Genomic DNA, 115,343 nt, shown 5'->3' on the forward strand with positions numbered 1-115,343 from the left:
TTTGTTATATTAATACTTTGATAGAGAAAAAATAGCTATGAATGTAAATAAGGAATTAGAATTAGCATGGAAGTTTGTAAATAATACAAATAGGAGATTAATTTTTCTTTTTAAAAATGCTATCTAAAATAGTATGAATTCCTAAAAATAATAAAATAAGAGCTGCAATACATATTATAAATGCAACTACGAGTAACGGTATGTAAAGAGGTTTATCGTTGTTATCTAACGCTAAATGCAATAGTGTAGGGCCACTAAACATACAAAGCAAACATAAGGCTAGACGTTTTAATCCTTTTACTAAAATATCTTTATCAGTTCTGTTATTTTCTTCCATTAGTAATGCTATGTCTTACATTCTTGTATTTATTTAAAAGAACACTGGCTTCTGCTTCTGAAATATGTAGTTCAGACATAATCATATTTATAGCTCTTTTTACTAATTTATTATTACTTAGCTGCATATCTACCATTTTATTGCCTTTCACTTTTCCTAATTGAATCATTGATGCAGTTGTGATCATGTTTAAAATGAGTTTTTGAGCCGTGCCAGCTTTCATTCTTGAACTTCCAGTTAAAAATTCAGGTCCCACGGTGACTTCAATTGGATACTTGGCAGTTAGTGCTAATGGGCTTTGGGAGTTACAAGTAATACAACCTGTAGTAATTCCTTGTTCATTACAATGGCGTAAAGCACTAATGACATAAGGAGTTGTACCTGAAGCAGCAATACCTATAACAACATCATTTGATGAAATATTATATTCTATTAAATCTGACCAACCTTGTGTTGTAGAATCTTCTGCATTTTCTACAGCTTTTCTAATTGCTTGATCTCCTCCTGCAATTATACCAATAACGAGATTATAAGGTACACCAAATGTTGGAGGACATTCTGAAGCATCAAGAATACCAAGTCGTCCACTGGTACCAGCGCCTATATAAAATAATCGTCCTCCTTTTTTTAATTTTATAACAACCTGTTCAATAAGATGTTCTATTTGTGGAAGTGCCGTTTGCACAGCTAAAGGTACGGTAATATCTTCTTTATTTATGGAGCTAATTATCTCGCTGATAGTCATGTCTTCGAGATTTGTATAATTTGATTCTTGTTCAGTAGTTTTTATAAAAGTCATGCTTTAAAGGTAATAAATAAATTTTGCAGATATTAGTATTAATATGAAGAAGAATAATCTTTGGGAATATTAATTTTATAGTTGAACGTTTATAAAAACGATGAGTATAATATTAAAATAATGCTTATTCTACGGTATATATTAATTCATCTACTTCCGAAAGTCTAAAATATCCATATGGATAATTATCAGGATTTGTAGTATTAATACAATTACCTCGTACTGTAGCTGGTTGAGTTTCAAACGGACCACCACCAGAATCACCTCCTTGCTGAAGGAGTATAAACATATAATCGTAAAATTGGCTTGAAACTCCGTAGTTTCTAATTGTTACAATATCTCCAGATTCTAAATCTTCTTCCGTATAAAATCCAAATATTTCATTTCCATCAGTAAACGTATCGTCATAAACAGATAAGGATGGTATCACTGGTATATCACTAATAAATTCAAAAAAATAATAATTATCTATACCAAGTGGATCTGTATAGTATGCTTTAAGTTCTATATCTTCTCCTGAAAACCCACCTTCGTTATTTTGTTCAACATAATCAATGGGTACGACAGACATTAAAGTTTCTGTAGCCGTATATATCTCGTCATTATAATTAATAACTAAGGTATACGTGTCATTTATAACTGGTAAAAAATTGTCGTTATAGTAAATCCCTGTATTTTCAGATTCGATAAAGTTAAACGTATTACCATGTGCATCTAATATCTGAACTGTAGCATCAGTAGCAGGAGGAACAACATCGTTAAAAAATGGTGCAGAGAGTGTTAATTTTATATTCTGCTCGTTTCCTGTGGTATTTTTCAAATAATTTATAGACGCTTCTATTACCAATCTGGGTTCTGCATTATTTAGGTTAACATCAATAACATCCTCACAATTTGTAAAGAATGTTAGAAAGAAACTTATGTATAGTAGTTTTTTCATCATTTAAAATTTGAAATTATATGAGAATGATGGTACAATCCCGAATATAGCTAATCTTGTAGCCTCATTATTCCCAGTATTTCTATTTTCACTAAAAGAAATACTTGCTGCATTTTTTCTGTTGTAAATATTATATATCCCAAAAACCCATTCCCCTTTAAACTTTTTGGTAGTATCTGGTTTAGGGTTATAATTAACAGCGATATCCAAACGATGGTAAGAGGGAAGTCTACTCGAATTTCTAGACTCATAGTTTGGAATGGTTATGTCATTGTATTGATATTGTCCATTTGGAAAAGTTGTGGGTTGACCGGTTTGGAAGATTAGATTAGAACTAAATGACCATTTTTTGTTAAGTTCATAGCTTCCGGTAATAGAAATATCATGCGTTTTATCATACGGTGTGTTATACCATTGTCCGTTATTAATTCCAGATTCATTAGCGGTTCTCCCAGGTGTTCTTTGTTCAGATTTTGAAAGCGTATAGGCCAACCAACCTGTAAATTTTCCTTCATTTTTTTTAAGAAGTACTTCTAAACCATAAGCTTTACCTTCTCCATTTAATATCACCTGTTCTATGGCATTGTTGGCAATTAAGTCAGCTCCATCAATGTAATCAATTCGATTTTGAATGGTTTTATAAAAACTTTCGATTTCTAAGGAATAGGTATTATTCTTAAATGTTTTAAAATACCCAATTGCAATTTGATCTAATAATTGTGGTTCAATATATTTTCCACTTGGAGCCCAAACGTCTAGAGGTGTGGGTGAACTAGTATTAGAAAGCAAGTGTAAATATTGACTCATACGGTTGTAACTTGCCTTTACAGAAGATTTGTCATTTAATTGATATGCTACTGCTAATCTTGGTTCTAAATTTGTAAATGATTCTATAATATCACTTCGGTCATAGATATAAGTGCCATTCGGCTCTGCTTTTTCATAAATTCCTAAGGATTCGTTATAGATAAGTGGACTGTTATCATCATACCTATTTAATTCATCTTGTCCCAAACGATGAAACATACTTAATCGTGCTCCATAACTAATAGACAATTTATCACTCAATTTATGTTCGGCATCGATATATATGGCATTTTCTAGAGCATATTTATCAATGAGTTTAAATGGATTAATACCAGAATTGCCATCAATTGGATTAATATCTCCAGGATTAAAATTATAATACATACTATTTAATCCATACTCTAATTTAAAATTATTACTTATATAATGTTTAAAATCATATTTGAGGTTAAAGTTTTTTATACCAGACACCCAGTCGAAACCGACAAAGCTTAATTTTAAACCATAATAATAATCGGAGTAAATAAGTGATAGATTAGAAAATAATTGATTTGAATACAGGTGATTCCATCTAAAATTTAAAACAGAATTTCCGAATGAATTTTCGAAACTATCGGAGATTTTAAACACATCTCGACCAAAGTATCCTGATAGATAAATATTATTATTCTCATTAATATTATAGCTTAATTTAGTGTTTAAGTCGTAGAAATACGCGACGTTATCTAAGTCAAAAAGAGGTAAAAAGAGGTGTGCATAACTACTTCGTCCTCCAATGAGGAAAGAGCCTTTATTTTTTTTAATAGGCCCTTCGGCTAGTAATCTGCTAGAAATAAGTCCAATACCACCATTCATATGAAACGATTTACTATTGCCTTCTTTTTGATAAATATCTAAAACGGAAGATACACGCCCTCCGTATTTTGCTGGAATTCCTCCTTTATATAATTTTAAATCTTTAATAGCATCAGGATTAAAAACCGAGAAGAAACCAAAAAGATGTGATGAATTAAAAATAGTAGCTTCATCTAATAGTATAAGGTTTTGATCTGCAGCACCACCTCTAACATTAAACCCAGACGAACCTTCTCCTGCATTAGTAACACCTGGTAGAAGTGTAATAGATTTTATTACATCGACTTCTCCTAAAACGACAGGCATTGTCTTTATCGTTTTAATCGATAAAGAATTGACACTCATTTGTGGTTTTTTAATGTTTAGTTTTTCTATATCTTCTGTGACTATAACTTCATCTAAACTTTCTGCAGCCTCATCTAATTTAAAATTTTTAGTAAGATTATCATTTAAAACTATAGTTTCAGAAATGGTTTTATAACCTAAATAACTTATTTGAATAACATAGGTGCCTTTAGGTAGCGTAATAGAGTAGAAGCCGTATTCGTTAGAAACTGTTCCTGTCTGTTGTGTTGGTAAAATCACATTGACACCAATTAGTGTTTCGTTACTTTGGTTATCTACTATTGTGCCACTAAGTGTAAAGTTTTCTTGTGCTTGAAATAGGAAAGGACAGAATAAAATAACAAAAATAATTCTTTTAAAGAGTGGTAGCATAGTTTATAAATGATGCGTTTGAATGAGGTTGCATTTTATTCTCAACGATTGAAATTAACATTTGTTACTCAATATTAAAAATAAATTAAATGAATAAAAAAAGCTTCCGTATGGAAGCTTTTTTAACATAACATTAATCGTTAGATCATTATGAATTTACAATATCATTTAATGCAGTGCTTGGTCGCATAGCATTAGATAGTAAATCTTCATCAGGAAAATAGTAACCATTGATGTTTACTGGCTCACCTTGGCAATCTATTAATTCTTTTATAATAGTATCTTCTTGTGCTGATAACGCGTCAAAAACCTTTTTGAATTCAGCTTTTAACTCAGCATCTTTATCTTGGTTAGCCAAAGCTTCGGCCCAATATAATGCTAAATAAAAATGACTTCCTCTGTTGTCTAATTCGTTAACTTTTCTTGAAGGGCCTTTTCTGTTTTCTAATAATTTATCAGAAGCATCGTCTAAAGCTTCACCTAAAATACTCGCTTTTTTATTATCGTTAACTTCAGAAAAATGTTCTAAAGAAACCGCTAATGCTAAAAATTCACCTAAAGAATCCCAACGTAAATGATTTTCTGAAAGGAATTGTTGCACATGTTTAGGAGCAGATCCTCCAGCACCAGTTTCAAATAAACCACCTCCATTCATTAATGGTACAATAGATAGCATTTTTGCACTAGTACCAACTTCTAAAATAGGGAATAAGTCCGTTAAATAATCTCTTAATACGTTTCCTGTTACAGAAATAGTGTCTTTACCTTCTTTAATTCGTTTTAAAGTAAAGTTAGTGGCTTCCACTAAAGACAGAATTCTTATGTCTAAACCTTCAGTATCGTGATCTTTTAGGTAGGTATTTACTTTTTTAATTAATTCTGCATCGTGGGCTCTTTTCTTATCTAACCAAAAAACAGCTGGTGTTTCAGATGCTCTTGCTCTAGTTACGGCAAGTTTTACCCAATCTTTAATTGGTGCGTCTTTTACTTGGCACATTCTCCAAATATCACCTTCTTCTACTTTATGGCTTAATAATATGTTACCATCAATATCTATAACTTCAACTTTACCCTTAGACGAGATCTCAAAAGTTTTATCATGAGAACCGTATTCTTCAGCTTTTTGTGCCATTAAGCCTACATTTGGTACTGTTCCCATTGTAGTTGGGTCAAAAGCTCCGTGTTTTTTACAGAAGTCAATCGTAGCGCTATATACACCAGCATAACTACTATCTGGAATTACAGCTTTAGTATCTTGTTGTTTTCCTTCTGCGTTCCACATCTGTCCAGACGTTCTAATCATTGCAGGCATAGATGCATCAATTATAACATCACTTGGTACGTGAAGATTTGTAATTCCTCTATCAGAATTTACCATTGCTAAATCAGCACCATGATCGAGTTCAAAACGAATATCAGCTCTTATTTCATCGCGTTTGTCTTCTGGTAATTCACTTAATTTTTCTAATAAGTTACCAAAACCATTATTAACGTCAACTCCAATTTTTTCAAATGTTTTTCCATGTTTCTTAAATAAATCTTTGAAGAATACACGTACTGCATGTCCAAAAATAATTGGGTCAGAAACTTTCATCATCGTGGCTTTCATATGCAATGAAAACAATACACTGTTGTCTAAAGCGTCTTCTACTTGCTCTTCTAAAAACTCAAGTAAAGCGTTTTTGCTCATTAAAGTAGCATCGATAATTTCACCTTTTAATAAGGCTAAATCAGTTTTTAAATTGGTTTTATTTCCCTTAGCATCTGTATGCACAATACTTACAGTCGTTGCTTCCTCTAATGTTACAGATTTCTCGTTATGTGCAAAATCTCCTTTAGACATCGTTGCTACGTGCGATTTAGAATCTGGTGACCAAGCTCCCATGCTGTGCGGGTTTTTCTTTGCATAATTCTTTACCGCTTTTGGAGCACGTCTATCAGAATTACCTTCTCTAAGTACTGGGTTTACAGCACTACCTTTAATTTTGTCGTAACGAGATTTTATTTCCTTTTCAGTATCGTCCTTTGGTTCGTCTGGGTAATTTGGAATCTTATATCCTTTGGCTTGTAATTCTTCAATTGCAGCAGTAAGTTGCGGTACAGAAGCACTAATATTTGGTAATTTAATGATGTTTGCTTCTGGTTTTTTTGCTAACTCACCTAATTCTGCCAACGCATCTGGGACCTTTTGATCGTCTGTTAAATAATCCGGAAAGGCAGCTAAAATTCTAGCAGCTAATGATATATCTTTTGTCTCTATAACAATACCTGAAGACTTTGTAAACGCTTCAACAATTGGTAAAAATGAACGCGTTGCTAAAGCTGGTGCTTCATCCGTTTTTGTATAAACAATCTTTGCTGTTTTTGTCATATGTCTTGATAAATAAAATGAATAAAAATTGGCTCGAAATTGAGCTGTGCAAATATACGAAAACGTTTGATTTTTATAGGTATAAGATTACTAGTAAAGCATGGCAAATTTTAAGAAATTAATAAATAATTGCTGAAAATCTTTATTTAATTTTTGATCTTAATATGAAAACTACTTAGTAATCCAGAAATGTTTTCTTTTGAAAAAGAAGCATGTTTAATTTGATTGAAATTTGGATTGATATTGAAGTTATACGCAGATGTAAAATCGGCATGTTCAATATTGGTGCGATCAAACGTAGAATTCTTTAAATCACATGTATTAAAAGTACCATGCTTTATTTCGGCTTCCGTGAAATCTACTTGTTGCATAGTACATTTAGTGAATTTTGTACGATTAATTTTAAGCTGATAAAAACTACTAAGATTCAACGTGCAATCTATAAACTTAAAAGCTAATAAAAAGGCGTTACAATTTTGAAATTGTACACCTAGGATTTTACAGGTAGTAAACGTACAATCGTTAAAAGATGTATGCACTACTTTAACGTTGCTAAAATTGCAATCTATAAAATCACATTCTAGGAAGATAATATTTGAAAGGTCAGAGTTTTCAAAATTACAATTAATGAATCTACACTCTGTATACTCAGCCTTTGGTAGATAATGATTTGTGTATTCTTTAGAGCTAAAGTCTTTCTGGTCTATAAGTGGTAGATTCATGAGACAAGAATACAAAACATTTTTTTGAATAAAAAATGACACGTAATATGAAAGCTTTTGGTAGGTATAAGTAGAGCTTACACTTTAGATCCCTATGTTTTCATAAAAATAAAAAGCCATATCACTCAGAAAATCTGTGTTGACATGGCTTTCATAGAAACAGTACTAACTAACATCACCTATTTAGTATTTACTAACTCAGATGATTGACCAATGTCTTCTCATCGTTTTCGGCTTCAGTGTTTCCGTTTCAAATCGAAACAATTCATACCTTTCAAAATGTATTGACCTGATATTACTATGTTTCTTAGGTTTGTTTTTCTTGATGTTTTTCCTATAATCTTCAATATTAATGAATGTTAGGTCTAAAACATTGCTCGTCCTTTTCATGTTCACTTTCGATTCCATTACTTCTTCAGAGCTTTCCACATTACTAATACAGTCTACTGAGTATACTAAATTACTAATGCTTCATGACTGCTACACAAACACTCACTTTCGTAAGTTGCTTCACAATCTCAAAAAACAACCTCAATACGTAAAGAACGAATCTTTAGTAACAATAAACATTAATCTAAAATGAATTTAGAACCAAACAAGGTTTGTTGCTTATTGTTTTACTAAATTAAAAAATATTATTGATTTTTTAGTGTTTTTAACACTTTAGATATCAACACTTTATAAACCTTGATTATTAACAATTGTTAATAACCCAAAAAAAGCCTTCTGTTTCAGAAGGCTTTTTTATTGTCATATATAAGTTGGAATTATCTTCTAACTTCTTTGATTCTTGCTTTTTTACCAGTAAGACCTCTAAAGTAGTAAATTCTAGCTCTACGTACTTTACCTCGTTTGTTTACTTCAATTTTTTGCAAAGCAGGTAAGTTGATTGGGAAGATACGCTCTACACCAATTGTTCCTGACATTTTACGGATGGTAAACGTTTCAGAAGTACCACTTCCTTTTCGTTGTAATACAACACCTCTAAAAAACTGGGTACGTACTTTTTCACCTTCTCTAATTTCGTAGTATACTGTGATTGTATCACCAGCACTAAATTCTGGAAAGTCTTTGCGGACTACAAATTCGTCTTGTACAAATTTTACTAAAGAACTCATTTTATTTTATTTATAATAGTTGATTCAAAGCAACATTCACGATTCTCGCCAGAGGTTGGTCTAAATTGGTTTGCAAAATTAGTACTTTTTTGTTTATCTACAATGCTTTGACTCTATTATTTTTTGATTAGCTAAATATAGATCGCTCAAACCTTATCTATACTTTCTACATTAGTGTTTCACAAGATATAATTTACTACGTATTCAACACAAAATCTATAGTATAGATATTTCAAAAGGTGTAAGAATGTTATTGAAGATTTAATCTTTTAGTAAATCTGGTCGTCGTTCTTTTGTTCTTTTATAAGCTTGTTCTTCTCTCCATTTTTCAATCTCACCAAAGTTACCACTGAATAATACTTCTGGGACTTTCATGCCATCATATTCTCTAGGTTTTGTATATATTGGTGGTGCTAGCAGATTATCTTGAAAAGAATCGGTTAGGGCAGAAGTCTCATTTCCTAAAACACCAGGAATTAATCGGATTACCGAATCGCATAACACCGCAGCTCCTAATTCTCCTCCAGATAATACGTAATCTCCAATGGAGATTTCTCGTGTAATAAATTTATCTCTTACACGTTGATCTACTCCTTTATAATGTCCGCAAAGAATAATAATATTTTCTTTTAAAGAGGTTTGGTTAGCAATACTTTGGTTAAGTTGCTCACCATCTGGTGTCATATAAATAATGTCGTCGTAGTGACGTTCTTTTTGCAATTTAGAAATGCATTTATCTATTGGTGCAATGGTCATTACCATACCTGCACCACCTCCAAATTGGGTGTCATCCACAGATTTATAGCCACCTGTGGCATAATCTCTTAAATTATGAAAATGAACTTCTACTAAACCAGCTTCTATAGCTCGTTTTAATATTGAAGCTTCAAACGGACTTTTTAAGAGTTCTGGTAATACGGTTATGATATCTATACGCATGATTAATTTTTGTATGGTTTGCAAAGATATGTTTAATTCATGTATTTTTTAGTTGGACTTATATCGAAGTACTAAGAGGATATATAAATTAATAATATTTATAAGATAGAATGTTTTAAATAAACCTTTTCACAAAAAAATCCGTAATAAGGATTACGGATTTTTTTATTACACATATTAGAGATGTTTTCTTAAGATTTCTGCTTATTTAATTCATCTTGTAACTGACGTCTTACTTTTTGCTCGCGCTCTAATGCCGTACGTCTGTGTTCTTCAAACTCAGACTCTACTTCTTCCAGTTTGTGTTTGGCTTCACGGGTTGCAGAATTACTACCTTTAAATTTATAGATAAAAAATAATAACAAGGCTAGCAAACCACCAATAATACTCCACATTAAAATTTTGTAGCTCGCTTTGTTTGTTTGTATTCCAAATAGTGAAATGTTGTCTTTTTCATCATTTGTAGCATTTAAGGTAGATTCCGTATTGGCCAAATTGCTTTTTAAACTTTCAATTTCTTTGGCCTGTGATTTTACGATGGCTTTAGTGTCTTCTAAATCTTTATGAACTGCTTTTAAAGAATCTAAGGTATGCGCTTTTAAAGCATATAACCATGTTTTTTTGACGGTTTTGTAATCTTGCCAACTATTAGAGCGTCTAATTACAAATTCAAATTGATTATCTATAGTACCACTATTAAGAGATAATTTCTCTTCTTGTTGGTCATTGGTTTGCGCGATTACTGTTTGAAAACTAAATGTAACTAAAAGAATTACAGTAACTTTTGTTAAGAATTTCATCTTAGAGATAATTTTGGTTGAGTTAGATTAATTGGTTGCCAAGATAATAATTTTATGAGTATATCATATACAAATTACCAAACAAATAGCCTCTGTTTGTAAAAGGCATTTAATATACGATAGAAACTATTGTTTAGATGTTGACACCTTTATAGAACCAATTTGTTTATTGTTGCTATGTCATTAATTCACTAGAAATCATAACGCTAAAAATCAAAAAAAATCTTGCCCTGAGACAAGATTTTATTTTTTCTTTTTCAGAATGTTCTAATAGTAAGCATAGCGTCTTACCTTAGAAATGTATTTTGCTAAACGAATAACCTGATGGCTGTAACCATATTCATTGTCATACCATATATATAGTATCGCGTTTTTGCCATCTTTTCTAACTATGGTTGCTTTACTGTCGTAAATGGCTGGTGCCGAACTGCCCACAATATCGCTAGACACAAGTTCGTCGCTCATTTCGTATTTAATTTGCTCAACCAAATCACCTTCTAAAGCATACTTTTTCATAATGGTATTCATACTGGCAACGGTTGTTTTATTATCCAGTTCTAAATTTAAGATGGCTAAAGAGCCATTTGGTACAGGTACTCTAATAGCATTAGATGTTAATTTGCCTTCTAAAACAGGAATAGCTTTACTTACTGCTTGTCCGGCGCCTGTTTCAGTAATTACCATATTTAAAGCAGCTGCACGACCTCGTCTGTATTTACCATGAAAATTATCTACTAAATTTTGATCATTTGTATATGCATGAATCGTTTCTAAATGTCCTGTTTTTATACCATAAGAATCTTCCACAGCTTTTAAAATAGGTGTAATTGCATTGGTGGTACAAGAAGCCGCCGAAAAGATATTAACTTTTTCTGGATTGTACTCTAAATGATTAACTCCGTGAACAATATTTGGAATACCTTTTCCTGGAGCGGTAAGTAAAACTTTATCTACTCCTTTAGCTTTTAGGTGTCTGCTTAATGCCGTTTTATCTCTAAACGCACCAGTATTATCTATAATTAATGCGTTATCTATGCCATAAGAAGTGTAATCGATATCTTCAGGGGCTTTTGCAGAAATAACTTTTACTGTAGTACCGTTAATAATTAATGCTGAATTGGCAACATCGGTACCTACCATTCCTGAGAAATCACCATGAACGGAATCATTTCGCAATAAAGATGCGCGTTTCTCTAACACAGTTTCATTGATCTCTCCACGAGTAACGATGGCTCTTAATCTTAATTGATTGCCTTTACCTGTGCGAGCCATAAGTTCACGAGCTACTAAACGGCCAATTCTTCCGAAGCCATATAGCACAACGTCTTTAGGTTCTATAGCTTTATTGTCTTTAGCTTTACCTAATTTAGAAGCGACAAATGCTGTGGCATTACCATATTTCTGATCTTCTAAATGAAATTCGTAAGTTAATTTTCCGATATCTAGTTTAGCAGGCGGTAAGTTTAGTGTGCTTATAGCTTGTGCAATTTCTACAGAATCGAAAATAGAAATAGGTTTCTGAACAAATTCACCAGCGTACTCATGCAGGTTTAAAATTTCGCTCACATTTCGGTCTATTAATTGATTTCTGAATATCACGAGCTCTATGGATTTGTCGTACCATAAGTCACTGATAATTTTAATAAATTCTACGGTTGCTCTACGACGATCAGCTTGAAACGCTAATTCTTTTTCGTAAGTCTCGTTAAATCCCATGTTTTCTTGGTTTAAGTGATTTAGATTTTGCGCAAAAGTAATATATTTCAAACGTTTTCGTAACTCCTTTTATAGAAAATAAAAAACCCTTTAAAGAAATCAACTTTAAAGGGGCTTATTATAAATAATAGTTAAATGTATTACCTAAAATGATAGACTACTTTTTCACCGTCTTTATTGATGACTTCAATTTGAAGAGGCTCATTAACACTACGTGTTTTTATGGCATTTTGAGCATCGTCTATAGAGTAAAGTTTTTTACCATTAATTTTAGTAACAATGCTACCTTCTTCAACACCATTTCTAATCCAATTAGATTTATAGGTTTCATCTAATTTGTTAATTTTAACACCGTAATCTGTATTAAATCGTTTTAACTCTTTCTTAGATGCATTTTTTACAAGTCCAATTGTAGGTAAGGTATAGATTGATGGTTTTAATAAGGTTACCGGAAGCGTTTCTTCATCATCATCTCTAAGTAGGGTAACATTTACGACATCATTTGGACTCTTGGTTTTTAAATAGCCTGTTAGATCAGAAAATTTATTGATTTCAACATTATCAATTTTTTTAATAATATCACCGGTTTGAATACCTGCTTTTTCTGCTCCGGTGGCTTCTTGTACGTCGTGAACATAAAAGCCTTCGGTGGTAGTGGTGCCAAATTTTTTGGCTGCTTCACTATTTAAGGCGCTACCTGTAACACCAAGAATTCCGTTTTGTACATTACCAAATTCCATAATGTCATTCACAATTTTTCTAGCAATATTACTTGGAACAGCAAATGAATAACCAATATAAGAACCTGTTTGTGATGAAATCGCTGTATTAATACCAATTAAATCTCCATTGACGTTTACTAAAGCACCACCGGAATTTCCTGGATTAACGGCTGCATCTGTTTGTATAAACGATTGCATATTCTGACCAGATAAATCACGCGATTTGGCACTTATAATTCCAGCTGTAACTGTAGAATTTAGGTTAAAAGGATTTCCTACAGCTAATACCCATTCTCCAATTTTAGCATTGTCAGAATCGCCAAAAGCCATAAATGGTAAGTCTTCGTCCGCTTCAATTTTAAGTAAGGCAATATCCGTGGTTTCATCGGTACCTATGAGTTCGGCCATATAGGTTTTGTTATTGTTTAAAGTAATGCTAATTTCAGTCGCATTTTTAATAACATGATTATTAGTTACAATATAACCCGTTGGTGAAATAATAACTCCACTTCCAGTACCAACTTGGGCTCGCTGAGAACTACGACCGTAAAAATAATCGCGCATACTTAAAGGTGCATTAACAATAGCCGTATTCTTAACATGTACCACAGAATGTATGGATTTATCGGCAGCTTCAATAAAGTTGGGCGTTATCCCAGTAGATGAATTTAAGGTGTTAACTGTATTATTTGCAGGAATAAACGTGGGCAGCTCCGAGGACGGTTCAACCGCAAAAGGTTGGGTGTCTTTTTCTAAAAAAAGTTTATATCCTCCTAAAGTTAATAGACCACCTAATGCAGAAACAAACACCAATGTTATTATCTTCTTCATAATTTTCAGATTTAAGTTTAACTATTTATATTTTATCTTCAACTAACGATTAAAATTAGAAATTTATTGATTTCAATTTTCAATTTAACGACTTTTTAACGTCAAATTTAACGCCCTATTAACACCACAAAATACAGTTGAATATTGTTATATTTGTGGCTTATTAATGACTATGACATTTTATAAATATCAAGGAACAGGTAACGATTTTGTAATAGTAGATAATCGTTTACAGAGCATAAACAAAAAGGATACCAAACGTATCGCAGCTATATGCGACCGACGTTTTGGCATAGGAGCTGATGGTTTTATACTTTTAGAAAATGATGATAATGTAGATTTTAAAATGGTCTATTATAATGCTGATGGTAACGAGAGTACTATGTGTGGTAATGGTGGACGTTGCATTGTGGCATTTGCTAAATTTTTAAATATCATTGAAAACGACACTGAGTTTGTGGCCATAGATGGATTGCATAAGGCTAAAATTGAAAACGGTTTGGTACATCTTCAGATGCAAGATGTGTCTTTAATAAAGACATTTGATAATCATCTGTTTTTAGACACAGGCTCTCCGCATCATGTACAAATGGTATCGGGTTTAGATACTCTAAATGTAAAATCTAAAGGATCTAAAATAAGATATGGAGCACCTTACAATGAAGCTGGTAGTAATGTCAATTTTGTAGAAGAAATATCGACAGATAATTTTGCAGTAAGAACTTACGAGCGTGGAGTAGAAGACGAAACCTTGTCTTGCGGTACAGGTGTCACAGCAGTGGCTTTAGCAATGCATAAAAGTGGACGTACACAAGAAAATGATATTGGTCTGCAAACCCAAGGAGGGCCTCTGAATGTTACATTTAATTGTAACGATACAGGTTATTTTAATATTTGGCTTATAGGACCAGCTCAACAAGTATTTAAAGGTGAAATTGAATGGTAAGCCTAAAAGGAGACAATATATATCTAAGAGCGTTAGAGCCTGAAGATTTAGAATTCGTTTTTGCTATAGAAAATGATACTTCGCTTTGGGCATTAAGTGATACTCAAACCCCTTATTCAAGATTTTTAATAAAGCAGTATCTCGAAAATGCGCAGCAAGATATTTTTGAAGCTAAGCAGCTTAGATTGGCTATTTGCGATAATGAAAATCAAACTATAGGTTTAATTGATGTGTTCGATTTTGATATAAAAAATAAGCGCGCAGGAATAGGTATTCTTATTCAAAATTACCAAAACCGAAACAGAGGTTATGGAAAACAAGCCTTAGAGTTACTTGTAAATTACTGTTTTTCAACCTTACACTTGCATCAAGTATATGCTAATATATCTGAAAGCAATGTGGCAAGTTTAAAACTTTTTGAATCCAATGGTTTTCAGAAAATAGGCTTAAAAAAAGATTGGAGTTTCGATGGTACAATGTATACCAACGAATATATTTTACAACGCATTAATAACTAACTATGTATATAAAAAAATTACTTTGGGCTGTTGCTCTTATTGGCCTTATAATCTGTGGTGGATTCGCATACTATATATATAACACTATGTTTTCGTCAAATACCAATTTTGAAAATGAAAATGCCTATATATATGTACCAACAAATGCGAGCTATAATGAAGTAAGATCGCAATTAGAACCATTATTGAAGGATATGGAGGCGTTTGATGCTTTGGCTAAACAGAAAAAATATACCACAAATATAAAAGCTGGTCGTTTTGAGATTACAAAAGGCATGAATAATAATGACATTATAAATTCTATTCGTAGCAAAAACCTTCCTATAAAAATAGCGTTTAATAATCAACATAGCATTAAAGATCTAGCAGCACGTATAAGCAAGCAAATTGAGGCAGATAGTGTGGCTTTAGAAAAAGCAATGTTAGATCCTTCGTTTTTAACTAAAAATGGATTTAATGAAGCTACAGCTTTGGGTATGTATTTACCAAATAGTTATGAGTTTTTTTGGAATACTTCTGCTGAAACATTTAGAGATAGAATGCTAACAGAATACAATAGATTTTGGACAGAAGAGCGCAAGGCCAAAGCTGAAAAATTAAATTTATCTCCAAATGAAGTGATAACATTAGCTTCAATTGTGCATGAAGAATCTAAAAAAGCAGATGAGCAACCGCGAGTAGCTGGTGTTTACCTTAATAGGTTACGTATAGGAATGCCGTTACAAGCCGATCCAACTTTAAAATTTGCAGCCTATCAGTTGCCAGAATATCAAAATACGATTATTAGACGTGTGCTAAATATTCATAAGACCATTAATTCACCTTATAATACCTATCAAAATGTTGGGTTGCCTCCGGGTTTAATTGCTATGCCAGATTTGTCCGCTATTAAAGCAGTCTTAAATCCGGAATCGCATAAATATCTATACTTTGCAGCAGATGCGAAACGTTTGGGATATCATAAGTTTGCAAAAACTTTAGGGCAACATAATAATAACGCTAGAGAGTATCATAGATACTTATCATCTCAGGGTATTAACAAATAAGATGTGAAACAAACTCTTGTAAATATTATAATTGTTTTTTTTACAGGCACATCGCTTTTTTCACAATCCAAATTTAGTCAGTTTTTAAAACCAAGTGATAGTTTAGATACTATCCGTAGAAATACGGTAGTTATTTCTGAAGCTGCTATAGCAACAAGTACCTTAATAGGCCTTAATCAATTATGGTATGCGGATTATCCACGTTCTAATTTTAAAACTTTAAATGATAGTGGCGAATGGTTACAGATGGACAAAATGGGTCATGTATTTTCGTCGTATCAATTAGGTAGACTAGGTGCTAATACATTAAATTGGGCAGGAATTAGTAAAAAGGATCAATTGATTTTTGGAGCTACTTTGGGTTTGGGATTTCTTACTACGGTCGAAATTTTTGATGGATTTTCTGAAGAATGGGGATTTTCTTGGTCAGATATGGCGGCTAACGCGGCAGGAACTGGCTTGTATGTAGGACAAGAATTACTGTGGAACGAACAACGTCTAATATTAAAATATTCTTTCCATAGAACATCGTATGCAAAGCAAAGGCCCAATACCTTGGGCAGCGGATTAGCAGAAGAGTTCTTAAAAGATTATAATGGACAAACTTATTGGTTGAGTGCCAATATCAATTCATTTTTTAAAACCGAATCCATTCCTAATTGGTTAAACTTAGCTTTTGGATATGGAGCTAATGGTATGTTAACAGGTGAGCCAAATGACACTCAATTTTTAGACCAACAAAGAACACGTCAATATTACCTAAGTTTGGATATTGATTTAACCCGAATTAGAACAAATTCTCACTTCCTAAAAACATTATTTGACGTTTTTAACCTCATTAAGGTACCTTTTCCTGCTTTAGAAATGAATAGCAATGGTCGGATAAAATGGCACTATATCTACTTTTAAGTTAAAATTTTAACACTTAATCGGTTGATTTTCAGTATATGAAAAAATGTTGTATATTTGCACGCGAATTTTGTACGATAGTTTTGGGGAACTATTTTACGGTAAAAATTTAGCTGTTATGATTAAAAGTAGCGTTAAGAATATAGTAATACCATTTTCAATTTGTGTACTTATAGCATTAGCTTTGTATCCAAATTCCACTCTCAATCCAGAGTCGTATTCAACCGAAGGATTAGAGCTTAACTATAATATTTCGGAAGATTTAGCTATGGTAGCTCAAGATAAACCTACTCAACAAAATTTATTCACACCACATTTAGGGAAATCTTTTGAGGGTTTTAAAGAAGCCTTAGCTTTTAAAGAATCTAGAGGAGATTATTTTACAGTAAATACATTGGGTTACTTGGGGAAATATCAGTTTGGATCGGAAACCTTAAAACTATTAGGAATCTATACGCCTAACCAGTTTTTATATAATCCAGAATTACAAGAAAAAGCGTTTATTGCTAATGCAGAGCGTAATAAGTGGGTTCTTAGAAAAGACATAAAGCGCTTTGAAGGGAAACAAATTTCTGGTGTAAAAATTACAGAATCAGGTATTCTAGCTGCGGCACACTTGGCAGGACCTGGAAACGTTAAGAAATTTTTACGCAGCTATGGAAGTCATAATCTTTCTGATGCTTATGGTTCTTCTGTACGATATTATATGAAAAAGTTTTCGGGTTATGACACCTCTATGATTACTCCAGATAAAAAAGCTAGAGTAACCTTATAATATTAATTAGTCTTTCTGAATAATAAATATCGCAGGTCTTTTGTGAAAATCCTCCTTGTTGTGTTTCCAGTCTTTGGCAGGCATTGTTTTAATAAATTCAGTAGGTAATGTTAAATCGCAGGCCACGCAAACTCTGGTATTAGGATGCAGACTATGTGTAAGGTCTTCTAACATTTTCATGTTTCTATACGGAGTTTCAATGAAAATTTGAGACTGGTTATGTTCAGAAGATAACCGTTCTAAGGTTTTAAGTTTAGCTTTACGTTCATTCTTATCTATGGGTAAATAGCCATTAAATGTAAAACTTTGTCCATTCATTCCTGAGCCCATTAAAGCCAAGAGAATAGAAGAAGGACCTACAAGTGGAATAACTTTAATATCCATTTGATGTGCTAAACCCACAATATCAGCACCTGGATCTGCAATTGCCGGACAGCCAGCTTCAGAGAGTAAACCAATAGATATACCTTCTAAGCATGGGTTTAAAAATGTATTGCGTTCAGCTTCAGTAGTGTATTTGTTTAATACTTTAAGTTTTAATGCCGGTTGAGATTTACTAGGAGAGACCCGTTTTATAAATCGTCGTGCTGTTTTTTCATTTTCAACAATGTAAAAATCGAGATCTTCAATTATTTTTTTAATCGAGATTGGTAAAACTTCTAGAGGTGGATTGTTTCCCAATCGTGTAGGTATAAGGTATAATTGTCCTTTGGAGTTGCTCATTAATCTATAACTAATTTATGTATGCTTTGTTGTCCTGTTTTCGCTTTTATTCTTAAAGTATATATCCCTTTAGAGAGTGATGATGTATCAATAGTTTGAATGGTATTGATAGTACCATTAATCTTCTTTATAATTTTACCTTGTAAATTGTGAATTGATATCTCAGCTACATGTAATGTATTATTATTTGAACCAAAATTAATATAAAAAATGTTCTCTGAAGGATTTGGATAAACAGTTATTTCTGAAAATACATGGTTATTATCGCTTAAAGTGGTATCAGTGAGTTTGTAGATGATGCCATCTGCAAGGTCTGAAATATATAATTCTCCATTAACATCTTCACCAAAGGCGGACCATTGACCAGAAAATTGCTTAAAGGTTCTGTTCCAAATAGCATTAGTCTCATCATAAACTAGGTATCCAATTTCTTGACTGCAAAGGTCTGCAAAAAAATACCAGCCATACATATTAGGATATGTGATGCCTCTGTAGCGATAACCTCCTGTAATGGAACATTTGGATTCTCCATCGCCAAAATGATCGTAACCGCTAACAGGAAAAGTGTAGGCACTTTGATCCTCGCATCCAGTACTGCTATAAGACTCATTACCTTCATAACATTTCCAGCCAAAATTGAGTCCAATGGCGGCGTCTTCAGCAGAAACACGGTTTATTTCTTCGTAACTACCCTGACCAACATCAGCAATCCAATGATCGCCATTTAAACGATCGAATGAAAATTTCCAAGGATTTCTTAATCCATAGGCCCAAATCTCATGTCTTGTGTCAATCTCCTCAACAAATGGGTTATCAGTGGGAATACTATAATTTTCAGTATCTGTTGTATTATCAATATCTATTCTTAATATTTTACCTAATAAACTTAATTTATTCTGAGCACGATTTTGGGGATCTCCAGATGAACCACCATCTCCAGAGGCTATATAAAGATAGCCATCAGAGCCAAATGCTAAATCTCCTCCGTTATGATTAGAGTAGGGTTGATCGTAGGTTAATATAATAAGTTCAGAATTAGGATCTGCTAAATCAGGGTTTGAAGTATCCTTTGTAAATCTAGAAATAACGGTATTCCCTGAATTATTAATATAATTTACAAAAAAGTAACCGTTTGTAGTATAGTCCGGATGAAAAGCTAAACCGAGTAAACCTCGCTCGTATCCAGAATTCGTAACCAGTGCATCGATATCTAAAAATGGGGTTGCTTCTAAATTTCCCTCAGAATCAATAATTTTAATAGTGCCACCTTGTTCTACTATAAATAATCTGTCATCACCAGCGTGTTTTATACTCACTGGTTTTTCTAGGTTAGAAGCTACGAGCTCTAGTTCTAGTTCTTGAGTATAAGAGAAAGTAAGAAAAAAGACAAAAGTAATAAACAGCGTTAAAGATTTCATGATACATGGAATTGGTAAGGTACTAATTTACAAAAAAAGAAAATCTTTTTTGTATTTAACGCATTAAGTGTTAGTTGTTTAGTTTCTTGGCTAAAATATCGCAGGTATCATTTATGAGCTTAAAAACACACTCAAAACCATCTTGACTACCATAATAGGGATCAGGAACATTTTTATTTTGAACACAAGAATTTACCTTTAGAAACAATGTTACCTTCTTAGTATCTTCAGAATTTCGAGCTAAACGAATAATGTCCTCGTAGTTAGAATGATCCATAGCGTATATGATATCAAAAGCATCAAAATCCGATACTTTAAATTGTCTAGCGCTTTGTGTGCTAATATCTAAATCGTGTTGATTTGCAACAGCAATAGAGCGTTTGTCAGGTACGTTTCCAATATGGTATGCAGCTGTTCCTGCTGAATCTACATAAAACCGGTCTTCAGGAAGTTTAGACTGTAGAATACCATGAGCTAATGGCGAACGGCAAATATTACCTAAGCACACCATTAAGATACGTGTCATATAATATAATAATTAAAGGGCTAATTTTTTAGATAAATCTTCAACGTATTTTCTAAACTGCTTATCGGTAGATGATAAGTTATCTACTGTTTTGCAAGCGTGTAATACCGTAGCATGATCGCGTTGTCCAATTTGAGAGCCAATACTTGCCAGCGATGCCTTTGTGTATTTTTTAGCAAAAAACATTGCTAATTGGCGTGCTTGTACAATGTGTCGTTTACGTGTTTTAGATTGTAACGTATTAACATCCATCTGAAAATAATCTGATACTACTTTCTGTATGTAATCAATAGAAACTTCACGTTTTGTATTCTTAACAAACTTCTCTACAATATCTTTTGCGAGATTGATGGTAATTTCTTTCTTATTAAAAGACGATTGTGCAATCAGTGATATAATCGCTCCTTCGAGTTCTCTTACATTTGTTTTAATATGTTTAGCTACGTACTCTATAATATCTTCTGGCATTTCGACACCATCTCTATAAAGTTTGTTTCTTAAAATTGAAACTCTAGTTTCAAAATCAGGTGTTTGTAATTCTGCCGAAAGTCCCCATTTAAAACGAGATAATAAGCGTTGCTCAATATCTTGCATATCCACAGGAGCTTTGTCGCTTGTTAAAATAACTTGCTTTCCGTTTTGGTGTAAGTGATTAAATATATGGAAGAATACATCTTGAGTTCCTGTCTTGCCAGATAAAAACTGAACATCGTCAATAATTAACACATCTATAATTTGATAGAAGTGAATAAAATCATTTCGGTTATTCTTTTTTACTGAGTCTATATATTGTTGCGTGAATTTTTCAGCTGAAATATATAAAACGGTTTTTTCAGGGTATTTATCTTTAATATCCACACCAATGGCGTGAGCTAAATGTGTTTTTCCTAAACCAACACCACCAAAAATTAAAAGTGGGTTAAAGGATGTTCCTCCGGGTTTGTTAGCAACTGCAATTCCTGCATTTCTAGCTAAACGGTTAGAATCTCCTTCTAAGAAATTTTCGAAACTATAACTTGGGTTAAGTTGCGACTCAATTTTTACATTTCTAATTCCAGGAATGATAAATGGATTCCTTAACTCAGGACTTTTATTATTAAAAGGTACATCTACGTCTTGAGATTTTAAAGCAGAACGGTTTGCACTTGGAATTTTCTCCGTAAAAGGTTGTTTATTACCGTAGGTGTTTTCCATTTTAATCACGTACACCAATTTTGCATCTGCACCTAATTCTTTTGTTAATGAGACTTTTAGGATTTTTACATAATGCTCCTCTAACCACTCGTAGAAAAACTTACTAGGTACCTGAATGCTCAATGCATTTCCAGAAAGCTTCACTGCATCTATAGGTTCAAACCATGTTTTGTAGGCTTGTGGTTGTATATTATCTTTTATAAAAGCGAGACAATTACTCCATACAGATTGCGCTGTGATCTCCATTCGTTTAGTTAGATTTTTTGTTGTTAGTTATTTTAGCAAAAAAAAAGAGAATTGGACTTCTCTAGTAGTTTTTAACAGGACAAATATGTGAACAAAATTCTTAATAAAAAAATCAAATTTCGTTGAATATTTAGAATTTTTTCCTCATGTTTAAAACATTTGAAAATTACAAAATTTTTTCTTAATCAAACCATTTATATATGAATTATAATGAAACAAGTATCAGAGTACGCTATGGAGAGACTGACCAGATGGGAGTTGTGTATCATGGCAACTACGCCACGTATTTTGAAGTAGGGAGAACAGAATGGTTACGTGAGTTTGGACTGAGTTATAGAGGGATGGAGGCTGATGGTATAATGCTGCCGGTTGTTTCATTATCTATAAATTACAAAAATTCAGCGCGTTATGATGATGTGCTTAAAGTGAAAACAACACTGAAAAAGATGCCAACAGCTTCTATTGAATTTGAGTATGAATTGAGGAATGAATCGGGCGTTTTATTGGCTACTGGTAGTACAATTTTGGCATTTATTGATGTGTATAAGAATAGGCCTACACGATGCCCAAAATATCTTTTAGATAAACTACGTAATTATTCGTTATAATTCTTTGATTTCAACACCAAAAAATTGTTCGAATAGCTCATATATCTTGTCGCTGTTGTTTTTTCTGACAGATATTTCTAACAAGCAATCGAGCTCTAAAGTTTGATTACTAATTTCAACATCGTTATCTTTTAATAAACGCATCACTTTACTCATATTTTTGTATTCAAATTTGAGTTGATATGATTTATTAATTGTTTTTTCTATAATATAAGATGCTTCTAATGCTAATTGCGCTCCAGTTCGGTATGCGTTAATAAGGCCACCTACTCCTAATTTAACTCCTCCGTAATATCTAACGACTATAATTAGAACGTTGGTTAGACCGAAGGATTGAATTTGACCATAAATGGGCATGCCAGCGGAATTGCTTGGCTCTCCATCGTCATTGGCTCTGTATTTAATGTTTTCAGTACCTAATTGGTAAGCATAGCACCAATGCCTTGCAGCATAATGGGTTTTACGGACATCCTCAATGTGTTGTTTTATTTGATCCTCATTTGTTACAGGAAATGTAAAACCGTAGAATTTACTATTCTTATCTTTAAATAATTCACCTTCTGCTGGTTTAGTTATGGTTTTATAAGTGTCGTTTTTCATTGAGCAAGTGTTACTAAAGCGATGGCTATAAATGCAAAGAATATCCCTAACCAGTTTTTTTGAGATATGTGCTCCTTAAATAAAACTAGTCCAACGAGGGTAGATAAAGCCAAAATGGCAATATGGTTAATTGTAAAAATGGTAGAGCTCTCCGTATTTTCTACTCGTAATGCTCGTAATAGAAAATACATAGACCCATAATTTACAACTCCTAAAAAAAAGCCAAAGGGAATACTTTTTAGTTGAGTTGGATTTTTATTCACCATGGATTTATAAATAAATAATCCGATGCCAATTATAGCGGCAATTCCAAAAATTGATGATAGAAATAAAGGGATGCTCCCTTTAGGAGCAAAATGATTTACTGAAGTATCAATAATTCCAGAACCTAAAAATAGGATTACGGGTAAATAGATAGATTTTGTAATGACTGCATCGTCCTTTGGTTTAATTGAAGTTAAATACACGGCTACTAAGGCTAATGCAATTCCAATCAGTTTTTGTAATTCGGTACTTTCATTATGAACATAGATGCCAAAAATCACCGGAATTATTAAACTCATCTTACTTGCAACTGAAGCTACAGATAAACCATTTTTTTGCGACGTAAGTGCCATTACATAAAATATGGCGATAAATAAGAATCCTAAACCAACTGCAGCAAGAAACCATGATGTATGTATAATTTCTGTGACTTCAATAGGTGTGTCGTTAAAAATAATGCCAAACGAAAATGCTGTGGCATAATTTACTACAATGGCTTGTAGCGTGTCAATTTTATACTTACTAAAAAGTTTAAACAACACAAAAATTGCCGTAGAAGACAATACGCTAAATACTAAATATATCAAAAGAGGTCTTTTTTAGTTTCAAAAAGGGTAACGACGTCTTCTATGGTTTCATCAATATTCCAAGTATGAAATCCCATAACGTCCGCTGTGTCTGTATTTTCTTTAGTATCATCTATAAATAAACATTCACTAGCATTGAGTTTGTTTTCATTTAACACAAATTCAAAAATATCTGTATTGGGTTTTCTAAAATGAATTTGCTGCGATAAATAAAAGGCGTCAAAATAGGACTGAAATTCTTCAAAAAAGGGAACCGTTTCCTTTACATAATCAATATGCATTTCGTTAGTGTTACTCAATAATATAAGCTTGTATTTTTTTTGAAGCGCTAAGTTTTTAATAAACTCTAAGCGCTGTACTGGGAAATCTTTAATGATACTATTCCAGGCTTTAATAAGTGCTGTTTCACTAACCTTAGGGAATTTTGATTTATAAAACGTTATAAATTCTGAAGTTGTAATTTTTCCAACTTCATATAGCATATTGGTTTCAATCATATCAGCTTCAAATGCCTCTAAATTGAATAAATCTAAAGCATGTTGCATAGATCCTTGCTTATCAAGATTGATAAATACATCGCCAAAATCGAAAATTAATGTCTTAATCTGTTGCATATATTTTTAAAGTATCATTTTTAATGGTTGTTTCAGAAATTAAATTCCCATCGAATTGAGGTGCTTTAATTCCCGATTTAAATTCGGTTTTCCCTATAAAAACTCTGGCTTCATCCCAAAGATTTTCGTCTATAAATGTTTGAAGCGTTTGTGAACCACCTTCAATAATTATGGAATTTATGTTTTCTTTATGCAATAATGTTGCTATTTGACTGGCTATCGGTTTTTCAAAATCAATAGTTTCTGATGTTATTCTAATGGTTTTAGCATCATCATTAAAAATTGAATAATCCATATTTAATTTTGAAGATTTATCTAAAACCACTCTAATTGGGTTTTCGCCAGACCAATCTCTAACCGTTAAACTCGGATTGTCTGCTACAACAGTATTTGTTCCCACTAAAATAGCTTGTTCTTCGGCACGCCATTTATGAACTAATTGACGTGAATAAGGATTAGTAATCCAAACGGGTTTTTGTTCTTCTCTAGCTATAGGCGCGATAAATCCATCCGCAGTTTCCGCCCACTTTAATATAATATATGGACGCTTTTTATTGTGAAATGTAAAAAATCGTTTGTGATGCGCTTTGCATTCATTTTCTAAAACACCAACAGTAACATGGCAACCAGAAGCCCTAAGTTTGGCGATGCCTTTACCGGCAACTTCAGGATTATCATCTATACAACCAATCACTACATTCGGAATATGATGCGAAATAATTAAGTCACTACAAGGTGGTGTTTTTCCAAAATGACTGCAAGGTTCTAGTGTTACGTAAATGGTACTTTTAGCTAAAAGGGATTGGTTTTTTACGGCATTTATGGCATTGACTTCGGCATGTGGTCCACCATAAGGACTTGTAAATCCTTCAGCAATAATTTGGTCATTATAAACAATCACAGCACCAACCATTGGGTTAGGTCTTGTGGTTCCCAATCCGTTTTTGGCAATTTGCAAACAGCGTTTTATATAAGTCTCGTGCGTAGTCAACTAGAGTTTAATTTTTACATCTTGGATTTCATCAACGGTATATGTAGAAGAGTAACCCATAATTTTATATTTAATATCACCTTTATAATGGACTTTTAAATTTTGAGCTATTAGACTTCCAAGCAAACCGCCTAAACTACTTTTGTCAATAAGTTTCTCGGTATCCACAGCAACGGTTAATGGGATTGTAAATTTTTCTCGTTTAGGAACATCAAATTCATCTGAAACAATTTTTGCAACTTCAATGTTATTGATGTAAACTTTAAAATCGTCTGTTTTTAAGGTCCCACCAACATGGTTTTTATTTAAGAATAAGGCATCTACTTTTAATGTAATAGCTTTAGAACTAGAGTCTAATATTTCAACGTTATCGAGCCTAACAAATTCTGGCTTTTTAGTAATAGCACAGTTAAAAAGTAGTGTAAAAGTTAGGGAAAACATTATGAGTCTTTTAAACATAAAATTGTTTTTATACGTATTTTTGAAATTGCTAAAACCTAATTATTAAGTGCGTAAAGATACTATTGTTATTCGAGAAATTGAAGCTAAGGATAATCCTAAAATTGCGAAGGCAATTCGGAATGTTTTAATAGAAATGGGAGTGCCTAAAGTGGGCACAGCCTATGAAGATTCGGCTTTAGATTGTATGACGGAAACCTACGACGCGCCAAAGAAAGCGTATTTTGTAGTTGAAGATGGTGAGGCTATCATTGGAGGCGCCGGAATTTCGCCTTTAGATAATTATGAAGGCAATATCTGCGAATTACAAAAAATGTACTTTATGCCACAAGCTAGAGGAAAAGGTTTAGGAAGCGAAATGATGGAAAAATGTCTTGATTTCGCCAAGCAAGCTGGTTTTTCTCAATGTTATTTAGAAACCTTGCCTTATATGGATGATGCTCGTAAATTGTACAGAAAAGTAGGTTTTAAATCTATTGATAAACCACTCGGGAATACTGGTCATTATTCGTGCACGGTTTGGATGCTTAAAGATTTATAGGTTATGGTTTTAAAAGAACTTCAAAATATATTTCATATCGAATTAGATGCTATTTATGGTCAGCATGAAGTGAATAGTTTTTTCTATTTATGCACAGAGCATTATTTAGACATAGCAAGAATACAATTGACTTTAGAACCAGAATTAGCTATTACAAAGCCTGAAACTGAAACGTTTTTTAAGGCCTTAGAACATTTAAAACAACAAAAACCAATTCAGTATTTACTAGGTGGAACCGAATTTTTTGGATTGCCTTTTAAAGTGAATAAAAATGTATTAATTCCACGACCAGAAACGGAAGAGCTTGTAGATTTAATAATTAGAGGTCATTCTCAGCAGAATAAAGTTTCTAAACTTAAAATTTTAGATATTGGTACAGGTTCTGGTTGTATATCAATTTCTTTAGCTAAAAACTTACCGAACGCCGAAGTTTATGCATTGGATATTTCAAAAGAAGCTTTAAAAGTTGCCAAACAAAATGCAGAACTAAATAATGTTGATATAACATTTATAGAAGCCAATATTTTAGACGAGAATTGTCATTCCGCACTTGATGCGGAATCCACTTTTAATATCATTGTGTCCAACCCTCCATACGTTAGGAACCTAGAAAAACAAGAAATTCAACCCAACGTTTTAGACAACGAGCCACATTTAGCTTTGTTTGTAGAGGATGATAATCCGTTGATATTTTACAAGGCCATAACAGAATTCGCTGTTAAAAACTTAAAACCAAAAGGGCAATTATATTTTGAAATTAATCAATATCTTGGAAAGGAAACAAAGCAGTTATTAGTTGATGCTGAATTTGAAGCTATTGAGTTATTGAAAGACTTAAACGGAAATGATAGGATGTTGAAGGGAACAAAAATTTAAAAAGAATTGTTTACATACTTTATTATATGAACACAAAACAAAAAATAGAATCACTTAGAGAAGAGTTACGTCAACACAACTATAATTATTACATTCTAGATGATGCAACGATTAGTGATTACGAATTCGATATAAAATTAAAAGAACTTCAAGCTTTAGAAGAAAAGCATCCTGAGTTTTTTGATGCTAATTCGCCATCGCAACGTGTAGGAGGAGCAGTGACTAAGAACTTTAAAACTACAGTTCATGATTCTCGTATGTACTCTTTGGATAATTCCTATTCTAAAGAAGATTTGTTGGATTGGGAAACGCGTATTAAAAAAATGGTTGATGGAGATGTTAATTATACTTGCGAATTAAAATATGATGGTGCCTCAATTAGTTTAACCTACGAAAATGGGACCTTATTAAGGGCAGTCACACGTGGTGATGGTGTTCAAGGCGATGAGGTCACTTCAAATATTAAAACCATAAATACAGTGCCATTACAATTAAAAGGTGATTTTCCTGAGCGTTTTGATATACGAGGCGAAATTGTTCTACCTATTGAAGGCTTCTTAAAAATGAACGAAGAACGCATTGAAAACGATGAAGAGCCTTATAAAAACCCAAGAAATACAGCATCAGGAAGTTTAAAGCTTCAGGATAGTTCAGAAGTCGCTAAACGGCCTTTAGAATGTCTATTATATAGTATCGTAGGAAACAATCTAAATATCACGTCGCAATACGAAGGTTTAGAAAAAGCCAGAGCTTGGGGGTTTAAAGTGCCACAAGAGGCTAAATTGGTAAATTCTATTGATGAAGTTTTAGAATACGTGGACTATTGGGATAAAAACAGACACAATTTACCTTATGAAATCGATGGTGTTGTGGTTAAAGTGAATAATCTCTATCAGCAAGACGAATTAGGTTTTACAGCCAAAGCACCACGTTGGGCTATGGCTTATAAGTTTAAAGCTGAACAGGTTTCTACACGTTTAAATGAAATTACATATCAAGTTGGTAGAACAGGCGCAATAACACCAGTGGCTAATTTAGAGCCTGTGCAATTAGCAGGAACCACGGTAAAACGTGCATCACTTCATAATGCAGACCAGATTGAAAAATTAGATATTAGAGTAGGGGATGAAGTGTTTGTTGAAAAAGGAGGAGAAATTATTCCTAAGATAATTGCTGTGGATTTAAACAAGCGTCCTGCAGACTCTGTGCCAACAGTGTATATTACTAATTGTCCGGAATGTGATACGGAATTAATAAGATTAGAAGGCGAAGCAAAACATTACTGTCCTAATTATACCGCTTGTCCACCACAAGTGGTTGGGAGAATTCAACATTATATCTCTAGAAAAGCCATGGATATCGATGGACTAGGAGGAGAAACTGTGGCATTGTTAGTTAAGGAAGGCTTAATTCATAATTATTCCGATTTATATGAATTAACCGTTGAACAAGTCATTCCGTTAGAGCGAATGGCAGAAAAAAGTGCTATTAACCTTATCAATGGAATTGAAGCTTCTAAACAAATTCCGTTTGAGCGTGTACTTTTTGCCTTAGGAATTCGTTATGTAGGTGAAACAGTTGCTAAGAAATTAGCCAAACATTATAAATCTATTGATGCCTTAATGTATGCGTCCTTATTAGATTTAGTTACGGTTGATGAAATAGGTGAGCGTATTGCGCAGAGTGTTGTAGAGTTTTTCTCTAAGGAAGAGAATAAGCAAATTATAGAACGTTTAAGACGTTTTGGAGTGCAATTAGAAATCTCTGCAGAGAAATTAGCCAATCAAACGGATAAATTAAAAGGGTTATCTATAGTCGTTTCAGGTGTATTTGAAACTGTTTCTAGAAATGAACTTAAGAAATTAATTGAAGATAATGGAGGAAAAGTGTCGTCATCTATTTCTTCTAAAACAAGTTACCTAGTTGCAGGTGATAAAATGGGACCAAGCAAGCGAACAAAGGCAGAAAATTTAAATATTGAAATCCTATCGGAAATGTCTTTTTTAGAGTTTTTGAAGTAAATTCTTACGCTAAAACAGTTAAAAAGTCGATAAAATGCATAATTAATTCGTTAAAGTGTAGAAAAAATGTTTATATTTGCTTCAATTAATAAGGGGGAATTATGTTAGTAAATAAAATTTTAAAAGTAGTGCTACTGCTTTTAGGAATTACTTATATCGTACTACAAGGCTTTGCTATGGAGCAAGAAGGCGATGCCGTGAGCGCGTTATCCTTTATTCTACTTACTTGGTTATATATCGGTTGGACTAAACATAAGTCGAGATTGTTTGTGTCATTCTTATTTATTTTTACATCAGCGCATATACTTAGTTATTTATCGTGGTTTCAAGCTCCATTAGAAGATGGTGAACTAGATTACTCGTATTATATAGGAAATATCCTTAGCATCATCTCGTATAGCTTACTAATAGTAAAAATGTTTTTACAATTAAACTTTAAAACAGTATTTGCACAGTTAACTGTTCCTGTAGTTATTTTGGTGATTTTAGATGTATTTTGTGTTACCTTAATATCAAGTACTACAGAAAGTGCATTTACTTATTACGAATATGCTCTAGAGTTTACTTATAATGCCGTGGTTATGACTTTGCTGTCTTTTGCCCTTATTAATTATATGTATAGAAATAATTATAAGTCCATGCTGTTTTTGCTAGGCTCTATTTTTATTGTCTTTTCTGAGATTATACAGTTGGCATATTACTATATTTTAAGCGATGCAAATTTAGGCTATATTTACTCTTTCTTCTTAGTTGTTGCCTTTATCTTCTATTATTTACAGTCACAGCATAGGGTGAGTGAACCGATACCAGTTTATACGGAAGACCCTATGGAAGCTAAATCCTCTTTGCCTTAAAAAAAAACATTCTATTAGCGTTCTTTACACTATAATTGAGGTTCCATCTGAACTGACTTCTTTTCCTGGTTGAAAATAGAAATCAATTTTACCAAGATATAAACCAAAGCACCCTACTTGGTTAACTAGTACGTTTTTACCTACGCTATTTTTTTCAATTGTTGGTTTAGGTAGAAATGTATGTGTGTGTCCTCCTATAATTAAATCAATATCTTTTGTTGCTCTTGCTACGGTAATGTCACTGACTTTATTAGGATTATTTTTATAATTATAGCCCAAATGAGATAAGCAAATAACCAAGTCGCAAGACTGCTCTTCCTTTAATATGCGCGACATGTCTTGTGCAATTTCAATAGGATTGTGATACACGGTTTCTTTATACATCTCTTTATTCACTAGGCCATCCAATTGAATTCCTAAACCAAATATGCCAATTTTAATACCGTCTTTAATAATAATTTTATAAGGCTTAACATGTGTGTCCATTACCGTATTGGTAAAATCGTAATTAGCGGAAACAAATTCAAAATCAGCATGTGGAATTTGAGCATATAGTCCATCGATGCCGTTATCAAAATCGTGATTACCAATAGTGGCAACATCATATTTTAGCATGCTCATTAATTTAAACTCTAATTCGCCACCATAATAGTTGAAATATGGAGTACCTTGAAAGATGTCACCAGCATCTAATAATAGCGTATTTGGATTTTCTTTTCTAATAGATTCCACTAAGGTAGCACGCCTAGCTACACCTCCTTTATTCGCGTTTCTGCCATCTTCGGGTCCAAAAGGATCAATATGACTGTGAACATCATTGGTATGTAAAATGGTTATTTTTTTTGTCTTAGATGGACTAAAAGATTGTAGGCTTAAACCGCCAACACCAGCCAAAACCGTAGCAGCTGTAGATTTTTGAATAAAATGTCTTCTTTTCATAATTTAGTCTTCTAGTTTTATAAAACGTCTATCTCTTATTGGGTTTAAGGTGTCTTTCTTTTTAAAATTATCAATAAGAACATCCCTAATTTTATAATTTAATACATATAAACCTTCATTTGGATGAAAAAAGGTCATTCCATCTCCACCACTATATAAGTAATCGTTGGTAGCAACATAATATATTTTGTTGTCGTCTATAGGTTTTCCATGTACTGTTGCTGTTTTAATATTTGAGTTTTTGTCAAGTATTAATTGCAATTGGTGCGATACAGGATGTGCACGTTTGGCTTTAGATAAATAGGTCATCATATCTTGGATTTGCGTTCCTTTTAGAGCCACAACGACCACTGAGTTTTCAAAAGGCATAACTTCAAAAGCTGTTCTAATAGTAATATTTCCTTTTGATATAATAGAACGAATACCTCCATGGTTAAGAATTGCAAAATCAATATTTTGTTGAGTACGTTGATGAAACACAGGATTACTCTCGCTAAAAACAGCATCAGCCATTAAATTTCCGATAGCGGTATTGTACGAGCCATCAGATTTGGTATAAGTTTGCGGTGCATAAGAAATTATGCTATCCATATTTTTATTAATATGTGCTCTATAAGGAGCTATAAAATTTTCAATCTCTTGTTGAGGTTTAAGGCTGTTATCGATATCAATCCGTTTACCTTCAATTTTAGAAATATGTGATGATGCGCATGAGAAAATGAGCAACAAAACGCAGAGTTTTAAAATATGTTTAATAGTCATTGAATAACTTATAAGAAGTTTGTAATAAAATGTTAGTGCTTTTGTTAAATTTGCACAAAGGCTAAAGGTAAATGATTTTAAAAGCATTTAAAGAAAAATCTAATCGAAAATATGTCAATAATTTGTTAGCAACACGTCAACCTATTGTTAACAATAACAAGGTAAAGACAATTGCAGTATTACTTAATACAAGCGAATTTCATGAATTTGAGGTGTTTAGAGTGTATTTTAAAGAATTGAATTTAACCTCACCAAAGCACAAAATTGTAGCATTTACTGTAGATGATAAATTAGAACACAATAAATGGAATACGCATTTTAGTCCAAAAGATTTTGGATGGAAAGGAGCAATAAAAAATCCAGATTTACAAGCTTTTATTGATGAACCTTATGACATGTTGATTTGTTTCTTTAAAAATGACGAATTGCCTTTAAATGTCATTACAGCAGCTTCTAAAGCAAATTTTAAAGTTGGAATATCTAGATTTGACGAGCGTTTATATGACCTAATTATTGATGTCGAATTAAAGGATATCAATATTTTTAAACAAGAATTAAAAAAATACTTAAATATTTTAAACAAATTATAATGACCAAATTTATAGGCACAGGTGTGGCATTAATTACACCATTTAACGCAGATTTAACCATTGATTTTGATGCGTTAGAGCGTTTGGTAGAATACAACATCACTAACGGAACGGATTATTTAGTAATAAGTGGTACCACTGGAGAAAGTGTAACTGTAACTGCAGAGGAGAAAAAGGAATTAACAGCATTTATTATTAAAGTTAATAAAGGTAGATTACCGTTAGTTTTAGGAATTGGTGGAAATAACACAGCTACGGTTATAGACGAGATCAAAGCAACGGATTTTTCAGAAATTGACGGTATTTTATCTGTATCACCATATTATAGTAAACCAACACAAGAAGGCATTTATCAGCACTTTAAAGCGATTTCCGAAGTTGCACCAAAACCTATTATATTGTATAATGTTCCTGGTAGAACATCATCTAATATGTCGCCTGCTACAACCTTGCGGTTAGCCAAAGATTGTGAGAATATTGTTGCAGTAAAAGAAGCTGGAAATAATGTGCATCAGTATTTAGAGTTACTAAGAACTAAGCCAGAGGACTTTTTAGTTTTATCTGGTGATGACGATTTAGCCTTAGGGGTGGCCTTGGCTGGTGGTTCAGGAGTAATTTCAGTGATAGGGCAAGCTTTGCCAAAAGCGTTTTCTGAAATGATTCGTTTAGGGATAGCGGGTAAAGCCAAAGAAGCGTATGATATTCATTTTAAACTCATGCCAATCACAGGACTCATTTTTTCTGAAAATAACCCTTCAGGTATAAAAGCTGTTTTGAGTGCTTTAAATATTTCAGAATCACATGTGAGATTGCCACTTGTTGAGGCTACGGATCAATTAAAAGTAAGGATTAAATCTGAACTAAAAATTCTAGGAAAAAGTTAAACTTTATATAAATAGGTTTTCTACCTAGAAACAACACTTAATTTAGCAGATAATAATTGTTTTTTAAATCCGTTAATAATGCTTACTTTTGCATTCTGTTTAAAATTTATGAAGAGAGGACTTTACATACTACTAATTAGTATCTTATTTATTTCTTGTAGTGATTTTCAGAAAACCTTAAAATCTGAAGACACTGCGAAGAAATTTGAAATGGCAACCGAATTATATGAAGCTGAAAAGTGGAATAAATCTTATAGATTGTTGGATCAAATCCTTCAGCAGTTTAGAGGAAAGCCACAAGCCGAAAAAATAACATTTATGCATGCTATGTGTTCTTATCAATTAGAGGACTATTATATTGCAAGCTTTCACTTTGATAAATTTACAGACATGTATCCGCAAAGTGAAAAAGTGGAAGAAGCCTCTTTTTTAGCAGCAAAAGGTTACTATCATAATTCTCCGGTGTATTCTAAAGATCAGAAAGAAACGATTGAAGCAATTGAGAAATTACAACTTTTTGTGAATGAATATCCTGAGTCTACTTATTTAAGTGAAGCTAATACACTAGTTAAAGAGTTAGATTTTAAACTACAGAAAAAAGCGTTTGAAATTGCTAAACAGTATAACTTAATTAGAGAGTATAAAGCGTCTATAAAAGCGTTTAACAACTTTATGTTAGAGTTTCCTGGGGCAACTTTAAAAGGTGAAGCATTTTATTACAGATTTGATTCTGCTTACAATTTAGCTGTTTTAAGTATAGATTACTTAAAAGAACAACGTCTTAAAGATGCTATTGGGTATTATAATGCCTTAAAGAAAACGTTTCCTAACTCAGAATATATGGAAGCTGCTTCGATAATGAATGAAGAATTACAAGAACAATTAAATACGTTTACGACTAAAAGTTAAACATTATAACGATGGATTTAAAAAAGACAGATGCGCCAGTAAGTACAATTACTTACAATAGAAATGAAATTGATTCTGCTACAGATAATATCTATGAGGCTATTTCAGTTATTTCAAGACGTGCAGAGCAAATTAACACTGATATCAGACGTGAGTTAATAGACAAATTAGAAGAATTTGCAACTTACAATGATAGTCTTGAAGAAATTTTTGAAAACAAAGAACAAATCGAAGTTTCAAAATTTTACGAAAAATTACCAAAACCACATGCCTTAGCGGTTAAAGAATGGTTAGATAACAAGATTTATCACAGAAATACTGAGGATCCTCAGCCATAAACTAAAAGCCTTAGATGTCTATTCTAAAGGATAAGAATATTTTATTGGGCATTACTGCTGGTATTGCCGCATATAAATCGGCCAATTTGGTCAGATTATTCATTAAAGCAGGCGCTAACGTTAAAGTCGTTATGACGCCTGCTTCTAAAGAGTTTATTACTCCACTCACACTTTCTACTTTATCAAAAAATCCGGTCTTTTCTACTTTTGTGGATGAAGACGAGGATAACGGCATTTGGAATAATCATGTAGAATTAGGGCTTTGGGCAGATCTTTTTGTCATCGCTCCAGCCACGGCAAATACTATGGCTAAAATGGCAAATGGAGTTTGTGATAACATGCTTTTAGCCACCTATCTTTCTGCAAAATGTCCTATATATTTTGCACCAGCTATGGACTTGGATATGTATAGGCACAAGTCAACTAAAACATCATTTGAAAAACTAATAGCGTATGGTAATAAGCTTATTCCGGCAGGAACAGGCGAACTTGCAAGTGGTTTAATTGGTGAAGGTCGCATGGCTGAACCAGAAGAGATTGTTACTTTTGTTGAGAACGATATTTTAGGTCAACTACCATTAAGAGGTAAGCGTGTTCTGATTACTGCTGGGCCAACCTATGAAGCTATAGATCCTGTTCGTTTTATTGGTAATCATTCTAGTGGTAAAATGGGCTTTGAGATTGCAAAAGCAGCTGCAAGCCTAGGTGCTGAGGTGATATTAGTGACGGGTCCAACGCATCAAAAGGTTTCTAGTAACTTTATCTCTATAATACCTGTGATAAGTGCAGAAGATATGTATACTGAAGTTCATAAGCATTTTAATACTGTAGATATAGCTGTTCTTTCAGCTGCTGTAGCCGATTATCGACCAAAAAATGTGGCCACTCAGAAAATAAAAAAGAAAGAATCAGCGTTCACTATTGAGTTAGAAAAAACTAAAGATATTTTAAAGTCCCTCGGAGCTATTAAAAAGAATCAATTTTTAGTCGGATTCGCTTTAGAAACCAACAATGAATTAGAGCATGCTAAAGGAAAGCTGAATTCTAAAAATTTAGATCTCATTGTACTTAACTCACTACAAGATAACGGAGCAGGTTTTGGTGTATCGACAAATAAAGTTACATTTATAACGTCTTCTAACGACATTATTGAAAATGAATTAAAATCGAAAGCAGACGTTGCTAAAGATTTAATGCAATTAATATTAAAACAAACCGATGCGTAACCTATATTTTATATTTGTTTTTCTACTAACAACATCCATAAGTTTTTCGCAAGAGTTAAACTGTACTGTAAATGTCATTGCACAGCAAACAGGAAACGAAAATGATGTTATATATAAAACTTTGGGTAATCAACTTACAGAGTTTGTAAATAATACTAAATGGACACGAAAGAATTTTGCACCGCAAGAACGTATTAATTGCAGCATGGTTATTAATGTTTCACAGCAAAGTAATAACTTGTTTAGTGCATCAATTCAAGTGTCTTCCTCTCGGCCAATTTTTAATTCTACATATAGTTCACCTGTTTATAATTTTAATGATAAGAATTTCAATTTTGAATATTTAGAATTTCAAAATTTGGTTTTTAACGAAGGTCAATTTGAGTCAAATTTAATTTCGGTATTATCATTTCATGTCTATATGATTTTAGGAATGGATGCAGATACTTTTGCGCTCAATGGAGGTGATGAATATTTCAAACAAGCACAGACTATTGCAAGCTACTCTCAACACCTCAATGGACAAGGTTGGAAACTAGAAGACGGATTACAATCCCGATTTGCTTTAATTGACAATATGATGTCTCCATTATATAAAGATTTGCGTGTAGCCATGTATAACTATCATATTGGTGGTATGGATATTATGAATGAGAGTACTAAAGAAGGAAAATCTCAAATTATAAACGCATTAAACGATTTACAAAAAGTGCATAGAATACGACCAAACTCTTTTTTGATGCGTGTGTTTTTTGATGCTAAAGCAGATGAGATTATGGATGTTCTTTCTGGAGGACCAAGCGTAAATATCACAGAAGCAACGGATATTTTAAATAGGATTGCACCTATGCATTCTCAGAAGTGGAGGAATATTAAGTACTAAACTTTGCTACACTGTTTTTCGCTTAGCCATTTCGCTCAAAGCTATTTATACCGCAGATAGATTTTCAATTTTATTTTAGAGTTCTTAGCCTTAAAAACTTAATTTTGTAATACATAATTATAAGCGCTTGTTAACATCACTTTACATAAAAAATTACGCACTCATAGATGAGCTAAATGTTTCATTTAATAATGGTTTAACTATTATTACAGGTGAAACCGGAGCAGGTAAATCTATCTTGTTAGGAGGTTTATCTTTAGTTTTAGGGAAGCGTGCAGATTTAAGCCAGGTAAAAAATGCCAACGAAAAATGTATCATAGAGGCTGTTTTCGATATTGCCAATTACGATTTAAAATCTCTTTTTTCAACCTTAGATTTGGATTATGATCTACAAACCATCATTAGAAGAGAAATTTTACCTTCCGGAAAATCGAGAGCTTTTATAAATGATACTCCAGTAACTTTAGAGAGTTTAGTAGCATTAAGTAGTTACCTCATTGATATTCATTCTCAGCATCAAACACAACAATTAACCCAAGACGATTACCAGTTTAAGGTCATTGATGCTTTGGCTGATAATAAATCGAATTTAGAAGATTTTTCTAACCAATTAGCGACTTATAAATCGCTTCAAAAAAGTTTAAAGGAATTACAGGCTTCTAAAGCAGACTTGATAAAGGAGTACGATTATAATCTCTTTTTATCTAAAGAATTAAACGAAATTAATTTAGAGAATATTAATCTTCAAGATTTAGAAACGCAATACGAAGAACTTAATAATGTTGAGGTTATCGGTGAGCATCTAAGTGCCGCCAAAGCCCTATTGGCCGCGGAAGATTTGGGTGTAATAGATCAGGTGAATGCGGTAAAACAAGCCATGTCTAAAATTTCAAGCTTTGGAACATCTTATGAAACGTTAAAAGAACGTATTATTAGTGTGGGAATAGAATTAGATGATGTTTTAATTGAAATTGATAATCTTGAGGAGAATTTAATTACAGATCCAGAAGAGCTAAATCGTATTAACGGTAAACTTCAAATTATAAATAATTTATTTCAAAAGCATTCGGTTTCTGATATTGAAGAGTTAATTGCAATAAAAAATGATTTAAAATTAAAGATAGACAATACTGAAAGTTTAGACCAGTCGATAAACAATAAGGAACAGGAGGTTTTAAAAGTTAACGACAAACTAAATCAGATAGCTTTAAAAATTCATAAGAAAAGAAAGAAAGTTATACCTGTTTTCGTTTCGAAATTAGAATCGATTTTATCCGATTTAGGTATGCCAAATGCTAAATTTAAAGTTGAATTAGAGTCTACAGATCGGTTATTGAAAAACGGTAAAGATAATTTGCAGTTTTTATTTATGGCTAATAAAGGATCTAGTTTTAATGAGCTAAAAAAATCTGCTTCGGGAGGAGAATTGTCGCGTATTATTTTAGCTATAAAATCGATTTTGGCAGAATATATTCAACTACCATCCATTATGTTTGATGAAATTGACACAGGAGTTTCAGGAGAGATTTCTAATAAAATGGGTGAAATAATGAAGCAAATGAGCCTAAAAATGCAAGTATTTACAATTACGCATTTACCTCAAATAGCAGCTAAAGGGAATGCACATTTTAAGGTATTTAAAACAGATATTGAAGATGCCACACATACACAACTCAAAAAATTAAATGGAGACGAACGTATTGTAGAAATTGCTCAGATGCTAGGTGGATTAACTATTACAGATTCTGCTATGGCTCATGCCAAACAACTTTTAAATTAATAACTGGAAATATATTTTCGTAAGATTACGGCTATGCTAATATTAAGCCGTATTTAAACATCATTTACAATAAACAACTAATACCAAAAACATATGTCATACAATTTACTAAAAGGAAAAAAGGGAATCATATTTGGTGCTTTAGATGAGAATTCTATTGCGTGGAAAACGGCGTTGCGCGTACACGAAGAAGGAGGAACGTTTGTATTAACCAACGCTCCAGTTTCTATCCGTATGGGGCAAATTGATGCATTGGCAGAACAGACAGGATCTCAAATTATTCCTGCAGATGCGACTTCAGAAGAAGATTTACAAAATTTAGTGGAGCAGTCTATGGAGATATTAGGTGGTAAAATAGATTTTGTTTTACATTCTATTGGTATGTCAATTAACGTTAGAAAAGGAAAACACTATACAGATCAAAATTATGCATGGACACAAAAAGGAACTGATGTTTCTGCAATGTCATTTCATAAAGTAATGCAAACCCTCTATAAAGCAGATGCCATGAATGAATGGGGAAGTATTGTCGCTTTAACCTATATGGCAGCACAACGTGTATTTCCGGATTATAACGATATGGCAGATAACAAAGCTTATTTAGAAAGTGTGGCACGTAGCTTTGGTTATTTCTTTGGTAGAGACAAAAAAGTCCGTGTGAATACCATCTCGCAATCGCCAACACCAACGACAGCAGGATCGGGTGTTAAAGGCTTTGATGGTTTTATCGCTTACTCAGATAAAATGTCTCCTCTAGGAAATGCTACAGCAATGGATTGTGCAAATTACACTGTTACATTGTTTAGTGACCTTACTAAACGTGTCACTTTACAGAACTTGTATAACGATGGTGGCTTTAGTAATATGGGAGTGAGTGATGCCGTTATGGACGCTTTTGTTGAAAATCAATAAAACACTCCATAATTAAGATAATCTTAGCCGTTATGTTCAACACATAACGGTTTTTTTGTTTTAGAATTTCATGAATTTTGAAAACTTAGGTTTAATTTTTAGACTAAAGAGTTAAGGTAACGATAGGTTGTGTTTTTTGTCGGTATTTTCGACATTTAAACGATTTGAAAGTTAAAGCTAGTAATGTTTTAAAGATTTAACATATTTTTAAAGAATTACTAACTTAAATATATTTTTATGAAGAAAATTACATTATTATTTTTAATGTGTGTTGCATTGACATGGCAAACAACAGCACAGATCCAAGTAGGAGATGGGGAAAATCAATTTCAAGCCATGCCAATTGATCCATATTTTGGTTATTCTTATACTCAAAGTATTTATTTGGCTAATGAATTGAACTCAGGAGCTGGTACAATAACGAGTCTTCAATATTATTTTAGTGGAACAGGTTCTATAGATAATAGTCAAGATTTAACAATTTATGTTGGGCATACTTCAAAAACTTCCTTTTCAGATACGGATGATTGGATCGACGTTACAACATTAACAGAGTCCTACGCAGGTGGTATTCCGGTAACAGAAGCAGGTTGGGTTACATTAACCTTAGATACTCCATTTGCATACAATGGAACGGACAATATTGTAATAGCCTTTCGTGAAAATGGTGATGGTTATGACAGTTCTGGATCCGATTTTTGGAATACTGCAACTTTAGAAGCTAGAAGTATATATTATAGAAATGATGATAATCCAATAACAATATCAGATCCTGAAACTGCAAATGGAACGGCTAATTATGTGCCTACCGTAATAATTGATGGTATCACTTCGTTATGTTCTCCTGCAGCTGCAACTGTGATATCTGTAGATGATTGTGATAATTCACAATTTTCAATTTTAGTAGACGTTACCGATTTAGGCGATTCTACAAATCTTGAAATCACTAACGATGCAGGAGTTGCTTCTTCAATGGTGACTGAAACAGGAGAAGTGACCGTTGGTCCATTTCCAATAGGAACTCCAGTAGTATTAACACTCGAAAATGAAAACAACGATGTATGTGATGTAATGTTAGACTCAGTTTTAGATTTTTGTCCAACGGCAACAACGACGTTAGATTACTATAATTTACAATGGCCTGCAACTCTAGCGTTTCCTGAAAATGAAACGGAAGATCAAATGGTTTATGCTCAGGCTTATGAAGCAGGTTTAACTGACACCACAGTTGGAGAGGCAGCAGCAGGTATAGAAGTTTGGATTGGTTACAGTGATACAGATACAGACCCTTCTTCGGAAGATTGGACTTGGGAAATTGCCACATTTTTTGGTGAAAATGGAAACAATGATGAGTACCTATTTAACATGCAAAGTCTTGGTTTAGAAGAAGGAACATATTATTATGCAAGTCGCTTTTCATTAAATGAAGGTCCTTATATGTATGGTGGAATTTTAGCAGACGGTTCTAATGGTGGCGTTTGGGATGGTACAACTAATATTTCAGGCGTGTTAACGGTTTCAGAGCGCTTGTCTGTTCCTGGTGATGATTGTGCGAATCCTATTGTTATTGGAACGTTACCATATAATACAACAGACGATACTATAAATTATTCTAATGCTTTTGGTAATGGAGATAGTTCATGTAATTCTTATTATTTAAGTGGAAACGATGTTGTGTATACGTACACACCTTCTGAAGATAAAAATATTAATTTTGAGCTTTCTAATTTAACAGAAAGTTGGACTGCAATTCACGTTTTAGATAGCTGTCCTACAGATGAGGAAGCTACTTGTGTGGCTTTTTCTGGTAATACTGGGAGTACTGACAGGGTTATTGAAAATATAGATGTTTTAAATGGCACAACTTATTATATCGTAGTTTCTATTTGGGCTTCACCAGATTCTTTTGGTTATACTTTAGATATTACTGAAAACTCATGTACTAATGCAACTGCTACATATAGTGTAGTTAGTGATTGTGACGTTAGTGGTGGGTTTAACATAGAAGTAGATATTACAGATATGGGAACAGCTAGTAATATTACAGTAACTGATGACCAAGGTAGTGATGCTCAAGTAGCGACGGAAGCGACAACTTTAACTTTTGGCCCTTATGTGAATGAAACAGATGTGGTAATTACGATAACTGACGACAATGACGCAACTTGTACACTAGAGAGTGATGTCTTAACTCAGATAGCATGTCCACCAGCAAATAATGATTGTGCTAATTCTATATCAATAACTCAAGAAACTGAAATTGCAGATGAAGCAAGCGCGACAGCAACACCTGGTTCAATATTAGGTGCTACGGCTTCTGGTTTGGAAGCTGAATCTTGTGGAACTTGGACGGGAACAGCTAACGACGATGTGTGGTATTCATTTGAAGCATTAACTGAAAATGTTAATATAGCCTATGAATTAAGTACTGGTTTTGATGGTGTCGCGGTGTTGTATTCTGGAACTTGTGGAGCTTTAACGGTTGTTGATTGTTCTGATAGTGGAACAACTGAAATAATTGAGGCCTCGGGTTTAACAGTGGGAGAAACTTATTACACTAGAATATTCCAATATGGTACTGGCTCTACAGTAGACAGAACCTTTGATTTAAAAATTTGGTCTCCAGATGAAGCATTAAGCGTAAACAATTTTGAAACAGAAGCAGCATTCACATATTATCCAAACCCAGTTAAAAACACATTATCGTTAAATGCTCAAAATACAATTGAGCAAGTAACAATGTATAATATGCTAGGTCAAGAAGTATTAAGAGCGACTCCTAATACTGTTGATAGTGATTTAGATATGTCTAACTTGCAAACAGGAACTTACTTTGTAAAAGTTACTATTGCAAATGTGACGAAAACAATACGAGTGATTAAGCAATAGGCTTAGTTATGTTATAGTTTTGAAAAAGCCGCTAAATTAGCGGCTTTTTTGTGTTTAAATGATCATATAATTTTAGATGAAATTTTCCTAATTTACGTTATGGATTTTAAGCTATGGCAACTGTTAAAAATTGTGTTTGGTTTGTATACCTTTGTAGCTTATGAAGACGATTGATTTCTCATTTATTATTCCAGTATTTAATAGACCTAACGAGATTAGAGAGTTACTAGAAAGCTTTTTAAACCTTAAAGGGCAATATGTCTATGAAATTGTAATTGTTGAAGACGGTTCTAATGATACGTCAGAGACCGTTATTAAAGATTATGAAACGCAATTGAATATTTCGTATTATTCAAAACCTAATACTGGTCCGGGTGATTCTCGGAATTTTGGCATGCAGAAAGCTAATGGTAACTATTTTATTATTTTAGATTCCGATGTACTGTTGCCACCAAATTATTTAACAGCCGTAGAGACATTTTTAAACACATCTTATTACGATTGTTTTGGTGGTCCGGATGCAGCTCATAGTTCATTTTCTAATCTTCAAAAAGCCATTAATTTTGCCATGACGTCTTTTATTACCACAGGAGGTATACGAGGAGGAAAACAACAAGTCGAAAATTTTCAACCGCGAAGTTTTAATATGGGTTTGTCTAAAAAAGCGTTTTTAGCTTCTAGTGGTTTCGGAAAAATTCATCCAGGTGAAGATCCAGATTTATCTTTACGATTACATCAATTAGGTTTTAAAACCACATTAATTGAATCGGCTTTTGTTTATCACAAACGGCGTATATCGTGGTCTAAATTTTATAAGCAAGTCTATAGATTTGGAATGGTAAGACCAATTCTTAACCAATGGCACCCAGACTCCAAAAGTATAGTCTATTGGTTTCCTACAGTATTTAGCTTGGGTTGCATTGTTTCAATACTTTTAGCAATTTTTCAAATTAATTTACTTTTATATGTGTACGGATTTTATTTTGCTTTAGCTTTTATCTTAGCTTTAATAACTAATCGAAATCTTGCTGTTGCAGTGCAGGCATTATGGGCAATAGGTATTCAATTTTTTGGATATGGTTATGGTTTTTTGAAATCGACATTTAATTTACTTATCTTAGGAAGAGATCCTAAAGAGGCATTTCCAGAACTATTTTTTTAAATTTAAAATGGATCAAAAGAAGCGTTTAAACATACTAGATCATTTAAAGAAGAAAAACGTTAAGCTGTTTATTTTATTCTTTATAATCGCATTTGTGTTTTTAATTTTTTCTAAACTTTCTAATGATTATAAGCAAACCCTTAAATTAAAAGTAAATTTGGTCAATGTTGATGACGAAATCTTATTAAAAAACGATTCAACAAATTATATTCAAGCGTATGTAGAGGCTAAAGGATTTGCTTTGATGCCATTTTTATTCGATAATTCAAAAGTATTAGACATTAATGCTAAAAGTGAGGTGACAACAAAACCTCTGCATTTTATTTTTGATGTAAGTAAACACAAGTACTTAATAGAAGCTCAGTTGGGTAGCGCGTACGATGTGATTTCTTTGATGCCAGATACTCTTTTAATCGGATATTCTAAAAGAGCATCAAAATTTGTTCCAGTACACTTTAAAAGTGCTATTAATTATGCAGTAGGATATGATTTAAAAGGCAATTACCAATTAAATATCGATAGTGTTAAAGTGGTGGGTTCTCAAGAGGTAGTAGATACCATGTCTTCAGTATCTACAGAAACGTTATCTCTAAATGACCTAAAAAGTGACCTAAATAATATTGTAAGACTAGATATTTCTAAATATAAGAATATTGAGGTTTTACCTAAAGCGATTGAAGTCAAAGGCGAAGTCGTACGTTTCACAGAAGGTACCATAGAAGTTCCAATTATTATAACTCATAAACCAAAAAATGTGATAATTAATTACTTTCCTAAAACGGTTACGCTTTCATATTATGTAGACTTGGAGAATTATAATAATATAGAAACTTTAGATTTTAAAGTAGAATGTGATTTTTCGGAATTAGAAGCTAATCAGACATTTTTGCTACCTAAGGTCACAAAAAAGCCAGATTTTGTAAAGCATGTTAGTATCAAGCAAAAACAAATAGATTTTATAGAATTATAATATGGTAGTAGTAGGATTAACAGGTGGTATTGGTAGTGGTAAATCTACAATTTTAGAGTGCTTTAAGTCTTATGGTGTCCCTGTATATATAGCCGATACGGAAGCTAAAGCCTTAATGAATCGTTCTAAAGTGATACGACGAAAGCTCATACAACTCTTTGGTGAAAAAGCTTATATAGATCAGACTTTAAATAGACCTTATTTAGCTTCAAAGATCTTTAATGATAAGACGTTACTTGCAAAAATGAATGCCATTGTTCATCCTAAAGTCGCTTCACATTTTAAACGATGGCTTAAACAGCAAGATGCAGATTACGTTATAAAAGAAGTTGCTATTATTTTTGAGAATAACCTTCAAAACCAATACGATTATATTATCACTGTAGTTGCCGACAAAGAGCGACGCATACAACGGGTTATGGAACGCGATAATGTATCTAAAGAAAAAGTAGAGGCTGTGATAAAAAATCAATGGTCTGATGCAAAAAAAATAGAAAAATCTGATTTTGTGATAGTTAATAATAATCTACAAGAAGCTAAGGAACAAGCGAAGAATATTCATAATAATCTACTTAAAATATTAAATCACTAATAATTTAACTTCATTTGTTAACGTTAGGTTAAACCTAATTTATACTAAATGTTAAAATGTTAAATTTGACTGATGGGCAAAAAGCTATTTGTGTTATTGGTAATCCTAATGAGTTTATCACTTATAGGTATAATTTTTGTACAATTATTTTTTATAAACAATAGTTTAGAAAATGAGAATAAGAATTTTACCTTTAGTGTAAAACGGTCCTTAAGTTTGGTGTCTAAAGCTATTGAGGATTACGAGTATCGTGATTATTTTATGAAGCTTCAGCCGTACCTAAGTAAGGATAATAAGGCGGATTCTGCTATAATTAAGCAATTATTTATAGCTACTGAGGATGACGATGCTGGTAAAACTATTATTCACCGTAATACCGTTTTAGAAGAACGCTTTAAGGTGCCATCATTGTTCTTTGAAATTGATGCTGATAGTTTTAATATTAGTAAACTTTCTAGTGAGCGTGTTACCGAAACCTACAATAATACTAGTATTGATGGGAATAGACGTATGGATCCAGAAACTCGATTGCGAGAGTATTCTTCTTTAACAGGTTTAGAAAAGCAAGTGTATGATGATACATTTAAGACGTTGTTAAAGGATAAACCTGTTTACAAACGTGTCTCAGTAGCACAAGTCGAAAATTTACTAAGAAGAGAACTTAAATCTGAAGGGATTGATCTTAATTTTGAATTTGCGATTTATGATGATGACTTAGCAACGAAGGTGAAAACCGAAAATTTTGAATTCCTAGATGAAAGTGCTTACGGTGTTAAAGTATTTTTAGATAATAATAAAGAAAGCAGCTATAATCTTTGGATAGATTTTCCTGAGAGAAAAAAATACCTTTTCTCTTCAATATTATGGATGATTGTGCTCTCAATAATATTTACAAGTATTATAATTATTGCTTATACAAGTGCTATTTACCAATTAATAAGACAACGTCAAATATCTCAGATTAAGACCGACTTTATTAACAACATGACGCACGAATTTAAAACACCAATAGCAACGATTAATTTGGCTTTAGATTCTATAAAAAACCCTAAAATTCTTAACGACCAAGAAAAGGTCTTACGTTATTTAGGAATGATAAAAGATGAAAATAAACGTATGCATGCGCAAGTAGAAAATGTATTGCGTATTTCTAAATTAGATAAAAACGAGCTTAACATTAGTAAAGAGCGTTTAGATATGCACGATTTGGTAGAAGATGCCGTAACGCATGTAGAACTAATTGTAGAAGACAGAAGAGGTTACGTAAAAACACATTTGAATGCCGATCAGACATCAATTTTAGCAAACGATACACATTTTACAAATGTAATTGTGAACATTTTGGATAATGCTATAAAGTATTCGGATGAAGCACCAAAAATAGATGTATACACCGAAAATGTAGGGCATAATATAATTTTAAAAATAGCAGATCAAGGTAACGGAATGTCTAAAGCAGTTGCCAAAAGAGTGTTTGAAAAATTTTATAGAGAACACACAGGAAATGTACATAATGTTAAAGGTCATGGGCTAGGTTTAGCTTATGTAAAGAAAATAGTAGAAGACCATCAAGGTCATATATCAGTAGAAAGTGAAAAAGGAAAAGGCAGTACTTTTATTATAAAGATGCCGTTAATATCATAAAATTGAATTATGGAAGAACAAAACAAGAAAATTCTTTTGGTAGAAGACGATCCAAATTTTGGAACTGTTTTAAAAGATTATTTAATGATGAACGACTACGACGTGGTCCATGCTAAAAATGGGATGGAAGGTTTTGAAAAGTTCAAGAAGGACGATTACGATTTATGTATCTTAGATGTCATGATGCCTTATAAAGATGGTTTTACGCTTGCTAAAGAAATAAGAGAAAAAAACGAAGATGTTCCAATTATATTCTTAACGGCTAAAGCTATGAAAGAAGATGTTCTTAAAGGTTATAAAGTGGGTGCCGATGATTATCTAAATAAGCCTTTTGATAGCGAAGTATTATTAATGAAAATTAAAGCTATTATGCAACGTAAAGCTAAAGATACAGTTGCAGATAGTAAACAATTTGAATTTAAGATTGGTCGTTTCGATCTAAACTCTAAACTACGTTTTTTAAAATTTGATGGGGAAGAACCTTCTAAATTATCACCGAAAGAAAACGAATTGTTGCGTTTGCTAGCGTTGCATGAAAATGATTTAATGCCAAGAGAATTAGCATTAACAAAAATTTGGAGAGATGATAACTATTTTACTTCTAGAAGTATGGATGTGTATATCGCTAAATTGCGTAAATATTTAAAACCAGATCCTAATGTTGAAATTTTAAACATTCATGGAGAAGGCTTTAGATTGGTAGTGAATAACAAATAAGTTTTATTTTATATATATTGAAAAATCCAGCCTCATAAGCTGGATTTTTTTGTATGCCTAAACTTCTCCAGATGTCTAGTATTACAAATGTTAAAAGAGATTAATAGTTGATTTTAAATAAGATAATAACCTAAAAAAAGTTTTAGTTGATTTTAGTTTTTATATAACTTATAATGTCTTCAGCATCGGTTTTATAGTCAAACCACTTAATATCTTCATCTTTTCTAAACCAAGTGAGCTGTCGTTTTGCAAAACGTCTAGTATTCTTTTTAATTTCAGAAATAGCGTCTTCCAAACTAAATTCTCCATTAAAGTAACGAAATAACTCTTTGTATCCAACCGTATTTAAGGCATTGAGATTCTTAAATGGTAATAAGGATTTAGCTTCGTCTAATAAGCCGTTGGCAATCATAATATCGACACGTTGGTTAATTCTGTCGTAGATCATAGCTCTATCGGCATTGAGACCAATTTTTATAGTTTTAAATGCTCTTTGTTTATTAGGATCTGTAAGAAATGATGAGTAAGGTTGCCCAGTGCCTATACAAATCTCTAAAGCTCTAATAACACGTTTTGGGTTGTCTATTGCAATAGTATTATAGGCTTTATGGTCTCGTATTTTTAGTTGTTCTAGCAACGGATTTAAGCCTTCATTTTCAAATAGAAGATTAAGTTCAGTTCTAATAGTTGGGTTCACTTCGGGAAAATAGTCTAACCCATTTGTTATAGCTTTTACATACAATCCTGAGCCACCAACCATAACCACTGTATTATTACGCTGGTGTAATACTTCAATTTTAGAAATCGCATCGCGTTCAAAATCACCAACATTGTAATCTTCTTGTACTGAGATATGTTGAATAAAATGATGTGGTGCTGCATTTTGTTCTTCTAAAGATGGTACAGCTGTACCAATAGTCATCTCTTTATAAAATTGACGTGAGTCTGCAGATACTATAGCGGCATTAAAATGTTGTGCCAACTTAATACTAAGAGCTGTTTTCCCTATCGCAGTAGGACCAACGATAGATATAAGAATGTTTTTATTAATCATTGATGTAATTTATGACCACATTTATGACAAAAATCAGCACCATCTTGATGCTTTGTGTTTAAGCAATTAATACAACATTGAGAATTCATATGTAATTCTACATCTTCAGGAAGATCCATGGTCTTTGCTGCTTTTGTTTCTGGGGTAGCGTTATTGTCGTTATATTTTAGACTACTTTTAGCGTACTCAGCGGATACAATTCCTGTTGGGACCGCTATAATACCATACCCTAAAATCATTATTATTGTAGTAATAAATTGACCTAGTGCTGTTTGTGGCGCGATATCACCAAATCCAACTGTCGTTAATGTTACAACACACCAATACACACTTTTAGGGATGTTATCAAATCCATTGGCTTCACCTTCAACTAAATACATGATGGTGCCAAACACAATAGAAGAGACCATCACCGCAAATAAAAACACCATAATCTTAACACGGCTAGCTATAATTGAATCTTTAAGTTGATTTGAAGCTCCTAAATATCGTGCTAATTTTAAAATCCTAAATACTCTGAGAAGCCTGAGGGCTCTTAAGGTAACTAATGCTTGAGCTCCTCCACCAAAGAGGATGGCTAAATACATAGGTATCGTTGACAGAAAATCAATGATACCAAAGAAACTGAAAACGTATTTAAATGGTTTTTTGACTGAAATAATTCTTAAGATATACTCAATAGTAAATAAGACAGTAACAACCCACTCTCCAATATAAAGCAGTCTATGGTATTCTCTATCGATACTAACTACACTCTCAAGCATCACCAAAACAATACTCAGTAGTATAAATATGAGTAAGAGTACATCAAAAAGTTTTCCAGAAGGAGTGTCAGCCTCATAGATTACTTCGTGAAGTTTGGTTTTCCAAGTATGATTTTGATTTGGTTCCATATTCTAAATGTACGAAAAGTTAAATTATTGAGTTTCTAAGGCAATAACAGTATTGTTTTGTATTTCGACTACTTTAGCCATTAAATAAGGATAATATTCTGGTGAAGCGGTTAAAATAAATTTTATTGCCTGTATATTCAGGTTGAATTTTAATGTCTAACGTTTCATTAAAAGTAGAAGTATCTGTATCTAATACGTCATGATTCTCTATGGCGATATTCGCATAAGAATTTAATTTGCTCTCTAAATAATTGCTCTCATTTCCATTATACTGACCTCGATTATTATAATCTTGTGAAAACGCAGAGAAAGGAATGAGTAGTGTTACAATTACAAATCTATAAATCATGTTAAGTTTATCTTAGTTCTTTAATTTTGAGTCTTTTATTTCTTCTCATATAACTTTGAATAATATGTTGTGTATCTCTATTATTTTCCATGGGTGTAATTAATGATTTAAGAATCGCTCTATTATGTATCTGATGATTCAAATCAAAATACCCCATACCTTTAAAAACACCATTTTCTATTAAAAATACACTCTTTTCTTCTATGGTTCTGCCTTTGTCAATTATAAGCATATCTTTCTTAGCGTAACTGTACTTGTCAATTAAAGCCTGTACTTTCTCATTGTATGTATCCACGGGTTCTTCATTAATGCAAGCTCCATCGCATTCCTTTACTTCGTATTTAAAACAACTGGTTTTTGTGTCGTATAAATCTGTAAGTTTCTGACATAGGTTAAAAGATTCAGCAGCTTTAAACATAAATTGCTTTCCGCTACCTCTAGTGTTAAAAGTGGTAATAGGCGTGTCGTCTCTACTCGATTTATCGATAAACAGATTGATGTAACCATTTTCATCTATTGATTGATAAAGTGCATGGGTAAATATGGTACGTCGTAAAGCTCTATTAAAAATCGGTTTATTAGCTTTTATTTCAGCACTTTCTTTTAATAGGGCTGCCAATTCACTTCCCGTTTTTTCGTAAGTCACAGAACTCACTAACCTCTGAATTTTCTTAGACTTAGAGTTTTTGCCTGTGAAATGCTGTACTATCCGTTTTCTAATATTTTTACTTTTACCTATATAAATTATATCTCCATCTGCATTATAAATGTAATATACACCAGTTTCAGAAGGTAATTGTTCTATAATTTTTTTAAGATTTGGTGCAATTTTAGATTTTTGCTCAGCCTTAATGGCATCTTTTACAATAACCTTATCTAAATCTTTACTGAGTAACATTTTAAACAGTTTTACCGTAGCTATGGCATCTCCACTAGCTCTATGTCTATCACTCATAGGAATACCTAAGGCACGTGTAAGTTTTCCTAAACTGTATGAAGGCATATTGGGAATAAGTTGCTGAGAAAGCTCAACCGTACAGAGTGTTTTTCGTTTAAAAGGAAATCCTAATCTTTTAAATTCAGTTTTAAGTATTCTATAATCAAATGAGGAATTGTGTGCTACAATAATGCAATCTTCGGTAATCTCAACAATGCGTTTAGCGACTTCATAAAATTTGGGTGCATTTTTAAGCATTTTAGCATTAATACCTGTGAGGTTGACTACAAAAGGTTGAATTTCGCGTTCTGGATTGACCAAAGAAATAAATTGATCTGTAACCTCATGGCCATCAAAACGATAAATTGCTATTTCGGTTATGCCTTCTTCATTAAATTTTCCACCTGTGGTTTCTATGTCTAGTATTGCGTAGATAGTAGTGTTGTTTTACGTATGTCTAAATAATTAAAACTGATATTTTTTTAACTAAAATTCAGTTTTTTGATGTGTTTCTCAGGGCAACGTGTTAATTATAATTTCTATATCCAAATATACTACTTCCGACGCGAACCATTGTACTTCCACAATCAATTGCTAACTTATAATCACCACTCATACCCATGCTAATAATATTAATTTCAGGCTGAATGGTTTTAAGTTCTGTAAATGTGTGTTTTAGAAATTTGAATTCATTTTCAACCTGTGTCATATTATCAGTAAAAGTAGCCATTCCCATTACACCTTTAATTTTAATATGAGTTAAATCTGAAAATTCATCGGACTGTAAAAGGACAGAAGCATCCGATGCAGACATACCAAATTTACTGTCTTCTTCTGCTATTTTAATTTGAAGTAAACAATTGATGACTCTTTGGTGTTTCTTAGCTTGTTTATTAATTTCTTTTAATAATTTAAAGCTCTCTACACCATGTATAAGGCTTACAAATTCTGCCATATACTTTACCTTATTCCGTTGTACATGTCCAATCATATGCCATTGTATATCTTTTGGCATCTGTTCATGTTTTTCTGCCATTTCTTGGATTTTGTTTTCTCCAAAAATGCGTTGCCCAGCGTTATATGCTTCCATTAGGTCGCTGATTGGTTTGGTTTTAGAAACGGCAACTAGTGTAACCTCCTTAGGTAAGGTTAATTTTATCTGTCTTAAGTTTTCTGTTATGCTCATGGATAGTGTGTTGTTCGCTATTTAAAACTAAATATCTCATTATTTAATCTAAAAACAAGGGGTAATTTCCTTTTTAATATTCATAAATCGTAATTCCACTTCTTAATTTCGGTAAAATGTATGTACTCTTTGGAGGCATGGTTAAACCTTCGTCTGCGATTTGTTTCATTTGCTCAACGTTAGAAGGGCACATCCCAAAGCCAACTGTAAATTCACCACTATCTACACTCGTTTTTATAGTAATCATATCGTGATGACCATTAACGTACGAAATCCGATTATCGTTACGTAAATCGTTAATTCCTAAAACGGGTTGAAGTATGGTTTTATAAAGCAACTGTGCGTCTAATGCATCTAATGATGTTTTAAATGTATAACAAGTTTTACGTAAATAAAGCGAATAGAATTCACCATCTAAATACATACTAAAATGATGTGGTTTTGAAGGCTTGTATGCCATTAAACCTCTGTTTTCAATCCTGTAAGACGCATCTAGTTTGATGAGAAACTCTTCTTTCGTTAATCCATTTAAGTCTTTTATCAATCTATTAAATTCGTAAATCACTAAATCCGATTCAGGAATGAGATACGACATAAAAAAATTATAAGATTCAGTACCGTTATGATCAAGGTTTTTTACTTTTTCATCTTTATAAAGTAAGTATGAGGATGCAGATCTGTGGTGACCATCCGCTATATAAATGGTGTCCATATTTTCAAACTCACTTTGAATAGTCGCAATAGTAAGTGCATCATCTATTTTCCATAAATAATGAGTGTCTCTATAGGTCATTGTAAACTCAAACTCGGCATATTTTGTATTTTGAACATCGTTTATAATTTGAGCAATTAAGGCATTATCCGGATAAGTTAATAAAACGGGTTCTGCGTTAAAACCCACTGTTTGCAGATAGCTTTTAAAGGTTTCTTCTCGTTTAGATATCGTATCTTCATGTTTTTTTATGATATCCTTTTCATAATCTTCAGCACTAGTGGCTGCGACTATGCCGTTGAATTCTTGTCCGTGTCTATTTACTATTTTATATACATAGAAAGATGGTTTTTTATCTTTAACAAATACACCATCTTCCTTAAATTCTAGATACCTGTTTTTTACCAATTTATAGCGTTCTTCACCAGTAACTTCTTGGTCGTATTTATACCCAGGATTTACAATATGTAGAAAACTATATGGATTATAAGCCATACGCGACTCACGTTCGTCAACGGTATAGCTTTGATAAGGACGCGCAGCAACTAAGCCAACAATAGCTCTAGTTGGCTTTACAGCTTTGAATGGAATTATTTTTGGCATTGTGTTTTTAGTATTCAGTAATTGGTTTTTAGTAAATCCAAACTCTTATGAAATCCAAATTTCTCTTTATTTCGAAACAGGAAATATATGCGTTTTATTACATTATTAGATTCATCCTTTATTCTGTGAGAGCATTGAAATGTGCTGCTCCAATTACATCATTTTATGCCCAAGAGAATTTTAACCATTTTTTGGTTTCTGAATTTTTAGCATCACAGTTGGTTAGTAAATAAATCGCGTCTTTTTGGAAAGATTTTAATCCATTTAATATGTTTATAACCAAATCAAAACTTTTCTGAGAAGCCAGTAAATCTTATTATGATAAAATGGCTTTATGACACCAAAAACATATCTTCAATTTAAGGATTATTAGTCGCTAATCGCTGATTACTTTAAAAACTGGCTAGCTACCGTCTCGGCTTTTCTACTCTCAGCGTAGTCGTAAAATCCCTCTCCAGATTTTATGCCTAATTTTCCGGCCATTACCATATTAACTAAAAGCGGACAAGGTGCATACTTAGGGTTTTTAAAACCGTCATACATTACATTTAGAATAGATAAACAGACGTCTAAACCGATAAAATCTGCCAATTGCAATGGTCCCATAGGATGTGCCATACCTAATTTCATTACCGTATCAATTTCTTCTACACCAGCAACACCATTGTAAAGCGTTTCAATAGACTCATTAATCATGGGCATTAAAATTCGGTTTGCAACAAAACCAGGATAATCGTTAACTTCGGTTGGTACTTTACCTAAGGTTTTAGAGAGTTCCATAATAGTTGAAGTAACTTCATCACTAGTATTATAACCTCTAATAATTTCAACTAATTTCATAATTGGTACTGGGTTCATAAAGTGCATACCAATTACCTTATCTGGTCTTGATGTTACTGCAGCAATTTGAGTAATAGAAATAGAAGACGTATTTGTTGCTAAGATGGTTTTTTCATTGCAAACTTCGCTAAGCTGTTTAAAGATTTTTAGTTTTAAGTCAATATTTTCTGTAGCAGCTTCAACAACTAAATCAGCATTTTTAACTCCTTCTATAGTGTCGGTAAAAGTCGTAATATTTCCTAGGGTTGCAGTTTTATCAGCATCGCTGATTTTTTCTTTAGCAACCATACGATCTAGGTTTTTTTCAATTGTGTTCATACCACGTTGTAAAGAGGCTTCACTAATATCTATAAGTTGTACATTAAAACCAGATTGTGCAAATGTGTGTGCAATACCATTTCCCATAGTTCCTGCACCAATTACTGCTATATTTTTCATTAAAAGTTTTTATTTTTTTCCTGTGAAAAACAGGAGTTTGTTATTCTAATATTGTTCTAAGCTTTCGTAAGATTTTCCGCTTTAGGGAAAATTAAAATTGATTGATAATCATATTGGCTACGCGCAATGCTTCAGTACCATCATGTAATGTTACAATAGGTTTTGTATTTGTATTGATTGCATTTGCAAATGTTTCAAGTTCATCTAAAATAGCGTTATTGTTCGCTATATCCGGATTATCAAAATAGATTTGTTTTTTTATGCCTTCTGCATTTTGTAGAATCATATCAAAATCACCAGGATTATCTGGCGCATCTTTCATTTTTACCACTTCACATTTCTTTTCTAAGAAATCTACAGATATGTAGGCATCTTTTTGAAAGAAACGTGTCTTTCTCATATTCTTTAAAGAAATTCTACTCGCAGTTAAATTAGCGACACAGCCATTTTTAAATTCAATCCGTGCATTGGCAATATCAGGGGTTTCACTAACTACAGATACTCCACTGGCAGAAATATGTTTTACAGGAGATTGAACGACACTCAAGATAATATCGATATCATGAATCATTAAATCTAACACGACAGGTACATCGGTACCACGAGGATTAAATTCAGCGAGTCTATGACATTCAATAAACATTGGATTCGCAATTTGTTCTTTTACACCAATAAATGCTGGGTTAAAACGTTCTACATGGCCTACCTGTCCTTTTACTCCGTGTTCGGCGACAAGAGTTCTAATCGTTTCTGCTTCCTCAACCGTATTGGTAATTGGTTTTTCAATAAAAATATGTTTTCCTTTTTTTATGGCTTGTTTAGCACAATCATAATGAGAAAGAGTAGGAGTTACAATATCCACAACATCTACTGCGTCTATTAATTTATCGATAGAATCAAAATAGGTATAACCGAATTCTTCAGCCACGCGTTTGGCATTTTCGGGATCTGCATCGTAAAAACCGATAAGATCATATTTTTGAGATTGGTTAAGAAGTCTTAAATGAATTTTACCAAGGTGACCAGCACCAAGAACACCAACTTTGAGCATGTTTTTCTGTTTTTAACAAAAATAGTCGTTTTCGTTTAGAAATTGAAAAAAGAAAATATAAAATACTGCGAAATTACTAAGCTTTTAAAATTGAGACGAGAATGGTTTGAGTAAGAAAAAACAAGACCTTTCATTTTGAAGTTTGAAAGTTTTTGAACTATTTTTACCTTAAACTAAACTACGCTTTGAAAGATACATTTAAGCATCAAGGGATGCGCCAACAACTCGTTGAAACTCTAATTAATAAAGGCATAAAAGATAAGGCCGTTTTAAAAGCGGTAGGAAAAATTCCGAGACATTTATTTATGGATTCTGGGTTTATAGATCACGCGTATCAAGATAAAGCGTTCCCAATTGCAGCAGACCAAACGATTTCGCAACCTTATACAGTAGCTTTTCAATCTGAATTATTACAAGTAAAACCAGGTGATAAAGTCCTAGAAATAGGCACAGGTAGTGGCTACCAAACGGCGGTGCTCTTAGAATTAGGTGCTAAAGTGTATAGTATTGAGCGTCAGCAGGAGTTATTTAAAAAGACTTCTAAATTTTTACCTAAAATTGGCTATAGAGCCAAAAGTCTCATTTTTGGTGACGGCTATAAAGGCATGCCTATTGAAGCACCATTTCAAAGTATTATTGTAACGGCTGGTGCTCCTTATGTGCCTAATCCGTTATTAAGTCAATTAGCTATTGGTGGTCGTTTAGTGATACCTGTAGGAGATGACGTCCAAGTGATGACCTTATTTATTAGAAAAGGCCCTAAAGAGTTTGAAAAACATGAGTTTGGTGACTTCAGATTTGTACCGATGTTAGAGGATAAAAATTGATTTAAAGAGGATAGTAATTTAGAACGAAGTTTTAATAATAAAAACTCCCAAGACTTATTGCAAAAGCCATTGTTTTGGGAGTTTTTTTTTATTTAAAAATGACTTATTTGATAATTTGATGCGACCAGCTTGCTCCACTAATGTCTGTAATCCTTAACGTGTAAGGACCAGAAGATAAATGGTTAGCTCTAGAGGTGTCAAATTTTAAGTTTGCCTTAGCTCCTAATGGTATAATTAAACTGTGTTTACCTGGTTTTACTTTAGCGATGTAATAATTGGCAATAGTGAGTTCTGGTAAGTTTGCTAAATCATTTTGAGTGTAATTCAAAATAATATTATTTTGAGCGTCAATTAGTTGTATACTAATAATCCAAGCTCCGTAAACATCAACACCTTCAACTCTAAAGACATCGAATGAAAGTCTGTTGTTGTCTAATTTACCTTCCGTGATTTCGAGTTTTGGTTTTACTGATTTGTTATGTAATGTTCCCCATAATCCGCCATGAAACACCTGATTTGTATACAGTGTTAATCCAAAGATAAGGAAAGAACCAATAAGCACTAGTTTTGAAAAATGATGATTTTTTATGGGTATAATCCCAGATCCTAACCAGGCAAACCATGGTTTTTTTGTGAAATTCACCGATTTGTTGAGGAGATATTGATCTAAGGAAAAGCGACCACTACCTGTTAAGAAAAGTAAGAATCCTGTAGCAATACCTAATACTCCAATTTGCCATTCGTCTAAACATGTGGTGCCAATCCAGCCTGAACCTAATAATATACCCATGGCTAAGCCAAGGACACCAATACTCATTAATCTTGTAAAAAGTCCGAATATGATGAATAAGCCTACCACGCCTTCTATAATAGTAAAAGCTAACATATTATACCATAATATATCTGGGTTTTCCACTAAATATTGAATAATGGGTTTAATCCCTAAAGCATTTGGGAGAAAGTGATTGAATTTTATGCCAATATATCCGGCGAGTTCTGGGTCTAGTTTATCAGCTAAAATGGTGCGTCTGAAAAAAGCAGAAAAATAAGTCCATCCGATGACCATTCTAATTGCTAAGGCTAAAAAGCCGGAGTCGTTTTTAATATGTAATTTCATTTTTTAATATCTATAATGTGTGAATAATTTTCTGTGATCTAGGGTGATTAGATTAAGATTGAAGAAAATTAATTATAGATATGCCTTATTGTTTTTAAAGAGAATGTAATAGGGCACTAATGGCGGGATTTCATCTCTAGCGCTATAGTATTGTGTGATTGGTCTGTCGGAAAGCGGAATAGAACCAATATAATATTGTAAGCTTTTGTTTAAGGTAATTTGAAAGGCATCAATACTAACATTGTACGCTGTTAATGTAGAATTAGTTTCTGAGAATGTCTCACAACTAGATTGCTGTAAATGAGAGATGCTTTTATTAGAAACTTCTGTTTTTTGAATTTCAAAAACACCTTGAATTGAATTTCTAACTTTACACGGAGAAGCAACCAAAAGGATAATCAAACCTATTATGGGTAGGATTGATATGTGCTGTTTTATTTGGTTGATAATTTTCACTTTACAAATATGAGTTATTGAAATCTGAAAACATTTAAAGCATTGTTAATTTTAATAATCTACTTCAAAAGGGCTATTAATATTGATTAGGTGCTTTTTTGCACACTACCTACTTATTCTTTAGGTAAATAGATTTCAGGAATTGGGTTTTTTTCGGTTTCTTGTTTCCAATATAAGTTTATAATCCACCAGCGTTTACCGTCATTCAACAGTTGAATACTATTTATACCACGCATCAGAGGTTTTTCATCGTCTTTACTTTTGTAAGATTCGTAAGTACTAAAAACATGGGCGAAATTTCCAAAAGTTTGTGTTTCGCGTTGTATTTCTATTTCATGAAAACCGTTATCTATTAACCATGGTCCTGAGGTATTAATATAATCTTCTGTAGACATGTAACGGACCGTTATCTTATTGTCTTTTTTTCCAATAGGAATAAGTTTAGCCTCCTTGTGAAAGAGATGTTTAAATAAATTCCAATCTCGTGCTTCACCTTTGTCACCAGAAATCACAGCGTATAAGGTTGCAACGGTACTATCTATTGATGAAACTTTAGTAGAATAGTCAATTTTCTCCTGTGCTGCAAGTGTTATAGAAATAAAGAAGAATAGAATTAAAAAGGTATTTTTCATAGAATAAAATTAAAAGAATTTTAAGCCAAAGACAATAGCATCACTCTGAAATCCGCTTTGGTACGAACGAAGATAATCAACTCTTAGGAATCTCCACTTCCCCCAACCAATATTATCGATCCCGACTGAATATTCCTGATAGGGTTTAAAATCTGGTGTAGCTAGTATATGTGCACCAACCACTAAATTAAAATTAAGTGTGTTTAAAAGAGGTAATTTTCCAAGTAAAAAACCGTTAAAATCATGTTCGAGATGGCCTTCAAAATAAGAATCGTTAGTACTAGCAGCATAATAATCTAAGTTGTTAAAAACATTAGTGTAATTACCTTCTGTACTGATATGTGTTTGGTTACCATTAAAGTGTTGATAATCCATAAAAGCGATATCGTCAGCATTAAAAAAGGTTCCAGCTTTTAAATTGTAGTTTAATCTTCCTTTGTCTTTAATACTCAATGATTGTGTGAGGCTGGCTTTGATTTGATTAAAATTGTAATCGCTATTTGTGGCGCCAAAACCTGTTTCGTAACCCAAATATAAAGTTGGATAATCCTCGTTACCGACGTTGTACTTGGCATCAGGGTAACTTAAGTATTCTTGCCCAAAATTAATACGAGCTGTAATATTTCCTTTTACAATATGATGAGTCTCAAAAGGTGTAATCCCAAAGGCTGAGATATCTAATGGGTTGTTACTGGTGTAGACATCATCTTTTTCATTGAAAAAAGTTTGGTCCGTAGTGTTAAAAAGGGCATTACGTCTTTCATAACTTAGACCTGCGTATAATCTAAAGCCATTAAATAGTTCTTCGGAATAATTTAAAGCAACATAACTTTTATCGTATAATTTTATGTAATTATCTTCAAAAAATAAAGTACTTATTGAGTTGACTAAAGGCGATATAGGATTTGAAGGATTAAATTGTTCAGTTGATACTCCGCCGGATAACCTTAGAAAGGAATTACTAAAACTGTTGAATTTATACAGTAATGTACCAGTGGCACGCAAACGTTCTTCAGAAAAGCCGTACTGCAACGTTCCGCTGGCTCTGAGAAAACGGTTATAATCATCGTAATTTTTTGTATAAAACAAATTAGCATCAACCGTGTACCCTTGAACGGTATTAAATTGTAATCCTGTTAAAGGGATATCGTAACCTAAACGGTAATCTTTATGTGAGTTTTGATAGGTGTACCCTAAAATATTACCCAACTTAAATCTGTTTTTAGCACGATCTAGAGAATCTAAATAAGGCTTCGACTCCTGCAGAATTTGTATGCTATCTTTTTTAATATAGTCTGTGCGTTCTTCTAATGTTAATGGCACTGGTCTAACAGTATTCCAAAAGATGGAGTCTTTTTTATTTGCTTCTTTTTCATACGCTACAATTTCTCTACTAAAATCGTTTCTTGTTAAACCTAGATTAAAATCGTAATTGCTATATACAGCAGTAAAACGTCCTTCTCCTTTAATTCCGAAAAGCGCATATTTAAAATCTATACTTTGCGAAATTAATGCCCAAATATCATCGGATTCAGAATATGAAAAACTTTGTTGTAGAGCAATGACATCTACCATAGGAATACGTGCTTGTGTTCCGGTAATATCTAATTCTAAAGCAAAGATATTCCATTGGTCTTCTACGATATAAATAAAACCTGAAAAGACAGGATCATTTTTTCGTTTAGGAATGACGCTGATTTTATTTATTAGGTTGCCTCTGTCATCATAAAATACACCCTCAAGTTTATAGCGATAATAACTAAACGCATTATTAGCAATTGGAGAAATAATTTCGTTACCAAAACTTATGGTGTTTTTATAGAAATTAAAATCAACGTCTAACGCACTATTAAAACTAAAACCGTTGCTGTCTCCACTAATTTTAGAAGCTGTAATTTTTTCTTTCAATTTATCTGGACTTAAAAATTGAATTTTAGAAATAGTTTCAGATAAGTAGATAATGCCACTACGAGTGGAGTCTAGGCCACCACCTAAATCGCCAACCTCTTGTCCCATTATTTTTTTAGGAGCATCTTTAATTTTTATTAAGCCTCTGGAATAAAAATCGGCTTTAAAAGAATTAATTTTAGCTAAATTTTCTTCTCTTTTTGCTACAGCTTGTCGCATTATAGCATTTGCCGGATCGTTATCAGCATCAATTACAACTTCGTTTAAGGATACCGACTCTTCTATTAAGGTAATATCTAATTCGTAAGGAAATGATTGAATGGTAACTGTCTTTTTTATTGTTTTATAGCCTAAATAACTATATGCTATGGTATAGGTATTTGGTGTCGTAATATTGAGTTCGTAATAACCATCATCATTACTTGTGGTTCCTTTATAAGTGTTTTCAATTAAGATATTTACAAAAGGAAGGGCTTCATTATTTTGATCAGTAATATGTCCTTTAATCTGTGCTGAAATAAAGCAAGTAGAAAAAAATAAGACGCAACATAGTAGATTTTTAGCCATAATGGTTTGATTGATGTTTAAATGATGCACACCTTTCACAAATAATGACATCTCTTATCATAACAATTATTATTAATATAGACGCGAATAAAAATGAAATGGTTGCCTAACGTTTATCAAACTTAGACTAATTTTTGTAGAATTAAAATTATAAGAATCTTAAACTTAACGGAAATTTTTCTTGATTCTGTCTAAATTCCGCTTATTATCACGGTCTTTAATAGTCTCGCGTTTATCGTAGAGTTTTTTACCTTTCCCTAATCCAATAATAAGTTTGGCTAGACCTCTATCATTTATAAACAGTTTTAAAGGTATAATAGCATTGCCTTTAACATCGATCTCTTTCTTTAGCTTTTTAAGCTCTTTTTTATTCAATAAGAGTTTGCGTTCGGCTTTAGGTCTGTGGTTATAGTACGTGCCGTATTTGTACTCTTCGATTGTCATATTAATAACAAATAATTCGCCTTTATCATTAAACTCACAGAAACTTTCGGCAATAGAGGCTTTACTAGATCTGATGGATTTAATTTCAGTTCCGGTTAAAACAATCCCAGCCGTATATTTATCAGATATATCGTACTGAAATTTTGCTTTCTTATTTAGTATGTTAATCGTTTTTTGCATGGAGGCCAAAGATAACAAAGTAAGATAGAAATTTGAAGATAGAAAGACACAAAAGTTTAATGCATTATAGCTATAGATTTTTATAATTGAATTTCGATACACCCTCTCGTCGCTTTAGGCTATAGAAATGTAAAGTACAATCTAATGTTCTTTACTCAAATTAGGATACGTATAAGTGATTAGTCTTCTGCAGGTACAAACTTAAGGGCATCGCCATTTATACAGTGACGCTTTCCTGTAGTTGCTTTTGGTCCATCATTAAATACATGTCCTAAGTGACCTCCACAAGTAGCACAGTGCTCTTCATCTCTGGTGTAGCCGATTTTAGTGTCAGTTCCGAAGGCGACATTGCCTTCTATAACACGATCAAAACTTGGCCAACCGGTACCTGAATCAAATTTATGTTCACTTTTAAATAAAGGAGTGTCGCAGGCGGCACAATGATAGACACCTTTTTTGTAATTTTTATTTAAAGGGCTAGAGAATGGACGCTCAGTTCCGGCTTCTCGTAAAACGTAGTATTGTTCTTCTGTGAGTTCAGCTTTCCATTCGGCTTCTGTTTTAGTTTCAGGAAACGACGCTTTTGCTTTAGTTTCATTTTTCTGAGCAGAACTATTACAACTCAAAAACAAACTTACAAGGGTAATTAAGGCTATCTTTTTCAAAATCTTTTTCGTTTTCAATTGTTCTTTCTAAGTTTCGTCGTAGTGTACTATTATTCATTACATTTCAATCTTAAAGTTTATTTAAAATTACATTGACATTAATGCTTGACTTTCTTTTTATTATTGTTAAATTTAACAGCATCAACAATAAGTTTGTATATGTCAATGAAAATAATACATATCAGTGCAGAGTGTTATCCAATAGCTAAAGTTGGTGGTTTGGCAGATGTTGTAGGTGCTTTGCCCAAGTATCAAAATGACATTGGTGCAGAGAGTTCTGTAATAATGCCTTTTTATAACAATAAGTTTACGCAATCCCATAAATTCTCTGCAATTTTTGAAGCTACTTTAAAATTAGGGAATCAAGATTTTAAGTACAGTATTTTAAAAATTGAAAAGGTTTCAGTTTTAGAATTCAATATTTACTTTGTTCATATTAACGGCTTATTATATACTGAAAACGTTTATAGTGATGATGACACGGATCGCTTTTTAGCATTTCAAATTGGAGCGTTAGACTGGATATTATCTCTCGAGACAAAGCCAAATTATATACATTGCCATGACCATCATACTGGGCTAATTCCTTTTATGGCTCAAGAAAGTTTTAAATATGAAACGCTGAATAAGATACCTGTAATTACAACCATTCACAATGCTCAATATCAAGGTTGGATGTCGTATGACCATTTGTTCAAAATCCCAAGATTTAATATAGAAAGGGTCGGTCTGTTAATGTGGAATGACATGATTAATCCATTAGCCACAGCAATTAAATGTGCATGGAGAGTGACTACGGTTTCTCCAAGTTATATGGAGGAATTAAAGCGTAATGCAAATGGCTTAGAATCGTTATTAGCTCATGAAACCTTAAAGTGCATTGGTATACTAAACGGTATTGATTCTGGTGTTTGGAATCCAGAAACAGATGATTTCATCATTAAGAATTATAAGAAAACCTCAGTTGCGTCGGGTAAAAAAGCAAATAAGAAGTGGTTATGCGCTCAGTATAATTTAGATGAAAGTAAACCGTTATTTGCATTTATTGGCCGATTAGTAGGTGAAAAAGGTGCTGAAATATTGCCTTCTGCATTAAATGAAGCATTACGCGCCAACGATATCTCAGTGATAGTGCTTGGTTCAGGAGCTAAAGATACCGAAGGTCAGTTATCTAAGCTAACTTCTAGATATAGCGGCTATTACAATGCTTTTATTGGTTATGATGAAAAATTATCGCACATCATCTATGCTGGAGCGGATTTTCTATTGATGCCATCGCGTGTAGAACCTTGCGGATTAAACCAAATGTATGCTTTAAGATATGGCACAGTGCCTGTTGTAAGGCGTATTGGTGGTTTAAAAGATACGGTTATAGATATTGGAGATGATGGATTTGGAATTTGCCATAATGAAGTATCTGTCCAAGATATTGTCTTTTCTATTTCAAGAGGAAAAGAGTTTTATAAGCAGCAAAAGGAATTTAAAGCCAACCAAAAACGTATAATGAGTATTGACCACTCATGGAAAGTTTCAGCAAAAGCATATATAGACTTATACCAGTCAATAAACTAAAGAACTAAATAAAACGAAGCGAATCTAAATCTAAATTAAAGCTATGATAAACGATAAAGTATTGTCTATTATTCTAGGAGGAGGCCAAGGGTCTCGATTGTATCCATTAACCGAAAAGCGCTCTAAACCAGCCGTACCTATAGCTGGTAAATACAGGTTAGTTGATATTCCTATTTCAAATTGTATCAATTCAGATATTAAACGAATGTATGTTTTAACACAGTTTAATTCGGCATCACTAAATAGGCATATTAAAAACACGTATCACTTTAGTTTTTTTAGTTCAGCGTTTGTAGATGTATTAGCAGCAGAACAAACCCCAGAGAGTAAATCTTGGTTTCAAGGTACAGCAGATGCTGTAAGGCAGAGTATGCAGCATATTAAAGCTCACGATTTTGAGTATGCTTTAATATTATCTGGAGATCAATTATATCAAATGGACTTTAATGAAATGATTAAAGCGCATATCGATGCTAAAGCAGAAATTTCTATTGCAACCATTCCTGTCAATGAAAAAGATGCCATCTCCTTTGGTATTTTAAAGACAGACAAGGACAATGTAGTCACTTCATTTATCGAGAAGCCAGGTGCAGAATTATTACCAGATTGGACCTCAGAAACAAGTGACGATATGAAAGCCCAAGGCAGAAACCATTTGGCGTCCATGGGTATATATATATTTAACAGACAGTTGTTAATCGATTTAATGAATAATCCAGAAACCAATGATTTTGGGAAGGAAATTATTCCACAGTCCATAGAAAATCATAAAACTTTAAGTTACCAGTATGAGGGTTACTGGACAGATATTGGAAATATAGATTCGTTTTTTGAAGCAAATTTAGGATTTACAGATGATTTGCCGCAATTTAATCTCTATGACTCTAAGCAACGTACTTACACTAATGCTCGTATTCTTCCTACTTCAAAAATTACAGGTACCGCTTTAGACAGAGCGGTAATTGCAGAAGGTTGTTTAATAAATGCCGCCAAAATTGAAAAGTCTGTAATCGGTATTAGATCTCGAATAGGTAAAGACTCTACAATTATTAATACTTATATGATGGGTAATGATGATTATGAATCTTTAGATGATATTTATAATAAAAAAACAGAAATACTCTTAGGTATCGGTGAGCGATGTTATTTAAAAAATACAATTATAGACAAAAATGTACGTATTGGTGATGATGTTAGAATAAATGGTGGAGCACATTTAGCGGACACCGAAACTAACGAGTATGTTATTAAAGAAGGCATTGTTGTCATAAAAAAAGATGCTATAATTCCTAAAGGATTTGTACTTTAATATATGGCAGAAGTTATAGCATATAGTCGTTTTACAGATTTTGATGTAGACCTTTTTAAATCTGGAAAGCACTATCGTTTATATGAGAAGTTTGGTTCTCATATTACTACCGTTGATGGAGTAGAAGGTGTTTATTTTGCAGTTTGGGCACCAAGTGCTAAAATGGTATCGGTAATTGGGGATTTTAATTACTGGACAGAAGGAGAACATAAGCTAAATGTTCGGTGGGATTCTAGCGGAATTTGGGAAGGCTTTATTCCGGGTGTAGGAAAAGGTAACAAGTATAAATATAAAATTCTTAGCAGCAATAATGATATAAGAACTGAAAAGGCAGATCCTTATGCAAGGAGAGCAGAACACAATCCGCAAACAGCTTCAATTGTTTGGAGTGATAACTATAAGTGGAAAGATGATAAATGGATGACAAAGCGTAAACACCATAACGCTTTGGATGCGCCTATTTCCGTTTATGAAGTTCATCTAGGATCTTGGAAAAGACATGTTGAAGAAAATCGTTTCTTGTCTTATGTAGAGTTAGCAGACCAACTGGTTAAGTATGTTAAAGAAATGAATTTTACACATGTAGAATTTATGCCTGTGATGGAGTATCCTTACGATCCTTCTTGGGGATATCAAGTTACGGGTTATTTTGCTCCAACTTCACGGTTTGGTTATCCAGAAGAATTTAAATTATTGGTGGATAAATGTCATCAAAATGATATAGGTATTATTCTCGATTGGGTGCCATCACATTTTCCAGAAGATGCGCATGGACTTGGTTTTTTTGATGGATCAGCACTATACGAGCATCCCGATAAGCGTAAAGGATATCACCAAGACTGGAAAAGTTTAATATTTAATTACGGTCGTAATGAAGTAAAATCATTTTTAATTAGTAATGCGTTATTTTGGTTAGATCAATATCATGCAGATGGGTTTAGAGTAGACGCTGTAGCATCCATGTTGTTTTTAGACTACAGTAGAGAAGATGGTGAATGGGAACCCAATATGTTTGGAGGTCGAGAAAACCTAGAGGCGATGTCATTTTTAAGGGAAATGAACGAAGCCGTTTATGCTTCTTATCCAGATGTGCAAACTATTGCAGAAGAATCTACGGCCTTTCCTATGGTTTCTAAACCAGTATTTATGGGAGGTTTAGGTTTTGGTATGAAATGGATGATGGGCTGGATGCATGATACCTTAGATTATTTTAGTAGAGAAACAGTCTATAGGCAATTTCATCAAAATGATTTAACATTTTCCATGACCTATGTGTTTACCGAGAACTTTATGCTGCCTTTAAGTCATGATGAGGTGGTGTATGGCAAAAATTCAATCTTAGGTAAAATGCCTGGAGACGAGTGGCAACGCTTTGCTAATTTAAGACTTCTATATAGCTATATGTTTACGCACCCAGGAACCAATTTACTGTTTCAAGGAGCGGAATTCGGACAAAGTAGTGAATGGGATTTTCAAACCAGTCTCGATTGGCATTTACTACAATACGAACCACATCAAGGTATTAAAGAATTAGTAAAAGATTTGAATTTACTCTATAAAAGTCAACCTGCTCTATATGAAAAACAGTTCGAAGCCGAAGGTTTCGAATGGATAGATTATGGTGATTCTAAGAATTCGGTTTTTACATATATCAGAAAAGGTAATGAAGTAGAAGACGATGTTATTGTGGCTTGTAATATGACGCCAGTTCCTAAAGAGAATTACAAGCTAGGTGTGCCTAGAAAAGGGAAATTAAAAGAAGTCTTTAATAGCGATTTAAAGAAATATTTTGGTACAGGTAGTTATAAAAATAAATTAAAAACTACTAAAGCAGTACCATGGCATTATAGAGATCAGTCTATAGATATCAGTATTCCGCCTTTAGGGATGGTAGTATTTAAGTATAAAAAGCCTGTAAAACCTGAGGTTAAAGTGAAAACAGCAGCAAAAGCATCGTTAAAAGGTAAATCTCAAGAGCTTTAGATTAGTATGAGAAAAGTTTAGGCCTGTTAGAAACGTATCTCTTATAGGTCTATTGGGTTACCTCTCGAAAAAAAATAATAGCTTTTCAATAAAATAATGGATTAATAATTTCTATAATCGTAAAATCGAAACCCTAAAACATAAGAGTTAGCAACAAATGCCAATAAGCCCTATGAACCCTTTCAAAAGTTTAAATTTTTCCGTTTTTTTGCGGGTGATTTTTGCTTAAAAAATTGACTTATGATTATAAATACGGAATTAGAAAATAAAGGGAATTTGTTCCCTTCTAAGATAATAGATTTTAAAAAGGATGTTGATAAACTGTATTTTACAGCAGATAATGATGTTATTCTAGAATTGACAGTTGTAAGAGATAGTTTACTTCGTTTTAGATATACCACAGTAGGAAACTTTAACAATGACTTTTCTTATGCTATAACTAAATACGCTAGTATTGGATATAATAAGCTAGAAATAGAAGAGAAAGAAACGTATTTTGAAGTGGTAACTACAAAATTAGTTTGTAAGATTTCTAAGGATGACATGCGTACTTCTATCTATGATGCTGTGGATGGTACACTTATCAACCAGGATGAAGGTGGATTTCATTGGGAAGAAAGTTACGAGCATGGTGGAAACATTGTTAAGATGAGTAAAGTTTCTAATGATGGCGAAAGCTATTATGGACTTGGTGACAAACCCAATCATCTTAATTTAAAAGGGAAGCGCTACAATAATTGGGTAACCGATTCGTATGCCTACGGAAAGGATACCGACCCTATTTACAAAACGATTCCGTTTTATACAGGTTTACATCATGGTAAAGCTTATGGTATTTTCTTTGATAATACGTTTAGATCCTCTTTCGATTTTGCACAAGAGCGTAGAAATGTAACCAGTTTTTGGGCCCAAGGTGGTGAAATGAATTATTACTTTTTCTATGGTCCTAAAATGAACGATGTTGTAGAGAGCTATACTGATTTAACTGGTAAGCCACATCATTTACCTCCCCTTTGGGCATTAGGTTTTCATCAATGTAAATGGAGTTATTATCCAGAAAGTAAAGTAAAAGAGATAACATCGACATTTAGAAAATTGCAAATTCCGTGTGATGCAATTTATTTAGATATAGACTATATGGAAGGCTTCCGTTGTTTTACTTGGAACAAGGAATATTTTCCAGATCCTAAGCGGATGGTGAAGGAATTAATGGAAGACGGATTTAAAACCGTAGCAATCATTGATCCTGGAATTAAAATAGATAAAAATTATTCCGTATTTAAAGAAGCCTTAGAAAATGATTACTTCTGCAAACGTGCCGATGGAGATTATATGAAAGGTAAAGTGTGGCCAGGTGAATGTTATTTCCCTGATTTTACAAATCCTGAAGTAAGAGATTGGTGGTCAGGTTTATTTCAAGAACTCATTGAAGATATTGGTATTAAAGGAGTTTGGAACGACATGAATGAACCAGCCGTAATGGAGGTGCCTAATAAAACATTTCCAGACGATGTGCGTCACGATTATGACGGCAATCCATGTAGTCATAGAAAAGCCCATAATATATATGGGATGCAAATGGCAAGAGCGACTTATCAAGGTTTAAAAAAATATTCGTATCCAAAACGTCCTTTTGTTATTACAAGAGCAGCTTACTCAGGAACACAACGCTATACCTCGACTTGGACAGGTGATAATGTGGCCACCTGGGAACACCTTTGGATCGCAAATATACAGGCGCAACGTATGGCTATGTCTGGTTTTTCTTTTGCTGGTAGTGATATAGGTGGTTTTGCCGAGCAACCACAAGGAGAATTGTTTACACGCTGGATTCAATTAGGTATTTTTCATCCTTTCTTTAGAGTGCATTCTTCTGGTGATCATGGAGACCAAGAACCTTGGGCTTTTGATGAAGACGTTACGGCAATTGTAAAGAAATTTATAGAAATTAGGTACCAATTATTACCCTATTTATATACAGCATTTTGGAACTATGTGGATCATGGCACACCATTATTAAAATCATTGGTTTTATATGATCAGGCAGATGTGCAAACACATTATAGAACAGACGAGTTTATCTTTGGGGAACAAATATTAGCGTGTCCGGTTCTAGAGCCTAACGCGAAAGGTAGAAGAATGTATATACCTCACGGAAAATGGTATAACTTCTGGACGGATGAAGTCATTAGAGGTGGTAAAGAAATGTGGGTAGATGCAGATATTGATAGCATGCCATTTTTTGTAAAAGAAGGCGCTATAATTCCAAAATATCCAATTCAACAATATGTTGGAGAAAAAGAAATTACAGAAATCACTTTAGATGTGTATTATAAAGACGGTAAGGAAGAAAGTGATTTTTATAGTGATGCTAATGATGGGTTTGATTATACTAAAGGACGATACAGTTTAAGAAACTTTAAACTGACAGGTAAAGTTAATGAGTTAATTATTAATCAGCATAAGGAAGGTAAATACATAACCCCTTACGAGACTTTTAATATTCAGTTTCACGGTTTACCTTTTGATATTGCTGAGGTGCAATTAGACAATGAGAAAATTGTTCATAAAAGCTTAAGAGTTAACGGAATTGAATCTATTGTGGTTGATAAGAATTTTTCTGAGTTACATATAATAGGAGCTAAGTCAACATCAGAGTGACCATTTAATTATTTTTGTGTCTAAAAGATAGTGCAAAATTGATATTTGTATTTCAATTATTATAATTAAAAGAATTAAGTATGAAATTAAATAAAGGCGTATTAAGTTTTGTGATCGTTGTAGTCATGGTATCGTGTGCAACAAATCCATTCACAGGCAAAAAAACGATGGCATTTGTAGGTAACGATCAATTGTTTCCTTCGTCATTTGCACAGTACAACCAAGTACTTACCGAAAGCAAGGTGATTAAAGGAACCTCGGATGCCGAAATGATAAAACGAGTCGGACAACGTATTGCAGTGGCAGCAGAACGCTATCTAAATGCTAATGGCTTTGAAGGTTATTTGGAAGATTACGAATGGGAATATAAATTAATAGAATCCGAGCAAGTCAACGCTTGGTGTATGCCAGGTGGTAAAATAGCATTTTATACAGGTATTTTGCCAATTGCGGCAAATGAAACAGGTATTGCAGCAATTATGGGGCATGAGGTAGCACATGCTTTGGCTAACCATGGACAACAACGTATGAGTGCGGCCTATGTACAACAAGGATTAGCAGTTGTTGGCAATGTCGCTTTATCAAATGATGAACAAGCCTTAGGGATTTTTAATCAATCTTACGGAGTGGTTTCTAATGTGGCAGGAATGTTACCTTTTAGTAGAGCTCATGAAACTGAAGCAGATCAAATAGGAATTTACTTAATGGCGATTGCAGGTTACAATCCAGATGAAGCTTCTGCTTTATGGGAACGTATGAAAGCCAATAGTGGAGGAGAGTCACCTCCAGCATTTTTAAGCTCTCACCCAAGTAACGACTCTAGAATAGAAAATTTAGAGGCCTTATCAGAAAAAGCGAAAGCTGAAGCTAAAAAATTTGGTGTTACATCATTTCGACCAATAAACTAAGATTATAAATATATTTGTTTACTTTAGAAGCTGCTCAATTAGAGCGGCTTTTTTTGTGAAAGTATTTTGAAATTAGGTGATTAAAATCAGGTACTTTGATTATAATTAAGTTAACTAAATAGTATTTATGAGTGAATATAAAAAAGGAAGTCAAAAACTTCTTAACGCGTGGGCGTTTTATGATTGGGCAAATTCAGTGTATACATTAACTATCGCATCGTCCATATTTCCGATATTTTATTCTGCTTTATTTGCTTCCCAACTTGAGAAAACAGTCACGGCTTTTGGAATGGTATTTAAAAGTACAGCTTTAATTACTTATGTTACAGCCTTTACTTTTTTAATGGTGGCAATGTTGTCTCCAATTTTATCTGGTATCGCTGATTACGTTGGTAATAAAAAGAATTTCATGAAATTCTTCTGCTATGTTGGTGGTGCTGGTTGTATCGGTTTGTATTGGTTTAGTATTGAGCCTCACAGAATTCATTTGAGCTTACTTTTTTATTTTATGGGATTAATTGGGTATTGGGGAAGTTTGGTTTTTTATAATTCCTATTTACCTGATATAGCTTATCCAGGACAGCAAGATCGTGTAAGTGCTAAAGGTTTTAGTTTAGGATATGCAGGAAGTGTTATTTTGTTAATATTTAATTTGGCCATGGTGATGTATCCTAATTGGTTTGGTTTTGATATTAGTATTTCTAATACGTTGTTAGAGTATGGTACTGAAGCAGAAATTAGTGAAGCTTTAAAAACTGCCAAAAATAAAGCATCATTTGAAGCGATGAAAATTTCATTTATCACTGTAGGTATTTGGTGGATTTTGTTTAGTCAATATACTTTTTATGTGCTTCCAAATGGTGTTAAAAAAGGCGGTAAAGTAACTAAAGATGTTGTTTTTAATGGCTTAAGAGAATTGAGGGAAGTTTGGAGGCAATTAAAACAAAACTTAAGTTTAAAACGTTACTTGGTAGCCTTTTTTGTATTTAGCATGGCAGTCCAAACCATTATGTTGGTTGCTGTTTATTTTGGTGAAGAGGAAATTGCTTGGGGAGATTCAGACGCTAAGACTTTTGGACTTATAGTAAGTATATTGGTAATTCAGGTGGTGGCAATTTTAGGAGCTATTCTAACCTCTAGAGCGTCATCAAAATTTGGAAATATTAAAACCCTTATAGTTATCAATTTCTTTTGGATGGGATTATGTTTCTATGCTTATTTTATGGAAACACCAATGCAGTTTTATATCGCAGCTGGTTTTGTGGGCTTAGTTATGGGGGGAGTACAAGCCTTGGCAAGATCTACGTATTCTAAATTCTTACCAGAAACAGAGGATACCACGTCATACTTTAGTTTTTATGACGTTGCAGAAAAAATTGGGATAGTGATTGGGATGGGTATTTTTGCAACCATAGACCAAGTTACAGGTAGTATGCGCAATGCAATTTTATTTTTAGTGATCTTTTTTATTGTAGGAATTATTCTGTTGTTTAGAGTGCCAAAATCTCAATTGAAAAATAATGCGTAAATTTACGTGCTATTAATAATATACCACTACAATTTATATAAAGTTTTGTCTTTAGTATCTAATGGTTATAATGAATCTATCAAAGAGCCATGGATATTTCTGACCGTATTTTCTATGTCAAAATATTGTAGTGCTCTTGAGGATAACTAAAATTATGATGAGAAACTTTTGGAAGGAAGAATGGAAAGAGGTGATATTTGACGAAGGAATTGCCGAAAATGAAAAGTTTAAAATCTCTAATTACGGACGAATTTTAAACTGTAAAGGTGAAACTGAATTTGAAGTTAAAAAATCATACATTAATGGATATCAAAACCTTCCTTTAAAACAAAAACAGAACGGAAAATCGACAAGTAGATATATTCACAAACTTGTAGCTGAACATTTTCTTGAGCAGAATGACGGAATTTATGTCATCCATCTCAATTACGATAAAACGGATAATCGGGTCGAGAACTTAAAATGGGCAACAAAAAGAGAGAAGGAAATTCATCAATTTAATAATCCTAATTGGGAAAAAGTTGTAGAAAAAAGAAGTAAGAAAATTGGAAAACTAAATGAAGGAAAAGTAAAAATAATTAAACGCCAATTAAAGAATAAAAGAACGCGAATCAATATGATTGCGAAACGTTTTGGAGTATCCGACACGCAAATTCACAGAATAAAAAATGGTGATAATTGGAGTTCAGTAACTGAGTATTAATATATGTAGGATTAAACAGGATGCAAAGCATATTGTAAATGAATAACTAATCGGATGAAATGGGGTGTTCATAATGGCAATAGTTTCTCGTAGATTTTCACACCATGTAATTGTAGTTGAGACTATTAAAATAAAAAAAAACAGGACACCATAAAATGCCCTGTTTAATGTTATGCTAGGATAGGGTTAATGACTAACACTTCCTGATCCAGAAATACTTGTATTTTTCTTTGTTGGTTGACCTGAATATTTAACGTCACCAGAACCTGCAATTTTTACGGTAAGTTCTCCATTACAATGTACGTTGATATCTCCTGAGCCAGAAATTTTGGCCATCACATTCGTGCTTTTTAAAGCATCTCCATCAAAGTCACCAGAACCTGCTACGACCGTTGACAATTGCGTTGTAATGCCCTTAAGTTCTATATCACCAGAACCTGCAATTTTACTTTCAATTTCTTCTGCGGAAACATTTAAATCAATATCACCAGAACCAGCCAAAGCGACTTTAAAGGTGGTTGTTTTAATTGTACCTGTGTTGGTAATATCACCAGAGCCAGCAAGAGATATTGCACTGATGGATTCATAAGGTATTGTTATCACAATTGTTTGACTAGGTTTAATATTATAGCCTTTCTTAATTTTAATATGTAAAGTGTTTTGTTTCACTTCAGTTACAATATAGCTTATTAAATTAGAGTCGCCTTTAATTGAAATTTCACCTTCTGTACCTTCAATTAGTTTAAAGTCCATAGCACCTGCAGCACTTATGGCGTCATACGTGCCAGTGGAGACTGTTGTTGTAATAATATGACTGTCTCCTTTAATTTTTTTATGTTTTCCCCATTGTGCAGAAGCTACAGTGGTACTAAACAGTAATGTAATAATGGTAATAGATTGTAATAGTTTCATAAGTGTTGGATTTTAATTGATTGATAATTTATAAATATTATTGATTTTTAAATGTAATGCTACCATATTCGGAGCTTATATTAACCGAATTGTTAGAATTGGGTGTACCGTGATAACCTATATATTTCTTGCCAAAATTATCAGTGTTTTTCTCAGTAAAATGAAAGTCTTCAGTAGCCTTTAATGACCCAAAATCTATATCGATATAAAAGTCAAAATTGTAATTGTTATCAATACCCACGGTTATACCAACAAATTCTGTATCGATATCTAGTTTTTTTGTATTCGAAGTGACACGATCTATTTTTATAGATCCATAATCTGCTTTTATTATAGCAGTTTTAAAAATAGTACCCAGTCTTAAAGCCAAATAATCACCACTACCATCAACATTATTGATGTTATCGATTTTAAGCGATCCGTAATCACATTCGTAAACTACATTTTCTGCAATTTCAATAACAGAGGTGGTATAGTCAGCCTCAAGGTTTAAATCTTTGGCTTTGGCGACGGTAAACTCACTGTAATCTGCTTCAATGGTGCCGTTATTTATATATTCAAAATAACTGTTTTTGGTATAATCCATTTTAATATAATTAGAATTTCCTAAAAGTTCTTTCGTGGTTACTTTACCATAGTCACATTTTATAAAGGCATTTCCTTTTAGCTTGTCTAAGTTGATATAGCCATAGTCGTTAAATAATTTTACCGAATTAGTTATTGGCATTTTAACCACATAATTAACTTCCATTTTTACTTTATTGCCTATTTTTTTATTCCACCAAGACGTCTCATAACTATTGCCATCAATTGCCGTAATGGCAGAAACTTTATGAGGTGCAGCTTGGAAAGCTACATCGAGTTCAGCTAGTTTTTCATTAACCTTACTTTCATTACTGCCTTCCACTTTAATTGTAACTTGGATGTCTATCTGATTTTTATCCCATGTTACTATATCGATATTACCATAGCGATTAGTAATATTAAATGTAGCGTCTGCATTGACATTAAAAGATTTTTTTATCGTTTTTTGCCTTTCGTGTTTTGCAATACTAGGTTGTTTATGAGTTGCCCATATAATTGAGGGCATCAGCACTATAAGAAAGCTAATTTTATATAATAGTTTCATTTGAATTGGATTTGAATTGTTTAACGGTTTCAATTTGTTCTAAGACGTTGTTCAGAATGTCAATTCTGGTTTGAAAATTGGAAATCATGGCGTAAATAACACGTTCGTTTTTTCCACTTTCGGTTAAATCAGTTTTTAATTTTTGGTAATCGGTTTCTAAAAGTTGTATCTGAATTAAAGCATCATTAATGATTTGTTCGGTTAATGGCGAACGTTCTTTGTTCAGTTTTTTTAATTCATTTTCAAGAGTTACAGTGAAAAAATTTTGGGTTTCTGACATTTCAGGCGACACGCTTGCTAAATCTAACACTTTAGGTTGTGGGTCTACCATGGTAAACAGCCCAAAACAAATAACTATAGCTGCCGCAATTGCGAGTAACGGCTTCCAGTTAAAATGCAACGTCTTTTTACCTTCAGTAAGGACGTTATCTTTGGCGTTTAATTTGTCTAAAAATCTTAGCTCATGATTTGGCTGAGGTGTTTCAATATTAAATTCACCTTTTAGGTCTTCAAATAAACTTTCTAAATTATCGTTTTTCATATGTTAATTTATGATGCGTTTAATAGTAATTTTTGTCTCAAACTTTCTTTTGCTCGTGATATTAAGGTTCTGCAATTGGCATAAGAAATGTTCATAATCTCACAAATTTCCTCGTAATCGTAACCTTCAATTAAATGCAACGAAAGGCTTAAGCTATAATTTGGCTTTAAGGTTTTCATAGTATCTAAAATCACTTTTACTTTTACATGGTTCTGTTCATTTTCATTGATGCCAGTCTCGTCTTCAACTTTATAAATGACGCGTTCTAAAGGAACTTCATTTTGTTTTAGCGTTTTATTGTAATATCCAATACTATTGTTTACTACAATACGTTTTAACCATGCACCAAATAAACTGCTGTCTTGTAAGGTTTGTAATTTTGTAAACGCTGTTAAAAAGGATTCTTGCATAATGTCTTCAGCTTTAAAAGAATTTTTTACAATTCTTAGAGCTGTGTTATACATGGCCTTGTTATATCTGTTATAAATTTCCAACTGTGCACGTTGGTTTCCAGATTTACATAGCTGTAATAACTGTTCGATATTTTGATTGGTTGATGTCAAAAAAACAATTGCTTTTATCTAAAGAGCACAACTTTTTTATATTGTTACAGTTTAAAATGAAAAAAGTTTTATGTCGTTATAAAGGTAATGGCATAACAATTGAAATTATACAAGTGTGAATAACTTTGAATATCTTATAATGTTTTGATATTCAGTATAAAGATAATTATTAATACCTTTAAATCAATGTTGTTCTGTATGATAATAATGACAGAATGACTTAAAAATATATATGGCGAAATCAAATTTTTTAAACTTAGACAATCTGTCATTTCAGGATTTTGATGAGAATTCAGAATTAATTCCTTTAATGACTCCTGAAGATGAAGAATTAATAAATAACGAATCTTTACCAGAATCGCTGCCTATTTTACCTTTGCGAAATACGGTTTTGTTTCCTGGTGTGGTGATACCAATTACAGCAGGTAGAGATGCTTCTATTAAATTGATTAATGATGCTAATAAAGGCGGAAAAGTTATTGGGGTTGTTTCTCAAAAGGACGAATCGGTAGAAAACCCAACAGCAAAAGATATTTATAAAACAGGTACTGTAGCACGAATCTTAAAAGTGCTAAAAATGCCAGATGGTAATACTACAGTTATTATACAAGGTAAAAAACGTTTTGTAATCAATGAGGTAATTAAAGAAAAACCTTATTTAACAGCTACAATTTCAGATATTCCTGAAGCAAAACCAGCTAAAGAGAATGAAGAGTTTAGGGCAATTATAGATTCTATAAAGGATTTGTCTTTAGACATTATTAAAGAAAGTCCAAATATTCCTTCTGAAGCAAGTTTTGCGATTAAGAATATTGAAAGCGATTCGTTTTTAGTGAATTTTGTATCGTCTAACATGAATCTTAAAGTTGAGGAGAAGCAAGAGCTATTAAAAATCAACGATCTTAAAGAGCGTGCGCTTCAGACTTTAAAATTTATGAATCTCGAGTTTCAAAAGCTTGAGCTTAAAAACGATATACAAAATAAGGTTCAGAGTGATATGAACCAACAGCAGCGTGAATATTTCTTACATCAGCAAATGAAAACCATTCAAGAAGAATTGGGTGGAGGAGTGTCTTCTGGTGAAGAGATTGAAGATATGAAAGCACGTGCTAAGGAGAAAAAATGGGATGAAAAAGTAAAAGCGCATTTTGAAAAAGAATTATCAAAAATGCAACGCATGAATCCTCAGGTGGCAGAGTATTCTATTCAACGTAATTATTTAGATCTCTTTTTAGATTTACCATGGAATGAGTTTAGTAAAGACAAATTCGATTTAAAGCGTGCGCAAAAAATCTTAGATCGCGATCATTTTGGTTTAGAAGATGTAAAGAAAAGGATTATAGAATATTTAGCGGTTTTAAAACTTCGTAACGATATGAAGTCTCCAATTCTTTGTCTTTATGGGCCTCCAGGTGTTGGTAAAACTTCGTTAGGAAAATCAGTTGCAGAAGCTTTGGGAAGAGAGTATGTACGTATTTCTTTAGGTGGTTTACGAGATGAAGCCGAAATCCGTGGACATAGAAAAACCTATATTGGTGCAATGCCAGGCCGTATAATTCAGAGTTTAAAGAAAGCACAAACATCTAATCCGGTTTTTGTATTAGATGAAATAGATAAGTTGTCTACAGGAAGTCAAGGTGATCCGTCATCTGCAATGTTAGAAGTTTTAGATCCTGAACAGAATAATGAGTTTTACGATAATTTCCTAGAAATGGGATACGATTTATCTAAAGTGATGTTTATTGCAACTTCTAATAGTTTAAATACCATTCAGCCAGCATTGAGAGACCGAATGGAAATTATTAACGTTACGGGTTATACCATTGAAGAAAAGGTAGAAATTGCTAAACGTCACTTATTACCTAAACAATTAAAAGAACACGGGTTAGACGATAAAGCTTTAAAAATCGTAAAACCACAACTCGAAAAAATAGTAGAAGGATACACGCGCGAATCTGGTGTTAGAGGTTTAGAAAAGCAAATAGCAAAAATGGTGCGTTATGCAGCTAAGAATATTGCAATGGAAGAGGAGTATAACATTAAAGTTACTAATGACGATGTTATTGAGATTCTCGGTAGTCCAAGATTAGAACGCGATAAGTATGAAAACAATGATGTTGCTGGAGTCGTAACCGGTTTGGCATGGACAAGTGTAGGAGGAGATATCCTTTTTATTGAATCTATTTTGTCTAAAGGGAAAGGTACTTTATCCATTACAGGTAATTTAGGTAAAGTGATGAAGGAATCGGCTACTATTGCTATGGAATACATTAAAGCTAATGCCGATGAATTTGGAATAAATCCTGAAGTTTTTGCTAAGTACAATGTGCATATTCATGTACCAGAAGGAGCAACACCTAAAGATGGGCCAAGTGCAGGTGTAACCATGTTAACTTCTTTAGTATCTTTGTTTACACAGCGTAAAGTGAAAAAGAGCTTAGCGATGACAGGTGAAATTACACTTAGAGGTAAAGTATTACCCGTTGGAGGCATTAAAGAGAAAATCTTAGCAGCTAAACGAGCTCGTATCAAAGAGATTTTACTTTGTGAAGATAATCGTAGAGATATAGATGAAATTAAACCAGAATATCTAAAGGGATTAACATTTCACTATGTGAAAGATATGAGTGATGTTTTAAAACTAGCACTTACGAAACAAAAAGTACAGAATGCTAAAAAGCTTTAAACTAATACTAACATTTTTAATAAGTTTTACTTCGTTAATGGCTGTAAACGCTCAAGACGAAGTAAAATTTAAAGATGTTGTATTAGATGGTAAGCCAGCAAAATTAGATATACGTACTGGAGAAATTACACTAGTAACATTAGAACAAAATAATGTTACTAGTGAAATGGATTCCGTTAATACCGATTCTATATCCATACCTAAATTATCAATTAATAAAGAGGAACCTGATGTTACTAATGTCATTTTAGATAATGTTTCCGATTTTCATGTGGTACAGAAAGGAGATAATTTATTTCAACTTTCAATAAAGTACAAAACGAGTTTAGGAGAATTACAAGAAGCCAATAACTTAGAAACGACACTTATTACAACAGGACAACGCTTAAGAGTTCGAAATTTTACTAAGGTTAATAACGACGCTAAAGACGTCACGTTTTGGGTGGTTAAAAAAGGAGATACATTGTATAGTATTGCAAAAGATAAAGGAACAACGGTTAAAGCGCTTATGCGAATGAATGGTTTAAAGAGTGATGTTATTAAAATTGGTCAAAAACTGCAATTAAAATAGAAAAGAAGAGCATTGAAAAAATAAAAAAATCATATCCTCGTTTTAAGATAGATTTAGTTATTTTGCAGCACCTATGATTAAGAGGATTACGACCTTATTTTTTATGCTTTTGGCACTGCCGTTGTTTGCACAATTGGGTGGTGAAGCGACGTATCAGTTTCTTAATCTTGTGTCTTCACCAAGACAAGCCGCTTTAGGCGGAAAGATTATTACCAACTTTGATCATGATGTTACGGAAGCCCTTTACAATCCGGCATCCATCAATTACAAAATGAGCAATCAATTGGCTGTTAATTATTCCAGCTATTTGGGAGGTATTAGCTACGGAACGGCAGCTTATGCCTATACTTGGGATAGACATGTACAAACTTTTCATATTGGTGTAACGTACATTAACTATGGCTCTTTTGACGGCTATGATGTCGATGGTAACTCAACAGGTACATTTAGTGGTAATGAAACAGCGATATCTGCGGGTTATAATTATAATATTCCATATACCGATTTTTATATTGGCGCTAATCTTAAAGTTATTACTTCAGCGTTAGAACAGTACAATTCAATAGGAGGTGCTGTAGATTTTGGAGCTATGTATATTAATGAAAGACTCGATTTTCATGCGGCTTTAACGGTTAGAAATATAGGAACCCAGTTTACAACCTATGCAGGGCAGAAAGAACCGTTACCATTAGAGGTTAATTTTGGTATGTCTCAAACTTTAGAAAATGTTCCGTTACGTTGGCACTTAACGCTAGAGAATTTACAAAAATGGCCTATAGGTGTTTCTAATCCTGCGAGAGCGACTACAGATTTAGATGGTAATCAAACAGAAGAAAAAGTTGGATTTTTAAATAAAGGCTTACGTCATTTAATTTTAGGGGCCGAATTATTTCCAGAAGGTGGTTTTAATGTGCGTTTAGGCTATAACTTTAGGCGTGCAGAAGAATTACGAATTGTAGATCAACGAAACTTCTCAGGACTCTCTGTAGGTGTAGGGATTAAATTAAATAAAATGCGTTTTAACTATACGCATGCGAGATATTCAGGAGCTTCAAATACAAGTTTTTTTGGACTTCAAATAGATTTAGATGGCCGAAGAAGATAATAGTGAATTGAACATTACTTTCTAGTTTCAAACAGTTATAATCTATGCTAACTTTAAGGTTTCCATAGTAAAAAAACACAATAGATATTAAGCATAATATGAGTAAGATTATTATTGCAATAGACGGATTTTCATCCACGGGAAAAAGTACAATTGCCAAACAATTAGCAAACGCGCTAGACTATATTTATGTCGATACAGGAGCAATGTATAGAGCAGTAGCGTACTTTGCCTTGAAACATAATCTAATTGGTGATGGTTTTTTTAAAGAAGATGAATTAGTTAATAGACTCGAAGATATAAGTATTAAATTTAAGTTTAACAAAGCTGTAGGTTTTGCTGAGGTCTATTTAAACGGAATAAATATTGAAGCTGATATAAGGACACTTAGAGTCTCAAAGTTCGTTAGCCCAGTGGCAACATTGTCTGCAGTGCGTAGCAAATTAGTGGAGCAACAACAACTTATGGGAAAAGATAAAGGTATTGTTATGGATGGTCGTGATATAGGAACTGTTGTTTTTCCTGATGCTGAATTAAAAATTTTTATGACTGCTTCTGCAGAAACAAGAGCCAAACGTCGTTATAAAGAATTGTTAGATCGTGGTCACAAATTGAGTTATGAAGATGTCCTTGAAAACGTAACCACAAGAGATCATATTGATTCTACACGAGAAGATTCTCCATTAGTAAAAGCTGAAGACGCTATAGAGATTGATAATTCCGATTTAACTATTAAAGCACAATTAGAAACTATAATTAACTTGGCTAATCAACGTATTAATGCTTAAAAAAAAAGCGACCTTACAGAAGATAAAGTCGCTCGATTTATATGTTTGTTACCTTTATTATAAATTAGGAATTACTAATTCCTGTCCTGGATGAATCATATCAGGGTTCTTTAAAATATCGGTATTTGCTTCAAATATTTTTTGATATTTTCCAGGTTCACCATAGTATTGCTTTGCAATTTTCCCTAAAGTTTCACCAGAAGAAACGGTATGTCTAGCATAAACAGACTCATCGGCAACCTTAATGTCTGCCATAATATCAGTAGGTTCTTCACCACCGATTTCTTTAATCTTATCCCAGATTAAGTTTTTTTCGTATTGTGTTGCGGCCGTACCCCAAACTTTTAATTGTCCGTTTACTTCTTCAACATTTCCTTCTGCGATGTTTAATTTTTCTCCTAAGTCTAATACATCTTGATATTTAGCTCTAACCATTTTTATAAATTTTAATTGTTAATAGTATTGTAAATATACCAATTTAAGTATTATAATTTTAACTGTAATACATCAAACAGGTATTCTATTACATAAGACACAAGACTAAAAGAAAAGTCACATAATTTAGTGTTTGGTAATCAGAATAATAAATAGTACTTTTGCACTCCTTTTTAGCGATGTTAAGAAAGTAGAAAAGGGAACAAAACAAATATAATAATAACTTCTGTAGATTTTTCGCTAATCTTTCAATAATTACAGAATACAAATTTTAATTCAGCACATGTCTGAAAAAGAAACAAATCAAGCTGAAGTTGAAGCAACTGAAGCAGTACAAGCTCCAGTAATCTCTGAAGCTCAAGCAAACCCAGAAAAATTCTTAAAAGAGTTCGATTGGCACAATTACGAAGAAGGAATTGAGCAAGTTGCGGACACTAAATTAGAAGAGTTCGAAAAATTAGTATCAGAAAATTTCGTTGACACTTTAGATGACGAAGTTGTAGAAGGTACTGTTATCACTATCACAGATCGTGATGCTATTATTGACATTAACGCAAAGTCTGAAGGTGTAATTTCTCTTAATGAGTTCCGTTACAACCCAAACTTAGCTGTTGGTGATAAAGTAGAAGTATTAATTGATGTACGTGAAGACGCGACAGGTCAGTTAGTATTATCTCACAGAAAAGCGAGAGTAATTAAAGCATGGGATCGTGTAAACAATGCACATGATACAGGCGAAATCGTTAACGGTTTTGTAAAGTGCAGAACTAAAGGTGGTATGATCGTAGATGTATTTGGTATAGAAGCATTCTTACCAGGTTCTCAAATCGATGTGAAGCCTATTAGAGATTACGATCAGTACGTAAATAAAACTATGGAATTTAAAGTTGTGAAAATCAACCACGAATTCAAAAACATAGTCGTTTCTCATAAAGCGCTTATTGAAGCGGATATTGAAGAACAAAAGAAAGAAATCATTGGTCAACTAGAAAAAGGACAAGTATTAGAAGGTATTGTGAAGAACATTACTTCTTATGGTGTGTTTATCGATTTAGGTGGTGTAGATGGTTTAGTTCATATTACAGATTTATCTTGGTCTCGTATTAACCATCCAAATGAGATTGTTGAGTTAGATCAGAAATTAAATGTTGTAATCCTTGATTTTGATGAAAACAAATCAAGAATCCAATTAGGTCTTAAGCAATTATCTAAGCACCCTTGGGAAGCTTTAGGTGAAAACGTAAAAGTTGGAGATAAAGTAAAAGGTAAAGTCGTAGTTATCGCTGATTACGGTGCTTTTGTTGAAGTTGAAGAAGGTGTAGAAGGATTAGTTCACGTAAGTGAAATGTCTTGGTCAACACATTTACGCTCAGCTCAAGATTTCGTATCTGTAGGAGATGAAATCGATGCTGTAATCTTAACTTTAGATAGAGAAGATCGTAAAATGTCTCTAGGTATTAAGCAATTAACTCCAGATCCATGGACAGATATTACGACTAAGTATCCTGTAGGTTCTAAGCACACAGGTATTGTACGTAACTTTACAAACTTTGGTGTTTTTGTTGAATTAGAAGAAGGAATCGACGGATTAATTTATATCTCTGATTTATCTTGGACTAAGAAAATTAAGCATCCATCAGAATTCTGTAACGTTGGTGATAAATTAGATGTTGTAGTATTAGAGTTAGATGTAGAAGGACGTAAATTATCTTTAGGTCATAAGCAAACTACTGAAAACCCTTGGGATAAGTACGAAACTGAGTTCGCTCTTGGTACTAGCCATACTGCAGCTATTACAGAAATGGTAGATAAAGGTGCAACTATTGAATTTAACGAAGATATCGTTGCCTTTGTACCAGCACGTCACTTAGAGAAAGAAGATGGTTCTAAACTTGCTAAAGGTGAAGAAGCAGAATTCAAGATCATTGAATTTAATAAAGAATTCAAACGTGTTGTAGCATCTCATACAGCTGTATTTAGAGAAGAAGAAGCTAAAATCGTTAAGCAAGCTGTTAGAAAGCAGGAAGCTCAAGCGGCAGAAGCTAAACCTACTTTAGGTGATGCAAATGATGCTTTACAAGCACTTAAAGATAAAATGGACGGGAAGAAATAATTTCCTAAATTTTGAGTCAGCCTTTTTAGGTTGACAACTTTAAAAATATATAAACCAGAGAATTTTATTCTCTGGTTTTTTTTGTTTTATATCAGAAAAAGAGCGTTTCTACTTCATATTTTAATACGATTGTACTATAGTATTATAATGTGATGCTTAAACTTTAGAGTGTAAAATTACATTAAGATAGTGATGAAAAGAAAAAAGGCCTCCATTGTGGAAGCCTTATATTTTTTTAAGAAAAAACTGGTGTTTTATATTGAATTCAAGACTATTAAAGAGACTTAATATTTCGCTGATTGTCCTTTAGAAAGTGAATTTGCAATAAACTCACGTAAGTCTTCATTGGCTTTAATGAGATCTTCATTTCTTAAGTACATCATATGTCCACTTCTATAAGCTTTAAATGAAAAACGATCTTTCATTTTACCACTAGGATCAATTTGCCATTGTGAATATTTTGCAGAAAAATACGTCGTTGCTCCATCATAATAGCCAGATTGGGTTAATACTTTTAAATATGGATTTTGTGCCATAGCTTGCCGTAAATTATCTCTAGTATTATCATTAGAATCGTCCCAGCGACCCGTATTTCCAAAGACATTATACTTTACATCAGTTTTAAACCCTAATTCATTTTGTATATAATAATTAATGGCTGGTGTAAACGAATGTAACCATGAGGTAAGTTCTGCACTATAATCTGGACTAGATCCTGTTTCTATTTTATCTATTCCAATATACCTAGAGTCTAATCGACCTATAGTTTCTCCGGTTTTCTCCCGTAACAATGCTTTCCAGAAAAAACGTGTTGAAACATCTAAATTCTGTTGTAAAATAACTTTTTCGGTCAAACCAGAATAATAACTCATTTGTTTGGCAATAGCATTTTTTTCTTCCTCTAGAATAAAACCACCTTTAGCAATGGCAGGCATTAAATCGTTAATGGCAAAGTGTTCTACTTCGGGTAAAATATCTAATAAATCCTTATTTTGGAGATGAGGAGCAAGCATGTTATGATACCAAGCCGCAGCAGTAAAATACGGTAGATTTAAGCTAGAAGATAAGGGGCCACCTACACGAAGCACTTTGTAATCTGCAGGTGATACCAAAATAACACCATTAAGATACATCCATTGTCTATTCTGAAGCTCTAAAGATAAACCCATTACACGTGTTCCACCATAGCTCTCACCGATAATATATTTAGGGGATTGCCATTTGTTGTGCCTTGTTGTAAAGGTATTCATCCAACTTGCCAAGTATTTAATATCGGCATTCACACCAAAAAATAATTTATCATCAGGCATTTTTCCATCTTTATCAGCTACTTTTCTTGAATATCCGGTATTTACAGGATTTATAAAGACAATATCCGCGACATCTAAAATAGAATTAGGGTTGTCTTTAACTCCGTAGGGCTGTATAGGATAACCTTCATTATCAATATTTAAAACCTTTGGGCCAGTATAGGCAATATGCATCCAAAGTGATGCAGAACCAGGACCTCCATTAAAAGAATACACAATTGGTCTAATTTTGTTATTAGTATCGTTAGTGCGTTTATAGTATGTGTAATAAAGCGATGCAATCATCTTGCCATCAGTATTCCAAACAGGTTGAAATCCGGTTTCTGCAGTATATGTTATTTGTTTCCCTTTAATTGTTACAGAATGATTTGTGACGTAAGCTGTATCGATAGGGATTTTTAAATCTTGAGCAAAGCTAAATATAAAGCTAAAGCACAGCAAAATGAGAAAACGATATTTCATGTGTTACGGTTTTAGTTGAAAAGCTTAAAGGTACTAAAAGGAAAATTTAGTAAATCTGATATTCGATTGATTATATATAAAGTTGTATGTTGCTACATCTATTAAATTAACTAGCTATTATAGACTCTATTTTCTTGTTCTGCAACACGTATAAACGTAGTACGCTTAGTGAGTTCTTTAAGGCGAGCAGCACCAACGTAAGTGCAAGTGCTACGTAAACCTCCTAATATATCTTGTAGCGTATTTTTCACATCACCTTTGTATGGCACTTCAACCGTTTTGCCTTCACTAGCTCTGTATTCTGCAACACCACCAACATATTTATCCATAGCTGTAGCAGAACTCATGCCGTAAAATTGTTTGTATTGTTCTCCATCTCGTGTTATAAGTTCTCCACCACTTTCAGTATGTCCAGCAAACATACCACCAAGCATTACAAAGTCTGCACCTGCACCAAAGGCTTTAGCAACATCACCTGGAGTTGAGCAGCCGCCATCACTAATAATTTGTCCACCTAAGCCGTGAGCCGCATCAGCACATTCAATAATAGCCGATAATTGCGGATAGCCAACACCAGTTTTTACACGAGTTGTACAAACACTTCCTGGACCTATACCAACTTTTACAATGTCTGCTCCAGAAAGTAGTAACTGTTCAACCATTTCGCCTGTAACAACATTACCCGCAATAATCACCTTATCTGGATAATGTGCTCGTGTTTGTTGTAAAAATTCTACAAAATGCTCAGAATAGCCATTAGCAACATCAATGCATATAAATTTTAATTCAGGATGATTTTGGAATACCGCTTTCAATGTATTAGAATCTTCTTGTCCTGTACCTGTACTTATGGCAATATAATTTGTAATGTCTTTGGGCGCTGAATTTAAAAATGCGTCCCATTGGTCTGCTGTATAATGCTTATGAATAGCTGTAAATAGATTTTGTTCAGCTAAAACTAACGCCATTTCAAAAGTGCCAACAGTATCCATATTTGCAGCCATTATTGGTATACCTGTCCAAGTTGCTGTACTATTTAAAAACGTAAAATTACGCTTTAAAGTCACTTGAGATCTGCTTTTTAGTGTCGACCGTTTTGGACGAATCATAACATCTTTAAAGCCTAATTTAATTTCGTGTTCTATATGCATCTTTGGAGTGAGTTTGGTGTTATCCAAAAATACAAGTTCTTAGAAAAAAGGATGTTTACAATCGCAACGGTCTTAAAATCTTTTATTAACAATTGTTTATAGCCTTTGACGCGTATGGTTGTATTGGGGCTGATATTTTATATTTTAAGAGGTGTTTAAGTTAAAACCAAAGGATAATTTAAAAGTCTTCAAAAACACCTAAGCCAAACAACGCAAAATCGTATTTTACGGGATCTTTAGGGGCTAAGTTTCGTAAAGCAGCATCTAATTCAGAAAGTGCTTTTCCGTCGTTCTGTTTTCGCTTTAACAAACCTAACTGACGAGCGATATTCCCAGAATGAACATCTAGAGGGCAGCTTAATTGGGAAGGTGATAAAGAGGACCAAATGCCAAAATCAACGCCATTGTTGTCATTTCTTACCATCCAACGTAGATACATGTTAATACGTTTGGCAGCTGAATTTTTAAAAGGGTCACTCACGTGCTTTTGTGTACGCTCTAAATGCGGAATTTCGAAAAACACCTTTTTAAACTCGTGAATACTTATTTGAAGGGAATCCTTTTCAGCATATTTAGAAAACACGGATTCTAAGCCATTATGGGTTTTGTAAATATGTTGTAAGCTCTTAACAAACTGCACAAAATCATTACCGTTGAATGTACGATGCACAAACGGGATTAATTTTTCTAAATCAGCATCTTGGTGCTGCATTATAAACTCAAAAGGGGAGTGGTCTAATAGTTCAACCATGCGATTAGCATTTTTAATAATACTTTTTCTATTACCCCAAGCTATGGTGGCTGTTAAAAAACCAGCAATCTCAATATCCTCTTTTTTAGAAAATTGATGTGGAATTTGAATAGGGTCGCTTTCAATAAATTTTGGGTTATTGTAGAGGTTGACCTTTTCGTCTAAGAAATCTTTAAGTTCTGATGTTTTAAGTTTCAATTTTATGGATTGATTTGAATGTAAAAATAAAGATTATATAGACATTATATGTTATGACCTATAAAGTCTAGGGTAAATAAAATTTTATTCTAGTTTAGTTCAATTAGCTAAATACTTAAAATTGAATTTGGAACAGAACGAGTTCTGAAAGTGATAACATATAGGAAATGGATTTTAAAGGTGTGCGATAGGCAGGAAAGAATCCTACATGAAATTCATTATCTTTTACAGCAGTTTTAAGATGGTTTTCTGTTAAAGTTTTATAGACAGGTTTATTCACAATGTATTTCCATATTTTAAAGGTCTTAAAGTTTTTTGAAAATTTTCTCTTAAATCTAAATAAAGTGTCTTCTTTGCTACCTTTTCCACCTCCTAAATTTAAGTATCTAAAACCTTCATTAGTAGCGATTTTGCACATTTCATCTATAATTAACTTTATAGGTTGAAGTTTAAAATAATCTGCATCAAGACCTGATAGGTGATACTGAACAATATGTCCTGTTTTTATAAAGATAGCACCCGCAATAATGTCTTTTGTTTCGTGATGTTGACATAACATTAGCTTGGAATCATATTCACTACTCGACAATAAGTTATAGTAATACTCCGTATTAAAGTGGTAACTCTCATCAGCTCCAATACGCTTCATGTTATTTAAATATAGTTTAATAAACGTTTTAATATGTGCATCCGTGTAGCCTTCAAAAACAGTACAGTGTTTACGAGATTTGTTTAAGTAGGTTCTTAAGCGCCTATTATAAAATGCTCTTTGGTCGGCTAAGGATTTGCTAAGGTCAATGTAAACGACTTTACCAATGGCTTCAACATTACCTAAACCTATAAGTGTAGGCGCTTTTTCTTCAATAAAAGGATGCAATCTGGAGAATACTGCAATAATTTTTTCTCTTTTAAAAAAGATTTTTAGTGCCTTATGAAACTCAGCATTATCAAAATTGTTGGCTTTATTTATATATATAGGACCAGCATAACCATATACAGAAGTCATATCTTTATAGTCAGAGTTTTCAATGTCTCTAATTAAAAAAGGTAGAGCAATAGTTGTACTACCATCAGTATATTTTAAGAGTATAGGTAGTTCTCCTTTTTTCTTTGAAAGCTGATGGTAATCATAAGTATGGTAAAAATCGGTATGCTCTACTTTAGATAGTAAAGTTCTCCATTCATTTTTATCTTTTATAACTTCAATCAATTCATTAAAAATAATATGACTAAAGTTAATATAATAATTACACTTAATATAGTAATGTTAATAAGTTAAGTTGCTTATTTAGTGTGTGCTATAATAATTTTGAATCAATGTATTCAATTAATTATTGCTCAGAATTTGAATTTCGAAATAGAAAGGTAATAGTTTATTAGTTAATATATATGGAGTCAAATCTGATTAATATATTTAAACAGTGTACTATTTTTTATATAACATTTTTTGCTCCGGTTTCACAGCAATCATACTAATTTCTACGTTTACAAATTTGGGTAAGTTAGCGACTTCAACAGTTTCTCTAGCAGGAGCGGTTGCTTCATCAAAATATTGGCCATAAACGTCGTTGATTTGTTTAAAGTTATTCATGTCACTGATAAATATTGATGATTTAATAACGTTATCAAACGTCATGTCTGCTGCAGCTAAAACAGCTTTCATGTTTTCCATAACCTGTTTGGTTTCGGTTTTAATATCGTCAATCACTAATTCCATAGTGTCTGGATGTAAAGCAATTTGCCCAGAAGTGTAAAGGGTATTTCCTGATAAAACAGCCTGATTGTATGGTCCAATAGGAGCAGGTGCATTAGAAGTATTTATTATTTTTTTCATCTTTTTATTTCAGTGAGATAGACATCTCGTTATTAAGTTATACGCAATACAAATTTAGTGATACCTTTTTACATCAACAAGTTCAGTAAATTGATTAAAAGTGAAAATATACTATACGTTTAGAACCCAACTAGATTTATGAGACTCATTTATGAAACGCCTTCAATATTTTGAGAAATAGCAAAGAAAGATGTTAATTTCCAACTTGTTGGTCTGGTTGTTTACGTTTATCGTATTTTAAATCTTTAAGCAAGTTAGATTTTATACCTATAAAGAAATTCCATGAACTGCGATCGCTAAATGGTATCCAAGAAAAATTCATACGCCAACTTAATAAGTCGCGCTCAAAACCCAATTGTGTATATGTAATTCCTTTATTAAGAAAATCGTATCCTGAGGATGCACGAACAGTCCATTTTGGTGAAATATCAACATCACCAGAGAACATTAAGGAATGCGAGGATATGGTGTTGTCGCGTTTTGTGTTGGTGTAATTGGCAGAATAGGCCAGCCTTAAACTCCAAGGCATCTTATAATTATAAAATTCATTATTTTCATCTTCCTCGTCTTCACCTTCTCGGTCCGAGAGGCGTTTGTTGGCATAATCTTCAGACCTTCCAAACAAATCATCTGTTCGTCCACCAGATCTTGCAGACTCTTGTGCTGAAGCCTTTTTTTCTTCAGATTCTTCGCCCGAAAAACTATCATTAGACAAAGTATAACTCATGTTTACATTAGCTGACGTTAATCTAAACAAACTACCGCCGTTATTGATATTAAAAGTATTAATAACATTATTGTTACTATCTAAGGCATACGGATTTAGTGTCATTCCGAAATTAATACTCATCTTTTTATTTAAAATCTGAGTACCTCCACTTACTCGAACAGGACTCCAGTGTAGAGAATCTGCAGAAATATCATAGGCTGTAGAAAAATTAAGATTGTTTAGAATGAATATTTTTTCGGGTTCTGTACTTGTAGAATCTTTAGAACGAATTTTAGCTTCTACATTATTTCCTAATGATAGACCAATACTACTCGAATAGTTTTTACCTGGTGAACCGTAAAGCGAATTTTCAAAGCGTGAATATTCTACTTCATCAGATGTGGTACCATCAGCATCAATAACCTCGTAGGTTTCATAGTATTGGTTAAACGCCGGACTAACAGAATAACTTAAGGAAGGTCGCATAACATGCCTTATCGCTTTTATTTTGGCTGTTTTATCTTCATTTTCTAAATCGTACATTCCATAAATGGTGGTTCCAATACTTGCTCCAAAATTGTAGGTTAAATATCGGTCAAAACCACTCTGGTCAATAGAAACTTCTACTTGTTCACTCTGATCCCAATATTTATTCACGGTTTTTAACGTCCAGTTTTCTTCAAAGTTAGCATTAGCACTAACACTAAAATAATCGAACACCTTAAAGTTAGTTGTGACAGGTATACTATGTTTCATTCCTGTTATGGCATCATCAAACATTTCAGCTTTACCAAATATGGAATCGTTGGTTTGAATACTATATTCACCTCTAGAGGTCACCTGAAAGTTAACATTTTGAATCGCTCCTTTTTTAGTTCCTGTTTTTGGCGCAAACGGATAAACTCTTCCCATAGAAGCCTGCATTGTTGGCAGTGTTAAATTAATATCACCTGTATTTGTATTCTGACTATGTGTTGCTGTTAAGCTTAGGTTAACTTGTGGTTCGCCCAAAAACGTTTTGGAATAGGACACCGAAGATGCTAAAGTGTTATTTAAAAAGTTAGACTGGTTTAATTGATTAATAGACTCTTGGTAATATGAGCTACTACCTAGGTTTACCGATGCAGAGAAACGCGAGTTAGGGCTCGCTTTAGTGTCTTGGCTATGAGACCATCGAATATTATAAACTGTACTTTGAGTAAAATCTGGGAAACCTCGCTCTTGGTTGAGCAAATTTTCATATCTAAAACTAAAATTACCTCTAAATTTATAACGAAGAGCATAATTGTTTTCTACTCGCAAGCCATAACTACCGTTGGTATAATAATCACCCAAAATGGCTAAATCTAAATAATCACTTATCGCAAAATAATAACCTCCATTCTGTAAATTATAACCTCTATTGCTATCCTCACCAAAAGAAGGGAAAATAATTCCTGACGTTTGTTTTTTGGTCATAGGAAAAAACGCAAATGGTAACGCAATAGGAGTAGGAACTCCGTAAATTTCCATATATGTTGGTCCAACAATTACCTTTTTATCAGGGACCAATTTCATTTTAGAAGTTATAAATTGATACTCTGGGTCCTCCTCATCTTCAGCTGTGGTAAAACGACCGTTTTTCATAAAATAAACCGAATCGTTTTCTTTTTTCGTTAAAGGTGAGTATACTTTAAAACCTTGTTGTTCGGTTCTAGAATTAAATACTAAAGCTTTCTTTGTTTCGGTATTAAATACAATAGAATCTGGCTCAATAACATTTTCACCTTGCTTAAAAACTGGGCGTTGTTGGTAACCCGTAGAATCTTTAATACGGCCAGCATACACTAAGTTTTTACTGTAATCAATTACTATAACTCCAGCTTTAATTTCCATATCCTGATAAAGAACTTCGGCTTCGTTGTAGAGATATATTTTTTTCTGTTTTTGGCTAAGAGAAACATATTCCTTAGCTCTGTATTTTACAGTGCCTTCTAGTAAACCTTTCTGTTTTACCGAATCTGTGGTGGTAGAATCAATTTCTTGAGTGGCTGTAGGAGGTTTAATAATAGAATCAACAACAATAGTAGCTGAATCTTTGCGTTGCTCTACCGGAATAGTTCTCGTCTTTTTTGGTAATTCTTGAGCGAAGCTAAAAGTGTTGATAAACACTGTAAAACTCAAGAGAAAAAGTATGTATAAGCTTTTTGTATGCAATGCTTTTAAATGTATTTTTGTAAAAGTATGGCTCGGTTTTTGAAACGCCAAAAGTACAGCTATTTTTTTGTGATTAATTTATTAAAAGTTTTAAAATGAAAAATACTGTATTACTTCATGGTTCTATATAATAAACCGAATTTTTAAACCGTTAAATTAAATATGCAAACGATACCTAAAACGATAATAGTATTTTTCTCTCTTCTATTTATAAGTACTTTAACATCTTTTGAATTGCTACATGCTCAAGACGATAGATTTATAGTTGTTTTAGATGCAGGTCATGGAGGAAAGGATCCGGGACGGCCAACTAAGAATGGCTATACCGAAAAGCATATAGCTTTAAAGGTAGTTTTAGAATTAGGTAAACAATTAGAAAAGCATCCCGATATCAAAGTTATTTATACGCGTAAAACAGATGTTTTTTTAGAGTTACATGAGCGTTCTGCTATTGCAAACAAAGCCGATGCAGACCTTTTCGTGTCTATTCACTGTAACGCACACCATACCCAAGCTTATGGTACAGAAACGTATGTTTTGGGTGAGAAAAATTCTTCTCGAAATATGGCGGTTGCAAAGGCAGAAAATGAAGTAATATTTTTAGAAGATGATCACCATGAACATTATGTGGGGTTTGATCCAAGTTCGCCTGAATCTTCAATTGCAATTGGCATAGAACAAGAAATTTATATCGAACAAAGTATCGTTTTGGCACGGAAGGTTGAAGATAATTTTGTTAATAAATTAAAACGCAAAAGTAGAGGGATAAAGCAATTAAGTTTGTGGGTGTTACACAATACTTACATGCCAAGTGTTCTAATTGAAACAGGATTTATTACGAATAAAAATGAAGGAGCATTTTTAAATTCTAAGAACGGTCAGGTAAAAGTAGCTACAGCTATTAAAGACGCTATAATAGACTATAAAAAAGAATTAGACTTAAATGTGGGCAACAAAATTAGTCTTAGTGTTGATACAGATTCTGTTGTAAAGGAAGATGATCCAATGATTGTAGAAGGTGTAACATTTAAAGTGCAAATAGCTGCAAGTTCTAGAGCATTGGAAGCTAAATCGTATAATTTTAAAGGATTACCTGATATTTCAAGAGAAAAGAATGGCAATATTTACAAATATTTCAGTGGAAAAACTTCCGACTATAATGAAGCTAGGCGTCTTCAAAATGAAGCAAAATTATCGGGATATTCTGGTGCTTTTATTGTAGCCTACAAAGGAAATAATAAAATTGACGTCGCAGATGCGTTAAAAACAGAATCAAATTAGAATCATTATTAGTATATTTATTCCTAATTTTGTTAGCAAACTAAATTAAGGCCCATTGAAAATTTCAAGAGAAGTAAAAACAGCAGTATTAGTCATAGCTGGTATCACCTTTTGTATTTACCTATTTACATTTCTTAAAGGTGAAGATTTGTTTGATAGTTCTAACACGTACTACACAGAATTCGATTATAACGCTTTAAAAACATCCTCTCCAGTAACCATTAAAGGTAATAAGGTAGGGGAAGTAGAAGAGATAAAATACGATTTTGAATCTGGTAAAACCCGTATTTCATTTAGTGTTACTCCAAAACTTAAATTTTCTAAAAATAGTATTGTTCGGTTGTACCAAGAAGGTTTAATGGGAGGCAATGCATTGTCAATTGTTCAGGCTAATGATGGTGAATTGGCACAACCTGGTGATTTTATTAAATCGGAAGTAAAACCAGGAATGATATCTTCATTAGAAAAGAATTTTTCTGGTATTAGTGAAGATCTAGGTACCACACTTCGTTCTTCCGATACTTTAATAACTAATTTAAATAAATTGGTTGTCGATGAGTCCGAGGATGGCTTACAGCAAACGATTGCAGAACTTAATGCAACTTTAAAAACGTTTAAGGGTGTGGGTGTTAAAGCAGGTAACGTGTTAAGCGAAAACGATGAAAAAATAGCTTCCGTTTTAGAGAATTTTGACAAAACGAGTGCTGAATTAGCGATTTTAATAAAAGATTTAAATGACGCTAAGCTGTCTAATACGGTTAAGAATTTGGATGACATGGTTTTAAAACTTAATCAACTAGTTTCAGGTCTTGCCGCTGGTGAAGGATCTATGGGGAAACTACTTAATGATAACTCACTTTACGACAATTTAGACGCTGCGTCTAAAGAACTTCAACTCTTACTTTTAGATATAAAATTACATCCTGCAAGATACAGACGTATTTTGTCTAAGAGAGAGATTCCTTATGAGGAACCAACACAAGAGCAATTAAACAACAACTAGAGTCACCATCATGGAATACTTACCAAATATAATTTTTGCTATTCTGTTAATTGCAGGTATTGGTTATTTTGCAAATAATGTAAAAAAGCTTATCCGTAATATTAAATTAGGTCATAAGGTAGATGCCAGTGATCACAAACCAGAACGTTGGAAAAACGTCGTTAATATCGCTTTAGGCCAAAGTAAATTGGTAAAACGACCTGTCTCAGGTTTTCTACATGCCATTGTGTATGTTGGTTTTATAATTATTAATATTGAAGTTTTAGAGATTATTATCGATGGCCTTTTCGGGACACATAGAATTGGTCAACAAGTTTTACCATCAGCCCTTTACGGATTTTTAATAGGTGCTTTTGAGATTTTAGCAGTGTTAGTTTTAGTGTGTGTAACCGTGTTTTGGTTACGTAGAAATGTCATTAAAATTAAACGATTTTTAAGTTCTGAAATGAAAGGTTGGCCAAAGAGTGATGGTAATATTATTCTTTATTTTGAAGTTGTCTTAATGTGTTTGTTTTTAGTGATGAATGCTACAGATACGGTGTTTCAGACTGCAGGTTCAGGAAATGTAATTTCACAATTTATTGCACCTTGGTTCAGTGGATTCGATGTAGAAACATTACACACCATTGAAAGAGTGGCATGGTGGTTACATATTGTGGGTATCCTTGTATTCTTAAATTATTTATACTTCTCTAAACATTTACATATTCTGTTAGCTTTTCCTAATGTGTATTATGGCAAAGTGGTACCAAAAGGAAAATTCAATAATCTTGACGCTGTAACGGCAGAAGTTAAGTTAATGATGGATCCGGATGCAGATCCTTATGCAGCACCACCTGAAACTGGTGAAGATGACGTACCTGCTAAATTTGGAGCAAGTGATGTTATGGATTTATCTCAAGTGCAACTACTTAATGCCTACACTTGTACGGAATGCGGACGTTGTACCAGTGAGTGTCCTGCAAATCTTACAGGCAAAAAATTATCACCTCGTAAGATTATGATGGATACGAGAGACCGACTAGAAGAAGTAGGAAAAAACATTGATGCTAATAATGGTGAATTTAAAGACGATGGGAAACAACTTTTAGGCGATTATATTACAAACGAAGAATTGTGGGCTTGTACTACATGTAATGCGTGTGTAGAAGCTTGTCCTGTAAGTATAGATCCATTATCAATTATTATCGAAATGCGACGTTATTTGGTGATGGAGCAAAGTGCTGCACCAATGGAATTAAATAACATGATGACCAATATAGAAAACAACGGAGCACCTTGGCCTTATAACCAAATGGACCGTCTAAATTGGAAAGACGAAGCGTAAGAAATTTTAAAAGTTGAGTGGTTGAAATGTTACTCACAATTAGAGTGACAGATAAATAATTAAACAATTACACGATTAAACCTAAAAGTATGAGTGAGCAACTAAAAGTGCCAACCATGGCAGAAATGATGGCAGAAGGGAAACAACCTGAAATCTTATTTTGGGTAGGTTCTGCTGGTAGTTATGATGATAGGGCTAAGAAAATCACTAAGGCATTTGTGAAAATTTTAAACAAAGCCAATGTGAATTTTGCCGTTTTAGGTACAGAAGAAAGTAACACAGGAGATGTGGCAAAACGTGCTGGTAACGAATTCTTGTTTCAGATGCAAGCGGTTATGAATATCGAAGTGCTCAACGCATATGAGGTAAAACGCATTGTTACTTGCGATCCACACTCGTACAATTGTATTAAAAATGAATACCCTAGTTTAGGTGGTAATTATGAAGTTATTCACCACACTCAATACTTACAAGAATTAATAAGTACTGGTCGTTTAACGTTAGAAGGCAATACTTATAAAGGCAAACGCATTACATTCCACGATCCTTGCTATCTCGGACGAGGAAATGGTGTTTATGATGCCCCAAGAAATGTCCTTAAAAAAACAAATGCCTCATTAATAGAAATGAAACGTCATAAAGGCACAGCCTTATGTTGTGGCGCAGGTGGTGCGCAGATGTTTAAAGATGCAGAGCCTGGTAATAAAGAAATCAATGTTTTAAGAACAGAAGACGCCTTAGAAACACAACCCGAAATTATTGCAACAGGTTGTCCTTATTGCAATACTATGATGACCGATGGTGTTAAATTTAAAGAAAAAGAAAACGATATTAAAGTTTTAGATATTGCAGAACTTATTGCTAACGCTTAAAATTGCATTGGTAGATGGAGAACAATATTGAAAAGTTACCATTACAAAAAAGAATTTTAACAGGTGTTATTATTGGTGTTTTTTACGCCCTTATGATGGCTGGATATGATTATTTTACGGAAGCATCATTTTCGTTATTTAAGTTTGTGTTAAATGCATTATTTTTTGGCTTAGTTATGAGTTATGCGTTTAGATATAAAGTAACTAAAAAGAAAAATTAATATAACACGTCGTAAATCATGACCTTCACAAACTCTCAAATACACGTAGAAGACTTACCTCATGTTGAAGATGTTGAATTAAAACCCATTTCTAAAGCGTATCTTAAAATTATTGTACTAAATACACTATTAGTTTACAGTATTATTTTTGCTGGCTTATTCGGATTAAAGTACCTTATTAAGGAAGAAGAGTTTCATGATAATTTTTGGTATGTGTTTTTAGGTGTTTTGGGATGTTGTATTCTTAATTTTATAATAGCCTTATTAGCATTTAAAAAACGAAAATATGCCCTTCGTGGTTTTGATGTCATATATGCAAAAGGTTTAATTGTACACGCTTTAACCACCGTTCCTATTTCTAGAATTCAACATGTTGAAGAATCACGCAGTTGGTTGGCACGACAATTTAATCTGGCTACATTAAAAATATTTACAGCAGGTGAAGCCGGAAGCGATCTCAGTATTAAGGGGCTTCCGCACTTAGAGGCCAAACGAATTAATGATTTTATAAGTTCTGAGGTGAATGGAAATAACTGATTTCTCACAACCTATAAGGCAATCTGTTAAAGGGATTATTGTCATTTTTGCGTTTAACTTAGTCACGTTTATTAAGAAGTTTTTTGTGCTTTTTATTGCATTTGGGGTTTCCATTCTTAGAAGTAAATCTATTGGAAACGTAACACCTATTATGATGCTTTTAGGATTTTTAGCGATACTAATCATTATCCTTGTTTACGCGATATTAAAGTACCTTAATTTTAAATTTCATATCAGTAATGACGATTTCCATTTAGCGACAGGGATTGTAAATAAAGACAATACCATCATTCCTAAATCGAAAATTCAGAATGTGTACATTAAACAAAATTTTCTACAACAAATTATTAATGTCGTTTCTGTAAAAATTGAAACTGCAGGAGATAAAAAATCTGAAATAGAAATTAGTGCTTTAGATAAACCAACAGCATTATTGTTAAAGAAAAAACTTTTCAGAAAAGCGCAAATTGAACTAAGCAATGACGAAGAGATCGCACTAACTGAAGAACCCGAAGTGTTTTTTAAAGTGACGCCAAAACGATTGCTATTAGAAGGCTTGTCTCAAAACCATTTTAAGAGTTTTTTACTAATTATTACGTTTGCTTTCGGACTGTATACTGAATTTAAAGATGTCTTAAAAGAATTAGAGTTAGAACAACATGTTGAAGGTTTTACAGAATTAGATGAAGCCACAATTTTTAATTTAATAATTACCAATGTTATTATTGTTATAGGTGTGGTATTAATTTCATTTTTGTTCTCAGTAGTGAAAACCTTTATAATTAATTTTAATCTCGAGGTTGTAGAACATCAAAAAACAGTAGAAATTAATAAGGGGCTTTTTAACAAAGTATCTTTGAGTTTAACGCCAAGTCGCATTCAAAATTTAGTTATAACGACGAATCGGGTTAAACAATTTTTTGGTTTACATACTTTATCGGTTAAACAAGCCATGGTGAATGTAAAGCAGCAAAAAAACTTCAAAATTGTTGCTTTAGAAAAAGATCAGCTGTCCTATCTAGTGAATAAGCTTTTATCTAATTACGAAGATAACGAAGGTGAAAAAGCTAAACCAAAACCTTACTATATGCGAATTTCAGCTCTTGAAATGTTAGTTTTTGGTGCGATTTTAAACAGTGTGTCCTTAGCCTTTTTTGGTATAAAGATGTTATGGATAAATGTGATGTTTTTGCCATTAGCCATTTTGTATGTATATGTTGCCTATAAAAAAGCGTATTATATTATTTCAGAGAATTTTGTTTCAATTGGAAGCGGTGTAATCGATACCACAACAAATGTTTTAGAAATTCATAAAATCCAAAGCGTTAAATTAAAACAGACCGTTTTTCAAAGACCACGAGATATTGCTTCAATCGTCATTTCAACCGCTTCAAAATCTGTAACTATTCCTTATATATCCAAAACAGAGGCCTTATCTATTTATAATTTCTTGTTATATAAGGTAGAATCTCAAGACCGAGATTGGATGTAAATCCTTATTTTCGCATAAAGAAAAAACAATTAGATATGTTAGTCGATTTTAATACGTTGCCAGAAGAATCTAGAGTTTGGATTTATCAAGCTAATCGTTCATTTTCAGAAGAAGAAATAGAACAACTAAAAGGACAACTCGATACTTTTATTGAAGCCTGGACAGCTCACGGAAAAGATCTTAAAGCCGGATATGAAATTGTTTATAAGCGATTTATTGTCATTGCTATGGACCAAAATCTAAATGCTGCTACAGGTTGCTCTATAGATGCGTCGGTTAATTTTATTCAACAATTAGAGCAACAGTACAATGTGGATTTAATGGATAAGATGAATGTGTCTTACAAACAAGGAGAATATATAGCGTATAAACCGTTGGTAGATTTTAAAAAAATGGCACAGCAAAAAGCTGTATCTAAAAATACGATTGTATTTAATAATTTGGTTACAAACATTGCGGAATTCAATGAGAATTGGGAAGTTCCTGCAAGTGAGAGTTGGCATAGTCGATTTATTAAATAATACGTATTTAAAAATTTTTATATATCAGATAGATTAGTCAAATTTACGTTCTACTAAAACGACAAATTTTTTATTGTGGCTACAGACATTTTCTTATTAAATATTTCAGGACAAGATAGACCAGGTTTAACTTCTAGTTTAACAAGTGTTTTGGCAGCATACGATGCTAAAGTTTTGGACATCGGACAAGCTAATATCCACGATACGCTTTCACTTGGTATTATGTTTGAAATTAAACAAGGTAAAAAGTCTTCAGCTGTACTTAAAGATTTATTGTTTAAAGCTTATGAACTTGGTATTAAAGCCAAATTTAAACCTATTTCACTAGAAGATTATGAAAAGTGGGTAAATCAGCAAGGTAAAGATCGTTATATCGTAACTATTTTGGGGGAAAAATTGGCAGCAGAACAAATTTCTGAAGTTACTAAAATCATTTCAGATAAGAGTTTAAATATAGATTCTATAAAACGATTAACCGGTCGTGTATCTCTAGTAAAGAAAGAAGAATATCCCAGAGCTTCTATCCAAATGTCTATTAGAGGTGAAATCGGAGATAAGACTGATTTTACACAGAAATTTATGGAAATTTCAAGAGAATTGGATGCCGATATTGCTTTTCAAGAGGATAATATTTTTAGACGAAATAGACGATTGGTTTGCTTTGATATGGATTCAACTTTAATTCAAACTGAAGTTATTGATGAACTTGCGGAATTAGCAGGAGTAGGTGAGCAAGTAAAAGCGATCACAGAATCTGCCATGCAAGGCGAAATAGATTTTAACGAAAGCTTTAAACAACGTATGCAGCTTTTAAAAGGACTTAGTGAAACCGTCTTACAAGAGGTTGCAGAGCGTTTGCCGATTACAAAAGGCGCAAAACGTTTAATAGATACTTTACATTATTACGGCTTTAAAACGGCCATACTTTCTGGAGGGTTTACGTATTTTGGACATTATCTTCAGAAAAAATTAGATATCGACTATGTATTTGCAAATCAGCTTGAAATTAAAGATGGTGCATTAACAGGTGGCTATCTTGGTGATATTGTAGATGGTAATAAAAAGGCTGAATATTTACAATTACTAGCAGACGAAATGGGTATTGATATCAGTCAAACCATTGCCGTAGGAGATGGTGCTAACGATTTGCAAATGCTTAACCTCGCAGGTTTGGGTATTGCGTTCCATGCCAAACCTAAGGTAAAAGATAATGCCCAAAGTTCTATTTCTAGTATAGGGTTAGATGGTGTGCTCTATTTGTTAGGTTATCACGATCGTCAAATTGATTTGTTATCTTAAACCAACACCTATATTGTCCATAATACAGGTTATAAAAGTATCTTAAAGTCTTTTTACTTCCTTTTAAATATGCTAATTTGGCACAATATTCGTTATGTTTTTTGTGTTCAACCTATAAACAATAAAAGATTGCTAATGCGTTACCTCGCCCTTATTCTTATATGTACTTGTTTTCAATTTAATTTTGGGCAAGATCATTTTAATAATCCTCTTCAATCTAAAGATCCTATTCAACAACAGAAATGGGTTGATAGTTTGTATACGTCTATGACTATTGAAGAAAAGATAGGGCAACTTTTTATGGTTCAAGTGTTTTCTGATAAAGGAAAAGCACACGAAGCCGAAATCGCAAAATTGATAAAAAATCAGCATATTGGTGGCTTAATTTATTCCAAAGGAGGCCCAATGCGCCAAGCAAAATTAAATAACGAATTACAAGCTGCATCAAAAATTCCATTGTTAGTTGGTATGGATGCTGAATGGGGTTTAAGTATGCGATTAGACTCTACTTATGCTTTTCCTTGGAATATGACATTAGGTGCTATAACAGATAATGGATTAGTAGAACAGGCAGGACGGCAAATAGGTGAACACTGCAAGCGTTTGGGTGTGCATTTTAATTTTGCACCTGCTGTAGATATAAATACAAATCCAGAAAATCCTATTATTGGTAATCGTTCTTTTGGAGAAGACAGAGACAATGTCACTGAAAAAGGATTAGCGTTTATGAGAGGCATGCAAAGTGCAGGTACTTTAGCTAATGCAAAACATTTTCCAGGTCATGGTGATACCGAAGAGGATTCACACTTAAAATTACCAACTATTAATTTTAGTGCCAAACGTATCGATTCTATTGAACTATACCCTTACAGAAAACTCATTAAGCAAGGTCTAGCAAGTGTTATGGTGGCTCATTTAAATGTACCAAGCTTAGAGACTCGACGCGATTTTCCGTCCTCTTTATCCAAGCATATTGTTACCGATATTTTAAAAGATAGCTTAGGCTTTAAAGGTTTAATTTTTACAGATGCTCTTACCATGAAAGGTGCCGCTGATTATGTTGAAAAAGGCGTTGATGGAACCAGAACAAAGAGTTTGATACAAGGAGGTGAAATTGATTTAATGGCATTTTTAGCGGGTAATGATGTGATGCTGATGTCTCAAGACCCAGAAAAAGGGATTGCTAAATTTGTAGAAGCCTATAATAATGGTACAATTACAGAAGAGCGTCTTGCACATTCGGTAAAAAAAATACTAATGGCTAAATACAAGGTGGGTTTACAGAACTATTCACCAGTCGGTATGTACAATCTAGTTGAAGATCTTAATAGAATTAAGGATGATGCCTTGTATGAAGAGCTTATGGAAAATGCCATAACAGTGGTAAAAAACTCCAATCAACTATTACCCCTCAGAGATTTAGAAACTAAGAAGATTGCTTATGTAGCATTAGGTGATGATAATGGTTCTCCATTTTTAGACGAATTAAAAAAGTACGCTAAGATACATGAGATAAAAGCTGATAAACTTGATGGTATCATATCAAAGCTTCAAAATTACAATACGGTTGTTGTGGGATACCATAAATCTAATGCCAACCCATGGAAAGGATTTAAATTTTCCCAAAAAGAGATGGCTTGGTTATATGAAATAGCAAGAACGAACACTATTGTATTAGATGTTTTTGCAAGACCATATGCTTTAAACGATTTACTTACGGTTGAAAATATCGAAAGTATTGTAATGAGTTATCAAAATAGTAAAATTGCTCAAGAAAAATCTGCACAATTGATTTTTGGAGCCATTTCGGCTAAGGGGAAATTACCAGTGAGTGCTGGTCAATTTTTTCCTGTAGGTACAGGTGAAGATTACAATTCTTTGATGCGTTTAAGTTACGGTCTCCCAGAACGTGTTGGTATGGATTCTCAACGGTTAAGCCGTATAGACTCTCTAGCAAACCGCGCAGTTAGTGAGAAAATGACTCCGGGAATTCAATTGATCGTAGCGCGTAGAGGTAAAGTTATTTATAATAAGAATTTTGGTTACCAGACCTATGAGAAAAAGAATAAGATTGGTTTCGATGATATTTATGATGTAGCTTCATTAACAAAAATACTTGCTACACTACCAGTATTGATGGAATTAGAAGAACAAGGCTCAATCTCATTAGATGATAAATTAGGGGATTTAATTCCTGAATATAAGAATACGAACAAGCGAAATGTGACCCTAAAAAAGATGTTGTCGCACTATGCACAACTCAAACCATGGATTCCATTTTATTATCCCACTCTAGATACGGTAACTAACAAACCAGACCCAAAATATTATAGAAAATCACGCACAGAAGGCTTTACGGTAGAGGTTACCAATACCCTTTTTATGCGAGATGATTATCAAGATTCCATTCAAAAAGTCATTCGAGATAGTGATTTATTATCGCGATTAAGATACCGTTACAGCGATTTACCGTATTATATTCTTAAAGGTTACCTTGAAGATTTTTACGCAAAACCCTTAAGTGAAATTGCAGAAGATCGATTTTATAAATCCTTAGGGGCTAATTATACAACGTACAATCCACGCGAAAAATTTAGCTTAAAGAACATTGTGCCAACAGAAATAGACAATTACTATCGCTACAAAAAAGTACATGGTTATGTGCATGATATGGGTGCGGCTATGCAAGGAGGAATAGGAGGACATGCAGGCGTATTTAGCAATGCTAACGATGTTGCCAAAATAATGCAGATGTACTTACAAAAAGGATTTTACGGTGGCAAACGCTACCTTAAAAGTGAAACCGTAGATAAATTTAATTATTGCTACTATTGTGGTGATAATAATAGGAGAGGTATTGGTTTCGATAAACCTCAGTTAGGAGATGAAGGGCCTACTTGTGGCTGTTTATCCATGACGAGTTTTGGACATTCAGGGTTTACAGGTACATACGCTTGGGCAGATCCAGAAGAAGATATTGTATATGTGTTTTTAGCTAATAGAACATATCCAGAAGCCGGAAAAAATCTATTGTTAAGAGAAAATATTAGAACTGATATTCAAGCTTTAATTTACGAAGCGATTATCGATTAATGATTAGACTACAAATGTGAAAACAATTGTAAGTTTTTAAATTTATTAAGACTATTAATTAAAATAGTATGTTTAGTTGTGTACCGTGGTGCTTTATGAGGCAGAATTCCTGTTTCACCTAGGACGATTAAACGTCATTTATATATTATAAACATGAAAATAGGAATAGTTTGTTACCCAACGTTTGGAGGGAGTGGAGTTGTAGCTACAGAATTAGGTTTAGAGCTTTCAAAACGTGGTCACGAGATTCATTTTATAACCTACAGTCAGCCTGTACGATTAGAATTGTTGAGTAATAATGTTCATTTTCATGAAGTTCATGTCCCAGAATATCCATTATTTCTTTACCAACCCTACGAACTCGCCTTATCAAGTAAATTGGTAGATATGGTAAAGTTGCACGGCATAGAATTACTACATGTGCATTACGCCATTCCTCATGCTTATGCAGCGTACATGGCGCAACAAATGCTAAAAGATGAAGGGATTTTTGTACCTATTGTAACGACTTTACATGGTACCGATATTACTTTAGTAGGTAGTCATCCGTTTTACAAACCAGCAGTAACCTTCAGTATTAATAAATCGAATGCTGTAACATCCGTATCTGAAAGTTTAAAGAAAGATACCATGCGTTTATTTAACATTAAGCGAGATATACATGTAGTTCCAAATTTTATCGATTTAGAAAAGCATACGCATAGTTTCACAGACTGTCAACGTGAAATGATGGCAGAGGATAGCGAACGTATTATTACTCATATAAGTAATTTCAGAGAGGTTAAGCGTATTCCAGATGTTATCAAAGTGTTTTATAATATTCAAAAAACCTTACCTGCAAAATTAATGATGGTAGGCGAGGGTCCGGAAAAAGAAGCAGCAGAACGTTTGGTTGAAGAATTAGGGATTACAGAACGTGTTATTTTCTTTGGTAATAGTAATGAAATAGACCGTATTTTATGTTTTAGTGATTTGTTCTTATTACCATCTCAAACTGAAAGTTTTGGTCTTGCCGCACTTGAAGCTATGGCTAGTGGAGTACCTGTAATTTCAACAAATACAGGAGGCTTATCGGAAGTTAATGATGATGGTTTTTCTGGTTACTTAAGCGATGTTAACGCTATCAATGATATGTCTAATAATGCCTTAAAGATATTAAAAGATTTAGAGACATTAAATAAGTTTAAAGCGAATGCAAAAGCGCAATCTCAGAAATTTGACTTGCACAATATCGTTCCAATGTACGAAACCATTTATGAGGAAACTCTAAAAGCGTTTTTGGTTCATTAAAAAAGCTAAAGACGTAAATAGCGTTAAAAGCCAGGTTTTATTTCAATTACCACATTTCACTTACTTCTTGTTTTATAAAAGCAAGTGCAGCATTACTTGGTGCAGGTTTGTCCATGAGTTCTGTTAGCACTACTTCACGAAGTTTATCAGCAGTATCCGTTTGCTCTTGTTGTGTGGCTTTTCTAATCATTTGAATCGTTGCATTTTTTGCGGCTTGCGTTATAGACCAACATTGATCACTTACGTAAATTTGTTGGGTTAAATTATGTTCAAATTCTTGTTCAATAGTTGCAATCAATAGGCTTTCATAATCTTCTTTATTAGCAGACGTCGGGTTAACTCTGGTGAGTAGTTTATTAGGAGCAATACGCTCTAAAAACAATGTCATACGTTCATAGGCTTGCAAACGCAAAGGGTAGGTTTCCTTTTGTAAATCTTTTTGCAATAAAAAATGTCTTCTATTGGTTTCATTTTCTATATGTTGCTTAAAGAAATAGTAAGCAATCGCACCAACAATTAATGCCGGAGCAATATTAAAAAGCAATTCTATAAGAGTATCAATATCCATTAAATAGATTTTATTGGGTTAAAATTATTTTGTTATTCATTAAGAGGCTACTGTGCCTTTGTGTAAATTCAATTTGGAATCTGTAAAGTTAATTTATTTTAAAGATTCTGAAAATTTATCCTTAAGACTATGAACTTAAAACCGAAAAAAATTGGAATTATTGCAGCAATACTCATCGTTATAATTATAATATTAACGCTAGTTGTAAATAAAATCGTTGAAAATAAAATAGCTGCTGCAATTCATAACCTACCAGAAACTTTTACACTGGAATATTCAACAATGAGCGTTCATATATGGTCAGGTAATTTAGAACTGTCCTCTCTTAATATGAAAATCACAGGAGAAACCACTAACAAAATAATTTTAGATGCGCAACTTGCGTCTGTTGTAGTAGAGGATATAAGTTATTGGGATTATTTAGTTAATAATGAAATCACTGTCGATAACCTCGCACTAGAAAGTGTGATTGCAAAATATCTTCATAACCCAGTTGTAAAAAATAAGGATTATGAAAAAGGTTTTTTAAGTGGTATAAAGCAAGTTGTAAATATTGGTAGTTTAGAAATCAATGATGCAGATGTATTAATTTCTGATTATGATACTAATAACGTTATTTTAAATACACCACATCTAGATTTTAAATTGGTAGAACTCAATATAAATCCCAACGCAAATACATCTAAAGAGAAATTTGATTTTAAAGATTTTACTTTAGAAATGACTCATTTAAAATGGGCGACTAACGCTTATGAAAATATGTTTGTAGAGTCTTTAAGTATTCATAAAACAAATGCCACTTTAAAAGGGTTTGAGTATAAGACAAAATATTCAAAATCAAAGTATTCTTCTATTCTAACAAAGGAAAGAGATCATTTTAATGTTACTATTAAAACGATGAAAATTTTTGATATGGATTTTGGATTAAATAAGGAAGAACAATTTTATTTTAAATCGAAATCTATAAAATTAAATACTCCAAATGCTGAGATTTATAGAGATAAATTAGTGGCTGACGATACAAGTTATAAACTACTTTACGGAACGTCATTACGACAATTAGATTTTGATTTGGGAATAGATAAAATTCAGATTGAGAACGGCAGTATATCATATTTAGAAAAAGTTAAGGCTGTTGAAAACGCAGGACGATTGGATTTTACGAACTTAAACGCAACCATTTCTAAATTAGGAAATAATTATGGTAATGCAGATACCACTATAAAGGTAACTTCAACATTTATGGAGAATTCGCCATTAGTAGTTGATTGGAATTTTAAAGTCGCTGATACAACCGATCAGTTTGTATTTAAAGCAGATTTAGGAGTGTTAAATGCGAGACAGATGAACCAATTTACCCAACCCAATCTTTATGTGGATCTTAAAGGTGAATTAAAGCAAACGTATTTTACAATTAGCGGTAACCCTAATCGTGGACGTATAGATTTAAAAGTAAAATATGATGATTTTGAAATAGCAGTGCTAAAGAAGAATGGTAAAGAGAAAAATAAATTTATCTCTACCATTGTTAACCTTTTTGTTTCTAAAGATAGTGATGATGAAAGGCGAAATTATAGATACGGTCAATCTGAAAACGTAGAGCGCGATGTCACTAAATCCGTTTTTAATTTTGTGTGGCTAAATATTAAAGCAGCTTTACTTTCGGCTATGGCTGGTGATGGTGAAAAGGATGATGAATGATGCTTTAATTGTGCTGCAATTTTAATTTATATAATGGTGTATCAATGCAAATTTTTAGTATTCACGAAAATGATATTTACGAGCTGTCCAATTTCAGCTGTTGGCTATAATGCTCCTTTTTTTGGCATTTCAGACTTGAGGAATGAAATAGAATAAGGTGAGTAGCATCAGTTAATATATCTTTAAAAAATTAATTTCTACTAAGATATTGAAATGTAATCAACTACGATTTTTGATAGTTTGTTTATAATTTATGGCGTTTCCATGAGGTAAACTATAAGAGTATCCGTAATTTTACTCCTTCAAAAAATTTTAACTTGGAAAAGTATCTCAGTCAACTTAATGACGCACAATTAGAACCCACAATTCAAGTCGATGGTCCTATGATTATCATTGCTGGTGCAGGTTCCGGAAAAACACGTGTGCTTACGTATCGTATAGCTTATTTAATGAGTAAGGGAATTGATTCTTTCAATATTTTAGCCTTAACCTTTACGAATAAAGCGGCCAAAGAAATGAAAAGTAGAATCGCTGATATCGTTGGCGAAAGTGAAGCAAAAAACTTGTGGATGGGTACATTTCACTCTGTTTTTGCAAAGATTTTACGTTTCGAAGGACACCATCTTGGTTACCCGAGCAATTTTACAATTTACGATACTCAAGATTGCCAAAAGTTAATCGGTTCTATTATTAAGGAAATGGGACTCGACAAAGATATCTACAAAACCAAACAAGTATTTAGTAGAATTTCATCTTACAAAAACAGTTTGGTTACTGTAAAAGCGTACTTTAAAAACCCTGAATTAATGGAAGCTGATGCAATGGCGAGGCGTCCTAAAATGGGTGAGATTTATGCTGCATATGTAGAGCGTTGCTTTAAAGCTGGTGCAATGGATTTTGATGATTTATTATTAAGAACCAATGAGCTCTTAACGCGTTTTCCTAATGTATTAGCACAATACCAAGATAAGTTTAGATATATTTTAGTAGATGAGTACCAAGATACTAACCATTCGCAATATTTAATTGTTAGAGCCTTAGCAGACCGTTTTCAAAATATATGTGTGGTAGGAGATGATGCGCAGAGTATCTACGCCTTCCGTGGTGCTAACATTAATAACATCTTAAATTTTCAAAAGGACTACGATGGTGTAAAAATGTTTCGCTTAGAACAAAATTACCGTTCTACAAAAAATATTGTTGGTGCCGCCAATTCGGTTATAGAGCACAATAAAACCAAATTAGATAAAATTGTTTGGACAGCAAATGACGAAGGTGAGAAAGTAATAGTTCACCGAGCGTTAACTGATGGTGATGAAGGAAGGTATGTCGCTAGTACTATTTGGGAAACCAAAATGAACGAACAATTACACAACAGTGATTTCGCTGTATTGTATCGTACTAATGCGCAATCTAGAGCCATAGAAGATGCATTGAGAAAACGAGATATTCCGTATAGAATATATGGAGGCTTATCGTTTTATCAACGTAAAGAGATTAAAGATGTTACGGCTTATCTGCGTTTAATTTTAAATTCTGCAGATGAAGAAGCGTTAAAACGGGTTATCAATTATCCTGCAAGGGGAATCGGTCAGACCACTGTAGATCGTTTGGTTGTTGCAGCGAATGCTACAGGAAAAACCATGTATGATGTAATGAAGGATATTGATTCGGTTAATATCAACATTAATAATGGTACAAAAAATAAACTGCGAGATTTTGTGACCCTAATTGAGAGTTACAAAGTGATGAATCAAACAGCTAATGCATTCGATTTAGCCGAGCATGTGTCTAAAACCAGTGGTTTAGTTAGGGAACTAGGCAAAGACGCAACTCCAGAAGGTGTCACTAAAATGGATAACGTTCAAGAGTTGCTAAACGGTATTAAAGATTTCGTTGAAGGACAAATGGAATTAGCTGATGCAGGTGATTCTTTAGCCGAATTTTTAGAAGATGTAGCTTTAGCTACAGATTTAGATGGAGATAAAGGAGATCCCGATCATGTGGCTTTAATGACAATTCACTTGGCTAAAGGATTAGAGTTTGGCCATGTCTTTATTGTGGGAATGGAGGAAGATTTGTTTCCAAGTGGCATGAGTATGAATACAAGAAGTGAGCTTGAAGAAGAACGTCGCTTATTCTACGTCGCTTTAACCCGAGCAGAAAAACAAGCGTATTTAACATATACACTTTCCCGTTACCGTTGGGGAAAACTGATAGACGCAGAACCTAGTCGTTTTATTGAAGAAATTGATGATCAGTTTGTAAATATTACAACACCTTTAAGAGAACGACAAAACCCAATGTTAGATCCGTCTATATTTGGAGATATTGAACCTAATAGAGTTAGGTTTGCAAAACCTAAAACAGCAAAACTTCAGAAAAAAGAATCCATGAAGAAACCTGAAAAATTTATAATTAGTACACCTAAAAAGTTAAAACGAGTAGCAAACGCTAAGCCTAGTGAGAATTCAAATTTAACCGACTCAAAATTAGCAGTAGGAAATACGGTTAATCATCAGCGTTTTGGTCGTGGTCAAGTCACTAAATTAGAAGGTTCAGGTGCAGATGCTAAAGCAGAAATTAAATTTCAGAATGGAGATACTAAAAATTTACTTTTACGTTTTGCAAAGCTAGAAATCTTAAGAACAAAGCAAGACTAAAGATGCGTTTCTATAAACGTTTGTAATTTTTGAGTGGTATCAAGTAGATTGAGACCTTCCCATCCATGACCTTCATCTGGATATAAGGTATATTCATGTATAACATGGTGTTCTTCTAGTTGTGTTCTCATTGCTGTGCCTTGTGAAATTGGAATCAAAGGGTCATCTCCACCATAAAATAATATAGTAGGAGGAACAGAAGAGGTGACTCTGTGATATGGACTGATCTCTTCTAAAAAAGCGATAGAATTATCTATTCCCAGAGAGGCTATAAACTGTTGCAGAATGCTATTATCACTTTCTAAGTAAGCCGGATCTGTAAAATTTGTAGGTCCAACTATACTAGCCACCATGTCAACCTGATGTGCTGTGTCAAATGCATAACTCCACAATAAAGATAGGTGAGCACCTGCGCTAACACCTATAAAGCCAAAATTTTCAGAAATAGTATAATGCGTTTGATTTGTGGTTAAATAGTTAACCACACTTGTAATATCATTAATTTGCATAGGATAAGGTGGCATGCTCTCGGTTGCCAATCGGTAATTCATATTCACAATAGCATAATCCGGCATTTGATCTTTGATATAAAGCTGAATATTAGTCATATTCGCTTTGTCCCCAGAAGTCCAGCCTCCACCGTGTACTAAAATAATAGTTTTAGTTTCAGCGGTTCTGTTTGCTGGTAAATACAAATCAAAAACTTGGTTGTCGTTATTACCGTATACTATATTTAATTCTTCATAGGCTTCCGAAGGATTTATAACGTCTGATTCAATAGTACTCGGGTTCTCAGAATTACATGAAACCATTATTAACGTGATTAATAAATGGAGGTATATAAATAATAGACGTTTCATATTGAAAAAAATATAGTTACTTTGTATAACGGTATTTGAAAGATACATATTATGGCAGAATTTATTAAAATATATCCGGAAAACCCTAATCCAAGAGAAATTCAAAAAGTAGTTAAGATTTTGAAAAATGGTGGTTTAGTAATCTACCCTACAGATACTGTCTACGGATTAGGTTGCGATATTACCAACCTAAAAGCATTAGAACGTATAGCTCAAATTAAAGGAGTTAAACTTGAAAAGTCTAATTTTTCGTTTGTTTGTAAAGATTTAAGTAACCTAAGTGATTACGTAAAACAAATTGACACCACTACTTTTAAAATATTGAAACGTGCCTTACCAGGACCTTATACTTTTGTTTTGCCAGGTTCTAAAAATTTGCCAAATCCATTTAAAAAACGAAAAACAGTAGGTATACGCGTGCCAGATAACTCTGTTGCTTTAGCTATAGTAGAAGCTTTAGGTAACCCAATTGTTTCAACCTCTATAAGAGATGACGACGATGTCTTAGAGTATACTACAGATCCAGAATTAATTCTTGAAAAATGGGATAGTTTAGTCGATGTTGTTATCGATGGAGGTTATGGTGATAATGAAGCTTCAACCATTATTGACCTATCCACAGATCCACCTGAAGTTATCAGAGAAGGTAAAGGTGGTTTAGAAATTTTTTAGTTGCTGACATACTCAATCATATAAGTTACTTTTTATATCCTTTAATCAAACTCCATAAATCTTGTTGGCACACATGCTATATTAAAGGGTGAGATAACCACAGAATTTGCTTTATTTTATTTTTGTAGTATTTTCTTACTAAAAATACCGTTTGTCGGATTTATTTGTTTTTTAAGGATGATTTTTGTAGTTTCACCGAATAAAATAATCAACACCTTCAAATTTTGAACACAAAAGCTAAAATTTACACAGTTCTTTTTTTATTAGTATCAACTTACGGATATTCTCAAATTGGACCAGGAGGAGTCACCTCTAACAATGAAATATGGTTAATAGCTGAGAATAACGCTTATACGGATACTGGTGTCACTTTAGGAACTAATAATTCTGAAATAAGACAATGGAATGATGTTTCCGGAAATGGTAAGAATGCCTTACAAAATACATTTGCCTATAGGCCTAAGTTAATAACAAATGCATTAAATGGGTATTCAGCTTTAAATTTTGATGGATCAAATGATAGAATTCTAGCCACTGGTTTAGGACATAATGGTGAAGTAACATTATTTGTAGTACTACAAGCTACATCTTATGATAGTAACACGCGAGGAATTATTCAAGCAGGACCATCTGGAACTGCATTCTCAGACGATATAGAGGATAAAACTATTGGAATTTGGGCAACTAGTGGAAGTATATGGGGAAGAGGAATACAATCTAACGGAACAGTAAAGTCGTTTGATAAATTTGATGGAATTGATTTAGTTGGGAATACTCCTTATGTCATTACGCAAGATTATAATGGTACGGCTATAAGCCAATATGTAAATGCAACAGTTTCTGAAACACTAGTATATGATGGAACTTTACAAAACTTTAGTGATTTTGGGATTGGAAAACAATCAGCGACAAGTTTTAAAGGTGACATCGCTGAGATTATTTTATATACAAATTCTCTTAATTTAGCTAAAACTACGATTGTTGAAAATTATTTATCTGCAAAATATGGTACCACTTTAGATTCTTTAAAGGACCTCTATACCCAAGATGATACTAGTAATGGCAATTATGACCACCATGTAGCTGGTATTGGTCAAGCATCAGATGGTACTAATCACATAGCGTCAAGAGGAACAGGAATTGTAAGTGTAAGTACTGCTTCAGATTTAGATAATAGCGAGTATTTATTTTGGGGAGAAGATACTAAAGACTCAGTATATGATTTTGCATTAAATGAAACCAACAATGCTCATGTGTTAACGTCAAAGTGGCGCGTGAATAAAATCGGCGATTTAGGTTCGGTAACGGTTGAATTTGACCTAACAAATATAAGTGCAGCCACTGAAGGCTGTCAAGGCTTACAATTACTAGTTGACAATAATGATATTTTTGCTTCAGCAACAGCTTATGATTTAACAGTTTCAGGAAATACTGCGAGTGTATCAGGTGTTTCTTTTACTGATGGAGACTATTTTACGCTAAGTTTTATCTCTGATATCATTTGGGATGGTACAAATTATTTCAAAGGTTCAGTTGTTACAAGTGCTCCAAGTGCCTCTGACACTTGTTATGGATTGATCATAAAATCAGGAACAAATGCCGTTCTTAGTGCAAATGCAACTGTGAAATCAGTATTAGTAGAAGCAGGAGGAAGCTTAACTATTGATTCTGGAGTTACTATTACGGTTAATGAAGCGATGAATTTAAAATCAGTTTCTGATAATTACTCTAGCTTAATTTTAAATGGTTCTATTGCTGGTACCATTAACTACGAACGTCATGTAAACATTGTAGGTACAGCTGCTGGTGGAGGTAATGATTTAATTGCTGCACCATTAAGTGGACTTACCTTTGATACATTTTTAACGCTAGGTTCTCCAACGAATGCAACCAAACTTGCTAGTAATGGCTTTGTATATGGTTTTGGGCCTTATAATAATTCTGCAGGGAATACGGCTTATGAAAATTTTGATATATCTGCGACGACAGCTTTAGAAGTAGGAAAAGGTTATAGAGCTGCTACAGTAACTAGCGATCAAGTATTAACTTTTACTGGTGCTGTTGTTACGGATAATGTGAGTGCTTCAATTAGTAGTCCTGTTGGTGGGAATCAATGGAATTTAGTTGGTAATCCTTATCCAAGTTATCTTAGTGCTTCTGAATTTTTAACTGCCAATGCGGCCGTTTTAGATGAAGATGCTGTTGCTATATATGGTTATAATAGTGGTACATATTCTGGAAGTGAAGCTACAACCGGTAATTTTACAATTATAAATGCAGCTACAACGGAGACTTTAAACATTGCACCTGGTCAAGGGTTTTTAGTAGCCGCTAAAAACACTACAGATAATGTTGTTTTTAATAACGGATCGTTTAGTACTACAGATATGAGAACACTTATCGGTTCTGATGATTACATTGTAGGAAGATCGCCATCCATGAGTTATAATCTTAAATTAGACCTTGTTGGTTCTAGCAATTACAGAACAAACTTCTACTTTAATGATAATTCTAGTTTAGGTTTAGATCCTGGATATGATGCTAAAGTGTTTGGAGCAGCACCTGAATTTGCACTTTATTCACATTTGGTTGAAAATAATGAGGACGTCAATTTTGCACTTCAATCGTTAAATACTTCAAGTTTAAGTAATGTTACTATTCCACTTGGTGTGAATGCTAACCAAGGAGAGCAAATTTCGTTTACCATCTCACAATCTACATTACCAAATACTGTAGATGTGTACTTAGAAGATACGGTTACGAATACTACAACATTATTAAATTCTAGTGATTATACCTTAACACCAAATTCAAACTTAAATGGTATTGGCCGTTTTTATCTACGTTTAAATAATAATACATTATCTACAAATGTAAATACTTTAGATGCGTTAACGATTTACACCAAAGAAGCTGATAAAACTATAGTTGTTGCAGGTCAGTTAGTAAAAGTGACTAAGGCTACAATTTACGATTTACAAGGACGTGTTATAATTTCTAAAAATTTGATAACGTCTAGCAGATCTCAAGCCATTGATGTAAGTAGATTAACCGTAGGTGTATATGTTATAGAATTAAATGATAAAACACAATATAAAACTCAAAAAGTAATATTGAAATAGGTGTTATTACCAACCAATATTATAAGGAATTAGAAAGAGTAAAAGCACTAATTTAAGTATTAGGCTTTTGCTCTTACTGGTTTTTTAACACTATAGAATAACGCTAAACCAATAATTCCAGTAATAAAAAAACCTATAAATAGTGGTAATACCGAAGTTTTAATAAAACTACCAATAAAGTTGGCGATGGGTACAGCCATCACGGTTGAAATAAACCCATTTAGTGCAGCACCAATACCAGCAATATGTCCCATAGG

At 33.1% G+C, this 115,343-nt stretch carries 102 protein-coding genes (1 of these 102 running past the window's edge); 52 read left to right on the top strand and 50 right to left on the bottom strand.

Annotated elements, in window-relative coordinates; translation table 11 throughout:
* Positions 1-97 precede the first annotated feature (97 nt).
* From C8N41_RS12715 to C8N41_RS12765, 11 genes are all read right to left on the bottom strand, one after another.
* A complete protein-coding gene (locus tag C8N41_RS12715) occupies positions 98-337 on the bottom strand; it encodes a DUF6095 family protein (protein ID WP_092443496.1) in 240 nt (79 codons plus the stop codon).
* Positions 324-1,136, bottom strand: a complete 813-nt coding sequence (gene murQ / locus C8N41_RS12720; RefSeq protein WP_115839551.1) for an N-acetylmuramic acid 6-phosphate etherase — start codon at positions 1,134-1,136, stop codon at positions 324-326. Before murQ ends, C8N41_RS12715 begins: the two co-directional genes overlap by 14 nt.
* Positions 1,137-1,260: 124 nt before the next feature.
* Complete coding sequence (locus C8N41_RS12725) at positions 1,261-2,076, bottom strand: DUF4249 domain-containing protein (RefSeq protein ID WP_115839818.1); 816 nt, start codon at positions 2,074-2,076, stop codon at positions 1,261-1,263.
* A gap of 3 nt (positions 2,077-2,079) precedes the next feature.
* A complete protein-coding gene (locus tag C8N41_RS12730) occupies positions 2,080-4,455 on the bottom strand; it encodes a TonB-dependent receptor (RefSeq protein WP_115839552.1) in 2,376 nt (791 codons plus the stop codon).
* A gap of 148 nt (positions 4,456-4,603) precedes the next feature.
* The gene (locus tag C8N41_RS12735; protein WP_115839553.1) at positions 4,604-6,826 is read right to left on the bottom strand and encodes an NADP-dependent isocitrate dehydrogenase; all 2,223 of its coding nucleotides are present in this window, start codon (positions 6,824-6,826) and stop codon (positions 4,604-4,606) included.
* Between the two features lie 146 nt (positions 6,827-6,972).
* The gene (locus C8N41_RS12740) at positions 6,973-7,548 is read right to left on the bottom strand and encodes a pentapeptide repeat-containing protein (RefSeq protein ID WP_092443487.1); all 576 of its coding nucleotides are present in this window, start codon (positions 7,546-7,548) and stop codon (positions 6,973-6,975) included.
* Between the two features lie 767 nt (positions 7,549-8,315).
* Positions 8,316-8,666, bottom strand: coding sequence for a 50S ribosomal protein L19 (gene rplS, locus C8N41_RS12745; protein WP_092443485.1), 351 nt, complete (start codon positions 8,664-8,666; stop codon positions 8,316-8,318).
* Positions 8,667-8,927: 261 nt separating this feature from the next.
* Entirely contained in the window at positions 8,928-9,605 is a 678-nt protein-coding gene (gene trmD / locus C8N41_RS12750; RefSeq protein ID WP_092443483.1) for a tRNA (guanosine(37)-N1)-methyltransferase TrmD, read from the bottom strand.
* A gap of 191 nt (positions 9,606-9,796) precedes the next feature.
* Positions 9,797-10,405: a tRNA (guanine-N1)-methyltransferase gene (locus C8N41_RS12755; protein ID WP_115839554.1), complete on the bottom strand. Its 609-nt coding sequence runs from the start codon at positions 10,403-10,405 to the stop codon at positions 9,797-9,799.
* 267 nt (positions 10,406-10,672) lie between these two features.
* The gene (locus C8N41_RS12760; RefSeq protein ID WP_092443479.1) at positions 10,673-12,121 is read right to left on the bottom strand and encodes a glyceraldehyde-3-phosphate dehydrogenase; all 1,449 of its coding nucleotides are present in this window, start codon (positions 12,119-12,121) and stop codon (positions 10,673-10,675) included.
* Between the two features lie 140 nt (positions 12,122-12,261).
* The gene (locus C8N41_RS12765; RefSeq protein ID WP_115839555.1) at positions 12,262-13,674 is read right to left on the bottom strand and encodes a trypsin-like peptidase domain-containing protein; all 1,413 of its coding nucleotides are present in this window, start codon (positions 13,672-13,674) and stop codon (positions 12,262-12,264) included.
* A gap of 166 nt (positions 13,675-13,840) precedes the next feature.
* On the opposite strand from C8N41_RS12765, the gene dapF reads away from it, so the two are divergent.
* The 5 genes from dapF (at position 13,841) to C8N41_RS12790 (ending at position 17,868) form a co-directional block, all read left to right on the top strand.
* Positions 13,841-14,620, top strand: a complete 780-nt coding sequence (dapF, locus tag C8N41_RS12770; protein ID WP_115839556.1) for a diaminopimelate epimerase — start codon at positions 13,841-13,843, stop codon at positions 14,618-14,620.
* The gene (locus tag C8N41_RS12775) at positions 14,614-15,138 is read left to right on the top strand and encodes a GNAT family N-acetyltransferase (RefSeq protein WP_115839557.1); all 525 of its coding nucleotides are present in this window, start codon (positions 14,614-14,616) and stop codon (positions 15,136-15,138) included. Before dapF ends, C8N41_RS12775 begins: the two co-directional genes overlap by 7 nt.
* Before the next feature lie 2 nt (positions 15,139-15,140).
* Entirely contained in the window at positions 15,141-16,184 is a 1,044-nt protein-coding gene (gene mltG, locus C8N41_RS12780; RefSeq protein WP_115839558.1) for an endolytic transglycosylase MltG, read from the top strand.
* Positions 16,185-16,187: 3 nt separating this feature from the next.
* Positions 16,188-17,093, top strand: a complete 906-nt coding sequence (locus C8N41_RS12785) for a DUF2279 domain-containing protein (RefSeq protein WP_115839559.1) — start codon at positions 16,188-16,190, stop codon at positions 17,091-17,093.
* Positions 17,094-17,211: 118 nt separating this feature from the next.
* A complete protein-coding gene (locus tag C8N41_RS12790) occupies positions 17,212-17,868 on the top strand; it encodes a peptidoglycan-binding protein LysM (protein WP_115839819.1) in 657 nt (218 codons plus the stop codon).
* A gap of 6 nt (positions 17,869-17,874) precedes the next feature.
* Here the strand turns inward: C8N41_RS12790 and C8N41_RS12795 are convergent, their stop codons facing one another.
* The 4 genes from C8N41_RS12795 to dnaA form a co-directional block, all read right to left on the bottom strand.
* Entirely contained in the window at positions 17,875-18,591 is a 717-nt protein-coding gene (locus C8N41_RS12795) for an SAM-dependent methyltransferase (protein WP_115839560.1), read from the bottom strand.
* Positions 18,591-20,009, bottom strand: a complete 1,419-nt coding sequence (locus C8N41_RS12800; RefSeq protein WP_115839561.1) for a PQQ-dependent sugar dehydrogenase — start codon at positions 20,007-20,009, stop codon at positions 18,591-18,593. Before C8N41_RS12800 ends, C8N41_RS12795 begins: the two co-directional genes overlap by 1 nt.
* Before the next feature lie 70 nt (positions 20,010-20,079).
* Positions 20,080-20,535, bottom strand: a complete 456-nt coding sequence (locus C8N41_RS12805; protein WP_092443461.1) for a low molecular weight protein-tyrosine-phosphatase — start codon at positions 20,533-20,535, stop codon at positions 20,080-20,082.
* 12 nt (positions 20,536-20,547) lie between these two features.
* Positions 20,548-21,975, bottom strand: coding sequence for a chromosomal replication initiator protein DnaA (dnaA, locus tag C8N41_RS12810; RefSeq protein WP_115839562.1), 1,428 nt, complete (start codon positions 21,973-21,975; stop codon positions 20,548-20,550).
* Between the two features lie 200 nt (positions 21,976-22,175).
* On the opposite strand from dnaA, the gene C8N41_RS12815 reads away from it, so the two are divergent.
* Complete coding sequence (locus C8N41_RS12815) at positions 22,176-22,583, top strand: acyl-CoA thioesterase (protein ID WP_115839563.1); 408 nt, start codon at positions 22,176-22,178, stop codon at positions 22,581-22,583.
* Here C8N41_RS12815 and C8N41_RS12820 read toward each other — a convergent pair.
* From C8N41_RS12820 to C8N41_RS12840, 5 genes are read right to left on the bottom strand one after another with little or no spacing between them, the layout of a single operon-like run.
* The gene (locus C8N41_RS12820; protein WP_115839564.1) at positions 22,578-23,183 is read right to left on the bottom strand and encodes an IMPACT family protein; all 606 of its coding nucleotides are present in this window, start codon (positions 23,181-23,183) and stop codon (positions 22,578-22,580) included. The genes C8N41_RS12815 and C8N41_RS12820 overlap by 6 nt on opposite strands.
* Positions 23,180-24,034 carry an EamA/RhaT family transporter gene (locus C8N41_RS12825; RefSeq protein ID WP_115839565.1) on the bottom strand — a complete coding sequence of 285 codons (855 nt, stop codon included), beginning with the start codon at positions 24,032-24,034 and terminating at the stop codon, positions 23,180-23,182. The genes C8N41_RS12820 and C8N41_RS12825 overlap by 4 nt, the downstream gene beginning before the upstream one ends.
* Positions 24,031-24,648, bottom strand: coding sequence for an HAD family hydrolase (locus tag C8N41_RS12830; protein WP_115839566.1), 618 nt, complete (start codon positions 24,646-24,648; stop codon positions 24,031-24,033). The genes C8N41_RS12825 and C8N41_RS12830 overlap by 4 nt, the downstream gene beginning before the upstream one ends.
* Positions 24,635-25,606 (bottom strand): bifunctional diaminohydroxyphosphoribosylaminopyrimidine deaminase/5-amino-6-(5-phosphoribosylamino)uracil reductase RibD, encoded by a 972-nt coding sequence (ribD, locus tag C8N41_RS12835; RefSeq protein WP_249033279.1) that lies wholly within the window; start codon positions 25,604-25,606, stop codon positions 24,635-24,637. The genes C8N41_RS12830 and ribD overlap by 14 nt, the downstream gene beginning before the upstream one ends.
* Before the next feature lie 33 nt (positions 25,607-25,639).
* On the bottom strand, positions 25,640-26,098 hold the full coding sequence (locus tag C8N41_RS12840; RefSeq protein ID WP_115839568.1) for a hypothetical protein: 459 nt from the start codon (positions 26,096-26,098) through the stop codon (positions 25,640-25,642).
* A 49-nt stretch (positions 26,099-26,147) separates the two neighbouring features.
* On the opposite strand from C8N41_RS12840, the gene C8N41_RS12845 reads away from it, so the two are divergent.
* From C8N41_RS12845 to C8N41_RS12860, 4 genes are all read left to right on the top strand, one after another.
* Complete coding sequence (locus C8N41_RS12845; protein WP_115839569.1) at positions 26,148-26,639, top strand: GNAT family N-acetyltransferase; 492 nt, start codon at positions 26,148-26,150, stop codon at positions 26,637-26,639.
* A gap of 3 nt (positions 26,640-26,642) precedes the next feature.
* Positions 26,643-27,515, top strand: a complete 873-nt coding sequence (gene prmC, locus C8N41_RS12850) for a peptide chain release factor N(5)-glutamine methyltransferase (protein WP_115839570.1) — start codon at positions 26,643-26,645, stop codon at positions 27,513-27,515.
* Between the two features lie 26 nt (positions 27,516-27,541).
* Positions 27,542-29,536: an NAD-dependent DNA ligase LigA gene (gene ligA, locus C8N41_RS12855; RefSeq protein ID WP_115839571.1), complete on the top strand. Its 1,995-nt coding sequence runs from the start codon at positions 27,542-27,544 to the stop codon at positions 29,534-29,536.
* A gap of 101 nt (positions 29,537-29,637) precedes the next feature.
* A complete protein-coding gene (locus C8N41_RS12860) occupies positions 29,638-30,390 on the top strand; it encodes a hypothetical protein (RefSeq protein ID WP_115839572.1) in 753 nt (250 codons plus the stop codon).
* Positions 30,391-30,414: 24 nt separating this feature from the next.
* Here C8N41_RS12860 and C8N41_RS12865 read toward each other — a convergent pair whose 3' ends face one another.
* Positions 30,415-31,329 carry a bifunctional metallophosphatase/5'-nucleotidase gene (locus C8N41_RS12865; protein WP_092443437.1) on the bottom strand — a complete coding sequence of 305 codons (915 nt, stop codon included), beginning with the start codon at positions 31,327-31,329 and terminating at the stop codon, positions 30,415-30,417.
* 3 nt (positions 31,330-31,332) lie between these two features.
* A complete protein-coding gene (locus C8N41_RS12870) occupies positions 31,333-32,091 on the bottom strand; it encodes a 5'-nucleotidase C-terminal domain-containing protein (protein WP_092447687.1) in 759 nt (252 codons plus the stop codon).
* A gap of 71 nt (positions 32,092-32,162) precedes the next feature.
* Here C8N41_RS12870 and C8N41_RS12875 point away from each other — a divergent pair, with 71 nt between their 5' ends.
* From C8N41_RS12875 to C8N41_RS12940, 14 genes are all read left to right on the top strand, one after another.
* Positions 32,163-32,681 carry a DUF6913 domain-containing protein gene (locus C8N41_RS12875; RefSeq protein WP_115839573.1) on the top strand — a complete coding sequence of 173 codons (519 nt, stop codon included), beginning with the start codon at positions 32,163-32,165 and terminating at the stop codon, positions 32,679-32,681.
* Positions 32,681-33,565, top strand: a complete 885-nt coding sequence (gene dapA / locus C8N41_RS12880) for a 4-hydroxy-tetrahydrodipicolinate synthase (RefSeq protein ID WP_115839574.1) — start codon at positions 32,681-32,683, stop codon at positions 33,563-33,565. The genes C8N41_RS12875 and dapA overlap by 1 nt, the downstream gene beginning before the upstream one ends.
* 108 nt (positions 33,566-33,673) lie before the next feature.
* Positions 33,674-34,474, top strand: coding sequence for an outer membrane protein assembly factor BamD (locus tag C8N41_RS12885; protein ID WP_249033280.1), 801 nt, complete (start codon positions 33,674-33,676; stop codon positions 34,472-34,474).
* A gap of 11 nt (positions 34,475-34,485) precedes the next feature.
* Entirely contained in the window at positions 34,486-34,812 is a 327-nt protein-coding gene (locus C8N41_RS12890; protein ID WP_092443428.1) for a DNA-directed RNA polymerase subunit omega, read from the top strand.
* A 14-nt stretch (positions 34,813-34,826) separates the two neighbouring features.
* The gene (gene coaBC / locus C8N41_RS12895) at positions 34,827-36,038 is read left to right on the top strand and encodes a bifunctional phosphopantothenoylcysteine decarboxylase/phosphopantothenate--cysteine ligase CoaBC (protein ID WP_115839576.1); all 1,212 of its coding nucleotides are present in this window, start codon (positions 34,827-34,829) and stop codon (positions 36,036-36,038) included.
* Positions 36,031-36,921 carry a type IX secretion system protein PorD gene (gene porD / locus C8N41_RS12900; protein WP_115839577.1) on the top strand — a complete coding sequence of 297 codons (891 nt, stop codon included), beginning with the start codon at positions 36,031-36,033 and terminating at the stop codon, positions 36,919-36,921. The genes coaBC and porD overlap by 8 nt, the downstream gene beginning before the upstream one ends.
* A gap of 127 nt (positions 36,922-37,048) precedes the next feature.
* Entirely contained in the window at positions 37,049-38,701 is a 1,653-nt protein-coding gene (gene recN, locus C8N41_RS12905) for a DNA repair protein RecN (RefSeq protein ID WP_115839578.1), read from the top strand.
* A 93-nt stretch (positions 38,702-38,794) separates the two neighbouring features.
* Positions 38,795-39,613: an enoyl-ACP reductase FabI gene (locus C8N41_RS12910; RefSeq protein ID WP_092443421.1), complete on the top strand. Its 819-nt coding sequence runs from the start codon at positions 38,795-38,797 to the stop codon at positions 39,611-39,613.
* Positions 39,614-39,850: 237 nt separating this feature from the next.
* Positions 39,851-42,502: a T9SS type A sorting domain-containing protein gene (locus C8N41_RS12915; protein WP_115839579.1), complete on the top strand. Its 2,652-nt coding sequence runs from the start codon at positions 39,851-39,853 to the stop codon at positions 42,500-42,502.
* A gap of 160 nt (positions 42,503-42,662) precedes the next feature.
* Complete coding sequence (locus tag C8N41_RS12920; RefSeq protein ID WP_115839580.1) at positions 42,663-43,664, top strand: glycosyltransferase; 1,002 nt, start codon at positions 42,663-42,665, stop codon at positions 43,662-43,664.
* Positions 43,665-43,671: 7 nt separating this feature from the next.
* Complete coding sequence (locus C8N41_RS12925) at positions 43,672-44,634, top strand: YbbR-like domain-containing protein (RefSeq protein WP_115839581.1); 963 nt, start codon at positions 43,672-43,674, stop codon at positions 44,632-44,634.
* Position 44,635: 1 nt separating this feature from the next.
* Positions 44,636-45,226, top strand: a complete 591-nt coding sequence (gene coaE, locus C8N41_RS12930; protein ID WP_115839582.1) for a dephospho-CoA kinase — start codon at positions 44,636-44,638, stop codon at positions 45,224-45,226.
* Positions 45,227-45,298: 72 nt separating this feature from the next.
* The gene (locus tag C8N41_RS12935) at positions 45,299-46,870 is read left to right on the top strand and encodes a sensor histidine kinase (protein WP_244266693.1); all 1,572 of its coding nucleotides are present in this window, start codon (positions 45,299-45,301) and stop codon (positions 46,868-46,870) included.
* Between the two features lie 9 nt (positions 46,871-46,879).
* On the top strand, positions 46,880-47,587 hold the full coding sequence (locus tag C8N41_RS12940; protein ID WP_092443409.1) for a response regulator transcription factor: 708 nt from the start codon (positions 46,880-46,882) through the stop codon (positions 47,585-47,587).
* Between the two features lie 142 nt (positions 47,588-47,729).
* On the opposite strand, the gene miaA is transcribed toward C8N41_RS12940, so the two are convergent.
* The 8 genes from miaA to C8N41_RS12980 all read right to left on the bottom strand — a co-directional run bounded on the left by miaA (position 47,730) and on the right by C8N41_RS12980 (position 55,650).
* On the bottom strand, positions 47,730-48,641 hold the full coding sequence (gene miaA, locus C8N41_RS12945; RefSeq protein WP_115839583.1) for a tRNA (adenosine(37)-N6)-dimethylallyltransferase MiaA: 912 nt from the start codon (positions 48,639-48,641) through the stop codon (positions 47,730-47,732).
* A complete protein-coding gene (locus C8N41_RS12950; protein ID WP_115839584.1) occupies positions 48,638-49,534 on the bottom strand; it encodes an ion transporter in 897 nt (298 codons plus the stop codon). The genes miaA and C8N41_RS12950 overlap by 4 nt, the downstream gene beginning before the upstream one ends.
* Positions 49,535-49,607: 73 nt before the next feature.
* Positions 49,608-49,883 carry a hypothetical protein gene (locus tag C8N41_RS12955; RefSeq protein ID WP_115839585.1) on the bottom strand — a complete coding sequence of 92 codons (276 nt, stop codon included), beginning with the start codon at positions 49,881-49,883 and terminating at the stop codon, positions 49,608-49,610.
* Between the two features lie 7 nt (positions 49,884-49,890).
* The gene (locus tag C8N41_RS12960; RefSeq protein WP_115839586.1) at positions 49,891-51,255 is read right to left on the bottom strand and encodes an exonuclease domain-containing protein; all 1,365 of its coding nucleotides are present in this window, start codon (positions 51,253-51,255) and stop codon (positions 49,891-49,893) included.
* A 91-nt stretch (positions 51,256-51,346) separates the two neighbouring features.
* Positions 51,347-52,006, bottom strand: a complete 660-nt coding sequence (locus C8N41_RS12965) for a YggS family pyridoxal phosphate-dependent enzyme (RefSeq protein ID WP_115839587.1) — start codon at positions 52,004-52,006, stop codon at positions 51,347-51,349.
* Positions 52,007-52,079: 73 nt separating this feature from the next.
* On the bottom strand, positions 52,080-53,321 hold the full coding sequence (locus C8N41_RS12970) for a DUF1015 domain-containing protein (RefSeq protein WP_115839588.1): 1,242 nt from the start codon (positions 53,319-53,321) through the stop codon (positions 52,080-52,082).
* Between the two features lie 387 nt (positions 53,322-53,708).
* The gene (locus C8N41_RS12975; RefSeq protein WP_092443396.1) at positions 53,709-54,599 is read right to left on the bottom strand and encodes a 3-hydroxyacyl-CoA dehydrogenase family protein; all 891 of its coding nucleotides are present in this window, start codon (positions 54,597-54,599) and stop codon (positions 53,709-53,711) included.
* A 91-nt stretch (positions 54,600-54,690) separates the two neighbouring features.
* Positions 54,691-55,650 (bottom strand): Gfo/Idh/MocA family protein, encoded by a 960-nt coding sequence (locus tag C8N41_RS12980; RefSeq protein ID WP_092443394.1) that lies wholly within the window; start codon positions 55,648-55,650, stop codon positions 54,691-54,693.
* 185 nt (positions 55,651-55,835) lie between these two features.
* Here C8N41_RS12980 and C8N41_RS12985 point away from each other — a divergent pair, with 185 nt between their 5' ends.
* Entirely contained in the window at positions 55,836-56,477 is a 642-nt protein-coding gene (locus tag C8N41_RS12985) for a protein-L-isoaspartate(D-aspartate) O-methyltransferase (protein WP_115839820.1), read from the top strand.
* 103 nt (positions 56,478-56,580) lie between these two features.
* Here the strand turns inward: C8N41_RS12985 and C8N41_RS12990 are convergent, their stop codons facing one another.
* The 6 genes from C8N41_RS12990 to msrB all read right to left on the bottom strand — a co-directional run bounded on the left by C8N41_RS12990 (position 56,581) and on the right by msrB (position 62,446).
* The gene (locus C8N41_RS12990) at positions 56,581-57,594 is read right to left on the bottom strand and encodes a TQO small subunit DoxD (protein ID WP_115839589.1); all 1,014 of its coding nucleotides are present in this window, start codon (positions 57,592-57,594) and stop codon (positions 56,581-56,583) included.
* A 72-nt stretch (positions 57,595-57,666) separates the two neighbouring features.
* Complete coding sequence (locus C8N41_RS12995; RefSeq protein WP_147298965.1) at positions 57,667-57,996, bottom strand: hypothetical protein; 330 nt, start codon at positions 57,994-57,996, stop codon at positions 57,667-57,669.
* A 167-nt stretch (positions 57,997-58,163) separates the two neighbouring features.
* The gene (locus C8N41_RS13000; RefSeq protein ID WP_115839591.1) at positions 58,164-58,682 is read right to left on the bottom strand and encodes a hypothetical protein; all 519 of its coding nucleotides are present in this window, start codon (positions 58,680-58,682) and stop codon (positions 58,164-58,166) included.
* A 9-nt stretch (positions 58,683-58,691) separates the two neighbouring features.
* Entirely contained in the window at positions 58,692-61,208 is a 2,517-nt protein-coding gene (locus tag C8N41_RS13005; RefSeq protein WP_317039109.1) for a DUF5686 and carboxypeptidase regulatory-like domain-containing protein, read from the bottom strand.
* Positions 61,209-61,322: 114 nt separating this feature from the next.
* Positions 61,323-61,781: an SsrA-binding protein SmpB gene (smpB, locus tag C8N41_RS13010; RefSeq protein ID WP_092443384.1), complete on the bottom strand. Its 459-nt coding sequence runs from the start codon at positions 61,779-61,781 to the stop codon at positions 61,323-61,325.
* 179 nt (positions 61,782-61,960) lie between these two features.
* Entirely contained in the window at positions 61,961-62,446 is a 486-nt protein-coding gene (gene msrB, locus C8N41_RS13015; protein WP_170137128.1) for a peptide-methionine (R)-S-oxide reductase MsrB, read from the bottom strand.
* Positions 62,447-62,611: 165 nt separating this feature from the next.
* Between msrB and C8N41_RS13020 the strand changes: the two genes are divergently transcribed.
* From C8N41_RS13020 to C8N41_RS13050, 7 genes are all read left to right on the top strand, one after another.
* A complete protein-coding gene (locus tag C8N41_RS13020) occupies positions 62,612-64,018 on the top strand; it encodes a glycogen synthase (RefSeq protein ID WP_115839593.1) in 1,407 nt (468 codons plus the stop codon).
* A 43-nt stretch (positions 64,019-64,061) separates the two neighbouring features.
* Positions 64,062-65,327, top strand: coding sequence for a glucose-1-phosphate adenylyltransferase (locus C8N41_RS13025; protein ID WP_115839594.1), 1,266 nt, complete (start codon positions 64,062-64,064; stop codon positions 65,325-65,327).
* 3 nt (positions 65,328-65,330) lie between these two features.
* Complete coding sequence (glgB, locus tag C8N41_RS13030) at positions 65,331-67,310, top strand: 1,4-alpha-glucan branching protein GlgB (RefSeq protein WP_115839595.1); 1,980 nt, start codon at positions 65,331-65,333, stop codon at positions 67,308-67,310.
* 240 nt (positions 67,311-67,550) lie between these two features.
* A complete protein-coding gene (locus C8N41_RS13035; RefSeq protein ID WP_115839596.1) occupies positions 67,551-69,971 on the top strand; it encodes a glycoside hydrolase family 31 protein in 2,421 nt (806 codons plus the stop codon).
* An 80-nt stretch (positions 69,972-70,051) separates the two neighbouring features.
* Positions 70,052-70,879 (top strand): M48 family metallopeptidase, encoded by an 828-nt coding sequence (locus C8N41_RS13040; protein ID WP_092443372.1) that lies wholly within the window; start codon positions 70,052-70,054, stop codon positions 70,877-70,879.
* Positions 70,880-71,006: 127 nt separating this feature from the next.
* Positions 71,007-72,407 carry an MFS transporter gene (locus C8N41_RS13045; RefSeq protein WP_115839597.1) on the top strand — a complete coding sequence of 467 codons (1,401 nt, stop codon included), beginning with the start codon at positions 71,007-71,009 and terminating at the stop codon, positions 72,405-72,407.
* 154 nt (positions 72,408-72,561) lie between these two features.
* Entirely contained in the window at positions 72,562-73,110 is a 549-nt protein-coding gene (locus C8N41_RS13050; protein ID WP_092443368.1) for an HNH endonuclease, read from the top strand.
* Between the two features lie 186 nt (positions 73,111-73,296).
* On the opposite strand, the gene C8N41_RS13055 is transcribed toward C8N41_RS13050, so the two are convergent.
* The 4 genes from C8N41_RS13055 to C8N41_RS13070 are packed head-to-tail and all read right to left on the bottom strand — an operon-like array spanning position 73,297 to position 76,255.
* Positions 73,297-74,022: a head GIN domain-containing protein gene (locus C8N41_RS13055; RefSeq protein ID WP_115839598.1), complete on the bottom strand. Its 726-nt coding sequence runs from the start codon at positions 74,020-74,022 to the stop codon at positions 73,297-73,299.
* Between the two features lie 37 nt (positions 74,023-74,059).
* Complete coding sequence (locus C8N41_RS13060; RefSeq protein ID WP_115839599.1) at positions 74,060-75,151, bottom strand: hypothetical protein; 1,092 nt, start codon at positions 75,149-75,151, stop codon at positions 74,060-74,062.
* Positions 75,135-75,692, bottom strand: a complete 558-nt coding sequence (locus tag C8N41_RS13065) for a hypothetical protein (RefSeq protein WP_092443362.1) — start codon at positions 75,690-75,692, stop codon at positions 75,135-75,137. The genes C8N41_RS13060 and C8N41_RS13065 overlap by 17 nt, the downstream gene beginning before the upstream one ends.
* An 8-nt stretch (positions 75,693-75,700) precedes the next feature.
* Positions 75,701-76,255 carry an RNA polymerase sigma factor gene (locus tag C8N41_RS13070; RefSeq protein ID WP_115839600.1) on the bottom strand — a complete coding sequence of 185 codons (555 nt, stop codon included), beginning with the start codon at positions 76,253-76,255 and terminating at the stop codon, positions 75,701-75,703.
* Between the two features lie 232 nt (positions 76,256-76,487).
* Between C8N41_RS13070 and lon the strand changes: the two genes are divergently transcribed.
* The 4 genes from lon (at position 76,488) to cmk (ending at position 81,405) form a co-directional block, all read left to right on the top strand.
* Positions 76,488-78,941: an endopeptidase La gene (gene lon / locus C8N41_RS13075; RefSeq protein ID WP_115839601.1), complete on the top strand. Its 2,454-nt coding sequence runs from the start codon at positions 76,488-76,490 to the stop codon at positions 78,939-78,941.
* A 37-nt stretch (positions 78,942-78,978) separates the two neighbouring features.
* On the top strand, positions 78,979-79,512 hold the full coding sequence (locus C8N41_RS13080) for a LysM peptidoglycan-binding domain-containing protein (RefSeq protein ID WP_170137129.1): 534 nt from the start codon (positions 78,979-78,981) through the stop codon (positions 79,510-79,512).
* Between the two features lie 73 nt (positions 79,513-79,585).
* The gene (gene porQ, locus C8N41_RS13085; RefSeq protein ID WP_147298966.1) at positions 79,586-80,617 is read left to right on the top strand and encodes a type IX secretion system protein PorQ; all 1,032 of its coding nucleotides are present in this window, start codon (positions 79,586-79,588) and stop codon (positions 80,615-80,617) included.
* 98 nt (positions 80,618-80,715) lie between these two features.
* Complete coding sequence (cmk, locus tag C8N41_RS13090; RefSeq protein WP_115839603.1) at positions 80,716-81,405, top strand: (d)CMP kinase; 690 nt, start codon at positions 80,716-80,718, stop codon at positions 81,403-81,405.
* Between the two features lie 57 nt (positions 81,406-81,462).
* Here the strand turns inward: cmk and C8N41_RS13095 are convergent, their stop codons facing one another.
* Positions 81,463-81,840, bottom strand: coding sequence for a LysM peptidoglycan-binding domain-containing protein (locus tag C8N41_RS13095; RefSeq protein WP_092443352.1), 378 nt, complete (start codon positions 81,838-81,840; stop codon positions 81,463-81,465).
* Between the two features lie 283 nt (positions 81,841-82,123).
* Here C8N41_RS13095 and rpsA point away from each other — a divergent pair, with 283 nt between their 5' ends.
* Positions 82,124-83,953: a 30S ribosomal protein S1 gene (gene rpsA / locus C8N41_RS13100; protein WP_092443350.1), complete on the top strand. Its 1,830-nt coding sequence runs from the start codon at positions 82,124-82,126 to the stop codon at positions 83,951-83,953.
* Positions 83,954-84,237: 284 nt separating this feature from the next.
* Here rpsA and C8N41_RS13105 read toward each other — a convergent pair whose 3' ends face one another.
* From C8N41_RS13105 to C8N41_RS13130, 6 genes are all read right to left on the bottom strand, one after another.
* On the bottom strand, positions 84,238-85,725 hold the full coding sequence (locus C8N41_RS13105) for a S10 family peptidase (protein WP_115839604.1): 1,488 nt from the start codon (positions 85,723-85,725) through the stop codon (positions 84,238-84,240).
* 110 nt (positions 85,726-85,835) lie between these two features.
* Complete coding sequence (locus C8N41_RS13110; RefSeq protein WP_115839605.1) at positions 85,836-86,876, bottom strand: GMP reductase; 1,041 nt, start codon at positions 86,874-86,876, stop codon at positions 85,836-85,838.
* 178 nt (positions 86,877-87,054) lie between these two features.
* Positions 87,055-87,831, bottom strand: a complete 777-nt coding sequence (locus C8N41_RS13115; protein ID WP_115839606.1) for a TIGR02757 family protein — start codon at positions 87,829-87,831, stop codon at positions 87,055-87,057.
* A gap of 109 nt (positions 87,832-87,940) precedes the next feature.
* Positions 87,941-89,035, bottom strand: a complete 1,095-nt coding sequence (locus C8N41_RS13120; RefSeq protein ID WP_115839607.1) for a GNAT family N-acetyltransferase — start codon at positions 89,033-89,035, stop codon at positions 87,941-87,943.
* Positions 89,036-89,251: 216 nt separating this feature from the next.
* On the bottom strand, positions 89,252-89,659 hold the full coding sequence (locus tag C8N41_RS13125; RefSeq protein ID WP_092443340.1) for a RidA family protein: 408 nt from the start codon (positions 89,657-89,659) through the stop codon (positions 89,252-89,254).
* A gap of 193 nt (positions 89,660-89,852) precedes the next feature.
* The gene (locus C8N41_RS13130) at positions 89,853-92,615 is read right to left on the bottom strand and encodes a putative LPS assembly protein LptD (protein WP_115839608.1); all 2,763 of its coding nucleotides are present in this window, start codon (positions 92,613-92,615) and stop codon (positions 89,853-89,855) included.
* Positions 92,616-92,726: 111 nt separating this feature from the next.
* Between C8N41_RS13130 and C8N41_RS13135 the strand changes: the two genes are divergently transcribed.
* From C8N41_RS13135 to bshA, 11 genes are all read left to right on the top strand, one after another.
* Positions 92,727-93,845, top strand: a complete 1,119-nt coding sequence (locus C8N41_RS13135; RefSeq protein ID WP_115839609.1) for an N-acetylmuramoyl-L-alanine amidase — start codon at positions 92,727-92,729, stop codon at positions 93,843-93,845.
* A gap of 55 nt (positions 93,846-93,900) precedes the next feature.
* Positions 93,901-94,848, top strand: a complete 948-nt coding sequence (locus C8N41_RS13140) for an MlaD family protein (protein ID WP_092443334.1) — start codon at positions 93,901-93,903, stop codon at positions 94,846-94,848.
* A 10-nt stretch (positions 94,849-94,858) separates the two neighbouring features.
* Positions 94,859-96,175 (top strand): (Fe-S)-binding protein, encoded by a 1,317-nt coding sequence (locus C8N41_RS13145; RefSeq protein WP_115839610.1) that lies wholly within the window; start codon positions 94,859-94,861, stop codon positions 96,173-96,175.
* A gap of 89 nt (positions 96,176-96,264) precedes the next feature.
* Positions 96,265-97,047 carry a (Fe-S)-binding protein gene (locus C8N41_RS13150; protein WP_092443330.1) on the top strand — a complete coding sequence of 261 codons (783 nt, stop codon included), beginning with the start codon at positions 96,265-96,267 and terminating at the stop codon, positions 97,045-97,047.
* Between the two features lie 14 nt (positions 97,048-97,061).
* On the top strand, positions 97,062-97,268 hold the full coding sequence (locus C8N41_RS13155; protein WP_092443328.1) for a hypothetical protein: 207 nt from the start codon (positions 97,062-97,064) through the stop codon (positions 97,266-97,268).
* 18 nt (positions 97,269-97,286) lie between these two features.
* A complete protein-coding gene (locus C8N41_RS13160; protein WP_115839611.1) occupies positions 97,287-97,805 on the top strand; it encodes a PH domain-containing protein in 519 nt (172 codons plus the stop codon).
* Positions 97,792-99,297, top strand: a complete 1,506-nt coding sequence (locus tag C8N41_RS13165; protein WP_115839612.1) for a PH domain-containing protein — start codon at positions 97,792-97,794, stop codon at positions 99,295-99,297. The genes C8N41_RS13160 and C8N41_RS13165 overlap by 14 nt, the downstream gene beginning before the upstream one ends.
* Before the next feature lie 35 nt (positions 99,298-99,332).
* Positions 99,333-99,818 carry an ABC transporter ATPase gene (locus tag C8N41_RS13170; protein WP_115839822.1) on the top strand — a complete coding sequence of 162 codons (486 nt, stop codon included), beginning with the start codon at positions 99,333-99,335 and terminating at the stop codon, positions 99,816-99,818.
* A 75-nt stretch (positions 99,819-99,893) separates the two neighbouring features.
* On the top strand, positions 99,894-101,117 hold the full coding sequence (gene serB / locus C8N41_RS13175) for a phosphoserine phosphatase SerB (RefSeq protein ID WP_092443323.1): 1,224 nt from the start codon (positions 99,894-99,896) through the stop codon (positions 101,115-101,117).
* A 135-nt stretch (positions 101,118-101,252) separates the two neighbouring features.
* A complete protein-coding gene (locus C8N41_RS13180) occupies positions 101,253-104,210 on the top strand; it encodes a glycoside hydrolase family 3 N-terminal domain-containing protein (protein WP_115839613.1) in 2,958 nt (985 codons plus the stop codon).
* Between the two features lie 153 nt (positions 104,211-104,363).
* Complete coding sequence (bshA, locus tag C8N41_RS13185) at positions 104,364-105,500, top strand: N-acetyl-alpha-D-glucosaminyl L-malate synthase BshA (protein ID WP_115839614.1); 1,137 nt, start codon at positions 104,364-104,366, stop codon at positions 105,498-105,500.
* A 46-nt stretch (positions 105,501-105,546) separates the two neighbouring features.
* Here the strand turns inward: bshA and C8N41_RS13190 are convergent, their stop codons facing one another.
* The gene (locus tag C8N41_RS13190; RefSeq protein WP_092443317.1) at positions 105,547-106,068 is read right to left on the bottom strand and encodes a DUF7935 family protein; all 522 of its coding nucleotides are present in this window, start codon (positions 106,066-106,068) and stop codon (positions 105,547-105,549) included.
* Positions 106,069-106,197: 129 nt separating this feature from the next.
* Here C8N41_RS13190 and C8N41_RS13195 point away from each other — a divergent pair, with 129 nt between their 5' ends.
* Positions 106,198-107,769: a hypothetical protein gene (locus C8N41_RS13195; RefSeq protein WP_115839615.1), complete on the top strand. Its 1,572-nt coding sequence runs from the start codon at positions 106,198-106,200 to the stop codon at positions 107,767-107,769.
* A gap of 317 nt (positions 107,770-108,086) precedes the next feature.
* Positions 108,087-110,432, top strand: coding sequence for an ATP-dependent helicase (locus tag C8N41_RS13200; RefSeq protein ID WP_092443313.1), 2,346 nt, complete (start codon positions 108,087-108,089; stop codon positions 110,430-110,432).
* On the opposite strand, the gene C8N41_RS13205 is transcribed toward C8N41_RS13200, so the two are convergent.
* Positions 110,429-111,292, bottom strand: coding sequence for an alpha/beta hydrolase (locus C8N41_RS13205; RefSeq protein WP_115839616.1), 864 nt, complete (start codon positions 111,290-111,292; stop codon positions 110,429-110,431). The two genes, C8N41_RS13200 and C8N41_RS13205, sit on opposite strands and share 4 nt — an antisense overlap.
* Positions 111,293-111,343: 51 nt before the next feature.
* Between C8N41_RS13205 and C8N41_RS13210 the strand changes: the two genes are divergently transcribed.
* The gene (locus tag C8N41_RS13210) at positions 111,344-111,964 is read left to right on the top strand and encodes an L-threonylcarbamoyladenylate synthase (RefSeq protein WP_115839617.1); all 621 of its coding nucleotides are present in this window, start codon (positions 111,344-111,346) and stop codon (positions 111,962-111,964) included.
* Between the two features lie 224 nt (positions 111,965-112,188).
* Complete coding sequence (locus tag C8N41_RS13215) at positions 112,189-115,086, top strand: T9SS type A sorting domain-containing protein (RefSeq protein WP_115839618.1); 2,898 nt, start codon at positions 112,189-112,191, stop codon at positions 115,084-115,086.
* 59 nt (positions 115,087-115,145) lie between these two features.
* On the opposite strand, the gene C8N41_RS13220 is transcribed toward C8N41_RS13215, so the two are convergent.
* Positions 115,146-115,343 carry the 3' end of a multidrug effflux MFS transporter gene (locus C8N41_RS13220; RefSeq protein ID WP_115839619.1) on the bottom strand. Its footprint extends 1,005 nt past the window's final position, so the window shows 198 of its 1,203 coding nt (coding positions 1,006-1,203); its start codon lies beyond the right edge, outside the window — the gene reads right to left on this strand; it ends in the stop codon at positions 115,146-115,148.

Source organism: Winogradskyella sediminis (assembly GCF_003387355.1).
GTDB lineage: Bacteria > Bacteroidota > Bacteroidia > Flavobacteriales > Flavobacteriaceae > Winogradskyella > Winogradskyella sediminis.

Excerpts from the sequence above, each read along its gene's own strand:
- C8N41_RS13050 (WP_092443368.1), top strand. The coding sequence starts at position 72,562 with ATGATGAGAAACTTTTGGAAGGAAGAATGGAAAGAGGTGATATTTGAC.
- C8N41_RS12815 (WP_115839563.1), top strand. The coding sequence starts at position 22,176 with ATGAATTATAATGAAACAAGTATCAGAGTACGCTATGGAGAGACTGAC.
- C8N41_RS13055 (WP_115839598.1), bottom strand. The coding sequence starts at position 74,022 with ATGAAACTATTACAATCTATTACCATTATTACATTACTGTTTAGTACC.
- C8N41_RS13040 (WP_092443372.1), top strand. The coding sequence starts at position 70,052 with ATGAAATTAAATAAAGGCGTATTAAGTTTTGTGATCGTTGTAGTCATG.
- C8N41_RS13205 (WP_115839616.1), bottom strand. The coding sequence starts at position 111,292 with ATGAAACGTCTATTATTTATATACCTCCATTTATTAATCACGTTAATA.
- C8N41_RS12840 (WP_115839568.1), bottom strand. The coding sequence starts at position 26,098 with ATGTTTAAAAGACTCATAATGTTTTCCCTAACTTTTACACTACTTTTT.
- C8N41_RS12965 (WP_115839587.1), bottom strand. The coding sequence starts at position 52,006 with ATGAGCATAACAGAAAACTTAAGACAGATAAAATTAACCTTACCTAAG.
- cmk (WP_115839603.1), top strand. The coding sequence starts at position 80,716 with ATGAGTAAGATTATTATTGCAATAGACGGATTTTCATCCACGGGAAAA.
- C8N41_RS12765 (WP_115839555.1), bottom strand. The coding sequence starts at position 13,674 with ATGAAGAAGATAATAACATTGGTGTTTGTTTCTGCATTAGGTGGTCTA.
- porD (WP_115839577.1), top strand. The coding sequence starts at position 36,031 with ATGCGTAACCTATATTTTATATTTGTTTTTCTACTAACAACATCCATA.
- C8N41_RS13045 (WP_115839597.1), top strand. The coding sequence starts at position 71,007 with ATGAGTGAATATAAAAAAGGAAGTCAAAAACTTCTTAACGCGTGGGCG.
- C8N41_RS12755 (WP_115839554.1), bottom strand. The coding sequence starts at position 10,405 with ATGAAATTCTTAACAAAAGTTACTGTAATTCTTTTAGTTACATTTAGT.
- C8N41_RS12820 (WP_115839564.1), bottom strand. The coding sequence starts at position 23,183 with ATGAAAAACGACACTTATAAAACCATAACTAAACCAGCAGAAGGTGAA.
- porQ (WP_147298966.1), top strand. The coding sequence starts at position 79,586 with ATGATTAAGAGGATTACGACCTTATTTTTTATGCTTTTGGCACTGCCG.
- C8N41_RS12805 (WP_092443461.1), bottom strand. The coding sequence starts at position 20,535 with ATGACACGTATCTTAATGGTGTGCTTAGGTAATATTTGCCGTTCGCCA.
- C8N41_RS12975 (WP_092443396.1), bottom strand. The coding sequence starts at position 54,599 with ATGAAAAATATAGCAGTAATTGGTGCAGGAACTATGGGAAATGGTATT.
- mltG (WP_115839558.1), top strand. The coding sequence starts at position 15,141 with ATGTATATAAAAAAATTACTTTGGGCTGTTGCTCTTATTGGCCTTATA.
- smpB (WP_092443384.1), bottom strand. The coding sequence starts at position 61,781 with ATGCAAAAAACGATTAACATACTAAATAAGAAAGCAAAATTTCAGTAC.
- C8N41_RS12790 (WP_115839819.1), top strand. The coding sequence starts at position 17,212 with ATGATTAAAAGTAGCGTTAAGAATATAGTAATACCATTTTCAATTTGT.
- C8N41_RS13020 (WP_115839593.1), top strand. The coding sequence starts at position 62,612 with ATGAAAATAATACATATCAGTGCAGAGTGTTATCCAATAGCTAAAGTT.
- C8N41_RS13035 (WP_115839596.1), top strand. The coding sequence starts at position 67,551 with ATGATTATAAATACGGAATTAGAAAATAAAGGGAATTTGTTCCCTTCT.
- C8N41_RS12830 (WP_115839566.1), bottom strand. The coding sequence starts at position 24,648 with ATGCAACAGATTAAGACATTAATTTTCGATTTTGGCGATGTATTTATC.
- C8N41_RS12910 (WP_092443421.1), top strand. The coding sequence starts at position 38,795 with ATGTCATACAATTTACTAAAAGGAAAAAAGGGAATCATATTTGGTGCT.
- C8N41_RS12950 (WP_115839584.1), bottom strand. The coding sequence starts at position 49,534 with ATGGAACCAAATCAAAATCATACTTGGAAAACCAAACTTCACGAAGTA.
- C8N41_RS13165 (WP_115839612.1), top strand. The coding sequence starts at position 97,792 with ATGGAAATAACTGATTTCTCACAACCTATAAGGCAATCTGTTAAAGGG.
- C8N41_RS13190 (WP_092443317.1), bottom strand. The coding sequence starts at position 106,068 with ATGGATATTGATACTCTTATAGAATTGCTTTTTAATATTGCTCCGGCA.
- C8N41_RS13195 (WP_115839615.1), top strand. The coding sequence starts at position 106,198 with ATGAACTTAAAACCGAAAAAAATTGGAATTATTGCAGCAATACTCATC.
- C8N41_RS13160 (WP_115839611.1), top strand. The coding sequence starts at position 97,287 with ATGACCTTCACAAACTCTCAAATACACGTAGAAGACTTACCTCATGTT.
- prmC (WP_115839570.1), top strand. The coding sequence starts at position 26,643 with ATGGTTTTAAAAGAACTTCAAAATATATTTCATATCGAATTAGATGCT.
- C8N41_RS12890 (WP_092443428.1), top strand. The coding sequence starts at position 34,486 with ATGGATTTAAAAAAGACAGATGCGCCAGTAAGTACAATTACTTACAAT.
- C8N41_RS12885 (WP_249033280.1), top strand. The coding sequence starts at position 33,674 with ATGAAGAGAGGACTTTACATACTACTAATTAGTATCTTATTTATTTCT.
- C8N41_RS12730 (WP_115839552.1), bottom strand. The coding sequence starts at position 4,455 with ATGCTACCACTCTTTAAAAGAATTATTTTTGTTATTTTATTCTGTCCT.
- C8N41_RS12725 (WP_115839818.1), bottom strand. The coding sequence starts at position 2,076 with ATGAAAAAACTACTATACATAAGTTTCTTTCTAACATTCTTTACAAAT.
- C8N41_RS12925 (WP_115839581.1), top strand. The coding sequence starts at position 43,672 with ATGGATCAAAAGAAGCGTTTAAACATACTAGATCATTTAAAGAAGAAA.
- coaBC (WP_115839576.1), top strand. The coding sequence starts at position 34,827 with ATGTCTATTCTAAAGGATAAGAATATTTTATTGGGCATTACTGCTGGT.
- C8N41_RS13025 (WP_115839594.1), top strand. The coding sequence starts at position 64,062 with ATGATAAACGATAAAGTATTGTCTATTATTCTAGGAGGAGGCCAAGGG.
- rplS (WP_092443485.1), bottom strand. The coding sequence starts at position 8,666 with ATGAGTTCTTTAGTAAAATTTGTACAAGACGAATTTGTAGTCCGCAAA.
- C8N41_RS12920 (WP_115839580.1), top strand. The coding sequence starts at position 42,663 with ATGAAGACGATTGATTTCTCATTTATTATTCCAGTATTTAATAGACCT.
- lon (WP_115839601.1), top strand. The coding sequence starts at position 76,488 with ATGGCGAAATCAAATTTTTTAAACTTAGACAATCTGTCATTTCAGGAT.
- C8N41_RS13005 (WP_317039109.1), bottom strand. The coding sequence starts at position 61,208 with ATGTCATTATTTGTGAAAGGTGTGCATCATTTAAACATCAATCAAACC.
- C8N41_RS13135 (WP_115839609.1), top strand. The coding sequence starts at position 92,727 with ATGCAAACGATACCTAAAACGATAATAGTATTTTTCTCTCTTCTATTT.
- C8N41_RS13095 (WP_092443352.1), bottom strand. The coding sequence starts at position 81,840 with ATGGTTAGAGCTAAATATCAAGATGTATTAGACTTAGGAGAAAAATTA.
- C8N41_RS13080 (WP_170137129.1), top strand. The coding sequence starts at position 78,979 with ATGGCTGTAAACGCTCAAGACGAAGTAAAATTTAAAGATGTTGTATTA.
- C8N41_RS12715 (WP_092443496.1), bottom strand. The coding sequence starts at position 337 with ATGGAAGAAAATAACAGAACTGATAAAGATATTTTAGTAAAAGGATTA.
- C8N41_RS12800 (WP_115839561.1), bottom strand. The coding sequence starts at position 20,009 with ATGAAATCTTTAACGCTGTTTATTACTTTTGTCTTTTTTCTTACTTTC.
- dnaA (WP_115839562.1), bottom strand. The coding sequence starts at position 21,975 with ATGGAGATCACAGCGCAATCTGTATGGAGTAATTGTCTCGCTTTTATA.
- C8N41_RS13060 (WP_115839599.1), bottom strand. The coding sequence starts at position 75,151 with ATGAAACTATTATATAAAATTAGCTTTCTTATAGTGCTGATGCCCTCA.
- C8N41_RS12735 (WP_115839553.1), bottom strand. The coding sequence starts at position 6,826 with ATGACAAAAACAGCAAAGATTGTTTATACAAAAACGGATGAAGCACCA.
- C8N41_RS12955 (WP_115839585.1), bottom strand. The coding sequence starts at position 49,883 with ATGATTTATAGATTTGTAATTGTAACACTACTCATTCCTTTCTCTGCG.
- C8N41_RS13065 (WP_092443362.1), bottom strand. The coding sequence starts at position 75,692 with ATGAAAAACGATAATTTAGAAAGTTTATTTGAAGACCTAAAAGGTGAA.
- C8N41_RS12760 (WP_092443479.1), bottom strand. The coding sequence starts at position 12,121 with ATGGGATTTAACGAGACTTACGAAAAAGAATTAGCGTTTCAAGCTGAT.
- C8N41_RS12775 (WP_115839557.1), top strand. The coding sequence starts at position 14,614 with ATGGTAAGCCTAAAAGGAGACAATATATATCTAAGAGCGTTAGAGCCT.
- C8N41_RS12935 (WP_244266693.1), top strand. The coding sequence starts at position 45,299 with ATGGGCAAAAAGCTATTTGTGTTATTGGTAATCCTAATGAGTTTATCA.
- miaA (WP_115839583.1), bottom strand. The coding sequence starts at position 48,641 with ATGATTAATAAAAACATTCTTATATCTATCGTTGGTCCTACTGCGATA.
- murQ (WP_115839551.1), bottom strand. The coding sequence starts at position 1,136 with ATGACTTTTATAAAAACTACTGAACAAGAATCAAATTATACAAATCTC.
- C8N41_RS13150 (WP_092443330.1), top strand. The coding sequence starts at position 96,265 with ATGAGTGAGCAACTAAAAGTGCCAACCATGGCAGAAATGATGGCAGAA.
- C8N41_RS12870 (WP_092447687.1), bottom strand. The coding sequence starts at position 32,091 with ATGACTATTAAACATATTTTAAAACTCTGCGTTTTGTTGCTCATTTTC.
- C8N41_RS13180 (WP_115839613.1), top strand. The coding sequence starts at position 101,253 with ATGCGTTACCTCGCCCTTATTCTTATATGTACTTGTTTTCAATTTAAT.
- rpsA (WP_092443350.1), top strand. The coding sequence starts at position 82,124 with ATGTCTGAAAAAGAAACAAATCAAGCTGAAGTTGAAGCAACTGAAGCA.
- C8N41_RS13110 (WP_115839605.1), bottom strand. The coding sequence starts at position 86,876 with ATGCATATAGAACACGAAATTAAATTAGGCTTTAAAGATGTTATGATT.
- C8N41_RS12795 (WP_115839560.1), bottom strand. The coding sequence starts at position 18,591 with ATGAGCAACTCCAAAGGACAATTATACCTTATACCTACACGATTGGGA.
- glgB (WP_115839595.1), top strand. The coding sequence starts at position 65,331 with ATGGCAGAAGTTATAGCATATAGTCGTTTTACAGATTTTGATGTAGAC.
- C8N41_RS13000 (WP_115839591.1), bottom strand. The coding sequence starts at position 58,682 with ATGAAAAATACCTTTTTAATTCTATTCTTCTTTATTTCTATAACACTT.
- C8N41_RS12860 (WP_115839572.1), top strand. The coding sequence starts at position 29,638 with ATGTTAGTAAATAAAATTTTAAAAGTAGTGCTACTGCTTTTAGGAATT.
- C8N41_RS13210 (WP_115839617.1), top strand. The coding sequence starts at position 111,344 with ATGGCAGAATTTATTAAAATATATCCGGAAAACCCTAATCCAAGAGAA.
- C8N41_RS12970 (WP_115839588.1), bottom strand. The coding sequence starts at position 53,321 with ATGCCAAAAATAATTCCATTCAAAGCTGTAAAGCCAACTAGAGCTATT.
- trmD (WP_092443483.1), bottom strand. The coding sequence starts at position 9,605 with ATGCGTATAGATATCATAACCGTATTACCAGAACTCTTAAAAAGTCCG.
- C8N41_RS12865 (WP_092443437.1), bottom strand. The coding sequence starts at position 31,329 with ATGAAAAGAAGACATTTTATTCAAAAATCTACAGCTGCTACGGTTTTG.
- C8N41_RS12980 (WP_092443394.1), bottom strand. The coding sequence starts at position 55,650 with ATGCTCAAAGTTGGTGTTCTTGGTGCTGGTCACCTTGGTAAAATTCAT.
- C8N41_RS12875 (WP_115839573.1), top strand. The coding sequence starts at position 32,163 with ATGATTTTAAAAGCATTTAAAGAAAAATCTAATCGAAAATATGTCAAT.
- C8N41_RS12740 (WP_092443487.1), bottom strand. The coding sequence starts at position 7,548 with ATGAATCTACCACTTATAGACCAGAAAGACTTTAGCTCTAAAGAATAC.
- C8N41_RS13145 (WP_115839610.1), top strand. The coding sequence starts at position 94,859 with ATGGAATACTTACCAAATATAATTTTTGCTATTCTGTTAATTGCAGGT.
- C8N41_RS13125 (WP_092443340.1), bottom strand. The coding sequence starts at position 89,659 with ATGAAAAAAATAATAAATACTTCTAATGCACCTGCTCCTATTGGACCA.
- bshA (WP_115839614.1), top strand. The coding sequence starts at position 104,364 with ATGAAAATAGGAATAGTTTGTTACCCAACGTTTGGAGGGAGTGGAGTT.
- dapF (WP_115839556.1), top strand. The coding sequence starts at position 13,841 with ATGACTATGACATTTTATAAATATCAAGGAACAGGTAACGATTTTGTA.
- C8N41_RS12915 (WP_115839579.1), top strand. The coding sequence starts at position 39,851 with ATGAAGAAAATTACATTATTATTTTTAATGTGTGTTGCATTGACATGG.
- dapA (WP_115839574.1), top strand. The coding sequence starts at position 32,681 with ATGACCAAATTTATAGGCACAGGTGTGGCATTAATTACACCATTTAAC.
- coaE (WP_115839582.1), top strand. The coding sequence starts at position 44,636 with ATGGTAGTAGTAGGATTAACAGGTGGTATTGGTAGTGGTAAATCTACA.
- C8N41_RS13105 (WP_115839604.1), bottom strand. The coding sequence starts at position 85,725 with ATGAAATATCGTTTTCTCATTTTGCTGTGCTTTAGCTTTATATTTAGC.
- ligA (WP_115839571.1), top strand. The coding sequence starts at position 27,542 with ATGAACACAAAACAAAAAATAGAATCACTTAGAGAAGAGTTACGTCAA.
- C8N41_RS12940 (WP_092443409.1), top strand. The coding sequence starts at position 46,880 with ATGGAAGAACAAAACAAGAAAATTCTTTTGGTAGAAGACGATCCAAAT.
- C8N41_RS13155 (WP_092443328.1), top strand. The coding sequence starts at position 97,062 with ATGGAGAACAATATTGAAAAGTTACCATTACAAAAAAGAATTTTAACA.
- C8N41_RS13170 (WP_115839822.1), top strand. The coding sequence starts at position 99,333 with ATGTTAGTCGATTTTAATACGTTGCCAGAAGAATCTAGAGTTTGGATT.
- C8N41_RS12990 (WP_115839589.1), bottom strand. The coding sequence starts at position 57,594 with ATGAAATTACATATTAAAAACGACTCCGGCTTTTTAGCCTTAGCAATT.